Below are 115,343 nucleotides of genomic sequence, written 5' to 3' on the forward strand. Positions count from 1 at the left end.
AAGGCGGCTGGGCGGAAGGGGAAGTCGTCGCGTTTGGGATTCAAGGTAGTGGCAGAGAGGGAGGGGACGCAGTTGATGCAGGACGAGGCGGCGACCGTGCTGGTCAGGTCAGGGGCGTCGGAGGGGTGGGACCGGTACGACGCGACGAAGTTGACGCCGCCGACAAACAAGTACGCGGTGATTGGGCCAGTGGGGAGAGGGCGAGACGGGAGCGCGACGATGAAGGCGCAGGAGTCTATTGCGGAGATATCGGGGAAGGAGCAGACGGTGCCCTTGGGATTGAAGGTAAAGAAGTACGCGGGGCCGCTGAGGGTCACGTTGAACGAGACCGTGAACGTTCCGGAGGAGTGGACGGTGAGGCTGGTAGACACGAAGGGGACGCCCGACCCGACCGACGACGAGAAGCGACTGCTGGAGGAAGGGGGAGAGGGATACGAGTTTGTGTACGGGGGAGGGAAGGCGGGAGGAGGAAAGAAGGCCGGAGGAGGAGAAGCGGTGAGGCAGGTTCGTCCGCCGGTACCGGAGCCGATTGACTGGAGTCCGCCGGGAGGGGAGGCAAAGAAGGCGTCCGGTGGATTGGAGGGGCGCTTTCGGATTGAGATTTCGAGGGGGGAGACGCTGCCGGTAGAGTTGGCGGGGATGGACGCGACGGTTCGGGGGCAGCAGGCCCGGTTGAAGTGGGAGACGGCGTCGGAGACGCAGAATGCGGGGTTTCGGGTGCAGCACCAGCGGCTTGCGGAGGGAGACAGCATGCCGGGCCCGACGGGCTGGGAGTCGCTGGGATTTGTGGAGGGGGCAGGGACGAGCAGTGAGGTGCAGCAGTACAGCTACGAGACCGAGCCGTTGGGATACGGGAGGCACGCGTTTCGGCTACGGCAGGTGGACGCAGACGGGGAGACGACGAGCAGTGAGCCGATCAGGGTAGAGGTAAGGCTGTCAGGGGCAGTAGCGATCGAGGGGCCAAGCCCGAACCCGGTACGGAGGGGAGCGGAGTTGGGCGTGACGGTAAGGTCGAGTCAGGAGGTAAGGATAGAGATGTACGACGTGCTGGGGCGGCAGGTACGAAGGGTGAAGGAGGAGAGGGTTCCGGGGGAGGAGCCTCAGAGGATTCGGATAGAGACGAGGGGACTTGCGAGCGGGACGTATTTTCTTCGGGTGAAGGGAGAGACGTTCCGGAAGACCCGTCGAATGACCGTCGTTCGGTAACAATCGGTCTGGCTCTTTAAATCGATCTGGAGGTCTTCGGATTTCGATATCGGGAATCCAGCAGGGGAGTGCTCGCAGTGTTCAACTCTCATGGTTTCCAGGGCAAATCGAAGCGTTGAAACTGACGTAATTTAGTCAGCAGATTTTTAAATAATCATGTTCTTATTTGGGGTTAGTGTCTGGTTTATGCTTTCGCATCCTGTCATAGCTTAGGTTTTCCAGTTAGGAGCGAGATCGGTGCAGGTCGGGATTTGATACTTCATAACGGATCCGGACGTGAGCGCCCTCAAACCCGTTGTTGAGGAGAAAGAGGCATCAATAGCACAAAATATTGAAGGGGGAAAAACATAATAGGGCGCGGCAGTTTTGAGTGACAATTTCGAATAAGAGGGTAGAAAAGAAATACGGAAGATTTTGCGGAAATTGAGAGAGGGAGGAAACTCCCATCTATCCACCTCTATACGCAACTATACGTAACTTCCATCCAACGGGTGCGTGGAAGTACGTAGTCTGGTATCGTCTTTGTCGAGCTTTCTGGTGAGGATTGATCAGAGAACGTCTCGGACTCTAAGAGGCACGTTTCGGAAGAGAGACTCCAGACAAAGTCGAAACCTTCACATCCAGAAAGAACCACACCATGCAGACGTACTCAGGTCTAGTACGACTCCTTTCAGTAATGGGGCTTTTTGTGAGTCTGATGGTGTTCCTAGGAGGATCTCCAGCGTACGCTCAGTGCGACATTTATGTTGACACGAATGCCTCTGGGAACGGGAATGGGACTCAAGCGAGTCCCTACACGAATTTACAAGATGGGTTGGATGAGGCGGTGAGTGGTGAAGTCGTCTGTGTGGCAGAGGGAACGTATAATCCGCCGAAAAAGAACACGGCCTTTTCCATAACTGGCGGGTCGACTCTTAGAGGAGGGTATCCAGCTGGGTTCGCTTCGACGACGCAAGATGTCGAGGGCAACCCCACGATTCTGGACGGCGCGAATGTACAGCGTGGGTCATCGGCGAAACGGGTGTTAACACTTGGTAGTTTTTCGGGAACGACCGTTGTTGATGGCGTCACGATTGAGAATGGGAATGGGGGAGCTGGTGCTGGTTTCTCTATCGGAGGAGGAGGGTTTAGCGATACCGTAACGTTTCGGGACGTGATCTTTGCGAGCAATGACGCAAAGAATAATGATGGTGGTGCGGTTGAGCTTCGCGGAAGCGGGACGGCGAATTTTGAGGGTGTGTTGTTTCGGAGCAACACTGCTGGAAATGGAGGAGCGCTCTATGCCGGAACGAGCTTTACGCTTAATCTCGAAAATACAGCCTTCAGGGGGAATGAGTCCGGAGGAAGAGGAGGAGCTGTATATACAGAAGGCGGGAGAGTGAATATGGAGAATGTCTTGGCGGCCGGTAATTTGTCTCAGGGTGATGGTGGGGCATTCTACTTTAACTACAATGGCGGCCTGGGATTTGTGAATGTCACTGTCGCGGGGAATCGGGCGCAAGGAGGAGGGGGAGGCGTCTTCCTTGACTCGGACAATACGTCGACGATCGAGAACTCGATCATATGGGGAAATGCAGGAGATTCGGGTGCCGATCAGGTTGCCTTGGCGAATGGGGGAACGGATCCCGTATACCGATACAGTGATATTCAGGGGTCAGGCGGATCCGGGGCTTGGGACTCGTCTTATGGAGATGATAAGGGTGAGAACATTGCGCTCAACCCTATATTCTTGTCGCCGAAACAGCCATCGGCTGCTCCTACGACTGGTGGAGATTATCGGCTTGGAGCGCGCTCGCCTGCAGTCGATGCTGGAGATGATGGAGCGATTACCCTTTCGACTGATCTTGATGGGGAAAATCGAATACAAGAAGAGGCTGTTGACATGGGAGCGTATGAGGGAAGTGCTCAGCTTCCCGACCCCGAGATTTTGTATGTAGATCAGTCTTCGGGCAGTGATGGGAATGGGGGAACCTCCTGGTCTGACGCCGTCGCGACGCTGCAGGCTGCTTTGAGCCAAGCCTCCACTAACACAGAGATCTGGGTAGCAGATGGGGTTTATTATCCGGATGAGGGGCCCAACGTCTCGGACGGCGAGGTGGGAACCTCTTTTACGCTCAAGGATCGGGTGAGCATCTATGGGGGATTTGCCGGTAACGAGTCTAGTCGTTCGGAGCGAGACCCAGACGCAAATCTAGTTGTTTTAAGTGGGGATCTCGATCAGGACGACAATACCAACAAGTATGGGGTTGTGACGTCCCCGAGCGATCAGAATAGTGGGTCGAAAAATAACCCGACGAACGCCTACCACGTCCTTGATGCAAGTGACGTCTCTGCACAGACGGTCGTTGATGGAGTTACGATCACAGCCGGCTCGGCAGACGACCGGAAGAAAAAGGACGGGCGCCCGGAAGAGGTGGGAGGAGGAGTTTTTATTGACAACGGAAGTCCGACCCTTTCAAACGTTCGAATTATTGGAAACCGGGCAAAGCTCGATGGAGGAGGGATTGCCAGCTATGGAGGTGGAGGGCCGGTTCTTAGCGAAACGGTGATCGAGTCGAACCGATCTCAGCGAAACGGGGGCGGGATTTACAACGCTGACGGGAGCAGTCTTCGGGCTCGATTCGTAGTACTTCGGAGGAACACGGCTTCCAATGCAGGGGGCGGAATTTACAATACGCAATCGAACATTCGGTTTACGAATGTCACTATTGAGGGGAATGTGGCTTCTTCAAATTATGGGGGAGGAATCTATACGTCCTACTCGAATGGATCGATTTTGACAAACCTGCGGCTGGTGGGGAATCGGGCAGCCGCGGGAGGTGGATTCTATAACACGGGAGGAGGAGGCACCAAGACAACAATTGGGACCTCCTCATTTAGTGGGAATTACGCTACAAATTCCAGCAATCCCCGGGGTGGGGCTATCTTCACTGCGAATGAGACTCTGGAACTGAACAATTCAATTGTATGGGGAAACGGCCCGAATCAGATTGTTGACCGGAATACCTTTTCTCAACAGTCTTCTCTGATTGAAGGAGGCCTGGGCGGGGCATTGAATCAGGATCCACTCTTTATCAGTGATCCAACCCTCGCGAGTAACGGGCCGACCACGGATGGGGATCTCCAACTCCAGCCGACTTCTCCCGCTGGAGATGCGGGAGCCAATACGCTTTTGCCCGCGGATGTTAGTGACCTCGATGACGATGGAGAAACTAGTGAACAACTACCTCTTGACTTGGCGGGGAGTCAACGGGTGAAGGACGGTGATGTCGATATGGGAGCGTACGAGGGCACGAGTGCTAGTCTGACGGTGCAAGGCAGCTACGGAGCTGATGGCTCGGATGCGGGCTGGAGAGACATGGGAGTGCCGGTTACGGGATCGAGCGGGGCTATTACCGTTGCCGACGTGGAGCGAGGGACAGGGACGGGCCTGGAGAATCTTTCGAAGTGGGGAGTGTGGCGAGACGTGAACGATTCCTGGAAGCGTCTTGACAAGGACAGTCCGCTTCCGGCGGGGCGCGGATTTACGGTGTACCTTTTCGACAAGCGGGAGTCGACGATTGACCCGAGCATCACGTTTGAGACGACCCAGGGATCCATCATTGGGGATCAGGACGTGACGGTGGGAGACGGGAGCCCGACGGGGGATGGGGAGCTTGCGCAGGATGCTCAGTTCCACTTTCTCGCAAACCCCTACGCTGTCCCTTATGATTTAGCCGAGTTAAATAGCCAGGCCCCAAACTTTTCGGATTTCCAGACGACAGTTCAGGTTTGGAATGTAGATAACCGCAGTTACCACACGATAGATGTAAGTCGCTTTAGCTCGGATAGGACAGGGATTTCGTCGTGGCAGGCGTTTTACGTTGAGCGATTTAACGTGGGGTCGGGGGCGACGCAGTTGACGTTTCCGAGCAGTGGTCGTTTGCCGGCGGCGTCGAACACGAACTCATTTTTTGGGGAGAAGGCGGCTGGGCGGAAGGGGAAGTCGTCGCGTTTGGGATTCAAGGTAGTGGCAGAGAGGGAGGGGACGCAGTTGATGCAGGACGAGGCGGCGACCGTGCTGGTCAGGTCAGGGGCGTCGGAGGGGTGGGACCGGTACGACGCGACGAAGTTGACGCCGCCGACAAACAAGTACGCGGTGATTGGGCCAGTGGGGAGAGGGCGAGACGGGAGCGCGACGATGAAGGCGCAGGAGTCTATTGCGGAGATATCGGGGAAGGAGCAGACGGTGCCCTTGGGATTGAAGGTAAAGAAGTACGCGGGGCCGCTGAGGGTCACGTTGAACGAGACCGTGAACGTTCCGGAGGAGTGGACGGTGAGGCTGGTAGACACGAAGGGGACGCCCGACCCGACCGACGACGAGAAGCGACTGCTGGAGGAAGGGGGAGAGGGATACGAGTTTGTGTACGGGGGAGGGAAGGCGGGAGGAGGAAAGAAGGCCGGAGGAGGAGAAGCGGTGAGGCAGGTTCGTCCGCCGGTACCGGAGCCGATTGACTGGAGTCCGCCGGGAGGGGAGGCAAAGAAGGCGTCCGGTGGATTGGAGGGGCGCTTTCGGATTGAGATTTCGAGGGGGGAGACGCTGCCGGTAGAGTTGGCGGGGATGGACGCGACGGTTCGGGGGCAGCAGGCCCGGTTGAAGTGGGAGACGGCGTCGGAGACGCAGAATGCGGGGTTTCGGGTGCAGCACCAGCGGCTTGCGGAGGGAGACAGCATGCCGGGCCCGACGGGCTGGGAGTCGCTGGGATTTGTGGAGGGGGCAGGGACGAGCAGTGAGGTGCAGCAGTACAGCTACGAGACCGAGCCGTTGGGATACGGGAGGCACGCGTTTCGGCTACGGCAGGTGGACGCAGACGGGGAGACGACGAGCAGTGAGCCGATCAGGGTAGAGGTAAGGCTGTCAGGGGCAGTAGCGATCGAGGGGCCAAGCCCGAACCCGGTACGGAGGGGAGCGGAGTTGGGCGTGACGGTAAGGTCGAGTCAGGAGGTAAGGATAGAGATGTACGACGTGCTGGGGCGGCAGGTACGAAGGGTGAAGGAGGAGAGGGTTCCGGGGGAGGAGCCTCAGAGGATTCGGATAGAGACGAGGGGACTTGCGAGCGGGACGTATTTTCTTCGGGTGAAGGGAGAGACGTTCCGGAAGACCCGTCGAATGACCGTCGTTCGGTAACGCATTGAAGTATCCTATTCGGTTTAAGCTTGATTCCTGCTTCTATGCATGCCTGGGACAGGAAATATTTAAAAACTAAACTTTTTATCAGTTAGTATTGTCTCATCATGACCGAATATAGACGACGGGATCGATCGACTCTGTTAAGGGGAGCACGGGTTCTGGGAGTTCTCAGTGTCTGTCTTCTAGCACTTCCAATTGCATTCGGTAGTGGGGGAGGAACCCTATTCCAGGCAAAAGCACAGTACTCGGAAACCCGATCCGATGACCGGTCCATATACAACTCGCCGTCGGATCGTCTACGCTCGCGAGACGACCAGCGAAACAGAGAAGATCATTCCGATTTGGGGACCCTTCCGGATTGGGCAAGAAGTAGGGCGCACGGTAACCGAACGAAAACAGAGGAGTACGCAAGTGGGCCGTCATCGGGAGTGCAGACGAAGGATGGAAGGCCGGGAGTGCCAGTGGATGGAGGGCTCTTGTGGCTTCTTGTTGCCGGGTTCGGTTACGGCGTCTTTCGCCTTCGAGGAACGGGAAGCAGGAAGGCCGCAGCTCGCTAACGCATTCGTACCACCCGTTCCGTCTCCGTAAATGTTTCTCCATCTACTCTGAGCAAATAGCTGCCCGAGGAGAGACGATTTCCGGCCATTCGCATCTGAGTCTGAGCACCAGCCGATACGTCTACCGGACCTATCTCTTTCACCACACGTCCAAGCATATCTACGAGTTGAATCGTCACGCTCTGTGCGGCGCGAGGGGTCAGAGTAATGGTCATTTGTTCGGCAAATGGATTCGGGGCAGTGGTCAGATCAACCGGTCCCGATGGCTTTCGAACGAGCCGGACCGGTTCAGAATAGTGTGTCGCTCCGTCCTGGTCGATTTGCTTTAAGCGAAAGATGTGAGTTCCTGAATTGAGGGAAGAGGTCATAAATCGGTAGGTTTGGGGCTCGTTGGTTGTGCCCTTCCCATTCACGAAACCGATTTTTGACCACTGATCTTTCGCGTCTGCATTATGCACCTCTTGATGCTGAATGGCAAACCCGCTGTTATTCGTCTCAGACATCGTTCGCCATCTGAGTACAGCCTGATCTCGGGTGGAGTTTACAGAGAACGAGGAGAGTTCTACAGGAAGGGAAGAGTCAGCAGGTCCGACTTCTCCGGCTAAGGCAATGTGTGTTGTATCCGATGTGGTTTTTTGAGCGGAAGGTGCCGATTTGGACGCTTCTTCTTCAGATGAGGAAGATGCCTCCAACTCGAACGAGATCGTATCGCTGGGGTCATCGATAACAAAAGTCTTACCTAGGGCCTCGCTCCGCAGTCGAAGCGACCAGTTCGAGGGCACGGAGTACCACGTCTCGACACTGATCGTGTACGTCGCAGCCGGCATGTTTTTCTTGATCAGTTTAACGTCCACAACCTGCAAGCTGTCACTGTATGGTCGACTCTCTTGGGCTTTCAGAACTTCCTCACCATCTTTCACTCCTTCGAACGCAATGGCTGCCCAGCGGTCACCGCGGGGAAGAAGCTTAGAGGCGTCGTAGCGGTCCCATCCCATCGTGCCTTCGGACAGAAAGTAGAGACTGAAGGCCTTATCAACGGAAACTTCACCGCCAGCCGAATCCGTGGTTCTAAGGGTAAGGTCCATATATGCTACCTCCGAGGCGGAGGACAGGGTGGGTTGTTGGGAAGGAGCATCCGGAGTATCCCAATTGGCCTGCGCCGGCGTGCAGAGACCAAGAAAAAGAAAAAAGAGGGCTGTTATAAGCTCAGTAGATGTGAATCGCATGGCGATCAAGGGGGCTTTTCCGAGGTGATCGTGAGTCCTCAGCATCAGCGGATTGCTCCGTGTGTCCCCAGCCACTGTTGTGTGTAGAAGCTAGGCAGGTCCTTGAATGCTATCCACAATGTGCAAAATGGGGGAGGAGACGTCTATACGCATCTTCTCGTAATTATTGAGATACTTCCCCCGATTCCTGCTATCAATTCGGTCTTGAACCGTCAGATGTGCCGATCGCTTGACCGATGGGGGGGGGGCAACGTCTAAATTTCAGGTGAGCCGATGCTGGGCGTGGGGAGGGAGTGCCTTTGGAGAGCATTCCGTTCTCATCTCTTTCGCTTGGTTGCAATCCCGCCGTCTGCGAAGTGGGTATAGGCGAACGGAAAACGACGAAAGGGGACGTCCGCTTCGATCAGCCGAGAGGCAAGAGGGAGGGCTGACCCTGGGCTCGTGCGGGACGCCGATCGAGACGGGGGCAAAGGGGGCTGCGGGATCCTGCGTCGGATGGTCCTAGTGGACTGTTACACCTCATGTGTGGAGGGCACGGAGTCCATCCGACATTCGCCGAGAAGAGGCAATGCCGAGGGGCGCCTGTATGACCGCTCTACGGAAGGCGAACGGCTCTGGATGATGAGGGTGAATCCCGAATCGTGACCCGTCAATCCATTCGTAACAGTCCACTAGACCCGGAGGATGAGCACGAAGGGGATTCTACTTCCCCCGGTGCCGCAAATCTGCAATGAGGTCTACACTCCCTTTTCGGTAGCGGGGGCGGACCATAATTTCATTCCCCAACACGCTGGGCCACAGTCGAGTGGGGTCTACTGCGGCGGGCGTTGAAACGGGAGGAGAGGGCTTGGGCGGCTGCTTTCCCGACTGTTTGTGGGAAGAGGGAGGGGAGGCCTCCTGGTTGAGAGCGGATTGTGTACCATGAGGAGCCGTTCCGTCCGGTTGCTTCGCTTCTGCCTCTGCAATCAAATCGCGCATTACCACGTTGCGGACGACTTGCACCGTGCCGCTGGGCTGGTGAAACTTGGTCCACCGCAGGGGAACGCGGATGGACTGGGCGCCCCCGCCGAAATGAAAGGTCCATTCGAGGCGCGTCCGTTGGGCATGGTAGGTAGACAATACCTCCAACGCCGAGGAGTCTTGAATCTTGAGGGTTGTACGCACGCCGGTGGCGGTGTCGTGTCCCGATACGCTCATGAGTTGAACCATGCTAAACCCGAGGGACTCGACCGTCACCGGGGCCTCGCGGGTCGATGCGGGGCGAAACTGCAGACGGGATACGACAAACGTCCGATGCATAAGGGGGAAGTGAGCGATAGAGAAAACAAAAACCGGTACTGCAGGCGGACACCAATCCTCCTGGTTCCATTACCACCTGCCTTCAAGGTCCGTAATGCTGACCATGAAGGCCATACGTAACACTCCGTATTCTAAAACGCCCTCTACGCCGATGGGGGCAGATGCTGTTGCGTGCCGATCTCATTCCGGCCGTGGGCGTCCGCCGGACGATGTTATGAGGACTGGTTCGAGGTGGAAGAGTCGAGTCTGCAGGGGCGGATAGAGAGTTGAGGCCGTAGAACGGCTCCTCAAGAATCGTCTTTCTCTTCGTCCACGGTTAAGTCCGGACGAGAGACCGGGGTATCCAAAATGAGGTCGTGCTGGTGGGCATAGGCGGTCATTTCCACCGCATTTCGGAGCTCGAGTTTGGATTGAATGTTCTCCCGGTGCTTTTCGACGGTTCGGTGGCTGATGCCGAGTTTCTCTCCAATTTCGCGACTGGTATCTCCTCGGGCGGTGAGTTGGAGCACCTCACGTTCCCGGTCCGTGAGGGTCTGGTATCGATCAAAGGGTTGATTCTGGGCATGTTTGACGGGGTCAATGAGGTCATCGGAGAGCTCCTCACTGAGATATTTTTCGCCCTGCATGACGGCCTGGATCGCGTCCATAAGTTCCTCTAGGGGCGATCCTTTCAGGACGTATGCGGACGCTCCGAAGGCAAAGGCCTCACTTACGTAGGAGTCCTCCCCGTGCATCGACAGCACAACCACTTTCGTCGTCAGGTCAAGCCGTTCGATTCGGGAGAGAATGTCGAGCCCGTTCAGGCTGGGAAGCCCGAGGTCGAGAATGAGCAGATTGGGCTCATGCTCCTTCAGGAGGGGAATGGCCTCCAGTCCGTCCCCGGTCGTGCCCACGACTCGGGCTTCGAGTTGCTCTTCCAGAAGGGAGCGTAGACCTTGCCGGGTAACGTCATGATCCTCAACTATGAGGGCCGATAGCATCATGGCAGCGGGAGGAGAGGTATCGTTACGCGCGTAGACCTTCAAGAAACACAGGGTACAAAGGAGCCTCGCAGAAGTCTCTACGCACTATCGCGTAATCTTCAGGCTGTTGTGGGGCAGCAACGAAAGGGATTGAGGGAGACAATCGGCTGTGGGGGGGGAGGCTTATGAGGAAAGAGAAGAGATGGAAAGGGGGAGTGTAGCGGAGAGGTGTGTGCCGCCTTCCTCTTTGGACTCGAAGTAGAGGGTGCCATTGAGGCGTTCGACTCGTTCCCGAACCCCGTGCAGGCCGTAGGCATCGTCCTTGGGATGCGTCGACGGATCGAAGCCGGTACCGTTGTCCGCCACGTCGAGGCGAAGGCCGTTTTCCTCCGTCCGCAGGGTTACCTTTGCGTCTTCACTGTCGGCGTGGCGAATGATATTGATGAGGGCCTCCTGCACGACCCGGAAAGCCGTCATTTCGACGAGGGACGGAAAGCGCTCCTCTTCTTCGACCTCGTTGTAAAGGTCAATCTCAAGATCGTGCTGCTCCTGGAGGTCGTTGACCAACGTGGAAAGGGCCCCCGAGAGGCCGTGCGCATCAAGATTCTTTGGATGCAGGCGTCGCGAGATGGTCCGGGTGACGGACGATACCTGAGCCACGAGGTCTTCCAGCTGGTCAAATCGCTGAGTGGGGGCCGCGTGCTTCTTTGCTTCGATGCGGCCGAGTTCGATGGTCATTTGAATCGTTGTGAGCAGCCCGCCCATTTCGTCGTGCAATTCCTGGTCGATCCGCCGGCGCTCCTCATCCTGAACTTCTAAGAGACGCTTGTCCATCTGGCGTTGCTCGGTTACGTCGCGAAGCACGGCCACCCAGTGTGTAATAGTTCCTTTTCCGTTGTGCACGGGGGCAATACTCCAGCGCGCGACAAAGGGGGTTCCATCCTTGCGGGACGTGAGAATTTCGCCTTCATGACGCTCCCCATTCTGTAGGGAGGTCCACAGGTCGGGGAGGACCCAGGCCTCCGTTTCTTTTCCGAAGAGCCACCGAAGCGACCGTCCCTGCACTTCGGAGGGGGGGTACCCTGTCAGGGGGTGAATGCTCGGGTTTGCGTAGGTAATGGCGGGTCCCGGCTCCGATCGCGGCTCGGCCTCCAAGACCAACACCGTCTCGTGGGTGTTTTCAACCACCGTCTGGAATTTGCGGAGCTGCTTTCGCTGTCGCTTGCGGAGGTCGATGTTTTCGACCATCCCAATGGCCTGGACGGCGTCCGGTCCGTCTAGGCGGGAGACCGTAAGGTGTCCCCAGAACGACGAGCCGTCGGGGCGAACGTATCGCTTTTCCAGCTGGTACGAGGTCCGTTCGTCCTGAATGAGCTGCTCGTACAGCTCGTTGTCCGTGTCGAAGTCGTCCGGGTGTGTGATCATTTCGAAATGCTGTCCCCGGAGGGCGTCGGCCGGCCGGTCCATCATAGAGGCCAGTGCGGGGTTGACGTCAATGAAGCGTCCGTTGTCGTCGAGAAGAGTAATGCCCAGAGCAGCATTCTCAAAGACGCCGCGGAACCGCCGCTCACTTTCTACGAGGCTAAGCTGGGTTTGGCGTCGTTCGGTGATGTCGTCGAGGTGAAAAACGGCCCCCGCAAAAGAGTTGCTTTCGTCGTGAAGAGGAGCGCCACTCACCGAGAGGAGGCGACGGGTCCCATCCGGCCATTCAAGAAGGAGCTCCTTTCCAATGAGGGGCTCGTTGGTTTTCTTGACGCGGGCGAAGGGAAGCTCGTCGTCCGGAAGGGGATCTCCTGCAGGCGTCATGACCTGCCACTCCGGGTCGTTATATTTTCTTTGGGTAACCTCTTGCGTTTCCATGCCCAGAAATTCCTGAGCACGATCGCTGGCCCGCACAAAGGCACCAGACTCGTCGAAAATGACGATGGCCGTCGGGCTGGTCTCGAAGACCCAATTGAGAAGGTCGCGCTCCTTGCGGATCGTCCGCTCTCGTTCTTTCAGTTCGGTAATGTCGGTGTAGATGGCATACACCTCCGGGGGCGCATCGGTGCGGTCATACCCGGCCACCTGAAGCCGGAAGTCTCGGAGCCCCTCTGTGGTCTGGCGCTCAACTTCAATTTGAAGCATGCCTTCTTCCAGGGCACGCTTGGTGAGGTGCTGGGCTGTGGCCCGCTGGCCTTCGGGAGCGAGGTGCTTGTTGATGTCCGTACCTACGGCGGAAGGGCCGGAGACCCCAAAGACATCCTCAAAGGCATCATTGATTGCGGTAATTGGGGTCGTCTCCTCTTCCACCCGGCACCGGGCGACGGGGGTTGGGAGGCTCTGGAAGAGGGCTTCGAATCGGTCTCGCTCCTTTTGGAGTGCGTGCTTTGCCTCTCGTTCATCGGTAAGGTCTTGAATCGTCCCCGTAATGCGGTGCACAGTGCCCTCTGCGTCGTGGGGAACGCCCTGCACTCGCACCCAGCGGCGCACCCCGTCGGCGGTGAATAGGGGAAGCTCCAAGTCATACGGGCGACCCTCGGAGCAACAGCGGTCGAGCGCGGACCGGAGCGTGGCTTGGGCCTCTTCGCCGAAGAAACTGATGGCCGAGTCGAGGTCCGGCTCGTAGTCGGCCGGGAGGCCGTACAGATCGTAGGTGGTTTCTGTCCAGGAGAGGCGTTGTTCAGGAAGAGTGAGCTCCCAGCCGCCCACGTTCGAGAGGGCCTGGACACGTTGAAGAAGGTCGGGGCGCTGTACCGCTTCTTTCGGGCGGGGGGCAGAGTCGGGGGCATTGAGCCCGTCTCCCATCCGATGCGCAATCTCCCGAACGAGTGCGTGGTCGGCCCGAGCGAACGGGGCGGAATGGGGCTCTGGGTCCGCAAAGCACACCGTTCCGTAGAGCTGTTGGTTCACCACAATTTTGGCCCCCAGGTAGCAGTCGAAGCCAAAGCGCTGGTACGCCGGATCCTCGGCCCATCCGTCCCGAGACGCATGATGGAGCGAGATGAGGTCGTTGGCTGCGATGACGGATCGGCAGTAGGTCGTGCTCAGGTCGTGGGTCTGTCCTTCGTGGAGCGCCGAGCACGACCCCACGAGGGCCATTACGGTGTGGCGCCCCAATCCGGGATTGATTCGGGAGAGATGTCCGTTTTGGACGTTCAGGGCGTCGCGCCCGATCTGCAAGAGGGATCGTACGAGGTCTTCCGGAGCGGTGGACGGGTCGGAGGAGACTGACGTTAGTCGCTCCTGGTCCTTGGGCCGGAGAGCAGAGGCCGTTTCCGGAGTCGAGAAGGATGCGTCAGACGAGCCGGACGGCGGAGGAGCGGGCGACGAAGCGAAATCCATGAATTGGATGCACAATCGGGCAGACGAGTGAAGGCTCCCAGAGAGGGCACGGGCCGTCTCCTGAACGACGAATGGTCGGGCAGACACCTCAGGAGACAAATCGAAATCGGTCTAGATGCCCGCTCTGTGGAGCGGGTTCGTCAGTGTGGGGGAATGTCTCCACCCAAAAGGAATGAAAACGTTTCATTGTGAGGAATATTGGTTTCAGAACCTGTTGTCTGCGCAGATACGAAACCATCTTGTCCGAAATCATTGACGGCGTCAGCCGGAGTCCCTGCCGATCGGGGACTCCGGCTGTGGTGAAAAGGAGATTACGAAGAAGCTGTTTTCACTTCATGCGCTGTGAGTCTAGCGGGTCGCAGCGACTGCGGATCCGTCCCTTCCGGACCAGAAGGCAGACCCATACGCTCCGATTTGCTTTTTTCTCTGCGAAAATACCGGCATCGGATGAGGGGACGGGCGCAAGAGAAACTGAATCTCAGTCGGGAGGTTACGCGGGAGAAGGGGAGGGATGGGGGGACATCAAGACAAGCGGGAGCGTGGCCGTGAGACGGATGCCGTTCTTCGGGGAAGCATCAATCGTGAGTGTGCCGTTGAGGCGGTCGATACGCTCCGCCATTGCGGAAAGGGTGGGGTGGTTTGTGTCCTGAACGGCGCCGGAGAGATCGAACCCTGTTTCGGGGCTGATGACGTGGAGGCGGAGTTTCTGTTCGGTTTTGTTGAGGAGAACTTGAGCCGCGTTCGTGTTGCCGCGCCGGACCAGGGTGGTCAGGGTATCCCGAAGCGTGCGGAAAACGACACGTTCGATCAGGGGCGAAAGTCGCTCCCCTGATGCAATTTCGTTGTGCAGGTCCACGGTAAGTCCCTCTTCATCCTCAAGATTGGTTGTCAAATGGGTAATGGCCGCGGATAAGCCAAAATCGCTAAGGACGCGGGACGAGAACGCATCCGTCAGGCGACGCACAGTCGTCGACAAGGTGTCGATGTGGGCCTCCAGCTTATTGAGGGGCGGGGCGGTGGGCTGATCCGCGGGCGTTTGGTCTCGGACCTGCTCAACGAGCATCTGAAGCGAGACCAACTCTCCCCCCAGTTCGTCGTGAAAGGTTCGGACCATACGGGCGCGCTCCCGTTCCTGTGCGTTCAGGAGCCGCTCGCTCGTGCGTCGGTATTCCGTCACGTCCCGTTGTACGGAGACCCAGTGGGTGATCTCGTCGTTCGCATTCCGAATGGGGGAGACGCTCCAGTGATTGACGTATGGCGTTCCGTCCTTGCGGTAATTGATGGCCTCCCCCTCAAATGACAATCCCTGTTCGAGCCGTCGACGAAGCCGGGTCAGTACCCAGGATTCGGTGGCGGGGCCCTGGAGAAGACGCGGGCTTTTGCCGATCACCTCTCCGGGGGAATATCCGGTAATCTCCGTGAATGCTGGATTCGCGTAGATGATGCGTGGGCCCGGAGCGTTGAGGGGTGCTCCTTCTGTAATGAGGACGGCCTCGTTCATGTGCTCCACGGCCGATTTGAGAGACGGGGCCCGTCCGGGCTCGGTCTCGTGGGACGGATTGGGGGGAGAAGCCATGTCGAGAGCGTGCAAGGCACGGAAGAGTGGTCGTGTAGACCCTTCGGTTTCCAAGGTCTCTTTCAGTAAAAAAGTACTGAAGAGCGAAGCGGCTTGGAATACGAGAATACTCGAAGTTCTTTCATCGGTCCCCCAGCCGCTGGGCCTGGGGGTCCACGGCCGGTGTGATCATTCGCTACTGGGGCTCGACATGACGTGCCGTAATTTGGAAATTTTCAGATTGCTTGGGATAAGCAAATGGCCTGCAACTATCCACTAGATGAGGCCGTGTTCTTCAAACAAGGTGTTCGCCCGGCCCAGGTCGACGTTTCCTCCGCTAATGACGACCCCGATGCGCTGCCCGGGGAAGGAGACTGCCCCCTGTAGCAGCGCCGCGGTTCCGAGGGCGCCGGTCGGCTCCACCACGATTTTCATCCGCTCCCAGAGCACGTGCATGGCCTGAACGAGAGTGGCGTCGGAGACGGTGACCATGTCGTCCACGTGCTCCAGCACCAGAGGAAAGGTGACGTCGCCGAGGTAGGGGGTGCGGGCTCCGTCGGCCACCGTGTCGGGATTTTCTACGGTTTGGAGGGTGCCGGACTGAAACGAGCGCGTGGCATCGTCGCCTGCGTCGGGTTCGACCCCGACCACAGTACAGTTCGGGGCATGCTGGCGGGCGGCAATCGCGCAGCCGGAAAGCAACCCGCCCCCTCCGCAGCAGACGAGCAGGGCATCTAGGTCCCCCACCTCGTCGAATAGTTCATCGCCCACGGTGCCCTGTCCGGCCACCACGTGCGGATGGTCGTAGGGAGGAATGAGCGTCAGCCCGCGGTCCTCAGCAATGTTCTGCCCCAGCGCCTCCCGTGTGGTTGTCTCCGGGTCATAGGGGATGATTTCTGCCCCATACCCACGAGTGGCGTCAAGTTTGACCTGGGGGGCATTTTCGGGCATCACAATCGTCGCGTCGACGCCGTGCAGGCGCCCGGCCAGGGCAATGGCCTGGGCGTGGTTGCCGGACGAGTAGGTGAGTACGCCCCGCTCTTTGGCGGCGGGAGACAGTTGTGCAATCGCGTTGTAGCCGCCTCGAAGCTTGAACGCCCCCGTTTTCTGGAAATTCTCGCATTTGAAGAACACCTCTGCGCCCACCCGGTCGTTAACGGTGCTGGAGGTCATGACGGGCGTGCGGTGAACCACGTCGTCCAGACGGGCGGCGGCGGCCTGGATGTCAGAGTAGGTGACCGATGAAGCATCGGAGGACATGAGGGCGAACGGGACTTTTGAGAAAGCGAACGCTTGTGCTGTACGGGGACGCCAGCGCCCCGGTCCGCGTTATCGATTCCATCATCTGTTTTTGTCGATATGATTCCGGTTTGGCTCACCGACACCGTGACCAGCGACCTCAATCGCGCCCTGCACTACACCCAACTCTGGGGACTGCACGGGATGGAATTGCGAACGGTCGGCGGTCCGGACGATCGCATCCCGAACGTAAACCAGCAGCAGATTCGTGGCCAGATGGAGGGCACGGATCTCTTGCTCGGCAGCGTGGTGCCGTCCATGTTCGAGGGACCCGTGAGCGACCGGGCCGCCTGGATGAACGACTTGCTGCAGTTTGAGGATACGCTCAAGCTCTGCGCCCGCGTCGAGTGTCCTCGGGTCACGATCTCCCCCTTTGCGGCCGAGCCGGACGTTTCGCACGAGGCGGTCGTTGATGCGCTTCGGCGGGCCGGGGCGGCGGCGGAGGAGTACGGGGTGCTCGTGGCGGTGCGGAACGGCCCGGAGACAGCGTGTCCCACCGGGGCAACGCTCGCGGAGGTGCTCACGGAGGTGGGACACCCACACGTTCGGGCTGCCTGGAATCCGGCGGGCGCTCTTCGGTCGGGAGAGCACCCCATCGATGGGCTAACGGCCCTCTCCGGGCTTGTGACTCTGGTGCGTTGCAGCGACGGTGTGGTGACGGAGAACGGATACTGGGAGGATACGACGCTTGGAGAGGGAGAGGTCGGCTGGCGCGAGCAATTCGAGATGCTTCATGCGCGGGGTTTTCAGGGGCCCATCAGTCTGGAGGTGTACGTCGAGCCCCGACCCGAGGAGGGGCTCCGCTCCGCGACCACTCTCATTCGGATGCTTCGAGACATACGAGCACGGGGGCAGTCCGAGTAGCGCTCGCACGAAGAAACCCGGTTCCCGGCCATTCGTAGCCGGTTTTGCACTCCCGATCCGATTCTTTTCTCCATCAGTCGCTTTCCCTTCCCTTATGGCTCTTTCGCGTGAAGACGTGCGCCATGTTGCCGAGCTCGCTCGCCTCCAGTTTTCGGACGAGGAAGAGGCCCGCATGGCCGAGGAGATGAGCCAAATCCTCGATTATGTGGAAAAGCTCGATGAGCTGGATACGTCTGGCGTTCCCCCCATGTCGCACGTACTCGACGTGACGAACGTCTTTCGGGAGGACGAAATTGAGGCGCGTATCGATCAGGAGCAGGCCCTGGAGCCGGCCCCCGAAGCGGACGGCGAGTATTTTCAGGTGCCGCAGGTCATTGATTAGCCTCAGAAGACGGGGACGCGTAGCTCTCAAATCCGAGATTCTGCAAGTACGCATAGGTAGGCGCAAATTCGGTGCGGAGGCGAGTCTGCAGGGCCTCCGGAATTTCATCCGCCTCCGCCGTTCCCAACAGACGAATCAGGCCGAGCTTGGTCCACCGAACGAGCCGGCTCTGAAGCATCCACTTGTACAGGCCCGGAACGGTATTCTTGATGGGGCGAACCGTGTAGCGATAGACTCGTCGATATCCGGCACTTCCCGTTGGGTTTTCGGGGTTTGCATTCGGGTTGGGGCAGGGGACGGGGGGAAGATCGAGAACGGACAGCAGCGTTTCCCATAGCTCGTCTGGGGCGTTTTTCCCTTCCTCCAGGCTTACGACCGTGAATTGATCGTCGCCGAACCGCTTCGCAAATGCCGGCAACGTTTCCTCGTAGTGGCTGTCGCGGAGGAGCATGGAGTCAGGGTCGTTCAGCGCCTCCTGTAGGGAGGTCGTTTCGTCGATGAGGCCAAGCTGCTTATGGTACCGGTACTGCGATAGAAGCCGTTGAATCGGGTCGCGGACGATGGCCAAGATCTTCGCCTCCGGATTGTACGAGTATATCTGCTCGGCCGTCTGCGCGTCCCGGTAGTACATCACCGTTGCTTCCCCGAAATAACGGTAGTTCGCCTCAAAGGGAAAGTGGGAATGGTAGGCCTCCAGGGTCTCGGGACCGTCTTCGTGGTCGCCAAAGAAGTACAGTTCTTTCACCTCAGACATGAACACGTCGGGGTGCTGACGAAGAAGGTAGTACAGCCAGCTTGTGCCTGCTTTGTTGATCCCGATGACGAACAGGTTGACCTGTGGCATGGGACGAGGGGAGGGAGGATTGACGAGAATGCATGCAGTCCATTTGAGAGAGGGGGCGCGGTGGAACAGGGAAAACCACCTGCCGTTTCGGGCGACCGGCAGGGCAGTATTGTCGACCGCTTCACTGTCCCCAGCGTCGTGACTGTCATCCAACGTCCATTCACATGCCGTCCCTTCCTCGCCAATCGTCTTCCCGGTTGCAGAATCGCGATTCGTTTTGGGGACGCTTAACGCCCACCGCTCGCCACGGACTCTGTCTGACTCTTCTCCTCGTGGTGGCGTTGTCGTTCTACTCCCCCATGATTTTCGGGGGGAAGGACATCCACGGCATCGATAGCATTAGTTGGCGGGCCAATGCCGAGGCTCTCATTGAGTATGAGGAACAGACCGGGGAGCATGCTCTGTGGGCGCCGAACGTCTTCAGCGGCATGCCGGCGTTCATGATGAATTACAAGCTGGCGATTCCGCAGGTCGATGACATTGCCGATGCGGCACGCTCGTACGCTTGGCCGGTGTCTCACCTCTTCTTTCTGCTGCTCGGGGTGTACCTGCTGGTGTACTACCTGACCCGGAATCATATCTCCGGGCTTTTATCGGGGCTTGCCTTTGGGTTTACGACGTACCTCCCCATCATTTTGAGTGTGGGGCATAACACGAAATTTATTGCTCTGGCGTATGCCCCGTTTGTGCTCCTTACCTTCATCTATACGCTTCGAAATCCGTCGCTCCTTGGGGGACTTGCGTTTACGGCGGCATTGGGGATCGAGCTTCGGGCCAAGCATCCACAGATTACGTACTGTGTGCTCATGCTTGCGCTGGTGTGGTGGATCGTGGAGCTATGGCAGGCGTGGGAGGACGACGAGCTGGCGCCCTTCGCGAAGTCGACCGGCTGGCTGGCCCTGGGGACCGGCCTGGCCCTGTTGATGGTGGCACAGCCCTACCTTGCGATTTACCAATACAAGCAATATTCGGTACGGGGAGCCGAGGCCGCTGCGGGGGGTGGGGGCGGCGCCATGGGCTGGGAAAAGACCATGCGCTGGAGTCAGGGGCCGAAGGAGCTCTTGACGCTCGTGATGGCCAATGCCTTTGGGGGTGGGGGGCAGACGTACTGGGGGCCGAAGACCTTTACCGAGGGACCGCACTACGTGGGCGGAGTCGTGGCGGCGCTCTCGGGGCTCGCCGTATGGCGGGTCCGGAGTCGGTTGACGTGGGGGCTCGGCGCTGGGGTTCTCGTCACGATGCTGTTTTCTCTGGGGAAGTATGCCCCCTGGATTAACTGGCCGATGTTCAAGTTCTTTCCCTTTTTCGAGGCGTTTCGGGCCCCCGAGACGTGGCTGAGCATCAGTGCACTTGGTCTTGCCGTGCTTGCAGGCATCGGATTGGACTATGCTCTTCGATCGGAGGGGGACCGTCAGGCCGATGCGGACAAGACGCGGTCGCTTCTCTATGCGTTCGGGGCGGTCGGGGGATTGGCGTTGCTCGTCATGGTGGGAAAGGGGGCCTTCTTTGACTTTGAGAATCCCCGCGAGACGCAAATCGTGGAGCGAATTGAGCAACGTCCGAATCTGACCCGATCGAATCCGCAGGTTCAACGCTTCTACCAACAGTTGGAGCAGCGCAAAGACCAGCGACGAGAGGCCTTGCAGGCCGATGCCTTCCGTACGTTACTAGCGGTGGGCGTGGCCCTGCTGTTCCTCTGGCTGTACCGGCGCCAGACGCTTTCCGGCTGGTTGACCGGCGGGCTCGTTATTCTAATTGTGCTCGTAGACCTCTGGGGCGTGGACCGGCGGTATCTCGGGGAGGACCAGTTTACACGGCAACCGGACCTGGCGTCCCAGATCCCGACCTATTCGTTCGATCGCTTCCTGACGGATCGCATGGAGAAGGCCGGGGGGCTAGGGCACTTTCGCGTCTATCCCCACCAGGCTCCCTACCAGAACGAGGCCATTGCCTCGTACCACTACGAATCGGCGGGCGGGTATCACGGAGCGAAGCTCCAGCGGTACCAGGACTACCTCGATCACATTCTGCAGGCCGGGGGAGGGGGAGCCCCGAACGAGAATGCCCTCGACCTCATGAACGTCCGGTATATTCTTGCCCAGCAGAAGCTTCCGGGGACGCGGGTGGCGTATCGGGATAAGCAAACGAAGACCGTTGTGTTGGAAAACACCGACGCTCTTCCCCGAGCCTTCTTTGTGGGGCAAACCGAGGTGGTGGACAATGCGAAGCAGACGTGGCAGCGTCTCCGCAATCCGTCGTTCACTCCCCGGAAGACGGCCCTTCTGTCGGAGTCACTCGACGCCCCTGTCACTCCCATCGACAGTGGGAGCACGACGCAGGTCACCCTGGACTCGTATACGCCGCCGAAGGTGGAGTGGACCGTGCAGACGGATGCACCGCGCCTCTTCGTGGCCAGTGAGGTGTACTACCCGGCGGGCTGGAATGCGTACCTCGATGGAGAACAAGTGCCCATTCACCGGGTCGATTACCTCCTCCGCGGGGTCCATGTACCGGCAGGCGAGCACACGCTGGTGATGCGATTCGAGCCGGCCGCTGATCGGTACGGACGGTGGATTGCCGGCACAACGACAGCGGGCGTGTACGGCGGCATCCTGTTGATGCTCGGCTTGCGCTATCGCCGGCGGGGCTCTCTGTTGCCTGACGCCTCCGACGAGGATGAGGAGGAGTAAAAGCCTTTCTTCCATCCTTGAGGAGCAGACGTATGCCGGGCCACAGGACCGGCTGCGATTCATGACGAGTGAGGCGGAACGAGCGAATCGAGAGAAGAGGAGCGCCGTCCTGCATTTCGCCTTCACGTGGTACGCCTCTGGTCCCGCGGGGCAGTTCAATTCGACGTATTCCGAGATTGATGTCTGACACGGCAATAGGCTATGGCGCGTCGTGTACTCGTTCTTTCGTACTACTTTCCTCCGTCAGGAGGACCGGGCGTCCAGCGCGTCCTGAAGTTCGTAAAGTACCTGCCGTCATTCGACTGGACGCCGGTGGTGGTCTCGGTGGAGGAAGGGGCCTACCCGGCCCGTGACGCGTCGCTCGGTGCTGACATTCCCGGAGATACGCCGGTGCACCGCACGTCGTCGTGGGACCCGTATCACCTCTACGCTCGTCTTACGGGGCGCTCCGACGAGGAAGCCGTCGTGCAGGGGTCGCTCGAAGGGCGTGAGCAGACCTGGAAAGAGCGGATTGCCCGCTGGGTTCGGGCCAATATTGTGCTGCCGGACGCCCGGGTGGGATGGGTGCCGTTTGCGATTGGGCAGGGGCGGCGTCTGCTAGCGGAGCAGTCCGTTGATGCAATTCTTACGACGGGACCGCCGCACTCTACCCACCTCGCGGGGGCTGCTCTTCAGTGGATGACCGGTACGCCCTGGATGGCTGATTTTCGCGACCCATGGACTGACATTAACTACTACCAGGAGCTTCCGCACACGGCCGCTGCGCGGAGGATCGACGCGGCGCTGGAGCGAATGGTGCTCCGGCGTGCCGATGCGGTTGCGACGGTGAGCCCGAGCTGGCAGGCGTTGCTCCGGGCCAAGATGGGAACCGAGCCACGAACGCCGATACACGTGATCCAAAATGGATTTGACACGGAGGATGTGGGGCCGGCGGACGTGACCGTGAACGACGAGGCGTTTACCATTACGCACGTCGGATCGCTGTATGCCTCCCGCAACCCGACGGCGCTCTGGCGGGCTGTTCAGCAGCTTCGGGAGGCGGGGGACGTCCCGGATCTCCGCATTCGACTCGTGGGAATGGTGGACTCGAATGTGGAGGGCGCCCTCCACGATCATGGGCTGGCTGACATTACGGAGCTGGTGTCGTATGTGCCCCATCCCGAGGCGGTGGAGCACATGCAGCAGGCGGGGCTCTTGCTGTTGTCCATCGAGTCGTTTCCGGCAGACACGGGCATGCTGACGGGAAAGATCTACGAATATCTTGCCACTGGACGGCCCATTGTGGGCGTTGGACCGGCGGATGGAGATGCAGCCCGCCTTCTTGAACAGACCGACGGGGGGAGGCTCTACGGTCGACAGGACGTCCAGGGACTTGCGGGATACATCCGGTCACAGTACGAAGCCTGGGCAAATGGAGAGCCTGCGTCGGGAGCAACGCCGGATGCGTTGCAGCCATACCGACGCAAAGCAGAGACCGGAGCACTTGCCGAGGTTCTCAACGGGCTTGAAAGATGACGTTGCCCGAGAGGTCAGTCGGATCGAGGCTCGTCGTTCAAAATTGTCCGGTACAACTCCGCCAGGCGCCGGCCCTGGACGGGGGCATTGTATTCTGCCTCCACATGTTCGCGGCCGGCCTGGGCCATTTTGGGCCATTGGTCGGGCGATTCGACGAGCCGACGGAGGTGGTCGACGAGCATGTCGGGATCCCGCTCAGGGGCGAGCAGGCCGCTCTCCTCGTGCTTCACGATGGAGGGGATGTCGCAGTGACGGGTGCTCACGATCGGCATGCCGCTGGCCGCCATCTCGATGAGGGTGACGGGAGCGCCCCCTTCTCCGTCGCCATTGCGGGCTGTCACGCTGGGCTGGAGGAAGACGTGATGATTATACGCCTCCTCCATGAGCACCTCATGAGGCTGATAGCCTGGCAATCGCACCGAATCGCCCAGGTCCCATTCGTCGATCGCTGCGAGGATCCGCTCCTTCTCCGCCGCGCTTCCGGACACATCCTTGGAGAAGCCCAGCGGGAGCGGAACCGTCGCCACGCCCCCGATGATTGTGACCTCCAAGGGAATGTCCTCTTGGAGCCGACCCAAGGCCTCGATTGCATAGGGAATGCCCTTCTTTTCCCGAAAGGAGGCGGCCAGCAGCACGCGAAGCGGCTCGCCGGGGTCGTAGCTGCGAGGGCGGAACGGGATGTCCGAAATCGGCACCCCCAGGTGATGGACGTGGACCTTGGCCTCGGGGCAGCCCAGATCCACCACCGACTGTGCCATGTGCGGTCCTTCGCAGAGAATCCCTTCTACCTGCTCAAACAGTCGTCGGTATCGTCGCTTCCACTTCGGGTGCTGTTGCGGATAGGACGTGACGTCATTCCCGTAGAATGTCACGACCTGCGGGATGTCCGTGCGACGGGACACCTCCAGGTTTTGCCAGCTGTAGTCGCCGAAGTGGGTGTGGAAGAGGTCGGCCCCGCACTGGTGCACCTGCTCGATTGTATAGGGATAGTACGGGCGAAGGCCCAGGAAGCGCAGCCCGACGTCCCAATGGTGGCGCCACGGCGCATCGTCGGCGAAACAGTGGATATTGTCAACCGCAAACTGGTCGAGGTTGTCGGTCTGCTCGCAGATGACGTGGGGCTCGATCCTGTCCGGCAGAAAGCGGACCTGATTGTACAGCCAGGTCTGGGTTTGGGGAAGCCAGCTTCGGGTGTAGTGGGCGACCGTTAGCGGAGCGTCCTGTGGTTGCGACATGGAAGGACTTTGGGGCATGAGGGGACGAATCGAGAAGACCGTTCAGTAGAACTCAGTAGGGACTGCGGCGGGACCGGTCGTACCCTAGCCGCTCCATCTCTTCACCACACACAGTCGTAATGATCGACAGATTATCGGAGCCAAAGAACGTCTCCCAGTCTTTGTCCCGGTGATCGCCGCGTGGCTGAAACGCTACGTCGAGCTTGTCTGCAATCGTGCCCCGCTTTGGAAGGTCGAGAGTCGTGGCGGTTCGGTGGATGCAGTCGTACTTTTCCGCCGTGAAGTCCTCATACCGGAGGAGGAGGCAGTCCGGTGTCTTTTGTTGGAGGATGCGCAGGCCCTCAATGGCACGGAGCCAGCGTTTGGCCAGAAGCTCGATGTAGCTATCGGCAGAGATCTGCCAGCCATCGGCGTCCAGAAGTGTGCGCGACGCTGAAAGGTGTTGACGATCCTCGTCACGAAGGGTCGTCCGATGACCGGGAAGACCGCGGCTATCCAGCAAGCTTCGAATATTGGCACGAGGATCGCGGGCCACGAACACATACGTTGCGTTGGGGAATCGCTCTGCGACCTGTTCAGGGAAAAAGGTCATCATCGGCTCCTTGAACAGATCCGTAGAGAAGAAATAGGGATGGTCTGCGACAATACGAGCGAATGACGGATCCCTGCGCATCACAGAAAGGCCGCGATATCCCCAAAGCGGGGGAATATCCACTGTTTTGGAAAGGGCTCCGTAATCGGCCAGGAGATGGGCAATGGCCGAAGTTCCGGACTTCTGATTGCCCAGCACAATGATTGGCGTTTCGTTCACCGAGGCGGTAACGTGGCGCACACGCATGACCCCGCGTCTGAGGACAGAAAGGGCGGAATGGAGGAGGTCGGTTCCCGGAAAGGACATGGCCGTACGGATGAATCGAGAGGGATCCTGAGCAGAGACTACTCGGCAGTATCGGAGCGGACGCGCTTTTCCCACTCCTCAAGGAGAAGGTCGAGCGCCTCGTGGTAGGCCTTCAGGCCAAAGCCGTGCGCAAGTCCCCAGTAGACAATCATCCCGAAAGGCACCTGTACAAAGAGGCGGGACCAGTGCCCCCAGGTCGGAGGCAGAATCACCCCAAATCCGAATACGAGTGCCATCATGATGAGGCTACACCCAGCGATGCCGGCCAGATTCCGATGAAACTCGCCAAACGACAGGTCGATGAGTCGTCCCGGAATCACGATGCCATGGTAGTGGAGGAGGTAGCCCCGAATGGTAAAGGCAATCGCGACCCCGAGCACCCCCCATTGGACCCCAATGACGAACGAGAGTACTGTTGCCGTACTTACGACAAGGTTCCAGTAGAACATAAGATCAGTACGGCCCTGGGACTTGAACAGCCACCCCGTCGTTGAACTCACCGGCTGTTTGATGCCAATCAGGCACAGGACCTGCAGGACCGGAATGACGGCTTCCCATTTTGGCCCGAAGAGCGCCAGCACAAAGGATTCGGCGATCACCATCAGCCCGCACATCATCGGGATCGAAATGAACCCAATGGTCCGGGTGGCCCGCAGGTACACGCGCCGCACGTGGTCGACATCGTCCTGCAGCCGGGAGAGGGTGGGAAACATGACCTCTCCAATGACGCCCCGAATGAGGTGGATGGGCAGCATCATCGTGTCGTAGGCGCGGTTGTAAATCCCCAGCCCGGACGACCCGACGTACCGGCCGATCAAGAGGTCGTCCGAATTGCGCGTCCAGTAGTTGATCGTGTTAAACCCGAGGAGGTTGGTACTGTACGAGGCTAATTCGCGAATGGCCTGCCACTGAAAGATAAAGCGGGGCGACCAGGTGCTAAGAATCCATACGGCCGTCACGTCGGCGGCAGTGTTCACGACGGTTTGCCAGACGAGGCTCCAGACGCCGTAGTCGAGGACCGCGAGAGTAATTGCAATGCCGCCGGACGTGACGGTAGCGACCAGTTTTACGATCGTAATCTTCCGGAAATCCATTTTCCGCCGGAAGAGAGCGGTTTGCACCGTGGCCATAGATTCGAAGGTAAACTGGATGGCCACGAACATGGTGAGCACCTCCAGCAGGGGCTCGCCGTAGAACTGCGCGATGAGCGGGGCTGCGCCGGCCAGTCCAAGGGTGAGAAGAATGCCCAGGCCGGCCTGGAGCCAAAAGACTGAAGATAGGTGCCGTTCTTCAATCTCTTCGCGCTGAACGAGGGCCGCCCCGAAGCCCGCATCTGCAAACAGGGAGGCAAAACCGGTGAAGACGACGATCATTCCGATCAGCCCGAAGGCTTCCGGCGTGAGCAGGCGGGCGAGCAGGACCGAAATGCCAAACTTCAGCCCCTGTTCGCTAATGCGGTTCAGGGTCGTCCACCCGATGCCCGAAATGACCTTTTGTCGAAGTGACTCCAGCGAGTCCAAACCAGTAGAGCGGCTATTTGCAATCGTGCGGCGCGGTTACTCGTAGGAAAACGGCGGAACGAAGGTTGAGTCTGGGTCGCTCCGCGTCCGGTTATGAATCCGGTCTAGGGTGGTTTTTCGTTTCTCCCGGCCCTCCCATTCAGAGAGCTCCTGCTGTTTCAGAAGGCTCTGAATCTCATTCCGGAGACGGTATAAGCCCCGTTGCCAAAGGGCCAACTGTCGCTCCTCGGGCTGCGTCGTTAGCGGATATCCGAGAAGATCGAGAAGCTCCCCGGCCACAGACTCAAAGATGCGAATCTCACGGGCGGAAAGTTGATCGCGAAACTTCGCTTTGTTGTCGGACATGACCGGCTTCGATAGATTTTCCCAGTACTCGGACTTCTGGGCCTGTTGTACCGCTTCCTCCGTCTCGTGAAAGTACAGCATTCGTTTCTCATACTCGAGCCCGGCAAAGTCGCAGATCTTCTGGATCGTGGACTCCGGGGACTCGATCAGGTCCTCGTACCGGACGATTGTAGATCCGTTCGTGTGCTGAATTTCCTGATGGACCCGCAAGCATTTCTTTTGCTGCTGCGCCCACTCCTCCGCAATCGCGTAGGCGTGCTGGTCGTGGGTGGGCATGTCCTTGATCGAGCACGCAACGTCGCGTCCGTCCCGGCAGAGGTAGATGAACTGAGCGTCAGGGAGGTGCTCACGGATCTGGTGGGCGTGGTCGAACAGTTGGTTTTCCTTGCAGACCCATCCGGCGGCGTTCTCTTCGCGGGCGTAGGCCTCATAGAGCGTGCTGATAACGCTCGTGAGAGTTGGGGCAGAGGATTCGGCGCGGATTTGCTCTGGAGAAAAGTGGTATTTCCACGTGAGGTGAGCGTAGGACTGCTGGGTCATGGTCACCGCGTCCTCAACCAGACGCTGAAAGTTGGCGTCCCTGGTTAGGGGGCCGTACTGCGGAAGGGCCTCGGTCAGGTGGCGCCACATGTGCGGAGGGGGAGGCGCCGCGAGGCGGGAGTGGGCGCCCAGCATCATGCGAAGCAGGTTGCTCCCGCTTCGCTCCGAAGACATGATGAAAAGGGACGTCATGAGGACGAGAGAAACACAATACGAAAGACGAGGAGCGCTTCGTTGTCGGCGCGAAGTTCAATGAAGGCGGGAAGGCGTCGTTGATGTGCGCTCGACAACGGTCGACTTCACGACGGATCGAGCGTCTTGATCCGGCGGAGCAACCGTACTTCTTCTGGGGTTTGCGGACGATTTGTTGAAGGAGAAAACGCGTCCACACCCGCATTGCGAACGTCGAGGGGCTGAATCTGAGATCGAAGGGAGTGGACGAGGCGATCGGGGGATTCACAGAACGATTCGTAGTCGACGGAAAGAACCCGGTGGGCGGGAAGGGCCGACAGGTCGTCGTTCATCTTCTGGTGGAGGCCGTGCAATTGATGGGCGATTTGTTCATCGACGGGACGAGAGGCGAGGCGTTGGTGGTTGGGGGGGCGAGCCGACCACCAGTTGGTCGGATCGTCGAGGTGTTCGTGTCGGGCGCGGAGCAGCGAAAGCGCCACGTCTGACCAATCTCGATGTACCCGGAGAAACACTGCATTCGGAAAAATCGACGCGAGGGCCGGGATGCGGAGCAGGTGCTTGACGTTTTTGTTTACAAAGGGAAGAGTCCCAAAGACGTGTTGCACGAAGGCGACAGTGCGACGCATTGTGCGCCGATCACGGGTCGAAACGTCATCGGGGAGAATGTACTCGTCGAATCCAAAGAAGCGTCCCCAGAAGCGCCCGGCCTCATGAGGAGCCATCGGCCCGGTGACGGACCCGTAGCGGCTCGCGAAATCCGATCGGTACTCGTCGTGACAGGTATGCTGGACCCATGTGGCCAGACAGGGGGCTAGGTAATATCGGCCCACTCCGTTTGTAAAGTAGGCGACCGATAGGCGATGGACGACGTACTGGTAAATCAGCGTCGTCCCGGAGCGAGGAAGGCCGAGAATGAAGAGCACCGGTTGCGTTCGCGACCGGGTGCGGAGAAGGAGGACCCGCTCCAAAAGAGCGGCGAGGTATACGTCGGCCTCGCACAGGCGGGATATTCCTTTTCGACCCTTCTTCCGAATCAGATCCATCATCATCCGAACACCGTTTCCAGGAGGGAGCGCGTATAGGTGCGACGCTTCACCGGCCATTTTTTGGCTCCGAAGCGGGATTTAAACTGTGCAACGCCGTCGTGGCCTCCGCTCGGATTGAAGTCGTAGTACTGGTATCCCTCGTCCAACGCTGCCTCTATGATGTCGGTGTGCAAGACATTGTTTGGGCGGTAGTCGAAGTATTCCTCATGGGCGGCGCCGTGCCAGTACGAGACGTGCTGATTCCAACTGAAGGTGAGGGCCCCGGAAGCGACTGCGTCGTCCACCCAGGCGAGCCACAGGGTGATTGTGTCCGGGTGAGACTGAGACAGAGAATGAGCTTCTTCGAAGAGGGGCCAGGGATAGCCACTGGAGGGGTCTTCGCCCCATCGCTCCAGGGACGCCTGATAGGCCTCGTAGTAGCGCCGGTACTCCTCCAGTGTGGTCGCCGGTTGAACCGAAACGCCCTCCCGGCGTCCTTTCTTTAAGCTGCTCCGGTGGCCGCGGGAGTATTCGGAAATAATCGTATCGAGGTCACGGTCGAGCTCAAGGATGTGGGTAAAGTCGTGCTCCACTTCCCCGTCCGAGAGGTTTGGAGTCGGTTCATCGTCAGCGATGGGGTTCGAGATGAACTTGAATTTCTTGCCGTTCTTCGAGAAGACCTCCTCGTACAGCGATTGCACCTCAGCGTCGGGAAGAGGGCCGTCGGCCACGATGCCTCCGTAGCAGCCTGCAAACGTTGACACGTATTTCTGCAGCATGCGACGTTCCCTGAGCAGCGGAAAGACCGCACGGGTTCCATTCTCGAACACGGCCCCAAGCGTGCAATCCGCTCGGGTAGAGTCGGCATGAACAGCCAGCCGATGCCAAAGGGGAGTGTGGTAGAAGGTCGCGTTCGGACAGTCCTGAACGATCTCCCACCAAAACGCGTCGTCGACGGACTCAAGGAGTTCCATAAGGAAAAGCTATGGGGCCGTTATCGGAGTTGCGTTGCGATAAGGTCAGCGGTCCGCGCCGCGAGCTCGTCGGCGTCGTCCGCCAGCTGGGGATGGAGCGGCAGGCGAATGAGGGTCTCGCTGCACTGCTGGGTGGTGGGGAGCGTCACACTTTCATCCAAGTACTGCTGTGCAAAGGGGGAAGAATGAAGGGGAATGTAATGGAAGGAGGCGTCGATCCCATGGTCCTTGAGCACATCCAGAAGCGCATTGCGGCGCTGGGAGGTGTCGACTCGGAAGAAGAAGATGTGGTAGTTTGAGTCACATGCATCCGGGATGGGGGGGAGGTGGAGCGGTCCGTCTTGGGCCAGCGGGCGAAGGGCGTCGTAATAGGCATTCCAGACAGTCCTGCGCTGCTTTTTGATGTGTTCTCGTTTGGACAACTGCACCTGCAGGATGGCAGCGAGAATGTCCGACGGGATGTAGCTGCTGCCCTCGTGTACCCAGGTGTACCGGTCGACCTCGCCCCGGATAAAGGCGGATCGGTTGGTCCCCTTCTCACGAACGAGCTCAGCCTTGCGGGCAAGATCTTCGTCGTCGGTCAGAAAGGCCCCGCCTTCGCCGCAGGTGATGTTTTTGGTCTCATGAAAGCTGTAGCAGCCGATGTCGCCGATCGTGCCGAGGGGCGTGCCGTCGTAGTAGGCATCCACGCCCTGTGCGGCGTCCTCAATTAGGTAGAGGTCATGATCGTCGGCCAGGGCCGAGAGGGCCTCCATGTCACAGGACACCCCAGCATAGTGGACGGGGACGATCGCCTTGGTGCGCGGCGTGATCTTATCCGCGACATCGTCGACGTCGATGTTGAGGGTGTCCGGCCGGATGTCGGCAAACACGGGGGTTGCCCCACGGAGGACGACGGCATTGGCAGAGGAGACGAAGTTGAAGCTCGGCATGATCACCTCATCCCCCGGCCCCACGTCGATCACCATCATGGCCATCTCCAGCGCATGGGTGCACGAGGTGGTGAGGAAGACGTGGTCGATGTCCAGCCAGTCTTCCATCTGGGTCTCCACCTGTTGGGTCACGGGGCCATCGCCCCGGAGCGTGCCCGATTCGAGCACGTCCGCTACAGCGTCGGCTTCGGCTTTCCCCAAAAGGGGTTTGTTGAAGGCAATCGTGCGCGCGGTCTGTTCGCTCATGATGCGGAGAGGTCAGGAGGGTTCGTCGTGCAGCGTCCAACTCGGAATACGCCGACCGAGAAATTGAAACAGGGCCTCATTTTCGGGCCGGTACATTTCGTAGAGGGTTCGAATTGCAGCCTCGGTGGGACGTTTCTTGTAATTCCGACGGAGAAGGTATTTGTCGATGGCTTTGACCAAGGGGCTCACCACCGGAAGGTAATATCGGAGGTACAAGCCGGTTTTCGACACGCCCGCTGGATTCTGTCGCTCCTTCACTTCAGTAAAGGAGAAGGACGGATCCACGCCGAGAAACTGAGTGACCTTCTCCAATCCGTGTTCGGGGTGAGCGAGAACATCTTCTTCAAAGACGAGGACAAGGAGTTGCTCGCGATCAAACAGCTCCAAATACGTCTGAATGTGCTGGTAATAGCGTCCATAGTCGAGGACGCCGTGGGGAGCAATCAGGTGATGCTTGTCGCCCGTGAGGAGCGCATCCATGCTGTACTTCGGGCAAAGGCGCCTGGTTCGGAACAGGTGATTGACCGCCGACACGGCTCGGTCCACAGGATTCCGAACCAGCATGATGAGCTTTGCGTCGGGAAGGGTATCATGGATGTTTCGATGTACGGAGGGGAGGTGCCCCTCGGCCCCTTCCTGGTTGGTCCAGCAATAGTCGGGGGTTTTTTCTCCGATGGCGGTTTCGTTCTGCACGTCCTCAAAGAACTGCCGATACCAGGAGAGCCCCTTCTCGAAGCGGTCTCGCTTGTCGAAAAAGTGGACCTCCTCCCGCGGCAGGTAGATGTCGGGGTGCTGCCGCAACTGACGAAGCAGCCAGGTCGTCCCTGCCTTCTGGGCGCCGATGATAAGAAAATTGGGGAGCGGCATCGGGCGACGGATCGGGCCCGGTGTGGGCCGGGGATTCTGAACGAAATCGGAGAGGGGCTGCGGGAATAATTTTTCCAGTTGAAGACGAGGACGGACAGGACGTTTCTCATTGGCGTGGCCATCCCGTCCAATTCCCAAAGAAAAAAGGCGACCCCCCGTGCTGGGGGGGCCGCCTCTGTTGGGACAACTCGAAAGCGCCAAAGGGCGCGGTTCGAGGAAAGGAGGGCACCTAGGCAATGGTGATGTCGTCGTTCAAATACACGTCCTGGATGGCGTTCAGAATCTCGACGCCGTCCGTCATTGGCTTCTGGAACGCCTTCCGCCCCGTGATGAGCCCCATGCCGCCGGCGCGCTTGTTGATCACGGCCGTGCGCACGACCTGCTGAAGGTCATTTTCGCCGCTGCTGCCGCCAGAGTTGATGAGTCCACACCGGCCCATGTAGCAGTTGGCCACCTGGTAGCGCGTCATATCGATCGGATGGTCCGTCAGCAGGTTCTCGTAGATGCCCGACGGATCTTTCGCATAGCCGCTATCCTTGTGTTCACGCACCGCCTGGTAGCCGCCGTTCACCGTCGGCTGCTTGGCCTTGATGATGTCGGCCTCCAGGGTGGAGCCGAGGTGGTTGGCCTGGGCCGTGAGGTCGGACGACGCCTCGTAGTTAGTGCCGTCGATGACGAACTCTTTGTTGCGGACGTAGCACCAGAGGACGGTGGTCATGCCCAGCTCATGGGCGTGGGCGAACATCTTCGAGATTTCCTGCAGCTGGCGGTTTGACTCCTCGGAGCCCCAGTACACCGTTGCGCCGACGCCGAGGCACCCCATCTCGTGGGCGTCCTCAATCTGAGCGTACGGCACCTGGTCGTACCGGTTCGGATACGACAGGAGCTCGCTGTGGTTGAGCTTCAGGATGAAGGGGATCTTGTGGGCGTACTTGCGGGCCACGGAGCCGAGCACGCCGTACGTGGAGGCCACGGCGTTGCACCCGCCCTCAAGGGCCAGCTTCACGATGTTCTCCGGCTCAAAGTAGATGGGGTTGGGGGCAAAGCTGGTGCCGGCGGAGTGCTCGATGCCCTGGTCGACCGGCAGAATGGAGAGGTAGCCCGTGCCGCCGAGTCGTCCGTTGTCGAAGATCTCCTGCATGGACCGGAGGACGCGCGGGTTGCGATCGGAGTCGTACCACACGCGGTCGACGAAGTCGCCGCCGGGAAGGTGAAGGTCCTCCTTTGGAATGGTATCGCATTCGTGTTCGAGCAGCTCCTCGGCCTCATCCCCGAGGAGATCAGCCGTGCGGGTGAGGGTTGCTTCGGCCATGGGGTCAGTCGGGTCTGGTGCAACAGATTGGGGAGAAGTGGAACGGCCGGTCGACGAGCGGCGAAGACCAGCACGTTTTCCTATCGAAGCAGCATACGAAATCGTAATGAATGAATCCAAAAGGAGGCGTGGGTTTTAGACCAATTGACTGGGAAAACACAAGAAATGTATGGAAGTGCTTCCGAGTGTGAGAAGTCTTTCGCCCGTCGCTTTGTCAGCTGGGTGCGTCGTCTCTTTCCAGATCTTGATGCCTCATGAATCCGCAGCACACTCAAGAGGTCGGGGAAGCCGGGCTGTCGCCGTAGCCCGTCAATTCAACGTAGCCGCGACCCGAATGGGAGCCCGTTACGCGCACGGCGCCTTCCCAGTATCGTACCGAGACGTCCAGCTCTTGCCCTGGGAAGTACGGCGTGATGCGGAGATCGATGTCCCGGCTCGGAATCCGAAGCGTCCAGTCGACCGGATAGGTATGTGTGCCGTCCGGGGAGGTCCAGGTGTCATGGATCTCCAGAGACACGTCCGCGGCCGTAACGCTTTCCGTTGAACCGTCCGGCCCCACGAGGGTGCCGTCGCTGAAGCGGCTGGCGGACCCGTCCGCGTTGCGGAGCTGGTAATACATGAGTTCGCGGCCGTCGTCGAGCTGGAGAGAGAACCAATCCCAGCCCACCTGATTGGGGCCGAGGGCAGAGGTGCTCCACTCTCGGTCCATCCAGCTCTCTCCCGTCACGGCGAGGGTGTCGCCGGACGTCATTAGGGTGCCCTTTGTGTCGAGGCGCGTGTAGGAATAATAGTAAGACGCATTGCCCTGACCCGGGCCTTTTTGGCTCAGCCCGCGATCCCCCTGGAGGACCATCGGCTTCTCGGGACGCAGCGTGAGGTTGACGCCGACCTCTGGGGTGCGGGCCTGAAGGCGAATGGGGAACGTCGATCCCTCCTGCACACTCTGCATCGACCAGTCTTCCAGCCACACCCGAAACGGTTCGGCCTGCGCTCCAGCGATGCCGGCGCCCCCCCGGCCGAAGCGCTCAAATGCGTGGAACGTCTTGGCGTCGCCGTTGCTGAGCGCAAAATGAGCCATGTAGAACTGATTGGTGCGCCAGTCGGATCCCGCAGAGGCGAGGACAGCCGTGTTGTGGTCCGGCGGAGTCAGGGCAAATCGGAAAATGGTGAGCTCGTAGCCGAACGGGGTGCCCGAGGGGCCGTCGATGTTGCCGGTCACGTACCACCACTCATTTTTGAAGTCGCGGTGCGGCCCATGGTCGGCGGGAAACGAGAAGTCGCGGACAGTCGTGGCTCGCTGATAGCCTGTAGTATCGCTGCTCATCGCGTCGGCGACCGAAACCGACGTCTGCAGGGTATCGTCATCGGGCGCAGTCGTGAGCCAGTAGGTTCCAGCGCCCAGTGCAACGACGAAGAGGACAGCGGCAAGGACACCGGATCGGGAGCGACGCATTGTGTCAGGGAAACCTTCTAGAGAAGTCAGGACCCGATCGAACGAGCTCAGCAGTGCCCGGTTCGAGCGCCCGTGGCGGATCGGGGAAGGTATTACGAAAACGATTCGAGTAGGCGCACTTTGCTCTGTATAACACGAAGGCGAACGATGGATTTACAGCTAGACGATCAGGTTGCCGTAATCACCGGAGGGAGTGCTGGAATTGGCCGAGCTACTGCGGAGGGATTGGCCCGAGAGGGGGTACACGTGGCGCTATGTGCTCGAGACGAGGAGGCAACGAAAGACGCAGCCCGGGGGCTGAGAGCGGACCACGGCGTTGAGGCGCTCGGAGCGGCCGTGGACGTCACTGATCCGGACGACGTGGCGCGGTTTTCAGAGCGCGTTCTCAATACATTCGACGGAGTCGACATTCTCATCAACAATGCTGGCGTGGGGACGAACGAAACGATCCTGGGGGCCTCTGATGAGAAGTGGCAGTATCATTGGGACTTGCACGTCATGGCGGCGGTCCGGATGGCCCGGCAGTTCGTTCCGTCCATGCAAGCACGAGACGGAGGGGTCGTTCTCCATAACGCCTCGATTTGTGCCCGCCAGCCGCTCGACCACGAGCCCATCTACAATGTTACCAAGGCGGCTCTGTCGATGCTCTCGAAGTGCCTGGCCAACGAGGTGGCCGACGACGACATCCGGGTCAACTGTGTCAATCCGGGGCTTGTACAGACGGAGCCCTGGGAGGAGGCAGCCCGCGAGGAAACGAGGGGAGAGGAGCGGGACTGGACCGACTTTCTCTCCGAGATTGCGGAAGAGAACACGCCGATTGGTCGGTTTGCCTCTCCGGACGAGCTGGCGGACTTCCTGGTTTTTCTCTGCTCGCCCCGTGCCAGCTACTGCCTCGGGTCTACGTACTACGTCGACGGCGGCTGGCTGAACGTTGTCAACTAGTGCGAGGATTGTGAAGCACGTCTGGCTCAGGGAGTAGGGTATGGAGGGAAATCCCCACTGGGCGGTAAGAAAATTCACCACAGCTGCATGGGAAGAATGTCCGTCATTGTGAGTGAGCGATCACTCATACCTTAGTCATTGAACTGATTGCCGGTCGGTGAAGGGCCTCGGCAAGAGCAGCTGGGCCCTGCCGACCTGGGTATAACTTCAACGACATCTATCCTACTCCGGACATGAGCCCATGAACCACCTACTAATCCTTGGTGCTGGCACCGCCGGCACGATGATGGCAAACAAGCTGCGGGCGAAGCTCGACGAGGCCGAGTGGGAAATGACCATTGTCGACAAGGAAAAAGCCCACTACTACCAGCCCGGCTTTCTGTTCATCCCGTTTGGCATCTACGACCCCGAACGGGTGACCCGACCGAAGGCCGACTATCTGCCCGACGGGGTGCGTACCCTCTGGGCCGAGGTCGAAAAGGTCACACCGGAGGAGCGGACTGTGCGGCTGGCCGACGGGCGAGAGCTCTCGTACGACCTCCTCATCATCGCCACGGGGGTCACGCCGGATCCGGAGGAAACCCCGGGACTGCACGGGGCGCTCTGGTACGAGGACGCGTTCGACTTTTACACGTACGAGGGCGCAACGCGACTGGCCGACAAGCTAGACACTTGGAAAGGAGGGCGTCTCGTCATCAACATGTCCGAGCCGACCATCAAGTGTCCCGTGGCCCCGCTGGAGTTCGCCTTTCTTGCCGATACCTATTTCACAGAGAAGGGCATGCGCGACGACGTGGAGATCGTCTTCACGACGCCGCACGAAGGGGCCTTCACGAAGCCGATTGCCAGCAAGGCCCTCAGTAGCCTAATGGAGAAGAAGGGGATCGAGGTCGTGCCCGACTTTTACCTCATGGAGGTCGACGAGGACGAGAAAGTCCTCCGCACCTATGATGGCAAGGAAGAGCCGTTTGATCTCCTCGTGTCCATTCCAACCAACAAGGGAGCGGACTACGTCGCCGAGAGTGACATGGGAGACGTTGAGGATCTCAACTTCATTCCCACGGACAATCACACGCTCCAGGCTGAGCACTACGACGACATCTTCGTCATTGGCGACACCACGAACGTGCCGACGTCGAAGGCAGGCTCGGTTGCCCACTTCGAGGCGGAGATTTTGGAGGAGAACGTTCTCAGCTACATCAACGGCGAGCCGCTGACGGCGTCCTTCGACGGACACGCCAACTGCTTCATCGAGACTGGCTTCGGGAAGGCGACGCTCATCGACTTCAACTACGACACGCAGCCCCTGCCGGGCAAATTCCCGATTCCCGGCCTCGGTCCCATGAGTCTCCTCAAGGAGACGCGCCTGAACCATTACGGCAAGCTGGCCTTCGAGTGGGTCTACTGGCACATGCTGCTGCAGGGACGGCACATTCCCGTCCCGACCCACATGTCGATGATGGGCAAGGTCCCCGAAGAGGAGGCGGATCCCGAGCTTGTCGCTGCGTAAGTTCTGTTTTTCGGTTCACTCATTCAATCGCAATAAGACCATGCCACAAGTTGGAATCGCTGGAGAAACCATTGACGTAAACGAGGAAGGCTATCTCACCAATTCGGAAGAATGGACGCCCGACGTGGCTCGCGAGATTGCAAAGGTGGAAGGCATCGAGCTCACTGACAAGCACTGGGACGTCCTCGAGTACCTGCGGGAGCAGCACGCCGAGGGTGCCAAGCTAACCATTCGCCGGGTCGGGAAGTCCGATGTCGTGGACTCCGTCAAAGAATTCTACGACCTGTTTCCGGACGGCCCGCTGAAGAAGGCAAGCAAGATTGCCGGTATTCCGAAGCCGGCGAGCTGCGTCTAATACAAAATCCGACGGTCGAGGGCGGCTGCAGCATGTCTGAATCCGGTGGTTTGCGTCACTCAGAGCCGACTGCAGTTTCCATTCCCCTGACATGTTCAGTCGGATTCCGTAAAAGGACGTTGCTCCCCGAGCTGTCCGTCACCTTTAAAACACGAGGTCCGCCATGAGCGACACAAGCGAACTTGCGAGCTACGCCGAACAATTTGGCCAAGAGGCCACTAATGGAGAGGACGATCGTCTCGAGCGGCTCCTGGTCATTCTCTCAAAGGGATCAATGGAGGATGCCTATGCGGCCCTCATCATGGCCAACGGGGCCGTGATGGAGGGCATTGAAACCCACATGTTCTTCACTTTCTTCGGCCTGGACGCCATCACGAAGGACAAGCAGGACACGCTCCACATGCCGACCGTGGGCAACCCTGCGCTAATGCGCAACGTCCCCACGATGGTGGCAGGCCTGCCCGGCGTGGAAGCGCTGGCCACGAAGATGATGCGAGGCAAAATGGAGGAGCACGACATCCCCCCTGTATCCGAGTTTCTCGAGATGATCGTGGCGGGGGGCGGTACACTTCACGGATGCGACCTGGCAGTCGAGATGTTTGGATTAGGGCCTGAGGATCTGGTCGACGAGGTCGAGGACATCATTACCGTGGGGGAGATGCTTGAGCTGGCCGGGGGCGAGCGGTCGCAGGTGATTTTCGTATAGACGGTGCCCGATTGACGACTCAAATTTCATGGGGGCGGATTCCGGACGGGATCCGCCCCCTCTGGATTGGATAGGACGCGAAGCCGGATGACCCATTTCTCAGGCCGGAGCCTGGGAGCGCATCTCCTCCAGCAGGGGGCGGAGGTAGGACCACACGCTTCGTGCCACGTGCCGGTGACCGGCCACGTTGGGGTGGATGCCGTCGTCCTGGACGAGCGAATCGACTCCCATCACCTCTTCAGAGATAAACGGGACGAGAGTGACCTGCTCGTATTGCTTGGCCACCGCCGGGTAGACCTGTCGAAACTGCTCCGTGTAGTCCGGCCCGAGGTTCGGCGGAATGCGCATTCCGGCCAGCAGGACGTGGGCCTCCGGATAGGCGGCCAATGTGGTGTCAATAATGCCGTTCAGGTTCTGTTGGGTTGCGGACGGATCGACGCCGCGCAGGCCGTCGTTCCCGCCCAATTCGAGGATGAGTACGTCCACCCTCTCATTCAACAGCCAGTCGATGCGACGCAGGCCGCCCGCCGTCGTTTCTCCACTGACGCCTGCGTTTTGAATCGTCACGTTCCAGCCCAGCGAGTCGACGGTTTGCTGGAGACGCGACGGGAAGGAGGCCCCCGAGGGAACGCCAAGCCCGGCGGCGATACTGTTACCGAGGACCAGCACTCGGAGGTCTGCGTTCTCCGTGGTGTCCGCCGCGGTCGCCGACGAGGCAGAAGACGAGGAAGCCGTGGCGCCGGCCGAGGTCGATGTGTCGGCGGGGCGAGCCGTGGGGGAATTGGAACGATTCTGACCACACCCGGCCACGCTTAGAACTCCTACGAGCGCAAACAGGTATAGGCGGGCGATCCACATGGAAAAAGCAACACTTTAGACGCACGAGCAACGGACCTGCCGAACCGGTGGCGGATTGATAGGGTTTCGGTGCGTCATTCCATCTGGCGCTCTATTCTGAAACCATCCATCCCTTTTACTTCATGGACGATGCCTCTGTGCTTCGCGTCAATTCCCTCACGAAGACCTTCGACAGTGGCGGGCGTACCCTTACCGTCATCGAGGACGTCAGCTTCTCCGTAGAGGAGGGAGAAACGTGTTCGATCGTGGGCCCTTCTGGCAGTGGTAAGACCACCCTGCTCGGCCTTAGTGCCGGCCTTGACCGGCCCACGAGTGGGACCGTCACCCTTTGTGGCATCGACTTGACCCCGCTGGACGAGGATGAGCGCGCTGAGGTCCGCAACCAACACGTCGGCTTTGTTTTTCAGACCTTTCGTTTGCTGCCCACACTCACGGCGCTGGAGAACGTGATGGTGCCCGCGGAGCTACGGGGCACCGCCGATCCCCACGACCGGGCCGCGGATCTTCTCGACCGGGTGGGACTCGGCGACCGGCTCGATCACTACCCCTCGCAGTTGTCGGGAGGAGAGCAACAGCGGGTGGCGATGGCCCGGGCCTTCATCAATGAGCCCCGGATCCTCTTCGCCGACGAGCCCACTGGCAATCTCGACGCCGAAACGGCCGAAAGCGTGGAAGACATCCTTTTCGGCCTCAACGAAACGGCGGACACGACCCTTGTGCTCGTGACGCACGACCAGGAGCTTGCCCACCGAACGCAGCGAGTGTTGAAGCTGCGTGGGGGCAAAGTGGTGGGAGAGGAGCGGCAACCGGTTGAGGATGCACAGGCCGTTGCGTGAGGTTCCTGCCGTGGTACACGTTCTGTATCGCGTGTTTGTGCTGACACCGCTTGAGAGAAGGCCGTAATCCCAGATCGACGGAATACGAAATACGGAATCTAACACTGAGTGGATTGCTGGGAGCAGCCGGTTTTCCTCAGTCGTCCAATCCGAGCTGGGCGGACGCGTCTTTCACCAGTGCTTTGGCTGCTTCTGGCGACTCGGCCTCCGAATACACGCGCAGCACAGGTTCTGTGCCGGACGGCCGAATGAGGAGCCAGCCGTTGTCGGTGATGTGCTTAAAGCCATCAAGCGTATCCAGACGTTCGACCGGGTGCCCGTTAATCTCGTCCAGTCCGCCGCCCGCATCCAGCCGGTCCAGCACGTTTGCTTTTTGATCCTCGCGGATGTGAATGTCGTCGCGGTAGTTGTAGTGTGGGCCGAAGTCTTCCAGCAACTCGTCGACCAATGCGGAGAGGGTCTTTCCTCGCTCGACCATCATTTCCACGATGAGCAGGCCGATGTAGATGCCGTCGCGCTCGGGAATGTGGCCCGTGGCCCCAATGCCGCCCGACTCCTCACCCCCCACCAGGATGTTGCCCTCGGCCATCTTTGCGGCAATGTGCTTGAAGCCAATCGGCGTCGTCTCGATCGGCAGGCCGTAGCGCTCGGCCATCTTGTCCAGCATGTGGGTGGTGGAGAACGTCTTCACGATGCTCCCGTTGAGGCCGCGCTCCTCGTGAAGGTACTTCGTTAAGAGGGAGAGAATGCGGTGTGAGCTTACGTAGTCGCCATTCTCATCCACCATGCCGATGCGGTCGGCGTCCCCGTCATTGGCCAGGCCGGCGGCGCAGTCCGACTCGGCCACAGTTTCGGAGAGGTCATCCAACCGGTCCTCGATCGGCTCCGGGGCCACGCCATGGAAGCCGGGGTTGTGTTCATGGCGGAGCGGAACGACCTGCTCGTCTCCGAGCAATGATGTCACGAGGCCCTGTCCCGCACCGTACATTGCGTCGTGGGCAATCCGAAGCCCCGAGTCCTTGATGGCCTCAATGTCCAGGGCATTGTGCAGTGCGTTCAAATAGCCGGACCGGATGTCGTGGAGGGAAATGTGCCCGTCCGAGGTAAGGGTGTCGAAATCCGGAAGCGCGTCTGGGAGATCTGCGGCCGGTCGGACGGCATTTTCCACGGTGGCGACCATCTCTGGGGGAGCGGGGCCGCCGAAGTGGGCCTTCAGCTTGTAGCCGTTGTATTCGGGTGGGTTGTGGCTAGCGGTGATGACGACGCCCGCATCGGCGCCCATCGCCTGCGTAGCCCAGCTTACCGCCGGAGTCGATACTGGTGTATCCGCCACAGTAACGTGCACACCTGCGTCGGCGAGGATCTCTGCGGCCCGTTCGGCGAATTGGGGGCCGAGAAATCGCATGTCATGTCCCAGGACGACACTTGGAGAGTTGCTATAGTCGTCCAACAGCCACTCGGCAGTGGCCCGGGCGACGCGCTCAAGATTCACGAATGTGTAATCATCGGCGATGATTGCTCGCCAGCCGTCGGTGCCAAATTTGATGGGAGCGTCGGACATACGTATGCGTTGAAGTCAGTCGAGATCAGCGTTGCGCGAAGGTGTGCAGGACACTCTCCAAGAAAGGGATTGCGGTTCCGAAAAGCCATTCCTGGAGATGCCCCTTATCGAGGGTTCATGGACGCGAACGAGCCGTGAGTTTGTGCGTTGGGGAGGTCGGGCTCGTATTAGTCTATCTATCGCATATTTTCTTGTCGATCCGCTCTCCCGACGCATGTCTCGTCCAGCATTCGCACTGCTCGTGTTCGCTCCCCTCGCAGGTTTGCTGTTGGGGCTGGCGCCGGAGGCTCAGGCGCAGCAGGCCTCTGAGACATCATCCGAGGATCAGACTCGACGGGAGATCCGGGTGGACCTGGGGGGCGGTTGGGGCATTCCCATCCGCAATGTCGACTTGCAGGGAGAGACCGTTCAGAATGTCGAGCCCCTGGACGTCAACATGACTTCCGGGCCGCACGCGTACGTGGGGATGGGGTTCGTGCGGACCATCGCGGAGAATTTCGCGCTGGGTGCTCGAGTGCGAGGCCAGGCAACCCGGCTTCGGGCGAAGGTGGACGCCTGTAATGATGGGTTGTCGTGCCGGAAGCCGGATGGGCTGCAGTGGGCGGCCACTGTTGAAGGCCGCATCATCATCACGGCGCCCGACTGGGTGAACCCATATTTGCTTGTCGGGCTCGGGGTGGTGCAGACCACCGTGGACGCTGTGACGGTACAGGGAGTTCAGAATCCAAGACTTCCAGAGACCATTACGTTTGCGGGGGCCTCGGTCGTTGACGCGGGGGGAAACATTGGGATTGGGGCGTCACTTCCGCTCACCGACCGGCTCTACCTCGACACCGAATTTCGAGTGACGGGGGCGTTGCCGGGAGGGAAGGAGAATGCCGTATCGATCCTTCCATTTACCGCCGGTCTGTCGTACGGATTCTAGGACGAAAGCGTTGTCCAGCGTCCAAGGGAGCCGTCTAATGGATTACTCTGTCGCTCTTCATCTGTTTGAGGATCTTTCGGATCACATGATCTATCTACGGTCGTCCGTCGTCTTCGTCGCTTTGGCGGTTTTGCTCGGAGGAGGGGTCTCCAGTCTACATGCCCAAGAGCGCCCGAAAGCCATCGGGCAACTCCAGACGCGCTCACTTGCCCCTTCGGTGATTCAGACGGCAGAGAAGTCGGTGTGGGGGAGTCGGCAGAAGGACGGGGAGCAAGGGCCAATGGCAAAGATTGGGTTGGAGCTGGCGCTTTTGTACCACCAGTACCAGGCGGAAGGGCCCAGTGGAATTCGGCGTCTGCGGGAATCGCGGGAGCGGTCCAAGCGCGCCTCCGATCCGCGGTCCGTCCGAAGTCGGGTCCGGTCTCCGATCGCCGCCAGCGGGCGCACCGTGATCGTAGAGGCCCTATCGAACGGAGAGGGCACAACGCTACTCAGCGATCTCCGACGGCTTGGGCTGGAACGCGGGGCGGCGATGGGGAGACTCGTATCAGGACGGCTGCCCATCTCTGCTCTTCGGGAGGCGGCGGGGCTCTCTACACTGCGAGGCATGGTGCCATCGTACGCTCGGAGCCACGCGGGCAGCGTAGGGTCGGAGGCCGACACCGCCCATGCGGCCTATCGCGTCCGATCGACCTTCAATCTAGATGGTAGCGGCCAAAAGGTATGTGCTCTTTCCGATAGCTACAATCAGAGCAGCTCGGCTGCCACGACGGCAGAGGACGACATCCAGTCGGGGGATTTGCCCGGCGAGGGAAATCCGCAGGGCAACACGCAAGCCGTTGACGTGCTGGACGACGATTATGGGGGATCTCCTGCTCCCACGGATGAGGGCCGTGCTATGCTCCAGCTCATTCACGACATTGCGCCCGGGGCCACGCTGGGCTTCCATACTGCGTTTGGGGGACTTGCCGATTTTGCGAATGGGATCCTGGAGCTTGCGAACCCCAATAAAGGGGATTGCGACGTGATTGTGGACGATGTGGGGTATGCGGTAGAGCCGTTTTATCAAGACGGTATTCTTGCCAATGCTGTAGATGAAGCCGTCCAGACGTACGACGCTGCCTACTTCTCCTCGGCGGGAAATGACGGTCGGAATGCCTATCAGGCCCCCTTTCGCGACTCTGGAAACCCGGGTGTTCTCAGCGACGATGCCGTGGCCCACGACTTTGCCGAGGGGGCCGCGGTGGACACGCTCCAGCAGGTGACGGTGGCGCCGGGCGGGACGTTCCGGATCTTTACGCTGCAATGGACGGATCCGTCCGGGGTCGTGGAGGGCTCGGCGGGCCCGGACACCGATCTCGATGTCGCCATCCTAGACGATACGTTGGGCGTGGTGGCAAAGTCCGAAAATCAAAACATCGATTCCGGCTTTCCGGTGGAGAGTCTGGAGTTTTCGAACGCGGGCGAGATTGATACCGATGAGGATGGTGTGGCGGATTCGACCTTTCATCTGGTCATTGAGAAAGCCGCCGGCCCCGATCCCGATGAGGTCCGGTACATCTATTCGGGGAGTCAGTACAGCATTGATCAGTACGATACGTTAGGGGCGACGATCTACGGGCATCCGAAGGCAGAGGGGGCTATGGCCGTGGCGGCGGCTCCGTTTTTCTATACGCCGGCCTACGTTAGCGTCGACGCCCCGTTTCTGGAATCCTTCTCGTCGAAGGGGGGCATTCCGATTCTTTTTGATCAGACCGGAAACCGGATTTCTCCTGTGGATCGGGAAAAGCCGGACGTGACGGGAGCTGATGCCATCGACAACACCTTCTTCGGCAACGACCTACAATTTCCCTCTGACTCGCCGATTGGGGGCGTCGATTCGGATCCGCACCCCAATTTCTTCGGCACGTCGGCGGCCGCGCCGAACATCGCAGCGATCGCGGCTCTCATCCGACAGTCGCGTCCGTCTCTTTCGTACCAGGAGGTCTACAATTCCCTGCGGTCCGGGACGCAGGACATTACGCAGCGGATCACCCGGGAGGGAGAGCTCCAGGACATCGGAGAAGGGAGAGATCCCTGGAGCGGGACCGGGTTTGTGCTGGCGGAAGAAGCAGTGCCGCCTCCCCGCACGCTGCAAATTGTGAATCTTGCGGCGGACGGAACCCTTTCGTCTCGGAACGAGGCCACGTTGGAGCTCAGCTGGAGCCTGGTTGGAGAGGGGCAGGTGGACGCATTTCTGATCGAGCGTCAATTTTTCGATGGCCCCTTTACGGAGCAGACAACCGTCACGCCGGACGGGGAGAGGCAGTTTTCCAATAGCATCGAGAATTTGCCGCCCGGCAAGCACACGTTTCGAATCACAGCGGTGCGGAACGACAGCGTCATCACGACCAGCACCACGGAGAGAATTTTGCAGGCGGGAGGCCCGAATGTGATGCTTTACCCCAATCCGTTTCGGGAGCGGACGAATGTGTCCGTCACGCTTCCCTCGAACGGAGGGCCGGAAGAGGTGCGCGTTAGTGTCTATGACGCCCTGGGGCGGCGGGTGGCCACCCCCGTTGAGGCACGGTCTGTGGACGCGACGCAGTCGATTACGCTTACCCCCTCAGAGCTTGGCATTTCCGGGGCCGGAATGTACTTCTTCCGAGTGAAAGGAGAGTCATTCACTCGAACGGTTCAAGGCGTGTACAGTCCCTGACCGGAGGGGCTGACATGTGAGGAGCCGGGGGGAAGAGGCGTTATTCCACTTCATCCACCGCGTCGCTGGCGGCGTCCTCGTCCATCTCGCCGTTTTGGGCAGAGGCGTCGTCCTCCGATGCGGCCTCCTCGGTGTTCTCTGCCTCCTCAGTGTCTCGGACCCGGGTCACGTCGGCGATGCGGTCGCCATCCTTGAGGTTGATCACGCGCACGCCCTGCGTGTTGCGGCCCATGGTGCTGATCTCTTCGACCCGTGTACGGATCATGATGCCGTTCACGGTGATGATCATCAGATCTTCGCTGCCGTAGACGCCCTTGATGGCCACGAGGTTGCCTGTACGCTCGGTGCGGTTAAGGGTGATGAGACCCTTTCCACCTCGTCCTTGCACCCGATACTCGCTCAGGGACGTCCGTTTGCCGTATCCATTTTCGGCGACGGCCAATACATCCATTTCCTCGCTGGCATCCGGGGGAACCGAGATCATGCCCACCATCTCCTGGTCGCCGGGCAGCTTCATGCCGCGGACGCCGCGGGTGTTGCGGCCCATGGGACGCGCGTCGTTCTCATCGAAGTGGACAGCCCGTCCGCCCGATGAGGCCACGACCACGGTGTGGTCGCCCCCGGTGAGGGAGGCCTCAATCAGCTCGTCGCCCTCATCAATCTTAATGCCGATGATGCCGTTGGAGCGGGGGCGGCTGTAGGCTTCCAGGGCCGTCTTCTTGACCATGCCTTGTCGCGTGGCGGCCAGCACGTAGTGGCTGTTGAGGAAGTCCTCGTCTTCAAAGTCGTCCTTGCTCACGCTAATGACGGTTCGAACGCGGTCGTCGGCGTCAATGTCGATGAGTTGACGAATGGACCGCCCTTTGGCCGTGCGGCTACCCTCCGGGATTTCAAAGGGCCGCAACCAGAAGCATTGTCCCTTGTCGGTAAAGAGGAGGAGGACGTCGTGGGAGTGACAGACGTACAGGTGCTCGATGAAGTCGTCCTCACGCTTGCCGGTGCCCCGCATACCGACCCCACCGCGGCCTTGTGTGCGGTAAGTGTCGATGGGCGTGCGCTTGGTGAGGCCCTGGTGCGTGATGGTGACAACGACGTGCTCGCGTTCAATCAAGTCCTCGATGATGATGTCGTCGCCGCCGGTGTAATCGATCTCCGTGCGGCGCTCGTCGTCGAATCGCTCCTTGACCTTTAGCAACTCCTCTTTGATGAGCTCCATCCGGCGCTCCTTGCTATCGAGCAGATGCTGGAGCTCTTTGATCTTGTCGATGATGTCCTCGTATTCGCCGATGATCTTTTCCCGCTCCATCCCCGTCAGGCGGCTCAGGCGGAGGCGAAGGATGGCATTGGCCTGATCCTCCGTGAGCCAGTGGCCTTCCTCCGGCTGCTGAACGAGTTTCTCGTACTCGTCGCCGAGAAGCTTCTGGACCGTATCCTGCGTGCGGTCGGCCTCCACAGGCGGCTCAAGAGGAACATTGAGCTCGCGGAGGTCCGGTTTGGAGAGCGTCTCCGGGTAGCGGCCCCGGCGAAGGTTTTGGCGGGCCGCGTCGGTGTCGGGCGAATGGCGGATGATGGCAATGACGGCGTCGAGGTGGTCGAGCGCGAGGGTCAGGCCCTCCAAGATGTGCGCCCGGTCCTGGGCCTGCTTCAGATCGTACTCCGTGCGACGCACCACAATCTCGTGCCGGTGGTCCACGTAGTGCCGGATGGCGTCTTTGAGGTCGACCACCTTCGGTCGCCCGTTCACCAGCGCCACCATATTGACGCCGAACGTGTCCTGCAGGCGGGAATGCTTATAGACCTGATTCTTGACGATCTCCGCGTTGGCGTCGCGCTTCAGCTCAATGACGATGCGCAGGCCGTCGCGGTCGCTCTCGTCGCGCAGGTCGGCGATGCCCTCGATGCGGTCTGCCCGGACCCGGTCGGCGATGCGTTCAACTTCCCGACTCTTGTTGACCTGGTACGGCATCTCCGTCACCACCAACGCGCGCCGGCCGCTGCGCACCTCTTCTTCATGCATCTTCGCACGCATCACAACCCGTCCCCGGCCCGAGTGGTAGGCGTTGTAAACGCCCTGATAGCCGTAGATAATGCCCCCGGTCGGAAAGTCCGGCGCCGGGAGGTGCTCCATCAAATCGTCGATCTCGATTTCCGGATCGTCGATGTAGGCCACCGTGGCGTCGATCGTCTCGCCCAAGTTGTGGGGGGGGATCTTGGTGGCCATCCCCACAGCGATGCCGTCCGCTCCGTTCACCAGCATGTTGGGGAACGCCGCCGGCAACACAACGGGCTCCTCCATCGTCCCGTCGAAGTTTTCCTGCGTGTCGACGGTCTCCTTGCCGATGTCGTGCAGCATCTGCTCGGCGATGCGCGTCATGCGGGCCTCGGTGTAACGCATGGCTGCTGCCGAGTCGCCATCGATCGAGCCGAAGTTGCCCTGCCCGTCGGCCAGGGGATAGCGCATGGAAAATTCCTGAGCCATCCGCACAAGCGTGTCGTACACCGACGAATCTCCGTGCGGATGGTACTTTCCGAGTACCTCCCCGACGATACGAGCACTTTTCTTGTAGTTGGCCCCCTGTGTGAGGCCGAGTTCGTGCATGCCGTAGAGCACGCGACGGTGTACTGGCTTGAGCCCGTCGCGCACGTCAGGCAGCGCGCGGCTCACGATGACGGACATCGAGTAGTCGATGTAGGAGGACTTCATCTCCTCCTCGATGTTAATGGGGATAACGCGGCTGTCGTCCGCTTCCATGCTCCGAAGGGGGCTTCGTGAAAGAGCGTGAACAGAGGGGGGTGGCGTGCTGCGCATGGCGCACACACATCCCTACCAAGGTAGGGGTCGGGTGGCAGAAGTGCCACCGCCAGGGTGGGGGGAAGGGAGGCCTCTGCTTTGAAAAATACGGGAGGAGATCTTTGAGGAAGCGTGGGCCCGAAGCGTACCGGCAAAGAGAGGGGGGACTCATCCAAATACTCATGGCGGCGGCGCAATGCGATCGTAGATTCGTCGGGCGAAAGAGCGCACGTGTACGGGTCCCTTGGGGGAGAGGCTCGATTGGATCCGAGGCGTATACGACCGTTCCCCTGCCTACCAAAGTAATTTTGGGCTCATGGTCCTAACGATCGCATTTCGCGCGCCCTCTCGCACGGAGCTCTCCGCGGAACTGAATCTCCACGAGCGGTGCTTCGGGACTGTCCCATCCGCGGTGGTAGAAGCCATCATTCGAGACTTTGCGGCGTACCACAGCAACCTGCCTACTTGCGACCAGCGAGAGCTGTATCGCTATGAGGCGAGCGGGGAGGAGAGAGTCCTGGCCGTGGATTTTGAGGAGGTGATCGCCATCATCACCGAAGATTGAACGGTGGTATTCATGGCATGAAGGTGATATCCATCTCAAGAATGGAATCTTTGCACGTCCTCAACGCGTGAAGCGCATTCCGCTTCCGTAGTCGTGTAACAAGACCCCCATCTCAGGAGTCTAAAAGTTCAGCGGGGCATCCAGGGTCCGATGCGGACGTGCGGTCTAGTCCTGCTCACCTGATCGACGGGGAAACCTGAGTCGGTGCCGATCGTCATGGCACCGATCCATCCGTCCGACATTTTGCTTCCGAGCACGGCATTGCTCTGCTCGGGCGCTCGGCTTTCTTGGCAACGACTTTTTCCTGCTATGGTCCCTCGTCGTCTCTCGATGTCCATGTTGTTCGCCGCGCTCATGCTGTTGGGAGCGGCAGGCGTCCCTGTGGATGCAGATGCGCAGTCGTCTGACGACCCCAGTCCACACAGCGAGGCCGCGCTCGTGAGCGATGTGTCGGCGATTGCGCCCGGAGAGCCCTTTACCGTGGCCCTGCGGCTCCGGATGGAGAAGGGCTGGCATAGCTACTGGAAAAATCCCGGGGATTCGGGGGAGCCCACCTCCGTCGATTGGGCAGTGCCGGAGGGCTTCGCGGTGGGGGACATTCAGTGGCCGTATCCGCACCGCGTCCCGTTCGGCCCGATGACAAGCTACGGCTATTCCGATGAGGTAGTGTTGCCATTCACCGTAACGCCGCCGGAGACGCTTGCCCCCGGCTCCCGCGTGACCCTGAAAGGCGAAGCCAACTGGCTGATTTGTGCGGACATTTGTCTGCCCGCCAAGGCGGATGTGCAGACGACGCTCTCCGTAGCGGAGGCTCCGAGGCCGAGCCCAGAGGCGTCGGTCATTGCGAAGGCCGAGTCGAAGCAGCCCCGATCCGTGGATGGATGGACGGTGCAGGCGGCGCGAAGCAGTGGAAGCTACACGCTGGCCCTAACGTCGCCTGCCGGTCATGAGCCCAGTCTGAAGGGAGCCTATTTCTTTCCCGCGCAGGAAGAGGTGCTTGACCACGCGGCCCCTCAGCCGGTATCTCGGGCCGACGATACGCATCTCATTACCCTTCAGCAGTCGTCCTATGCAGAAGAGCCCTCCGACAGCCTTCGGGGGGTGGTGGTTGCGCCAGATGGGGAAACCTGGGACGCAGCCGGCGAGGTCCGCGCCCTGCGTGTGAACGTCCCCGTCGATTCGACACTCTCTGGCATTGACGTCGCATCGATGACGGCGGCGTCGACCGGGGGGAATGGGCTTTCGCTCCCATGGGCCCTGGCCTTTGCGTTTGCGGGCGGGCTTTTGCTCAATCTCATGCCCTGCGTTTTTCCAGTGATCTCAGTCAAAATTCTCGGCTTTGCCGAGCAGGCAGAGGAAGAGGAGCGCACAATCCGAACGCACGGAACCCTTTTCGGCGTCGGGGTTCTCGTGTCGATGTGGGTTCTGGCGGGGATTCTTCTCGCTGTGCGGGCGGCCGGAAGCCAGGTGGGGTGGGGATTTCAGCTCCAGTCGCCCACGTTCATAGCACTGATGGCTTTGCTCTTTTTCGGCATCGGGCTGAATCTGCTCGGCTTGTTTGAGGTCGGCACTCGGCTGATGAGTTGGGGGGGGCGGCTTCAGACCCAAACGTCGAGCGATGGGCGTCTGGGAGCCTTCCTGACCGGCGTTCTCGCGACCGTGGTGGCCACGCCCTGCACGGCGCCCTTCATGGGAGCCGCGCTCGGGGTGGCACTGACCCTTTCCACAACGGGGGCGCTTCTCATCTTTACGAGTCTGGGAGTGGGCATGGCGGCGCCGTACGTAGGTCTGTCGATGGCCCCCCGGCTCCTGAAGGCGCTGCCGAAGCCAGGGGCCTGGATGGAGTCGCTGAAGCAATTCTTTGCCTTTCCGATGTTCGCGACGGCCATCTGGCTCGTGTGGGTCTTTGGTCAACAGACGGGGAATGGCGGCGTCGCGCTGCTGCTTTTTGGGCTTCTCCTGCTCGGCATGGCCGGATGGGTGGTGCACCGGTGGTCCGCATCGACGCTCTCTCAGCCCCTCACGGTCGTTACCCGCGGGCTCGTGACCTTGATGGTTGTTGGGGCCGTGGCGGCTGGCGTCATTGGCGCCGGCTACGACCGACCGGCAACCGCCTCGTCGTCGGATTCTTCGTCTGCCGCGTCGTCGGAGCAGTGGACGCCCTTTTCTCCGCAAACGGTACAGGAGTTTCGTGCGGAGGGACGACCGGTGTTCGTTGACTTCACGGCGGCGTGGTGTCTTACGTGTCAGGTGAACGAGCGCACCGTGCTGAACACCGACGCGGTGCAATCGGCATTCCGGAAACGGAATGTGGCCCTCGTAAAAGCGGACTGGACGAATCGCGATCCCCAGATCACGAAGGCCCTGGAGTCGCATGGCCGAAGTGGTGTGCCGGTGTATGTGCTGTATCCTGGAGACGGCTCCGGTCCCACGCTCCTCCCTGAGGTCCTGACACAGGACATCGTCCTGAACGCACTTGAAAAACTTCCGTCCTCCTCCTAGGGACTGGGGGCCACGACAGATTCCGCACGAATCGGCATTCTTTCATCGAGTTGCGCACCCTTTTTCTGACATACACCCCAGTATTTCCATGAACACCTTTTGTCGTACGAGTCTTACGTTCGCTTTTGCCCTCCTTCTTCTGACGGTTGCCCCGTTGACCGTCTCGGCCCAGAAGGCCGAGGTTGGGGAGCAGGCGCCCAACTTTACGCTTCCGGACACTGAAGGGGAGAAGCACAGTCTTGCTCAGTACGAGGGCAAGTATGTAGTGCTGGAGTGGTTGAATTTCGGGTGTCCGTTTGTTGGCAAGCACTACGGCAGTGGCAATATGCAGAAGCTGCAGGAGACCTACACCGACAAGGGTGTTGTGTGGCTTTCAATTGTATCGTCGGCTGAGGGCAAGCAGGGATACTATCCGCCCAAAGAGATGAAGGCCCAAAAGAAAAAGCACAACGGGAACATGACGGCCATTCTTATGGACCCGGCCGGAGAGGTCGGTCGCACGTACGGCGCGAAGGTCACGCCGCACATGTACGTCATCAGTCCGGAGGGCGAGTTGCTGTACAAAGGGGGCATCGACGATAAGCCCACCACGGACGAAGCGGACATCAAGGGGGCAAAGAATTACGTCAGAAATGCTCTGAATCAGGCCATGAATGGAAAGGAGGTGGATCCGAACACGGCCCAGCCCTACGGCTGCACGGTGAAGTATGCGTCGTCCATGTAAGGAGACACCCTCCTCGAACATACAAAACCGCCCGTCCGGCACAGTCCGGCGGGCGGTTTTTTTGGTATGGTGTCCGACGGTCGAGGACGGAGCCAACTCCAAAACGGCAGTACACGTCTCTCTGAGGCGAATCCCGTTCCGGGGATCCCGACATCGGGAGTTGGGGTGTGCATTATCCGATTGCCTGCGGTCTCACTCCTCAAGGTTTACAAAATCCGGCGTCTCTTCCGGAATCGTCCAGCGAAAGATGGTTTCGCCTCCGGACTCCCAAGTCGTGTCCGGTTCCCATTCGTTCATGTCGAAGTCGTGGGACACCACTCGCGTGCCCGGCTCCAGTTCGCGAAAGAGCTTGGGGCGCAGCTTCATATTGACGGTGGGGAGGAGGTAAATGGTGACCACCGTCGCCTCACTGAGGTCCGCTTTGAAAAGGTCTCCTTGTCGAAATTCTACGAGGTCACTCACGCCGTTTTCTTTGGCGTTCTCACGGGCCTTCTTCACGAGATGCGGTTTGATCTCAATCCCCACCCCTCGGGCCCCGTACGTCCGAGCAGCCGTAATAGGGATGCGGCCGTCGCCGCTTCCAAGATCGTAGACGACATCGTTTTTGGTTACGTTGGCGACTTCAAGCATTTTGTTGACGACCGACTGCGGGCTTTCAACGAAGGGCACGTCGGAGTCAATCGTATCGGTCGTGCCGCCGGTGATCGGGGACGGGGCAGACAGGTCGACGGTGGCAGTGTCGGCGGTGTCGGTCGAGGTGGTGCTTCCCTCTTCCTGGGCGCAGCCGGGGAGGCTTAGCAGGGCAATTCCAAGGAGGGGGAGAAGCGCAGAGCGCAAGGTGGAGGAAGAAAACATGGGCGTTGGGTCGGTTGCGAAGAAGACTGTGAGTGGAAGGCGCGGAGGCCAATCGTGTTCAAGAGAGTACGACGACGCTGAAGGGGGCTCGCACGTCATTGTGGTAGGGATCGGCTGGGCGGAGAGGCCCGACACGGAGGACCGAGAGAATCTAGGACGCTCGAGTCTGTTGCTGGGCTAGAGGGTGGGCAGTTGGGGCTTCTCAACCGATCGTGCAGGATGTCTCCGCTACACAAAAGCTATAAACGAAAAAGGAGAGGTGCGACCATCGCCGCATCGTGCTGTGACATTCATGAGGCGGATTGTGCGATTCGTAGAGAAAACAGCGAAGGGGATGAGAGACACGGCGTGTGGGTGCAGTTCGTGGCAGAAGTAGAATCTTGTAGCGAGTCTGCGCATGGGAGGCCCCGCGTTGGCGATTCACTGAGTACAGCCTCGTCATGGATTTCGTCTCCCACGTCCTTCGATGTTCTGTTCGCGGCCTCTTCGCTCTGGTCGTTTGCGGCCTTCTCTTCGGCACAGGTCGAGCCTATGCGCAGGAACAGGAGGGTCCCACCGGATCTCTGTCCGGACAAGTTATTGATGAGGGGTCCGGTAATCCACTCGAAGGGGCGACCGTAGCGCTTTGGAACGAAACGCCGTCGGACTCGACCCTGATTACCGGGACTGTGACAGGGCCCGACGGCCGATTTGCGTTCAGCGAGGTGCCCATTCAGGCCTACACGCTCCGCATTAGCTTTGTGGGATATCAGGATCGGCGATTCCCGGACACGCGCCCGCGCCGGGATGAGGAGGCCGGGGCCATGGGGGCGATTCGCCTGGCCCGTGAAACGGAGCGGGCGGGGGAGGTGGAGGTGACGGCCGATCGACCGGCAGCACAGATTCAGACCGACCGGACGGTGTACAACACGTCCGAGCGAGCCGTAAGTGCGGGCGGGACGGCCCGAAAGGTGCTGGAGACACTTCCATCGGTGCAGATTGATACAGATGGAAGCATCAGTTATCGGGGGAATGAGAGTGTGGCGCTTCACATTAATGGCGAGCCGGCCTCCCTACAGGGCCAGAGCCTTGTGAGCTACCTTCAGAGTCTGCCGGCAGGGGCGGTGCAGCGGGTCGAAATTATTCCTAATCCCTCTGCACAGTATGAGCCGGAGGGGATGGCCGGCATCATCAACATCGTGCTCCAGCGCGACATTGAATCTGGCTGGGGCGGCGGTGCAACGGCCAGTGGACGGGCCGACGCCAACGGGCGATACGGCGGCAACGGCTCCGTGAATCTTGGGTACCAGTCGGAAGGATTGCGTTTTGTGACCACGTATTCCCACCGGCGAGGCAGCGAGGAGGATAGCGACTCTCGGTTTGTGGAGCAATTTGCAACGGAGGGGCGCAACACGCTGGTCGACCAGACGGGCGCCGAGGAGGAAGTGGAGCGGTCCCACTCCGTAACCTCACGTCTCAATTATACCCTTACGGAGGCGACCAGCTTCAGCTTCGAGGGGACGTTCAGCGTGCGACGGGACGAATCGGACGGGCGCAACGTGGAGCGTCGATTTCTCAGCGACATGACCGGAGTGCCGGACTCCACCAACGCCCGGATCGTTCAGGAAACTTCTGGTGACGAGACGGTGGATGGGCGTCTTTCATTCGACCACACGTTCGTAGAGGATGAGCACACCCTCGAAGCGCAGGTGCAGTACGATCGAGACTTTGAGGAGGGAGACAATAACTACACGAACTACGCCCTTCAGCCATCGGGAGCACTAGGCCTCCAGCGAAGCACCGAGAGTGATGAGGTGAACGAGGACGAGCAGGATGGAACCCTGGAGGTAGATTACCTGCGTCCCCTTGGAGGATTTGAGTTGGAGGCGGGGTATAAGGGCAGCTATCGGCGCCTTGAGAGTGACCGGACGTTTGGTCGGTTTGCAGGGGGACAGACCATAGACCAGAGTCAAAGTGACTTCATCTTTGACGAGCAGATTCACGCTGCTTATGGCATCCTGAGCCGCGAGTTGGGCGACTTCGGCGTGGAGGCGGGCCTTCGGGCCGAGGGCGTGCAAACCACGATCGACGTGATTGAGGACGACAAGGTGAACAACGACTACGTGAGTTTTTACCCAAGTGCATTCCTAACGTACGAACCGAGCGAGCGACGTCAGGCACGCCTTTCGTACAGCAAACGCGTGGATCGGCCCAGCCTTTGGGACATCAACCCCATCGACGACAACGAAAATCCGACCTTCCTGGACCAGGGCAATCCCACTCTGGATCCGGAATACATTCACTCCTTCGAGCTAACGGGGACCCAGCGGTGGGCCGGGGCCTCGGTGACCGTCACTCCGTATCTCCGACACACGGTCAACGAGATCGAAGAGATTGAGCAGGACACGACCATCAACGGACGTCAGGTAATTTTGCGCCGTGCCGAAAACTTTGCGTCCAGCACCTCCTACGGAGCGGAATTGGTGACCACCTTCAGCTGGAATGAGACCATTGAGGGCACCCTCAGTGGGAACGTCTACCGGTCGGTGACGGACGGGTCCAATCTGAGTACCGACCTCAGCAACGATGCCCTAACCTACTCTGCTCGGGCCAACGTGCGTGGGCAGTTGACGGAAAGTCTGCAGCTGGAGTTCAATCAGTTCTACCGGCCCGCCACGGACATTCCAGGAGGACGTATGGACCGCATAACCAGCACGGAGCTGGCGCTCCAGCAGCAACTCTTCGGAGGAGATGGCAGCCTGACCTTCCGCGTCGACGACCTGTTCAATGCCAATCAGTTCAACGTGTATCGTCGAACCGACAACTTCTATCAAGAGTCCACCTTTCAGTGGGGCGCTCGCGAATACTCGCTGACGTTTCAGTATACGTTTGGGGCGGATCCGAATGAGGGACGTGGCCGGGGAGGAGACTACGACGGGGGCGGAGGGCCTCAGGGCTGATGAGGTACTGGTGTCTTGATGGGGGATTCCTCTCCTGTGTCGATCCTCGCAGTGCTGCTTTCGTAGGAATGTTACAGTGGCAAGAAGGGGAGAGTGGGAAAGATGATGGCTCTAATCTTGTATAGACGTGAGGGCCATTTTACGAAAAAACACGGAAACTAGGTGCTGTTGTTGGGACTGTTGCCCTACTGCCACAGACCGTCCATCATTGGGGAGCGGGGCGACGGGGCAATCTTGAGAAGCTGTTTTCATTTCATACGCTGCGAGCCTGGTGGGACGCAACGACTGCAAAACGGGTCCTCCCCGCTGGAGAGACAGACGCGCACGCTCTGATCTGCGTTCTGTCTCCGAAACGCGGCATCGGATGGGGGATGAGCGCACGTGAAAACAGGTTCTGAGTAAAGCGTGTCCGGTGGCAAGCGGCAGTATGAGCAGCATACTCCGCGTGTCGGCTTGGGACTAGACGTTTGAAGAACTCGGGAGAGGGCTGCCGTGCTGAGCGGGGTCGTGCTCATGGTTTTGAGTCCGTTTGCAGGGGGCATGGGCCGGGCATGCCTAAGAAGAACCGCCGATGACATCATTATCGTGAGCATCTTATGCATTCTCTTCTGTATTTCGTGGACCCGCTGACTGTCCTATTTGGGATACTGAACTTCCTGATGGTCGGAGTTGTGACCACCTCTCGACCGCAGTCTGGGCAGGATCGTATCGAGTCGCTTCTGGAGGCGATGACCCTCTCGGAAAAATTGACGCTGCTTCACGGCACGGAGGATCCTTCGGGGGCGGTTGGGGCCGGGTACATTCCCGGCATTCCGCGCCTCGACATTCCGCCGCTTCGTTTCACAGACGGACCGGCTGGCATTCGCACCAGCGAGCCGGCCACTGCCCTTCCGGTCCCGCTTCTGCGCGGTGCGACCTTTTCTCCTGATCTTGCCCGTCGGTGTGGCCAGGTGCTTGCTCGGGAGGGGCGGGCTCGGGGGCGAGATGTGCTGCTTGCCCCTATGGTGAACATCATCCGCGTGCCGGAGGCGGGTCGCAACTTTGAGTCATTCAGTGAGGATCCGTACGTGACGAGTCGGCTGGCGGCGCAGGAGGTGCGGGGCATTGAGGAGGAGGGAATGATCGCAACCACGAAGCACTTTCTGGCCAACAACTTCGAGACGGATCGGGACCACGTGAGTGTTGAGGTGGATGAGCGAACCCTCCGGGAAATTTATTTGCCGGCCTTTCGGAGTGCCGTGGCGGCGGGGACGGGCAGCGTAATGGGGGCCTACAATCGGGTCAATGGCACGTATGCCTGCGATCACGAACGACTGCTCTCGGATCTTCTGAAACGAGAGATGGGCTTTGAGGGGTGGGTCATGAGCGATTGGTATGCGCGCCATTCGTTGGGGGCCATTCGGGCGGGACTCGACATGGAACGGCCCGGGCTGGACATTCCAGAGGCCCCGCAGGCGGTGTATTTTGGAGAGCCGCTGCGGGCCGCCGTGAAGGCGGGGTGCATTGACGAGCGCGAAGTGGACGAGTCGGTGGGTCGAATTCTCCGGCAGATGAAGCGTATGGATCTGTTGGGAACTCCGCCAGCCCGTCCGGCCATGCGCCCAGAGCAAGGCGCTGCACTGGCACGCGAAGTAGCAGTGGCGGGGGCAGTGCTTTTGAAGAACGAGGACGACACACTCCCCCTCGATCGAGACCATCTCTCGTCGGTCGTGGTCGTGGGGCCCCCGGCCAAGCGCCCGTTGTACGCGGGCGGCGGGAGCTCTCGGGTCCTTCCATTTGACGTGGAGGCGCCCCTGGAGGCCTTGCGTCGTCGACTCGGGGAGGGAGTGGATGTCCACTACGAGTCGGGACTCGACCTGGACGGGACGCCGGTGCCGGCCTCGGCCCTGAGCCCGTCGCGGCACATCAGCGTCGAGGGGCTCCGCCGTACCGGGGGGAACGACACGATGCAGATCGATTCGACGCTGGACTTTACCGGAGACGATGCTCTTCCGGCGGATTCGGCGTGGACCTGGTCGGGGCTTGTGACGGCGCCGGAAGAGGGGACATACGCCCTCAAGCTTCAAGCAACGGGAGGAATGGGCACGCTCTTTCTGGATGGGGAACGGCGGGCGGCGGTTGGGGACTTCTACGATCAGGCCGGCCTGATTCCGACACAGGAGGGCCTCAGCAGTGCCACGGTGATGCTCGATATGAAAGAGGGAGAGTCCCACGAGATTACGGTGACGGTCGAGGGGGGCGAAGAGGGGTTTGTGCAGACGGACGATGAGCCTCTGCAGGTTCGGTTGGCCTGGGTGCCCCCGAGCCGGCGTACGGCTGCGCGGGCACAGGCGGTCGAGGCGGCCCGGGCCGCCGACGCGACCGTGGTCTTCGGATACGATGAAGGGAAAGAGGGGGACGACCGGGCCTCCCTTACGCTTCCGCATTCACAGGACAAACTCATCCAGTCTGTTGCGGACGTCGGTACGTCCACCACTGTGGTGCTGAATACAGGCGGGCCGGTGAGCATGCCTTGGCTCGACAGCGTCGCATCGGTGCTAGAGATGTGGTATCCTGGACAGGAAGGCGCCGATGCCACAGCTGCCATTCTCACCGGCGATGCCGCCCCTAGCGGTCGTTTGCCGGTGACCTTTCCACGCCGAATCGAAGAGACGCCCACTCATCCGGAGGAACGATATCCCGGTGTCAATGGCCGGGCGCACTATAGCGAGGGAATTTTCGTCGGGTATCGGTGGTACGATCAGAACGACACCGAACCGCTCTTCCCCTTTGGACACGGACAGACGTACACCCAGTTTGCCTACACTGACCTTTCCGTTCGCGCCGTGGGCCGCCGGTACGAGGTCCGGTTTCGGATTGAGAACACGGGCGAGCGTACCGGCACGGCTGTACCGCAGGTCTACGTGGGCCGCCCTTCGTCTCCGCCTGTTCCGATGGCCCCAAAAGAGCTTGCCGGTTTTACGCGGCGAACGCTTGCGCCTGGGGAGACGACCCTCGTATCGATTCCCATCAAGCCTGAGGCCTTTTCCTACTGGTCATCGGCGCACGACGAATGGCGCACTGCACGGGGACGTCGACCGATCTACGTGGGCCGGTCGGCTCGTCACCTTCCGCTGGAGGAGGAGATTCGCATAGAATGAGGATCGTCGGGTTGGGAGGACGTGGTTCGGCAGCACGCATGAGAAGAAGCAAATCCGGACAGAGGACGCGAACCCTCCGCTTCCTGTTTTTCCTACTGGAATTGTACCCCCTGCAGGGACATCGGGCGTGCCCCGGCAGAAGCCATAGCTGGCTCTCGTGGTCGGGAGGCTTGCCAATTCGGACGGCCGATGCGCCGGCGGTGGAGTTGGGAACGGTTCACCTCGTCCCGAACGGAGGTAGGGTCGCTCACGTATCCCTACGAGCAGGCAGAACCAAGTGCGTGAGCGGTACAGGGAAGCGGTGACACGGAGGCGTTGCAGTAGGCTTCGGAGAGGGAGGCATCGAATCGTTCGGCCTTCTTTCGGGTTTGCCTCTTCAGAAAAGAGGTACACCGTTCTCCGTTCACCGATGCCCGTTCCCCATGAACTTGTTTCCTGATCATAAGGCTGAGACGTTCGACACCGGACCGCTGCTGTGGTGGGTGATGGGCCTGTTGGGGGCGGCTCTGCTGCTTGAGTTCTACGTCTCGATTCCGTGGACGAAGCCCTTCTCGGAGCCCAACACATGGGTGCTTATCGGCGTCTTCCTGGGATTTGCCTTTCGAGTGGGGGGACGGTGGCTCAGCCAGAGGGGACGCCGAGGTGAGCAGGGACTTCGGTGGGCGAGCCTTGTGGTCTGGGGGGCGGCGGCAGGGGGCGGACTCCTCGCTTGGCTACTGTGACTGTCTATGTGTGCTTCGATGGCGGCTCCTGAACCTTTCGTTTGGCGATATGGTGAACAAAAGATGAATCAGGAAGGGCGACGTTATATCTGCGGAGCTAAAATTGTCTTTTGGGTGCACATCTTACGAGGGAGCACTTCTCAGACGGAACGTCATCTCCTTTCCGTTTCCCGATCGAGACCCGACCTCTTTGGTGGGAGAGGCCGGGTCTCTTTTTTTGTCTATACTGAATATTGTGGGGGGCGATCGCGACGGACGGGGTTTCCATTTTTGTGTTCACGTCCCCCTTCTTGTCTCTGGGAAGAAGCACACGATTGGGGGGATCGTTCTGCTGAGAACGCCAACTTGTGAAGGTGCTCTCTATTTCTGATCATGGAGGAACGTTGAACTTCGGAAGTATCCCGTAACGTTTCTCGTGTTTTCGATGCCCAGCCGTCCGCGCCCGGTCGTTTTGCTCGTCAGGCTGTTCTTGCTCGCTTTCATGCTCTCTGGAAGTACGCGGGTTACCTCCCCCGATCCCCCTAACGTTCTGATTTTGTTTACCGATGACCAGGGATATGGGGATCTGAGTAGTTTTGGGCACCCGTCCATCGAGACGCCGAACATCGATCGGTTGGGGCAGGAGGGAATGCGCTTGACGTCGTTCGTGACGGGGTCGTGGTGTGTCCCCTCCCGGACCCAACTCTTGACTGGGCGTTATATGCCACGGGTGGACTTTGGAGGGGGGACGGGGGCAGATGGGACGGGTGGACTGCCCGCTTCGGAACTGACGCTGGCCGAGGCTCTGAACGAGGCGGGGTATCGTACCGGGATGGCCGGCAAGTGGCATTTGGGCTATAAGAAGGATCGATTTCTTCCTCCCAATCAGGGCTTCGACTCGTGGCTGGGATTGCCCTACTCCAACGACTACGTAAAGCCCTGGGTGCAAACCGAGGAGCCGCTGGGAATGTATCGGGGCACTGAAATGGTCGAGCACCCGATCAATCAGGATTCCCTGACCCTCCGCTACACGGCAGAGGCGCGGCGGTTTATTCGAGAGCATAGCGGGGGCGATCAGCCGTTTTTCTTTTATTTGGCCTACAATATGCCTCATCTCCCCATTCACACCGCTGAGCGTTTTCGGGGGCAGTCCTCAGCCGGCCGGTACGGGGACGTCATTGAGACCATCGACTGGAGTGTGGGGCAGATTCTCGATGTGTTGGAGCAGCAGGGCGTAGCGGAAAACACCATTGTCTTCTTTGCTTCCGATAACGGTCCCTGGCTCGACCTGCCGGCCCGAATGCTCCAGGCGGGGAATAAGCCCTGGCATCAGGGCACGACCGGTTCCCTGCGGGGCTCTAAAGCCACGACCTATGAGGGAGGCACGCGCGTCCCGGCCTTCGTGCGCTGGCCCGAACACATTGCCGCGGGGCAAACCTCCGACGAGCTGGTGGCCAGTCCCGACATCTACCGAACGTTGCTGGAAGCGGGTGCGGCCGAATTGCCGGATCACACGCTCGATGGACACAACCTTCTTCCGTGGCTACAAGGGGATCGTTCTACCTCTCCCCGCAATCAGTATGCGTACGTTCTGCGGAATACCCTCGAAGCGATGCGCATCGGTCCGTGGAAGCTGCGTGTGGCAGGCGACACGACCCAGCTGTTCAATCTTCAGTCTGACCCCGCCGAGCGATTCAACCGAGCCCCCAAGCACCCGGAGCGAGTCAGCCGAATGCGCCGAGCCATGCGCCGAATGGCCGACAGTCTGGGCGTGCCGGTTGCAGGCACGCGGTCTACGAACGGGGGCTCGTAGCCGGCTGGTCCGGATGCTGGATGCTGTTTGAAGTCAGACCTGGCAGATGAACATCGCCGTCGCCGGCCGGTCAGCCAACTACGCACTGTACCGGATCGACAATATTCGTCCTTCTTTTTCTTATTTCAATTCGCTGATATCTCATGCCACGCCCATTTTCTTATGGCGTCACTCGTGTGATGGGAGGCGGAGCCGTCGGCCTTCTACTTTGTGTCGGTCTCCTCGTTGGGAGTGAAGGAAGGGGACCTGAGGGGGAAAACGTCCGGCAGAGGGACGGGGGGAACTGGACCACAGTCGAGACTAAAAACGAGCCGACGGCTCGTCACGAGAATGCGTTCGTCGAGGTGGAGGGGCAGTTTTACCTTCTCGGAGGACGGGGCGAACGGCCCGTCAACATCTACGACCCAGAGACGCGGCAGTGGTCGGAGGGGGCATCCCCGCCCTTTCAGATGCATCACTTCCAGGCCGTATCCTATGACGGAGACATCTACGTGCTGGGAGCGTGGACCGACGACTATCCTCGTGAGAACGGGCTTTCCCACGTGTACATTTACTATACCGACGAGGACCAATGGCGGAAAGGGGCGTCGATTCCTCCTGGGCGACGTCGCGGATCGGCTGGTGTCGTTGTGCGGAAGGACAAGATCTACGTGGTGGGGGGCATCGTAGGAGGACACGGCCCGCACGCGACCGCAGTCGACTGGTTTGACGTGTTTGATCCCGAGACGGGAGAGTGGACGGCCCTTCGCGATCGGCCGGCCCCGCATGCTCGGGACCACTTTCAGGCGGCCCTCGCGGACAATAAGCTCATTGCTGTGGGGGGGCGTGACAGTGGCGTTCAGGGCTTCATCGACAGCACTGTAGCCGCAGTCGATGTCTACGACTTCGAGACGGAAGAATGGAGCACCTGGGAAGAAGCGCCCATTCCTACCGAGCGGGCCGGTAGCACCACCGCGGTACGGGGAAATGAGATCATCATTACTGGAGGAGAAGGTTTTGGCCGGACGTGGGGACAGACGGAGGCGCTCAATGTGGATACCCGAGAGTGGCGCTCAATTGGGATGCTCAACCAGCCTCGTCACGGCACGCAGATGTTCCTGTTTCAGGATCAGCTCTACATTGCCGCTGGGTCTGGAGATCAGGGGGGTGGACCGGAGCTCACAAGCATGGAAACCTACGATTTTCAAGAGTAGAAAAATCGCGATGTGCGCGGCCCTCTATGGGGCAAGGGGAATGCTTCTTTGACTCCTCATGAGTAACACCCTTTACTGAAGATGAGGGTACATCTTGCAGCTCCGAGGCGGGACCTCAACCGGTTGAGGTAGGCACCCGAAATCGATTCAGGGCGCTCGGTTGTGAGTGTAACTATCCACTGAGATTGAGATAAGGCCAGAGGACAGCGGTCCCTGGACCGTTCTGACGCATCACGCTCTGACGCATCACTCGTACGTGCAACGCTCGGGGGCTGAGGCTACGTAATACGATTTGTAGTTGGCGGCCTCGGGATCCATACATCCGCGAAGATTGAGTACCTCTACGGTTCGAAACTGAACGGGATGGCTCTCGCTCTGTACGGCGATGTGGCCAGAGGTGAGGGGAGTTCCGTCTTGCTTGATCGAAGAGTCAGGATGGGCGACACTTCCCCCGCCGATTTGCGGATTCGTGTACTCCAGCACCTGTGTTCCATTTACACGGTGTTGGAGAAGAGAGTCGCCGAGCACAAGGGTTTCTACCCGGACCCACTCGCTTCCTGGATAGGTTTTGGAGTCGGAGTTGATGCAGTGCGTGGTCGTAAGGGTGTCGCTCATCAGAACGTGGGTGCCCGGAGTGCACAGATTTGCGGTGGAGCGTTGGGATTGTCCTGCACTTCCGAGAAGTTGTACCTCGATGGAGATCGGAAAGTCTTGATGTCGTGTCATCGTCTCAGCAGACTGAGAGTGAACCATCACTCCACTATTCTCGGTTGCCCACCCTGGGCCGCCGGGGGCCTGTCCGTCCAGAAACCGATATTCTACTGCCACGACGTAATGCGAAAATGTCGTGTCAGAGACGAGGTGCCCAAATTGCCCGTCGAACTGGTCGTAGGCGTCATATCCCACCGTTAGTTTCCCGTCCTCGACTCGGAACGTGTTGCCTTTATTGATTCCAGCGGTCTGTCCCGTGATCTTGGGAGTCCAGCCGTTCAGGTTCTTTCCATTGAATAGGGGCGTCCATTCTTTTTGTCCGGCGGTCGGGGGTGGGGAGCTTTCCGAGGAGGTACAGGCCGAGAAAAGGACGAGGAGAGAGAGGAAGAAGCTGAGGAGGGAGCAACTCGCTCGAAAATGGGACATAAAAAGGAGGGTCGTGAGGGCACAACGCTCTAGGGAAGGAGGTCCACGAAGGGGGAAACATCGTGGACCGGCGAGTACGCTTTCGAGATAGATCGTGGTCCCTGCGCTGCCGTGCGGGAACTGGGCGCTGTCCTCAGAAGGCGGTGTATCTCTCTGGGGGCATTCAGAACAGCAACCGGATGTCATTTCGGGCTCAGGAAGAAGCAGCCATTTTTCAGGAGCGGCGTGGAGCGAATTAGGGGCAAATGAAGAGATCACATCATCTGCCATGAACTTTTTTGAACTTCTATGAATGAATGTGCACGTTCGGCGAACCATCTGCCCGTTCATTCTTTCTCTATCTCGGTTCTATCCCACCGAAACCAGTTTTCCTATGATGCGCCGACGCACGCTTCCCTTTCTCCTTTTCGTCTTGGCCGGACTGGGCCTTCTTTTTGTCCCACCGTCCCTGCAGGCACAGACCCCAAGCGGAGACGAGGTGGGGCCGCTGTTGCGAGACATTGTGAACCGGACAGAGGCGGCCCTTCAGGTCAGTAAGACAGCCGAGGAGGCGCAGTCGGTTGCGGACGTGAAGGCGGCGGCGGATTCGGTTTTCCGAGCCGTGTGGGGCATCTCCTCCGGCATTGCGCCAACAGAGGCGAAGGGGGGCGTGGCACACCATGGGTGGAAGGTCCGCTGGCAGACTACAGAGGCGGCCTTCGATTCTGCCTTTGCTGCTCGCATGGGGGCAGAAGCCCCAGAGATCAACGACCCCAAGAAGTTGGGCATCATGGGACGTGCGCGGCATCTGCGTTCCCAGTTTGCCGTGGCGCCCGACAGCGCCGACCCCGAAACCCCCGGCGCGCGCTACTCGCATGATGCCATTGTTGCTCCACTCAGCAACGTCATTGGCTGGATGCGAATGGATAACGGCATCACGAAAGGGGAACTCCAGCCCCGTGTCGATCTCACGTATCGCTGGGACGCCCCCATGTCGTTCTGGAAGTCTACGGCCGACACCGGCTGGCTTTTTGAGGCGCTTGCTCAGGCCCAGAACATCCTCAAGACTGCCTACGATGGAGACGTCGAGATGGCCCGAGATCACGCTGCGGGCATGACCCAGCTTCTCAAAAAGAGCCTAGAAGGGGTTGACGCGAATGGAAACGGTACCGTTGAGGCCAAGGCGCAAGAAGGCGGGCTGCGCGCCGCACTCGAACAAGCCCAGGCTGCTGATCTGGCACGCCGATAAGATCCCGGCATACTTCGTCCCGTCGATTTGTATCCTCTGATTCTGATCCGACCCGTAATGTATACGACTCGTCTTACCTGGTTGCCTCATTCGTCCTGGGCACTCCTTCTCGTGCTCCCACTCCTTGTTCTGGGGTGTTCTGGGCAAAAAGAGGCAGCGATGGAGACTCCAGAACAGCAATGGATTACGCTTTTTGACGGCACCAGTCTAGACCAGTGGACACACGTCGGTCCAGGCGGGTTCGCCCTCCAAGACAACGGCACCATGAAGAGTCAGGGAGGGATGGGGCTTCTCTACTATGAGGAGCAGTCGTTTCGCGACTACGTCTTGGAGCTGGACTATAAGACCTCCAGCGACACGGCCAACTCCGGCATCTTTCTGCGTTTTCCGGAGAAGCCCTCCGACCCTTGGGGGGCTGTGGAGAGCGGCTACGAGATTCAGATCAACAGCTCGTCTGATCCCATTCACCAAACCGGTGCCATCTACGACCAGTCGGCGGCCTTCAGAAATGCGGCCAAGCCGAGCGGCGAGTGGAACACCTACCGCATCGAGGTGACGGGACAGCGGTACGAAGTCTTTCTGAACGGGGAGAAGGTAAACGACTTCTTCGGCGAGCGGGGGCGGGAAGGCTATATTGGCCTTCAGAACCACGATCCGGGATCCACGGTCTGGTTTCGCGACGTGCGCGTGAAACCCCTTTCGGGACAGGAGTATCCGGAATCGCTGGCCGAGTGGGCGGCAGTCGAGGGAGAGCGGGATCCCATTCGGGTGCTCATGGTCACCGCGACCCATGGGTACCGGCACGGTCCCGCCATTGAACGATCGAAAGCGTTGGTCGAGGAGTTGGAGACGACCACAGAGTTTTCCTTCGACGTGACGGAAGACCTCTCGGCCTTGAATGAGGATAACCTCTCCAACTACGACCTGCTCTTCTTTAACAACTCCACGCTTCGGAGTCACGCCAGCAAAGAGGGCGAAGAGGAGTCGGGGGCGGAGCAGGAGATGTGGCGGGGGTACGATCTCACGCTCGACCTGCCCGCGCAGATGGGGCAGGATGCCCTTTCGGGCGAGCTCATGCTCTACGGGACGCCGGAGAATCTCTCGGGGCGCATTCAATTTCAGAACCAGCCCAGTCCGGGGTCACTGCAGGACGTGTCGCTAACCGACTCGGAGCTCACCTTCCACTTTACAGTCGACCAGTATGGGCGCATCGACGGGACGATGGACGTGGACGCCGATTCGTTGGAGGGAACGCTCACGATGACGGATCAGCAGGGACAGCAGCTCCCGCTGCGCGGTGCGCGGCAGAGCGGCCAGGAACGGCAGGAGGACGACGCGGCACAGGACGTCGTGACGGCCGAGCAACAGCAGGCCATTCTCGACTTCATTCGCGACGGAAAGGGAGTCGTAGGGGCGCACGCCGCCCTCGATGCGTTTTACGAATGGGATGCGTACCGGACAATGGTGGGCGGTGGTCTCTTCGACGAGCATCCCTGGACGCAGTCCGTGAAGGTAAAGGTGGAGCAGCCGGACAACCCGGCCATGAGCATGATGGGCGAAAGCTTCTGGCTTCGAGACGAGATTTACGTTCTGGATGAGAACCCGCGCTGGAATTCGCGCGTCCTTGCGTCCCTCGACATGGAAAGCGTGGGCGTAGAGCAGGGACACGCCGATCCCACCCGCGACGATTATCCGATTGCCTGGATGCGCAATTATAAGGGAGGGAAGGTCTTTATGACGAAGCTGGGGCACTTTCCGGACGTGTGGGGCACGCCGTTCTACGTGAAGCACCTGCTGGACGGCATGCGCATGGCGGCCGGACAAACGGAGGCCCGCTTTGCCGGGCGGCGCGTGAAGGAAGTGCTTTCGGAGGACGTGTGGCCGGACGATATTGCCGTCGACGATCGGGGCAACGTCTGGATTGCAGAGCTCCGGGGCAAAATTCACCGCTACGATTCGGCACGAGACACGACCCGACTACTCAACAACCTGGAAACCACGGATCCGACGAACATCGAGCACGGGTTGCTCGGCATCGAGGTAGATCCGCGCTTCTATGATGGAGAGCGCTACGTCTATCTGTACTACACGGAGCCGGAGACCATCATCAATACGCTTTCCCGCTTCCGGTACCGAGACGGGAGCATCGATCTGTCGAGCGAAGAGGTGCTGCTCCGGGTGCCCACGGAGCCGCAGTGCTGCCACCAGGCGGGCGATCTGGAGTGGGGGCCGGACGGCTCTCTCTACCTGTCTACGGGCGATACCGGCATGTCCGAAACCCGGCCGTCCTGGGAGCTCACCGATGAGGAGCTGCAGGCCTTCATGGACAAGCATGACCTGAAGGATTACCACTGGTCGCGCCTCGTAGACTCGGAGCGCTCGGCGCAAAACCTGCAGGACCTTCGCGGCAAGATCCTCCGCATCAACAAAGACGGCACCATTCCGAAGGATAATCCCTTCTACGGCGAGCCGGGCGTGCGGTGGGAAATTTACGCCTACGGTCTGCGCAATCCCTATCGCTTCAAGGTCGATCAAGAAACTGGGGTTTTGCACGTGGGCGTTGTGGGCCCGGACGCAGGCTACGACTACGACGAGTACAACCGGACGGTGGAGGGTGGGACGAACTTTGGCTGGCCACGGTCCATCGGACGCCTCTTCTACAACCAGATGGGGCCGGACGACATTCCGAACTACGAACCGCCCCTTTGGGAGTACACGTACCAGACCGGAGGCCGCTCCGCAACGGTGGGGCCCATTTACCGCTACGACGGTGAGGGGGGCTTCCCGGCGGCGTTCCAGGACAAAATGTTCGTGTACGACTGGGCGCGGCGCTGGGTCAAGTGGGTCGACGTGAAAGACCGCACCTTCCGAAGCGATACGTCTGAAAGTGTAAAGCGGACGCCCACCCAGTACACGGTGCCCGCCAAACGCTACACTGACATTAAGACCTTCGACCAGCTCACCACTACCACACCGATTTCGATGGAGGTGGGCCCGGATGGGGCGCTTTACTTGGCGGAGTTTGACGGCTTTTGGAGTGCGGGGGACAATGCGAAGCTCACGCGCTACCGCTGGGACCGCGGCCTTGATCCGGTAAGCAGTGCCTCTGCTCAGCCGGTGCCGGGAGAGGACGGGCATACCTTCCAGTTCGATGCCTCCGACTCGCACGATCCGGACGCGGGAGCCCTCGACTACCACTGGACGTTTGGGGATGGCACTTCGAGCACCAAGGTGCGTCCCACACACACGTATGAGGCCCCGGGCACCTATACGGTTCGCCTCGTCGTGACTGATCCGTCCGGTCGGGAAAGCACACCGGCCACGCTAACCGTGGAAGCGGGCGAAAATCCCCGGGTGGCTGAGACGGCTTCCGGTGCGTCGGCCACAGGGGACAACCGGTAATCCGCCCCTCCGTGTCCTTTTCACAGTACGACCTTGATCACTACCCGCAGTATGTTCACGTCCGATTCGCAGAGCTCGTCCTCCTTTCCGTGGTACGTCCAGTTTGGCGGGGCCCTTCTGGCCCTGGGTGTTTTTCTCGGCATGCAGGCCGAGGAGGGCACGGCCCCGGCCGCCGTGTCGTCGCCCACTGCCGTTCAGACCGCCGGTCTTTCGGTGAACCTTGCCGATGAGGGTGAGCAGATTTATAACACGCGGTGCATGAGCTGCCACCAAATGGGGGGGCGCGGGGTGCCCGGGAGCTTTCCGCCACTCCGAGACACCGACTGGGTAAATGGGGATAAAGGACGGCTTATCCGGATGCTGCTCCACGGCATTTCGGGGCAGATTGAGGTGAAGGGGCAGACGTACAGCGGCGTGATGCCCCCATGGGGGGGGGCTCTCGAAGATGAAGGCATTGCCGCTGTCTCTACCTACATTCGCTCCAACTTTGGCAACGACGCGTCCGCCATCACCGCGGAGGAAGTGGCCAAGGTGCGGGCGGCCACCAAGGGGCGGAAGAAGCCGTGGACGGCCGAGGAACTGAAGAAGAAGGCCAACCAGGGCATTCCGGGCGATTCGACCGCTACAGAAGACTAATCGACGGAGTTCTTCAGGGGCGCACGTCGGGGCTGGAGATCGAGCGCCGACGCCAGTTGCCGGCCGGCCCTTAGAAGGGCAGCGTCTTCCCCAGAGCGGGCATGCACTTGCACGCCGATGGGCAGCCCGTCGCTGGAGTCGCCCGCAGGGAGCGTGAGGATGGGGTGGCCGGTGACGGCCGTCGCGCAGTTGTAAGCCGCAAACGGCAGGGCGTAAGGGACCGATACGCCCTCGATGGAGAGTGCACGTCCCGTCTGACGATGGGAGAACGCGGGACGGGAGGCGACCGGTGTAAGCCACAGGTCCCAACTGGACAGAAACGTGTCGAGGGTTTCGGTGAGTTGCTTCTTTCGGTCCAACGCTGTGAGGTATCCCTGCGGGGAGAGACGCGCGCCCTGGGCGAGCAGCCGCCCAAGAAAGCCAAATTTATACCGGATGATCCCGTGCCAGAGCACGTCTCGGAGCGGCGGGGTCCGGAGCGGAAAGGGGAGTCCGGCGTTGAGCTCGAAGCCCTGAATGTGCGCCCACGTTTCTAGGGCCGAGTCGATATTTACGGGAGACGACCGCCGTTCCACTGTGCATCCGGCGTCCCGGAGTGTTCTGACGGTCTCGCGCAGGACCCGCTGTGTGTCCGTGTCGACCGGAACCCCGCCCAGTTCTGAAGTGACGGCAATCCGGAGAGATGCGAGCGACGGCGGGTCGGCTGTCGGGGGGGAGTGCAAGACCGACCAGGCCAACTGAAGGTCTTCGACGGTGCGAGCCATTGGGCCGGCAACGACGACGTGCTGCACTGTGCGGGGCTGGTTCGGCGGCATGAGGCCGTTGAGCGGCAGTGTCCCCTCGGTCGGACGAAGTCCCACCACGCCGCAGAAGTGGCTGGGCACCCGGATGGACCCGGCCACGTCTGCGCCCAACTCCAGCGGCGCAAATCCCGCGGCCAGTGCGGCCCCTGATCCTCCAGAACTGCCACCGGGGGTGCGCGCCAGATCCCATGGATTATTGGTGCGTCCAAACTGGGGGTTCCGACTTTGCCAGTCGTAGGCGGCAAGTGGGAGATTGGTCTTTCCCAGAAGAATGCCGCCCGCTTGGCGCAGGCGATTGACGAGAGGGCCGTCGGCGTCCGGCCGATAATTGCTGTACGAGGGGAGTCCGTAGGTTGTCCGTAGTCCGGCCGTTGCAAACTGGTCCTTCACTGTGAAAGGCACGCCGTGGAGTGGTCCCCACACCCGACCTGCGGCCAGGGCTCGATCGGCGGCCCGGGCTCGGCGTCGGGCTCGATCGACGTCAAGCGTCACGACGGCGTTCACGTCTGCGTTCCACCGCTCAATGCGATGGAGATGGGCCGCTACCACCTCCACAACTGAGCAGTCATGAGAGCGGATGCGGCGAGCGAGTTCGGTGGCTGAGCAGGACGAGAGGGCCGTCACTGAAAGGAAGGCCGCTGTGAGAAGTTAAGACATTATTTTGGTTTCCGCCGAGGGGGGGACTGAAAGGAGACGCCCTGACTGAAGATTGTTTTTTGGTGCGCCCCTTCCTCGCTCGGTTTCACCAACGACAGATTCTTGATGATCCGTCTCAGAGGACACCCAGCTCTTGAGTCATCCGCCATCCTTGGGACATGGATGCACTGGGGGAATCCTATGTTGAGAGGCGAGCACGATTTGCGTAGTATGACAACCTGAAGAGCCTTGGAATCCGCTATTCCCCGACTGCCCATTCACGCAGATCATGGTGGCGAAGAACCGCATCGGAGAGGTTGCCGTCTGGGGGCTCGTACTCGCTCCAGCCCTCCTTTGGGGCATCGGGGGACCGGACATCGTGACTGGACGTCAGTGGGGGACTGCGCAGGGGGTTCTATCAATCGGACAAGTGGCCGGGCTGGTAGGTATGGCCGCACTAGCAGTATCGTTCATCTTGTCCACCCGACTGCAATGGTTGGAAGACTATTTCGGCGGGCTCGACGGAATGTACCGCGTGCACCATCGCCTCGGTCTCACCGCCGTCGGGCTCCTGCTGGTGCATCCGGTTGGGCTAGCCCTGCGGTTTGTCCCTGCCGATTGGGGGCGAGCGGTCGGATTCCTGTTGCCGGGGCACGCTCGCTGGGCGGTTGATTTCGGGGTCTACGCGTTGTGGGGAATGGTCCTGCTGGTGATGATTACGCTCACGACCTGGGTGCCCTACGACAAGTGGAAACTCTCGCACAAGGCGCTAGGGGCGGTGCTGCTGTGCGGAGCGCTCCACATGTGGCTGGTTGAGCCTACGCGCGGAATGCCGGTGGCGGTGGCACAGCACGTGGGGCTTTGGGGCTACATGACCGGACTGGTAAGTGTGGGACTGGCCGGGGCCGTCTACAAAATAATCCTCCTGCCGCTCTGGCCGAAGCCACGATACACCGTGTCGAGAGTGGAACGGGTGAACGAAAATGTGCTGGACGTGAGCCTTACACCGATTGACGCTCCGCTCGATTTTGTGCCGGGGCAGTTCGTCTTCGTCACGTTCCACGGGGGCGGCCTGACCGAGGAATCACATCCGTACACGCTGTGTGGACCCGCAGATGAGGAGATCCTCAGGATCACGGTGAAGGCCCTCGGAGACTACACGACTCGGCTGTACGAGCAGTTGTCGGCGGGGCTAGAGGCGACGATCGACGGTCCGTACGGCCGGTTCGATTACCACGACGGCGGAGAGCGGCAGATTTGGATTGCGGGCGGGGTGGGCGTAGCGCCGTTTCTGAGTTGGGCGCGCAACGTGGCCCCCGAGGGGAGGGACGTGCCCATGGTCGATTTTTACTACTGCGTGCACGACCGCGGCGATGCGGTGTACCGGGAAGAGTTTGAGGCCCTTAGCCGGACGTGTCCAAACGTCAACGTCGCTCTCGTGTGCTCAGTCGAGGACGGGCACCTTCGGGCACGCGACCTGGGAGATGTCACGAATGCCGACATTTTCATGTGTGGTCCCAGGCGGCTTACGCAGGACCTCCGTCGACAGCTCCGGCAACGAGGCGTCCCCAGTGCCCGGATTCATTTCGAGGACTTTGAGTTTCGATAACAAAGGGCGGCCGCTTTGCTCATAGGATTCACCGCAGGTCGGGGGGGCAGCGAGGCTCCCAGCCGAACACAGTTTGCTCCGAACAACTTGCCGGTCGGAGAATAGAGGGAGACGCCGATTTTCTTTCTTGCATGATTCATTGCGCTATGCCGTTTTCTCTCACCAGTCTTGTTGATGATCATCCCCGATTTCGGACGCACGGCGGCGTCCGGCGGGACCTGGAGACCGCCTGTCTACACCATCCCGACATCGCCAGTTTCGAAGAGATCGGTCCTAGTGAAGAGGGGGCGATGCTCTATGGCGTACGGTTGGGAACGGGGGATCGCACCGTCAGTCTCATTGCCGGCAATCACGCCGACGAGCCTGTGGGCCCAGAGACGCTGCGCACCTTGGTGATCAATGCGCTGTCGCATCGAAACAAGATGGAGCCCTGGCTCCGCCGCTACACGTTCGTAATTGTGCCCCACACGAACCCGGACGGAGAGGCCCGCAACCGGCGGTGGATTGAGGCCTGGCCGGATATGGAGGCGTACCTTCGTCATGCGGTGCGAGAGAAGCCGGGGCGGGACCTGGAGTACGGATACCCGGCCATGCGACCCGAGAATGAGCATGTGTCGGGCTTTTTGCAGGATCATGGACCGTTTGCGATGCACATGAGCCTGCACGGCATGTCGGCGAGTGAGGGGGCAATGCTCCTCATTAACCGACCGTGGACCTTCCGCACGCAGGAGTTGCGAGATGCGTTTACAGAAGCGGCCGCAGCGGAGGGACTCCGCATGCATGACCACAACCGGAAGGGAGAGAAGGGCTTTTTCTGGATCGAGCCGGGATTCCAGACTACCCCCCGAGGCGATGCGATGCGTACCTATTTTCAGGCCCAGGACGATCCGGCGACTGCCCGGCAGTTTCATGACAGCTCAATGGAGTTTGTGATGTCGCTCGGGGGGGATCCGCTGGCCATGGTGACGGAGCTTCCGCTCTTTCTGGTGGAGAATGAGGACCCGACGCCCGGCCGCCCGGATCAATACTTGGCGCTTCGGGAGCGGTTGCCCGAGGTGAAAGCACGTCTGGAGCAGGGAAAAGAGGTAGACGACCTGCTTGCGCCGTTCAAGCTCCGGCCGGTGCCGCTGGACGTGGCGATGCGGTTGCAACTTCAGGCTCTCGAACTGGGCCTGGAAGCTGTGGCACCAATCGAGTAGCCTTCGCGTCCCGGGTAAGCACAGGAGACCTCCGTTAGACCCACAGGATCACGTTTGTACTGCTCCCATGTCGCAGATCGATCGCTTTCTCGATGCACTGGGGCGACTGGAGGTCGGGTGGACCTGCTCCACGGCAGATGAATTATCGTCTGTGCTCGAAGAGGTGCTTTCCCCTTCAAGTGTTGGGGCGCCACTGCCGTTCGAGGATCTGTCACTGGACGAGACGGACGTAAATCTGAAGCCCTCTCCGGCCGATATAGACGCCGCCGCAACGGGCGTCACCGCCGCCCGCCTAGCCATTGCCAGTTACGGGAGCATCCTCATTCAAAGCGCCGTGGATGCGACGGAAGCCGCGAGCCTTTTTCCCGACCGTCACGTGGCCATCCTTCGGGCCTCTGATATTGTGCCCGATATGGCGGCCGCGTTCGAACACCTCGGGCCCACCTTGCGGAACGATGCTGTGACCACTATTCTTGCCACCGGACCTAGTGCTACGGCGGACATGGGAGCTCTAGTGAAGGGGGCTCACGGTCCGATGGAGGTGCACGTACTACTCATAGAGGATCGGTGAGGGAGATATACCTTCTCCCCGGCGTTTGAACCGCTTTTATTTGCTTTGGTCCAGTATTGTCGTATGCCTGACGTCTCGCGACAAACGAAAGCGACGGAGATCCGGCGTCTCATGGAGACCGAGGGGGCGGCAGTGGCGGAGAACACGCAGGCCTTTAACGCCGGTCGGTATGCTTCGGTGGACGGACTAGACGACTATGAAGAGCTCAAGCAGTGGGCGCGGGACATCAAGGAGGACGCCATCGAGCGCCTCCCCCAGCTCATCGAGGAGGTCCGCAGACAGATCGAGGAACGTGGCGGATCGGTGTATCTGGCCGAAGACGCCGTCGATGCAAATCGGTACATTGCCGACGTAGTGGGGGAGGCCGACCGGCTCGTGAAGAGCAAGTCGATGACGAGCGAGGAGATTGGGATCAACGAATTCCTTGAGAGGCGGGGCGTCGAGGTGATCGAGACGGACCTGGGAGAGTGGGTTTTGCAAGTAGCTGAAGAAGCCCCGTCCCACATCGTGGCCCCCGCCATCCACAAGTCGCGCGCGGCCATAGCGGACCTTTTCAATCAGCACTTTGACCCGGATCCGCCGCTGGAGACCGCGAAGGAGCTGACCCGCTTCGCCCGCAAGCAACTGGGGCGTTGCATCCAGGAGGCAGACGTGGGAATGACGGGGGCAAACTTCATTACGGCAGACACCGGAACGATTGCCCTCGTGACCAGCGAAGGAAATGCTCGCAAGACAGCGCTGGTACCGTCTACACATATTGCGGTGGCGGGGATCGAGAAGATCATTCCGAGGGTGGAGGACCTACAACCGTTTGCAGAACTCATCGGGCGATCTGGGACCGGACAGGACCTCACGTCGTATTTCTCTCTTCTTACGCCGCCAGTGCCGTCGCCGGTGCCCAATTTTGATCGTCCGGACGAGCCGATGGAGGGAGGTGAGCGGGAATTTCATCTCGTTCTTCTCGACAACGGGCGGACGGATATGCGGGAGGATCCGCAGCTCCGCGAGACCCTCTACTGCATCCGCTGTGGGGCCTGCGCCAACTCCTGCGTCAATTTCCAACAGGTGGGCGGCCATGCGTTTGGGGGCGAGACCTACTCCGGGGGCATCGCAACGGGGTGGGAAGCAGGCGTCCACGGCCTAGAGTCCGCTGCCTCGTTCAACGACCTGTGCACCGGCTGCACACGCTGCATGAACGCCTGCCCGGTGAATATTGACATTCCGTGGATCAATGTCGTAATACGGGATCGCATCAATCGAGAAGAGGCCCCGAACGCAATCGAGGGCCTCGTGGATGGCCTCTGGCCGGATGCGGAGCCGGACGGCGTGTCCCTCGCGCGGAAAGTCATCGCACACGTCGACACGCTGGCGCGGTGGGGCGCACGGATCGCTCCGATTGCCCGCTGGCTCGCGCGCCGAAGACCCGTTCGATGGCTCCTTGAGCGCGCGGTGGGAATCGATCCACGGCGAGATTTGCCGAGGCTTCAGTCCACAACGCTCCGGTCCTGGTTTCAGGATCGCCCGAGGCCGTCCGTGGAGGATCCGGACGTGATTTTCGTTCCGGACACGTACACGAACTATGTGTGGCCCGAGCGCGGACAAGCGGCCATCCGGGCCCTGGAGGCAGTGGGATGTGGTGTTGGGCTTGCCGATGTCGGAGACGTGGGACGTCCAGCGTTGTCACAGGGCATGATTTCTACCGCAACGGCACGAGCGGAAGCGGTTTCAGCAGCGTTGGCCCCCCATCTGGAGGCGGGGCGCAGGGTGGTGTTCGTGGAGCCGACCGATCTGGCAATGGTGCAGGGCGAGTATCAGAAGCTCCTTCCGACGGCAGAGGCTGATCGGCTCGCCGATGCGTCCCTGGACGTGATGTCGGTCCTTCAGAACCAGTGGACCGAAGGGGATTCCGGAAAATTGCGGACGGGCGGGGGGCGCAAGCTCATATATCACAGTCACTGCCAACAGCGCACGTACGGCCTCCAGTCGTCGACAGTGGAGGTACTGGAGCATTTCGGATACAATGTGGCGACGACCTCTGCCGAGTGCTGCGGCATGGCCGGTTCGTTTGGCTACAAGTCCGACTACTACGAGTTGAGTATGCGGGTGGGGGAGGCGCTTCGAGACGAGGTGGTGTCGCTGGCAGGGGAAGAGGCGACGGTTGTAGCGAGCGGGATCTCGTGCCGAGAGCAGTTAGAGGCAGTGCTCGATCGCTCGGTCGTACATCCGGTGCAGCTTCTTGTCTAAGCCTCCCGATACGAATTCCCCGAAGACCCTTGGCGGGGCGTTCACTGCTGGGGGGCGTCGATCGTTTGCGGTTCACGGTCGCATCGCGGACAACACATCAGTTTCATCGAGCTCATATTCGCAGGCACGCTGACTCACGATGAGCGATTCTGTTGCCGAGACGGAGCCATCCGACGAGCCGGCGGTCGTGCCGCGTCATTTGCTGTGGCCGTTCGTGCTGCTGACGAGCTGCTTCGCGTTTTGGGGGCTGGCCAACAACATGACGGACACGCTGCTGGCCGCCTTCAAGCGGATCCTGAGCATGTCAGACTTCCGTACGTCGTGGGTGCAGATGGCCTTTTACGGCGCCTATGGGTGTCTCGCACTCCCCGCGGCCCTGTTTGTCCGAAAGTACACCTACAAGGCTGGGGTCATGCTGGGACTCGCACTGTTCAGTGTTGGGGCGTTACTGTTTTACCCCGCGAGTCTCACGATGAACTACTTTCATTTCCTGGTGGCCCTGTACGTGCTGGCGAGTGGGCTGTCAATTCTGGAAACCAGTGCCAATCCGTTCATCGTGTCGCTCGGGCCGGAAGCGACCGGCACACAGCGGCTGAACCTCGCCCAGTCGTTCAATCCACTCGGGTCCATTACGGGCGTCTTTCTCAGCCAGCAGTTTATTTTGTCGGATCTAAACCGAGCCGGGGCGCAGGAGCGGGCGCAGATGGGCGCTGAGCAGTTGCGCCAAATTCAGTCTGCGGAGTTGACGGCGGTGATGGGGCCGTACGTGGGCGTGGCCCTGATCCTGGTGGTGCTCTGCGGACTGATTGCCGTTACGGACATGCCCGATGAGTCGGCGTCGGATCAGGAGTTTCGTTTGTGGTCAACTCTTGGCCGGTTGTTTCAGAAGCCGCATTACCTTGGGGGAGTGGTGGCGCAGTTCTTCTACATCGGCGCGCAGATCGGGGTGTGGTCATTCACAATCCGCTACGTGATGGCGGAGCTCGGCAATACAGAGGCGGAGGCGTCGACGTACTACATCGGCGCACTGGTTCTCTTTACCGGATCACGGTTTCTTTCCACCTGGCTGATGAGCTACGTGAAATCGAGCACGCTGCTCCTCTGGCTCTCAGGTCTAGCCGTGGGACTTACGGCAATGGTCATTGGGGGCAGTGGGTATGTGGGCGTGATTGCCTTGGTGGGGATCTCGGGGTGTATGTCGCTCATGTTTCCGACCATTTTTGGCCTGTCGGTGCGTGGGCTCGGCGAGGACGCGAAGATCGGTGGGTCCGGTCTCATTATGGCCATCGCGGGGGGCGCTGCATTTCCCGCCATACAGGGACTGATTTCCGACGCCACCGGCAGCATTCACCTTGCGTTCGTGGTGCCGCTGTTTTGCTTCGTCGTGACGGCGCTGTACGGACTGGCGTTTTGGAACGACTGGTTTTCCTCTGCAGAGGGGAGAGAGTCCTCCGCTTAGCGACGATTGGGACCCGAGTTGTGCATATTCATCATGTCATGCAGAGCAACCATGTCACTCACCATCACTGATTTTGAGGTGCTCGACCTTCGGTTCCCGACGTCGCGGACGCGGGACGGGTCGGATGCAATGCACCCTGATCCCGACTATTCGGCGGCATACGTTATTCTCCACACCGATCAGGGGAAGGAGGGACACGGATTGACCTTCACCATTGGACGAGGAACCGACGTCTGCGTCGCCGCCATCGAGGCACTTGCCCCGCATGTAGTGGGCCGGCCGCTTGGGGACATCACGGGTGACATGGCCGGCTTCTGGCGAACGATCACGAGCGATGGCCAGTTGCGCTGGCTCGGGCCGGAAAAGGGCGTCATTCATCTTGCGACGGCGGCACTCGTGAATGCCGTATGGGATCTGTACGCGAAAGTGGAGGGGAAGCCCCTCTGGAAGTTGCTGGCCGACATGTCGCCGGAGGAGTTGGTGTCATGCATCGACTTTCGATACCTCTCCGATGTTCTTTCTCCCGACGAGGCGACGGCGATGCTGGAGAAAAAATCGGATACGAAGGAGGAACGAGAGGCCAAGCTGCGGGCTGAGGGGTATCCGGCCTATACCACCTCAGCGGGCTGGCTGGGGCACTCCGATGAGGAGATTCGTCGTCGCTGCCGAGCTGGAGTGGATGCAGGATGGGACCATTTTAAGCTGAAGGTGGGAAACGACCTTGCGGATGATCGCCGTCGGGCCGCCGTCGTGCGGGAGGAGATTGGGCCGGATCGCCATTTGATGATGGATGCCAATCAGCGGTGGGACGTGGGGGAAGCCATCGAAAAGATGGAGTCGCTGGCGGCATTTGATCCATGGTGGATCGAAGAGCCGACGAGTCCGGACGACGTGCTGGGGCACGCTGCAATTGCTGAAGGGATTGCCCCGATCGGGGTGGCGACAGGTGAACAGTGTCAGAATCGGGTTCTGTTTAAGCAGTTCCTTCAAGCGGGCGCTATGGACATTTGCCAGATTGACGCCTGCCGACTGGGCGGCGTGAATGAGGCGCTGGCCGTGCTGCTACTAGCGGCCAAGTATGAGGTCCCGGTCTGTCCGCACGCAGGGGGCGTAGGGCTGTGCGAGTACGTTCAGCATCTAGCGATCTTCGACTACCTCTGTGTCAGCGCCTCGCTTGAGGGGCGGGTCATTGAGTATGTTGATCACCTGCACGAACATTTCGTCGATCCGGTGACCATCCGGAATGGGCGATACATGCCGCCCACGCAGGCGGGCTACAGCATCGAAATCGCGCCCGAGAGTCGTCGACGATTTTCGTATCCGGACGGACCGGTCTGGGCGGCCGGGTGAAGGAAGGCTCGTTCAGCGCCTGTCTTTGGGAGGGGAATCGAGAAAAGCGACCTGAGGACAGTACCCCGTGTCGAAATCTACCATCTGTGATTAGTGTCTACTCAATCATGAGCTCGCGTTCCAGTACCAAGGAATCCTCTCTTACGGACGATCGACGGCGGTACGGTCATCTTATTCGGCTCAAGCCCGAGTACCGGGAGCGGTACATTGCGCTCCATGCGCATCCGTTTCCTGGGCTGATCGAACGAATGCATGATGCCGGCCTTCGGAACTACTCGATCTTCCTGAAGGGTGACCGCCTGTTCTCGTACTACGAGTATGTGGGAGAGAACTTTGAGAGCGACATGGACGCGATGGCCGACGACGATACTGTGCAGGACTGGTGGACGCTGACCGATCCGATGCAAGAGCCGTTGCCGGAACGGGAGGAGGGGGCATGGTGGCTTCGCATGGAAGAATTCTACCATGGTGGACCGAAGATTGTCCCGACTGAACAGGCGCAGCGAATGGCATTTGTCAGTACGTTTCGGGACGGAACGACTCCCCAAATCCAGGCCGCGTACAGGGAGCTGGGAGAGGCATTTGTGAAAGCGATGGCGGAAACCAACTTCCAAAACTACACGGTGTACGGCAGGGATACGCGCCGTTACACGTACCTTGAGTACGCTGGAGATGACTTCCAGACGGATCGGGCTCGGCTCCGATCCACCGCGCCGATGGAACAGCTTCGCCAGACCCTGAAGCCGCGTCTTGTGTCCCACGCGGCCGGCCATAATGGGTCCGCGTCTGGACGGATGGATTCGATCTTCTTTGCGGAGTAGTGGTTTTCCCCATCGGCAGATTTCCGATCTGAATGTTCCTGAATGATGTCCATTCCGCCTCTCATCGATGCTCACGTCCACCTGTGGAATCCCAACCATTTGGGGTATGGTTGGCTTGAGTCCATTCCGGCCCTTCACCGGCCGTACGGCGTGGACGAGTATCGGGCGGCCACGGCAGATACGGAGATAGAGGGCATGATCTTCGTCGAGTGTACCGAGTCCTTTAGCGACGCGGTGAGCCGGCGGGAGGTCGACTGGGTCCAATCGCTCCGCGACGATGAGGCCTGGCTCCAGGGCATCGTTGCGCACGCATCATTGGAGAAAGGGACCGACGTCCAGGCCCACCTGAGCTGGCTTTCGGACCAGCCGCTCGTGACGGGCGTCCGACGGATTGTACAAGACGAGGCGCCCGAGTTTCTTACGTCCGCAGGCTTCGTCGAAGGCGTGCAGTTGCTCCGTGACTACGACTTCTCCTTCGACCTCACGATTCAGTCCCATCAGCTGGAGGCGGCCACCGAACTCGTCGATCGGTGTCCCAATGTCCAGTTTGTGGTCGATCATCTTGGGAAACCACAGATTCGCGACGGCGAGTGGACAGGCTGGACCGACGCCTTGGAGAAATTATCTGACCGAGAGAATGTCGTCTGTAAGCTTTCGGGCGTGCTCACGGAAGCGAACCTTGACAGCTGGACGTACGACGATGTCGTGCCGTATCTGGAGCATGCCGTCACGTGTTTTGGGATCGATCGGATTCTCTTCGGGGGCGATTGGCCCGTCGTGCGGCTGGCGGCAGACTATTCGACGTGGCTGGACGTGCTGCGTCGGGCAGTGCAGGAATGGTCCGTGGCGGAACGGACGGCGCTTTTTCGGAAAAATGCGGAGCGAATCTACCTGCGTTGAGGCATACGCCGGCGTCCGGACTGCAATCTTTAAACGATACGACATCCCGTTATGCGATTAGCCGACAAGACTGCTATCATTACCGGTGCCAGCACGGGCATCGGCCGGGCCTGCGCCCTCCGGTTTGCGGAGGAGGGAGCTGAGGTGCTCATCGCGGACCTCCAGGTGGAGGAAGGGCAGGCTGTGGTGGATGAGATCGGGGCAGCCGGTGGAGAAGCACAGTTCATAGAGATCGACGTGCGCGATCCGGATGACAATACGCGCATGGTGGAGGAATGTCTGGATACGTTTGGGGGGCTCGACATTCTCTTCTGCAACGCTGGCGTCACGCTTGCCGCCGAGATCACGGAGACCACCGACGAGGACATGGATTCTCTACTCGACGTGAACGTGAAGGGAGGAATGTATGCGGCCCGTGCTGCCGTGCCCCACATGTTAGAGCAAGAGGGCGATAGCTCGATTCTTTTCACGGCCAGCAAGACCGGGCTCGTGGCACAAGAGGACTCGCCGGTGTACTGCGCGTCGAAGGGAGCAGTCGTTATGTTAGCGAAGGCCCTCGCACTCGATTATGCGGATCGCGGCATTCGAGTGAATGCGCTCTGTCCGGGAATTATCGACACCCCGATGCTAAATCGGTACATCGAAGATCTTCCCAATCCGCAAGATGCCTGGCAGGAATTCCGGCAAGCCCAGCCCATTGGACGGCTCGGAACGCCCGAAGAGTGTGCCGACGCCGCCCTGTGGCTCGTGTCCGAGGAGGCTCGTTTCATCACCGGGGTAGCGCTTCCCGTCGATGGTGGGTTTACGGCAGAGTAGGGAGGAAAAAATGTGCATCGATATATAATGAATAGTTACCTTATTTATGGGCAAATTTGAAGAAAAAACAGTAATTGTTACCGGCGGCGCATCGGGGATTGGAAAGGCGATCTCGATGCTTTTTGCGGAGGAGAATGCGCAGGTTGCTCTTTTGGATATCGATGTCGAGTCCGCTACCGAAACAGTTCAAGAGATCCGGCAAAACGATGGAAGCGTTACTTTCTTCGAATGCGACGTAAGTGATTCGGAGGAAGTGCACGAAACCGTAGACGACGTGGTTGACACATACGGGGGGCTCGATGTACTGATCAATAATGCAGGGATCGCCCATATTGGAACTGTTGAGGAGACGACAGAGGAAGAGTTGGACCGAGTCTACGAGGTCAACGTCAAAGGCGTTTACAACTGTTTGAAAGCTGGAGTGGAGGTCATGAAGGGCGATGGCGGGGGGGCAATCGTCAATATCGCATCGGTGGCCTCTCACGTGGGGATCCCCGACCGGTTTGCCTACTCGATGAGTAAGGGGGCGGTACTCACGATGACGTACTCGGTTGCGCGCGATTATGTGGAGGACGGCATCCGGTGCAACGCCGTTTCGCCTGCGCGCATTCACACACCGTTTGTGGATGGGTTCCTTAGCGAAAATTATCCGGGAGAGGAGGAAGAAATGTTTGAAGAACTGTCGCAAACCCAGCCCATCGGACGAATGGGTGAACCGGAAGAGGTGGCAAAACTTTGTCTATATCTTTCTTCCGACGATGCCGGGTTTATTACTGGAAGCAGTATGCCCATTGATGGTGGGTTTATGTCACTCAAGGACTAACCTTTTTTAACGATAATGAAATTGATTCGGTTTGGGGATCCCGGGCACGAGACTCCGGGAGTGCTTCGTGAGGATGGAACGCGCATCGATACTTCGTCGGAATTTGGCGATTACGACACGGTGTTTTTTGAGGCAGGCGGGTTGAAGAAGCTTCGAGAATGGACAAAACGCAGGGGAGAAGAGGCGCCGGTGGTGCCGGATACGGTGCGTCTCGGTCCACCCATTGCTCGTCCAAGCAAGATTGTCTGTATCGGTCTTAACTACTCCGACCACGCTGCAGAGTCGGACATGGAAGTGCCGGACGAACCTGTGATCTTCTTCAAGGCCCCAAGTGCTGTTTGTGGTCCGAACGATAATCTAGTGCTTCCGAAGAACAGCACGAAGACGGACTGGGAGGTGGAGCTGGCGGTCGTGATCGGTCGGGAAGCTTCGTACGTTCAGCAAGAGGAGGCATTGGAATACGTGGCGGGATACACACTTCACAATGACTATTCGGAGCGGTCGTATCAGTTGGAGCGCGGTGGACAGTGGGTAAAGGGAAAGAGTTGCGATACATTTGCTCCGTTGGGACCGGTGTTGGCAACGCCGGATGAGGTGGACGACGTGGGGGCGCTCGACATGTGGCTGGATGTGAATGGCGAGCGGAAGCAGTCCAGTTCCACCCGCCAGCTTATCTTTGGCATCCCAATCCTGGTAAGCTATCTCAGTCAGTTTATGACGCTTCGGCCAGGCGACGTGATTTCTACCGGGACGCCGGCTGGAGTGGGATTGGGGGAAGACCCCCCCGAGTTTTTGGCGGCGGGCGATGTCGTTTCGCTTGGAATTGAGGGCCTGGGCAAAGCCGAGCAGCAGGTAACCACTCATCCAGGGGAGGGGCAGCCGTAGCTTCTCGTAGCGAAGGAACGAACGGAGCAGCTACAGGGAGCGGTCGTTTCGATCTGCTCCCGCGCGGTTGGGGACCGTGTACCGCTTCCGCGTCGCGCATTTGAGAAACGACGCCCAGCGTCAGGTGCGTTTTGCTGTTCGCATACCGCCTGTGCTCGGTCGACGGCAGAGGGAGATGTATTCATGCGAGACTAGGCAGGAGCACATCAGCGGACAGCACGTCGCCTGTCTTTTTGGATGGTAAGCAGGTGCCTGTATCTGATACCGCTTACCGAAGATCGATGTACATCTCTCGAGCGCGTTCGCACGATGATATCTCCTCCGTTTGCTTCCAATCCACCCCCTTCCCGATGCGGGAGTTCCCCCCGATGGAAAAAAGCAACTCACTCAGAAATGGAGCCACTCGTAAAATGCATAGTGAGTCTGTCTAGCTGGTATTCCTTTCGGCTACTCTTCAATCTAGGCAGATTGGAAGATTCCTCTCCCTTGCCTCGTACCGCAGAGATGCGAGGCGCGACGAATGAGAGTCACTTCTAGCGAATGGAGTGGGGACACATTCTCTTGATGTGGGGCAAACGCGCCTCAGACGGTTCCGACATTGGAAAGCCGTTACGTTCGGGGAAGAGAAGGTCTGCAACGTCCTTCCGTGCCATTAGTACGATCCGCCCCTCTTTTACGCCATTCCCATTCCGCCCATGACGTACACTGTCCTCGACGCCATTGCCACCGGGAATCCTCCACTACGACGCACACAGGAGGAGGCCGCCGAGTTCATGTCGAGCATTGAAACGCTGCCCGACGCCCTGCAGAGTCGTTTGCCGGCGCTCTACCGGGGCTCGTCCATCGACAGCCGCTACACGTGTGTAGACGACTACGGCAAAGACAGCGCCGACGAGTTTACCTTCTTTCCAAAGACGTGGACCCTGGAGCCCGCCCCCACGACAGAAGAGCGCAACGAGCACTACCGGGCGTCCGCCGTGCCGCTGGCCGAAGACGTGGGGGGGCGGGCACTGGAGCAAGCGGGGGTCGAGGCCAAAGACGTCACACACGTCATTGCCGTGAGCTGCACCGGATTTTTTGCGCCGGGGCTCGACGTCGAGTTGGTGAAGCGGTTGGGCCTACCTCCGACCACCCAGCGGACGTTCATTGGGTTTATGGGATGCTACGCGGCGTTCAATGCGATGCGCGTGGCCCACGGGTTCTGCCAAAGTCAGTCCGACGCACGCGTGCTCGTGGTATGCACGGAGCTCTGCACCCTCCACTTTCAGATTGAGGAGTCGCTGGAGAGCGTTATTGTCAATTCCCTCTTTTCCGATGGGGCGGCTGCAGCAGTGTTTAGCTCACGATCAGAGGAGGAGGCCAACGGCCGCCTCGCATACATCGATGGCCGCTGCCACCTCGACGACGACTCGATGGAGGACATGACCTGGGCCATCGGCGACACGGGCTTCAAGATGGGGCTTTCCTCGCGCGTGCCGGACGTGGTCGGTGAAAATCTGCCCGGCTACGTCGACAATCTGCTTTCGCCGCACGATGTGGGGCCGGACGACCTGGACTTCTGGGCCATCCATCCAGGGGGCCGCCGGATTGTAGAAGGGGCGCAGGACACACTCGGCCTCAGCGATGCCGACGTAGCCGATAGCTTAGCCATTCTTCGGCAGTACGGCAACATGAGCTCTCCGACGATTCTTTTCGTTCTCAAGCGCATTCTCGACCGGCAGGCAGAGGGCGACGGGGCCCCGCCCGCGCACGGCCTTGCGATGGCGTTTGGCCCCGGCCTCACGATCGAAGGCGCTCTCTTTCAGCGTGTGTAGGCATGGAAGGATAGGGGGAGGAAGGAGAGAGGGACGTCCCCACATTCACACGTCCCCCCTCATTCACGCACACCTATTTCTCCAGTCCCGGATTGCGGTTCAGGAATTCGTCGTAGAGCTTTGAGTGTCGGCTTTCCAGCGGCAGCTTGTAGCCGTCGATGAAGAGGTGCTCCACGTCCGTGTCCGGCTGAAAGGGATCCCCGTCGGTCACGAAAAGGTTGGCGCGCTTGCCCACCTCGATGGAGCCCACCTGATCCGCGACGCCAAAGATCTGAGCAGGGGCCATGGTGACGGCCCGAAGGGCGTCCGTTTTGCCGAGCCCGTATGCTGCGGAGAAGCCGGCGTGAAACGGAAGGTTGCGCACATTCTCGGCGCTATTGGTTCGAAGGGCGACCGTCACGCCCGCCTCATGGAGCAGGCCGGGATTACGGTACACCTTATCGTAGCGGTCACTCTCGCGACTGGGGGGCTGCATCACGGGCCCCACAATGACGGGCACGTCTGCTTCGGCAATCTCATCCGCGACCCGCCATCCCTCCGTGACACCGCTTAAGACGACTTGATCGAGCACGTTGCGCTCCTCAGCCCAGTCGAGTGCCGCCGAGATGTCGGAGGCCGTATTGGCGGAGATAAGCAGCTGTTGCTCGCCGCGAATGACGGGAATGAGCGCGTCCATTGCGGGCACGAACTTCGGCTGGCGTCGCTCCTCGGGCCGTTCGGCCACGGCCGAATCAATTTCGGCATAGAGCTCGGCCTTGTCCCACACGTCATTCAGGGTCTGCACGGCCTTCTCGGTCTCCTTCTGGATCGTCTCAGGGGAGCGATCGTCCGACGGGCCCTGTCGGCCCGTAGAGGGGAAGTCGAGCTTTGTCAGCTCCACGTCGCCCAGGTGCATCTGATCCTGCGTGTAGCCATGAAGGCCGATGAGGGCCGCTTCGCCCGGCAGCATGCCGTTCGAGGGCTCGGTCAGGACAGTCGTGATCCCGTGCACCCGCGTGACGGGAATGGACACCGAATTGGGGTTGACGGCGGTGATGGCTTCCATGTTGGCCGTCAGTTCCCCGATTTCGTTGTGGTCGATTGTTTCCGGGAGGGAGCCCACTTCCTGCAGTCCCAGCTTCGTCCCGCCGTCGATGAGGCCGGGATAGATCGTAAGGCCCTCACAGTCGATCGTGCGGGCATTGCCGGGCACCGATACGTTTGCACCCACGGCGGCAATCGAGTCGTCGCGGATGACGACGGTCCCGTTTGCAATTGTATCGGACGGAGTCGTCAGGATTTGGGCATTCGTAAGGGCAAACGGTCCCTGAAAGCCCGGATCCTTCTGGGCCTGTGCGGGGCTTGCCGCGAGCAGAACGGCGCAGATCCCGAAAACGAGGATCGTGAGGAAAGACCGTTGCGGGGAGGGCAAGGAGTCGGGGAGGAGCATGTAGAGCAGAAGCGTTGGGTCAACGATAATTCGTGCGCAGTGGAGGTCGCATTTGTCGGGGGGCGTACTGCGTGTCGACTGCGCCCGGGGGGAAATCACGCAGTACGAAATACATAAACGCCGCTATTCCCACTGATCTGCGTTTCGGAAGCGCAGCTTTTCACTGGTGGCGTGGAGAAAGGCGGCCCCCTTGAGACAGCTGTGCTGCACGCCCGAGTAGTCGCCGTCGCGGGCCAGATCGACCGTTCCTTCCGGATCCACGCGCAAGCGCATGTCGTCGGGGTCGTCTTCGTGGTCAAAGCGTACAATGCCGTCCACGTAGGTGCGTTGCGGCTGGGTGTAGACGGAGAGGGGATGCTTGCTGAAGATGGCAAGGTCGGCGTCTTTGCCCTCTTCGATCGAACCCACCCGGTCGGCAATGCCGAGCTGCCGGGCCGGATTGATCGTTATGAGCGAGAGTGCCTGTTGGTCGGAGAGGTCGCCGTACCGCTGGGACTTGGCGGCCTGCAGGTAGAGGTCGCGCTGTTCGCCCGGAATGTCGGAGTTGATGGAGGTGTTGACGTCGTTCTTTTCTAGCACCGCGGCGTTGTAGGCGGTGGAGTAGTAAACTTCAAACTTGTAGGCCCACCAGTCCGAGAACACGGAGGCGCTGGCGCCATCATCACCAAAAGCGGCCAGCTCGGGCGCCACTTTGAACCCTTCATTCACGTGTTGAAAGACCACGTCGTCCACGCCAAAATCTTCGAGCACGTTCATGAGCATCACAATTTCGTCCGCTCGGTAGGAGTGGACGTGTGGGATCACGTCGCCCTGCAGAACCCCGGCAAGCACCTCTAGGCGCTCGCTGTGTTCGGGTGGGCGATCACGGTCGCCGTTCTGGTAGGCCTGCTTGGCCTCGTGGTAGCGACGAGCCTCCGTGAGTGCATTTCGGATAACCTGCTCCACGCCCATTCGGGTTTGGGGCACCTGGTCGCGCTGGCCGTACAGGCCGGTTGGGTTTTCTCCGAGAGCAAACTTCACGGTACGGGGAGCGTCCTCCATCTTGAACGCTGCCGGATCGGTGGCGCCGTAGTGAAGCTTAATGGTCTCATTGCGCCCCCCAATCGGGTTGGCCGAGCCATGCATCACATGGGCGGCCGTGACGCCCCCGGCCAGCCCGCGGTAGAGGCCGATGTCGAATGGGTCGAGCACGTCGCCGACGCCCACCTCTGCGGTAACCTGATTCGTCGCCTCGTTGATGTTGCTAAGAGCAAAGTGCTGGTGGGCGTCAATGATGCCGGGCATCACGTACTCTCCGCTGGCATCGTAGGTCTCCACCCCGTTGGGAGCGGAGAGGTCCGTTCCCACCTGTGCGATATCGCCGTCGCGCACCAAGATGTCACCGTTTTCAATGGTGCCGTTGGTGACGGTGAGGATCGTCGCGTCCTGAATGAGCCAGTCATTTGACGCGTTGGTGCGTTGCCGATCCTGGGCCGCGGCGGCGGTCGTGAGGCCGACGGTAAGTAGGAGGAGAAGGAACGAGCGTAGGGGAGTGGAAAGCATCATGGTGCGGCAATCGAACAAAACAGAGGAAAGGTGTCCAGGGAGGGGCCGGAGACGGGGGCTACCGGTCAGGCGTACTCGTGCGTTCGCCAGAGATCGGGAACGATTGATCGCCGAGGGAGGCAGTGCCCTCAAAAGATTCGCCCTCGACCGTTACGGTTACGGAGAGGGTGCCTTGAGGAGAGTTTACGGAAAAGGAGAGGGTCGTGCCGTCGAACGACACAGACTGCAGCTCTTGCTCGTCGCCCCTTGGGCCCACAAAGGTGCCTTCTAGCCCGGATTGATCGCCTTCGAGAGTGAGGGTGCCTGTGAGTTCCCCCTGAGGGCTTTCCACCGTATACGACCACGAACCGAGGACGGCGGACACATCACCAGTAATCTCGCCCTGTTCCTGGCCGGAAGCGTAGTCGTAAAGCTGGCCGTCCACGAAGACGTGCTGCACCTTTGTGTCCTCGTGAAAATACGAGCCGTCGGTGACCACGAGATTTGCAATTTTGCCTTCCTCTACGGTGCCCAGCCGGTCGCTGAGGCCAAGGAGGGAGGCGGGCCGTGTGGTAAGGGCGGCAAGGGCCGTCTCTTCCGGAAGCCCGTGGTCGACCATTGTTCGGAGATTCGTTCGGATGTCGCCGGCGTCGGCCTCCCGGGTCGTGAAGCCAAACTGGAGACCGGCCTCGTGCAGCGTAGCAGCCGCTTCTTGGTATTTTTGGCGTTCCATGGCGTGACGCAACCGAAGGTTTGTTTCCTCTTCGGGCACGTCCTCGTAGGAGCGCGTTCGGAGGTCAGAGTCGTAATACTGGGCGGGCGTGTCCGTGGTGTCGGCCACGGTCGTATCCGACCCCACAGAGGTCTTTGGGGCGTCCGGCAATCCGAGGGTGAGGAAGAGCGGGGCGTCGACCGTCTGAAGAGCGTCGAGCGTGCGAAAGCTCTCTCCCAGACCCGCAAGCATCATTGGAAAGCCGAGCTCCTGCTGGAGGTTGAGGACGCGGTGGAGGGAGAGCGCATCGTCCGCGTAGAAGGCCATCGGCCGGTCGCCGTCGAGGACCGGGAAGAAGGCACTGTGGATCGGGTCCTGGGGCGGGCGCGGCTGCGACGAGTTTTGTGCGTAGTCCGCTTCGAGCGTTTGGCGCCGGTCCGCTTCACGATAGAGCTGGCGAAACTTTGCAATCACCGCCATCTCTGTCGCTGGGTAGATGTACCCCTCCGCGGTCTGGATTTCAGCAAAGAGCGACGAGGCGTCGTTCAGAATCATGTCGCTTGCCGTCTCGCCCCCGTACAGCACGTAGGCCCCGGTGCCGGGAAGCATCTGTCCCTCAGGGGCAACGTGCCCGGCGGTGAAGCCGGCCTGACGGAGCTTGTTGAGGCTGGAGGCATCGGGGGAGAGGAAGGGACGTGCCGATCGATCCGGCTGAATGCCAGCAGCGTCGGCGGGGGGATCGCCTGGGTCTTTCACGTCGTTCCCGTTGCCGTTCTCTGCGTCGGATTCTGGCATCTCAATCCCGGCGTGAGAAAAGCCGTCAATGAAGCCAGCATACACGACCAGCGAGTCGGCGGCGATGCGGCGAGCATCATAGGGAACGTTCACGTTCGGCCCCACCGCCTCGATGATGCCGTCTTCTACCACGACCGTCGCGGATTCGAGGACCTGTCCCGGCGCCTGAACGACCTGCGCATTCTCAAGGGCATAGGTGGTGGTGACAGTGGGCGGGGTGATCTCATCCTGGGCGTGAGAGGGGAGGACGAATAGGCACAGGAGGGCACATCCCAGGAGGGACGCAACAGAACCACGGGGCATGGAACCGATCATACAGAATGGAAACAACCAAAAGGAGCGAGTCAAGACGGTCGTTAACATAGGCGCCGCCAAAGATAGTCTCACTCGACTCGTGCGGCGAGAGGTGGAATTCGTTTTACTTTTGTGTGATTGATCGTGTTAGACGGATGTCGATCCGGCCATCCGCTTCAACTCTTCCAGGCGCTCAACGACCTCCGCTCGCTTCATCGTTCGGAAGCGCTCCGGCAACAGGTCGCGGCTGGTGCATTCTAGCACCGCCGCCAGCTGTTGGAGCTCCACCTCGGTCGGATAGGTGGGAGGAATAAAGTCGTTGACCGTTTCCTGTAGGAGCTCAGGGGTTACGGTTCCGTCATTCTGTCCGGCAGCACGGAAGGCCGCCCGCGTGAGGATCGCCTCCATGTCCGCCCCACTGTAGGTGCGTTCGCCCTCCAGGAGCTCGGGGGGGACCTCGTCAATCGGCAGATTCACGCCGGTGCGATCCATCATCACCTGAAGCAGCTCCTCGCGATCGGCACGAGTCGACGGGTAGAAGAGCGACAGGTGCTCCTCGGCGCGCCCCTGTCGCTTGAGGTCGACCGGCATGAGGTCGGGGCGAGCCGTAACGAGAAACCAGATCACGCGGCCCCGGTGCTTGGGGTCGCTCATAAAGGAGACGATCTGGGAGAAGACCCGCTGGTTCACGCCGGAATCGCCCCGTGTATTCCGATCGCCCAGGGCGGCGTCGGCCTCATCAATCATAACGGCCACCGGCGTCATTGCCTCCAGCAGATTCAAAATCTTCTCCAGGTTGCCCTCCGTGACGCCCTGCCATTGAGAGCGGAAGTTTTTCAGCTTCACCATTGGAATGCCAATCTCTCCGGCAAAGCAGTTGATGAGAAAGGTTTTCCCGCACCCCACCGGCCCGCTCACGAGGTAGCCCATCGGCATCACCTCGTGGCGCCCCGCCTGAACGGCCCGCGCCGCCTGCCTGAGGTGCTGCTTCGCGTCCGTATGCCCGGCCACCAGGTCCAGCGTGTCGTCCGTCTCGATGAATTCGAGCATCCCGTAGGCTTCCGCCTCGATAAACTCCTTCTTGATGTCGGAGAGCGTGTCGGGCGTGAGGCGGTTCTTGTTTTCCAGCACGTCCGCGAGGATGGTGCGGAGCTGGGTGTAGTTGAGGCCTGCCGTGTTGGTGGCGAGGGCGGTTGACGACACGTCCGAGTGCGATTCGAACACGTCCTGCCGCTCGTCGAGTGCCCAGTCTACGTAGTCCTGCCGGTCGTCCTCTTCGGGAATGGGGACGTAGACCTCTGCTGTGTGTGGACTCTGGACGAGCTGCTGGCTGAGGTCCGTCAGATTTTCGGTGAGGAGGGTCAGCGTGAAGTCGCTCTCCAAGAAGAGCGAGTCGCGGGTCCATTTCTGAAGATAGACGAGTGCTTGCCGATCCTCGGCCGAGTACATCGACGCTTCCGCCATTGGGGCTACCGTTTCGGCGTAGTCGATGATGCAGGCCACCCGCTTGCCGTCCGAGAGTCGGAGCCGAAAGTAGTTTTCCAGGAGCGAAAAGACGCGCGGCGGGTCCTTCGGCAAGTTCTTCTGATAGTCGGTACCGAAGATGGTGTCGTGCCCGGAAAGCGCACGATTGAAATCCGTCTTCGAGGCGTCGTCGGCAAAGTGGATTCCCGCACTGCGGTCATAAAAGACGACAATGTCGCGAGCCGCGAAAAGGTCGTCTGTGAGAAAGGTGCGCAGGGGCGGATAGATGCGGGTGCCGTCCCGGTCCTCGGTGGGCACCACATCTCGGATGTCGCCGTGGAGAATGAACGCGGCGATTGTTTTGGTGAAGTACTTCCGCGCCAGCTCTTGGGCCCATGGGGGATAGTGGCGCGTGTACGGTTCGAGGGACGGAGGCGTAGGGATGTCGGATTTCGTCGATTCTGGAGCGGACGGAGCGGAGGGGGACGAAGGCGAATCGGGAGAAGGGGACGCGTCGGTCATTCGGGGATGGGACTGAGTGGCGAGGAAGAGTTCAGCGGAACGGGGGAGGTGAACGGCGTGTGGACGATCGGGATTCGCATCTCCTTCGTAAGGGCGAGGGCGGCTCTGAGTTGGAGTAGGCGTCGGGTTTGGGAAAAATTCGACCCGAAGGAGAAGCGGGACGGAAGTCCGTGAGTCGTCGGACATATAACGTTCTCCACACGCCCATTTGTCGACTTGACGGCCGCTCATGTCAGCTTTTTGTTCTCAGCTTGCTCGTTCGCACGGCGTATCCCCGGCCGGGACTGCCACGGAGGCTGCCCACTGGCTTCTCATTGAGGATCCGTCGCCCTGGGGCGAATCTGCGGTCGAGGAGGCCGACTGGTCTGCTGCGGTACAACCAGCGCTTGAGCAATGGCAGGCGGCCGTCCCCGACCTGCGGGTGCAGCTCATCCGGCGAGGGCTCGGGACGTGGGACACGCCGGGGCGCATTCGATGCGTTGCGGTGCGGGCCGGGGGGGAGCCGGTCGTTCATGATTGGTCGCTGGAGGCGTACGACGATCTGCCGGCGCTGGACGTGCCGGGGGTGCTGACCGCAACCGTCGGAGACGATGATCCGGATCCGTTTGTGCTCACTTGTGTCAATGGAAAGCGGGACGCCTGCTGTGCCAAATGGGGGCGCCCGGTCGCGCAGGCCGCCGCTGACGTCACTCCCGACGCCGCCTGGCAGACATCGCACCTTGGGGGGCACCGATTCGCGCCCATCATACTGGTTTTGCCGCACGGTACGCAGTACGGCTGGCTTTCCCCAGAAGACGTGCCCGATCTTCTCTCCGCTCATCACCGCGGGCGGCTGTTTGATCTCGATCGAGTGCGCGGACAGGTCGATCAGCCTCGTCCCGTGCAGGCCGCGTGTTTGTCCCTCCGGGCTCGCCTCGATCTTTATGATCTCACGGCTGTGGAGGGGACGGTTGTGGAGGGAGACGAGGGGCACTGGACGATACAGGTGACGGCCGACGGACACACGCGAACGGCACACGTGCAGCGGCGGGAGCGCCCAGTTGCCTTTCCGCATAGTTGTGGGAGTGACGAGACGAAGCCCGACGTGGAGTGGATGGTGAACTGGGACGCCTCGAAAGGAGGCGATTGAGAACCTGTCGCTCATTCGAGAAGACAAACTGCAATATTCAAACGGGAGGCTGTACCGAACCCTGCACTGAGCAGAGACCAATCAACACCCAAACCCCCATACACACAGATTTCGGATACAACGCGGAGGCGTACTGGCAGTAGATCCTCCGTTCTTCCATGAGGCATTAGATCTGCGTGACTGTCCATTCGGAACGCAAGACCCGAGGAGCATAGTTGGGATACGGCACCGGACTTTGAAACGAACCACAGGCATTGATGCCCGATCTTTTCTCCGAACAGGCCGAGCAGGCCCGCGAAGAGCGTGCCCCCCTGGCCGATCGCATGCGCCCCCGAACGCTCGACGAATTCGTGGGCCAGGAGCACTTTATCGGGGAAGGAAAGCTCCTCCGCCGTGCCATCGAGGCCGACCGCGTCACGTCCGTTCTCTTCTACGGTCCCCCCGGCACGGGCAAGACCACTCTCGCCCGGATCATTGCCAACACCACCGAGGCGCATTTCACGTCCCTCAATGCCGTCTTGTCGGGCGTCAACGACATCCGCGAGGCAATCCAGAAGGCCAAGAACCGTCTCAAACACCACCAGACGCGCACCATTCTGTTCATCGACGAGGTGCACCGTTTCAACACGGCGCAACAGGACGCCCTGTTGCCGCACGTAGAAGACGGGACGGTCACCTTCATCGGGGCCACGACGGAAAATCCATACTTCGAGGTAAACGACGCGCTGGTGAGCCGGTCGCGCCTCTTCGAACTGGAGCCGCTGGATAAGGAAGATCTCCGACAGGTGGCGGCGATGGCGCTCACGGACGACGAGCGCGGCTATGGCGATCGGGAAGTGCAAATCACAAAAGAAGCCCTCAACCATCTCATCGACACGGCGAATGGGGATGCCCGCTCAGTGCTCAATGCCCTCGAATTGGCCGTGGAAACCACCGACCCGGACGCCGAGGGAACGGTGCACATTGACCTCCAGGTGGCAGAGGACTCCATCCAGCAGCGTGCGGTGCTGTACGACAAGGAAGGAGATGCCCACTTCGACACCATCAGTGCTTTTATCAAAAGTCTGCGGGGCTCCGATCCGGACGCCGCCCTCTACTGGCTTGCCCGGATGCTGTACGCGGGAGAAGAGCCGCGCTTCATTCTGCGCCGGATGCTCATTTTTGCCGCCGAGGACGTGGGGCTGGCCGATCCGCGTGCTCTACAGGTGGCCGAAAGCGCTGCGAAAGGCTTCGAGTATGTTGGCATGCCGGAAGGACAGTTTCTGATTGCCGAATGCTGTCTCTACCTCGCCACGGCGCCGAAGAGCAATACGACCTTTTCGTACTTCGATGCCCTTGATCACGTCCGCGACGAGCAGACGGAAGACATTCCCCAACACCTCAAAGACCCGAGCCGAGACAAGGAGGGATTGGGGCACGGCGAGGGATACAAGTATCCGCACGCCTACCGCGAGCACTATACACCGCAGCAGTACCTACCCAATGAGATGCAGGGCACCTATTTTTACGAGCCCACCGGCCAGGGGTACGAGCAGGACGTTGCCGAGCGGCTGGAGCAGTGGCGCGAGCGGGACTTTGACGAGGACGTGGTGAAGCGAGCGCAGAAGTACGCAGAGACCGCCGACGAATCCACATCTACGCAGTAACCCCACGAGCAATGTGAGACATTCTCAAGAATAGGATAGAACATGTATTTACATGTAGAACAAAATACCACATCTTGGTACAACAAAAGGGAAGAAAAAATGAAGACGAAGTGTTGTGCCGAGGCCGCCGTTGACATGCTCTCACTCGAGCCCTATATCTTTGGGTGACATTCGAGACAACCCCGTTGCTCATCCAGAAGGGTGGAGGGATCAGGCCCCGTGAAACCCTGGCAACCGTCCCGACAGCCGACCTAGGCGGACACGTTCGCCGTCGGCACCGTCGGGAAAAAGGTGCCCCGTCCTGCCTCAACTACTGGGGATTGATGAGCGGAAGACTCGTACCGTTGGTACGCTGTTCCTCTTCCGCTCACCACTGCGGAAGAGGTTTTTTTAATCCCCAGGGATGGAGGGGGGATGGAGGCAACGGTGTGGTACCGTGTTGTACTCTTCATCTTTACATGCAACCATGCATCTTTTTGGCAGGTCTTTCGGTTTTTCCTTTCTCATTTCTTTCGCGGTGTCGACCGCGTTGATGGAGATCTGTCTGTGTTCGTCTTGTCGGATGGCGACCTGTCGCTAGTCGCCGTTTTCCCGTGATCGTATTCCGGAGTAGGCCTAAGGGGCTCCACTCGACATTGGAGCACTGTTGCTCCGCCCTGTACCCCTTCCGTAGATCGGCGAGGGAGGAGGCCTGGAATACGACCTCACTTCTTGTTTTGAACCGACGACAAACCACATCAACTGATGTCTACTCACGATTCTGCCGAAGACCCTTCCGGTGCTCCAGAGGAGCCGAAGAGCGGGGCCGAGGACGATGATGAGCCAGCGGGTACGAAAACGCCCGACCTGCCGTCACCGGGCGACGACTCCGGTCCTGCAGGCCCGTTACCGCCCGGCTACAGTGCCCAGAAAGAAGAGAAGACCAAGTCCGACACTGAGATACACAAAGAGGAAAGCGAATATCTCTACTCGGGCATTCCCGAGAAGCTGGCCGAGGACACGGATCACTTTTTGGAAGAACAGAAAGAGGTGCTGAAGCACTGCGGCATTTACCAGCAGGACGACCGCGATCTCCGCAAGCAGCTGGACGACAAGCACTATTACTTTTTTGTGCGGTCGAGTCTGCCAGGGGGGAAGCTTACTGCCGACCAGTATCTCGTTCACGACCGCTTGGCCGATGAGTACGGCATCGGCACCATCCGCATCACCACGCGCCAGGGGATTCAGATCCACGGCGTGATGAAGGACGACCTCAAGGCACATCTTCGGGAGTTGAACGAGGCCATGGTGACCACGCTCGGGGCGTGTGGCGATGTGGTGCGCAACACAATGTGCTGCCCGGCGCCCATTGAAGATCCGGTCCGGCACGAAATTCAAGAGTACGCCGAGGAGATTGCCGAGAGGACAACGCCGGACACCCCGGCTTACCATGACGTCTGGCTCAAGGAATACGACGACGAGGAAAAAAGCGTCGAGACCATCAAGAAAATCTACGACGGCCGCAAAGAGCGCGGCGAAGACCTGGAGCCGCTTTATGGCAAGGCCTATCTGCCGCGCAAGTTCAAGATTGGATTCGCCTATCCCGGCGATAACTGCGTCGACGTGTTCACCCATGACGTAGGTCTGATCGCCGTCGTTGAGGACGATGAACTGCAAGGCTTCAACATTTTGGTGGGAGGAGGGCTCGGCAACACGCACAACAAGCCCGAAACCTTTCCCCGTCTTGCCGACCGCCTCGGCTACGTGCCGAAGGAGGAGGCGCTGGAGGTGATCACGGCGATCCTCAAAATCCAGCGCGACCACGGCAATAGGAAGAACCGGAAACGTGCCCGGATGAAGTATCTGATCGACGAGTGGGGGCTGGAGAAATTCCACGACGAGGTGGAAGACCGTTTCGGGCGTCGTCTCGACGACTGGCGCGACGTGCCCGATCCGGAACTCGACCTGCACGAGGGGTGGAATGAGCAGGGCAACGGCCACTACTTCTACGGCGTCTCCGTCGAGAATGGGCGCATCAAAGACGAAGAGGGATTCCAGCTCAAGACTGCGCTTCGAACAATCGTGGAGCAACTGGAGCCGGGGGTGCGCCTGACGCCGAATCACGACATCCTGCTTACGCATCTTCACGAGAACGAGAGGGAATCCGTGGAGCGGATTCTGCAGGAGCATGGGGTGGCCTTGCCCGCCGAGTTGACGAATACACAGAAGTATTCCATGGCATGCCCGGCCCTGCCGAGCTGCGGATTGGCCTTGACGGAGTCGGAGCGGGTTTTCCCGGTGATCATCGATGAGATTGAAGCAGAGATGAGCGCTCTTGGGCTTGACGACGTCAAGCCGTCGATTCGGATGACCGGTTGTCCGAACGGCTGCTCGCGTCCCTATGTCGCCGACATCGGCATCGTGGGGCAGTCGCTCCACAAGTACAAGATTTACCTGGGGGGACGGCTCGACGGCTCGCGCCTGAATGAGCCCTACGCCGACCTGGTGGACATGGAGGCGATTGTCCCCACGATTCGTACTCTGCTGCGCGACTATGCCGACCGGCGGCACGAGGGAGAACCGATCGGGGATTTCTTCGATCGGGTCGAGTTTGATTCGCTGCCCTCACTCAACTAACCAACCCAACCCGATGACACAGCACAGCCGTACTTCGGGCACGGTGTACTTGGTGGGGGCCGGGCCGGGGGATCCAGACCTTATCACAGTGAAGGGCCGGCGCCTCCTTCAGCGAGCCGACGTGGTCGTATACGACCGACTCGTACACGCAGACCTCGTGCGGGTGGCGCAGCCGGAGGCTGATCTCTACTTCGTTGGGAAGGCCCCAGGGGAGCACAAGGTGCTTCAGGCTGAGATCAATGCGCTTCTCGCGACGAAGGCCCGTCGCGGGAAAGAGGTCGTGCGGTTGAAGGGGGGCGATCCCTTCGTCTTTGGGCGCGGGGGAGAGGAGGCCCTACACCTACACCGATCCGAGATTCCGTTTGAGGTGGTTCCCGGCATCTCCAGTGCTACAGGGGTGCCGGCCTACGCCGGGATTCCGGTGACGCACCGGGGGCGTTCGCGCGCCTTTACAGTGGTGACGGGCCACACCTGCACGATGGACGATACGGCCCTGAGCTGGAATCACCTGACGTCGGTCGACACCCTCATCATCCTGATGGGACTGCGCCGCCTTCCCCAGATTGCGGAGACCTTGATCGAACGGGGGCGGGACGCCGATACGCCGGTCGCGGTGATTGCGACGGGGACCACGGCCGACCAACAGGTGGTGCGGGGGACTCTCGATACGATTGGGGGACGTTTGGGCCCTCTCGACCCACCGGTGACCATTGTGGTCGGAGAGGTCGCGGATTGGGGGGGACTGCTCGACTGGTTCGACGATGCGTCGACGGAGGGAAGCGATTTTCCGACGGAGACGGAGGTGCAGTCGCCATCTGCGCCCTCCCCACGAACCCCGGTGCTGCCGAACGCTGCCTTTTCTGCCTAACCAATCCGTGTTCTGAGCATGTCCACGACTACCTGGATCGACGAGGATGTTGCGGCGATCAACGCCCGGTTTGAGTCGGCCCATCCACGTGCGGTATTGACTTGGGTGTTCGAGACCTTTGAGCCGAAGAAGGCCGTCATGGGAACCGGGTTCGGGGCGTCCGGCGTCGTGCTCATGCACTTTTTGGAGCAGGTGAAGCCGGGGGCAACGGTGTTTTACCTCGACACTGACGTTCTTTTTCCAGAAACGTACAACCTTCGCGACCAACTTGCGGCTCGATTCGACCTCAACATCGTTCGAGTGCACTCCGGCCTTTCGTTGGACGAGCAGGCGAAGGACTACGGCGAGAAGCTTTGGAATGACGATCCGGACCAGTGTTGCTTTCTCCGCAAGGTGCAGCCCCTGCGCGAGTACTTGGTCGACAAGTCGGCGTGGCTCACTGCGATTCGTCGCGACCAGTCGCCGACCCGTGCGAATGCCGATCCGGTGGAGTGGAGCGAGGCCAACGATGTGGTGAAGGTGAATCCGCTGGTAACATGGACGGAAACAGAGATCTGGGATCACATTAATCATTACAATTTGCCCTACAACCCGCTTCATGATGAGGGCTACCCGAGCATCGGCTGTATGCCCTGTACCGAGCAGGTAGAAGGCGAGGCGGAGGATCCCCGAGCGGGTCGGTGGTCCGACTCGGAGAAAAAGGAGTGCGGACTGCATTTGGAACCTGAGCCTACCGAGGGATGAATGCCTACCCGGTGTACCTCACGAATCTGGACGAGCAGCGAGCCGTGGTAGTTGGGAGTGGTCCCTCCGTGGAACGGAAGGTGACGGGGCTTCTCGACGCCGACGCACGGGTTACACTCATTGCTCCGGATCCGCCCCCACAACTCAGTGCGTGGGCGGAGGCGGGCAGACTTGAGTGGCGAGATCGGCGCTATCGGCGCGGCGATCTGCAGACGGCAGCCCTGGTAATTGTGACTGAGGCTTGTGAGGAAGCGAAAATGCGAATTCGGAAAGATGCACGGGAGCAAAACGTGCTCCTCAATATCACAGGCGATACCGCTCAGTCCACCTTTGCCAATGGGGCCGTTCTTCGCCGCGGCCCCCTGGTCGTGTCGGTCTCGACCGCCGGGGGGGCGCCGTCCCTGGCCGTCCGAATTCGAGAGAAGCTGGCCGAGGAGGTGGGGGCGGAATACGAAGAACTCCTCACGATCATGAATGCACTACGCGATCCGATGCAGGAACAGGTATCCGACGTTCAGGCGCGCCGTGATCGGTGGTACGCCATCCTTGATTCCGATGTGCTGGAGCTGTTGTCGGATGGGCGTCGAGAGGACGCCCTCGATCGCATTGAGTCCATCGTGGGGCCGACCATCATGAAACAAACGGAGGGATGCTTCTAGGGCGCGTCCAGCGCAGCCGCCCATTGAGGCGGCCCGCCAGACGGCCCACGCCGGTGCCCTCCCCAGGGCAGCGGAAGCCCGATTCCCTCTCCGACGATATACGCACTTATCTACGACGCAATGGAATTCGATCTTCCCGTTCTTTCAGACGACGAAGCCACGGAGCCGGAAGCCATTCCCGATGCTACCGTCCTCTTTGCGGGGGACTCGGGCGACGGCATGCAGCTTACCGGCAACCAGTTTACCCGGGCCACGGCGCATGCGAGAAATGACCTCGCGACCCTGCCCGACTATCCAGCCGAAATTCGGGCCCCGGCCGGGACGACCTTCGGGGTTAGTGCGTTTCAGATTCAGTTTGGGGCCGGGGAGGTCCGAACGCCGGGCGAGGAGGTCGACATGCTCGTGGCCATGAATCCGGCGGCCCTGAAGGTGCATGGAGACCGTGTTACGCCGGGGGGGACCATCCTTACCGATGAGAATGCCTTTACGGACCGGAACCTCAACAAGGCGGGCTACGACGAAAATCCGCTGGACGACGGGTCGCTGAGTGAGTACCAGGTGTTTCCGATCGAGTTGACGCGTTTGACGCGGACGGCCTTGGAGGAGTACCCGCTCAAACAGGATCAGAAAGATCGGGCCAGGAACATGTTTGCGCTGGGGTTGGCATCGTGGCTCTACTCGCGTCCCCTGGCGCCCGCCATCGAATGGATTCGGAAGAAGTTTGAGGAGAAGCCGGACATCCTGGAGGCCAACCTCCATGTCCTGAAGAAAGGGTATCACTTCGGGGAGACGGCGGACCTCTTTACCACCCGATACGAGGTTCGGGAGGCCGACCTTCCGGACGGGACGTATCGCACGATCACGGGGGCGGAAGCGCTGTCTATGGGACTCGTGGCGGCGGGGGAGAAGAGCGGGCTGGATGTGTACTACTCGTCCTATCCCATTACGCCGGCGTCCGACATCCTTCACGAGATGAGCAACCACAAACAGTTCGGGGTGCGGACGGTGCAGGCCGAGGATGAGATTGCGGCGGTTACGTCGGCCCTCGGAGCGTCATTCGGGGGGCACATCGGGGTAACGGCGACCAGTGGCCCCGGCGTGGCACTAAAAACGGAAGCCATCGGGCTCGGAGTCATCACGGAGCTCCCGCTCATCGTCATCAACATGCAGCGCGGCGGTCCGTCGACCGGCCTTCCGACGAAGCCGGAGCAGAGCGATTTGCTGCAGGCCCTTTACGGTCGCAACGGCGATGCCCCGGCCGCCGTGCTCGCGCCTCATTCCCCCTCCGACTGCTTTGAGGTGGCATTCGAGGCCGCTCGGATCGCGACGAAGTACATGACCCCGGTTTTCATTCTGGCCGACGGCTACCTAGGCCAGGGCTCCGAGCCGTGGCGTGTGCCGGATCCGTCCGATCTTCCGGAAATCGACGTGACGTTTGCCGGGGAGACGAATGGGATCGACGGGGAGGGACGGGACACCTTCAATCCCTATGTGCGCGACGAGGAGACGCTGGCGCGCGGGTGGGCCACACCCGGCACCCCCAACCTCGAACATCAGATCGGGGGACTGGAGAAAGAGCACGAGACGGGACATGTAAGTTATGATCCCGAAAACCATCAGAAAATGACTGAGATCCGCGCGGAGAAGATTCAGCGGATCACACAGGACATTCCTGAGACGACCATCAATGGGGCACGCGCAGGCGACGTGCTCGTAATCGGATGGGGATCGACCAAGGGGGCGATTGATACTGCCGCGAACCGATTGCAGGCCGAAGGAGAAGCCGTGAGCAGTGTCCACCTCCGGTACCTGAGTCCACTTCCCGCTGACCTGGGCGAGATCGTGGCGGGCTTCGATCAGGTTCTCGTGCCGGAGCTCAACAACGGCCAACTGGTGCGCGTTCTGCGCGATCGGTTTGCTCGCCCCTTTCAGGGGCTCAACAAGATTCAGGGGCAGCCCTTCGAGGCCCGAGAAATTGTGGAGAAGGTGCGCACACTTCTCCGTGCATAGTCCGAATGCTTCCGTCCATCCCCAATTCGATCAGCCATGACGTACATCGTCACCGAGCCCTGCATCAACTGCAAATACACCGACTGCGTGGAGGTCTGCCCGGTGGACTGCTTCTACGAGGGTCCCAACTTCCTGGCGATCCACCCGGACGAGTGCATCGACTGCAACGCGTGCGTCCCGACATGCCCCGTCGAGGCAATCTACCCGGACGATGAGGTGCCGGAAAAGTGGTCGCATTACTACCAGTGGAATGATTACCTCTCCCGGCAGTGGAAGGAGATGGGCTACAATATCACCCGAGAAAAGGAGGACCCGGAGGATGCCGACGAGTGGCAGGATAAGGAGAAGTCCGAGCAGGACATCCTAACCTGGGATGCCTGAGTGGACTGCTCCTTCGGGGTGCGCGCAACGACGCGCCGCCGGCGCGTCTCAACCATGGATCAAAGTGACTTGCCAGTAGGATGAGTGATCACGACAGTCAAGACGGCACCAAGAAACCGGATCTCCCTCCGAGTCTCTCCGGTGGTGGAGAGTCTTCTGCCGAGAACGAAAGTAGTGACTCGGACGGAACCAAAAAGCCCGATCTCCCGCCCAGCCTTTCCGGTGAGGAAGAGGCCTCGTCGAACAGCAGCGAGGCCGGGACGAAGAAGCCGGACCTTCCGCCGGGCCTTTCCGGGGACGACGGAGAGAGGGGAACGAAACCGCCTGCCGGGCCGGAGTCGGAGGACGACTCGGGACCGACGCTGCCGCCAGGATTTGGAGGAGACGGGGCGACGGCCGATGACTCTGAACTCACGCGAAAGGACTTCCAGACCGACCAGGAGGTTCGGTGGTGCCCCGGCTGCGGGGACTACGTGGTGCTGGCACAGGTTCAGCGCCTGCTGCCCGATCTCGATGTCGATAAAGAAAAGATCGTGTTTGTAAGCGGCATCGGGTGCGCCGGACGGTTTCCGTACTACATGAACACGTACGGCTTTCACTCCATCCACGGACGGGCGCCGGCGTTTGCCACCGGGCTCAAGACGTCGAATCCGGAACTCGATGTGTGGATCGTAACGGGGGATGGGGATGCGCTCTCGATCGGGGGGAATCACCTCATCCACGTTCTGCGACGCAACTTGGATACGCAGATCCTGCTCTTCAACAACGAAATTTACGGCCTGACAAAAGGGCAGTACAGTCCCACGTCCGAGCAGGGGAAGGTGACGAAGAGCACGCCGCACGGTTCGGTGGACCGTCCGGTGAATCCTGTGGGGCTTGCGCTTGGGGCCGATGCCTCGTTCGTCGCGCGAACAGTAGATAAGGATCCGAATCACATGACGGACACCCTAAAGGCCGCCCATGCCCACCAGGGAACGGCCTTCGTGGAGATCTACCAGAACTGCCACGTCTTCAACGATGGTGCGTTTGCCGAATTCACCGACAAAGATACTAAACCGATTCGCACCCTCCAGCTCGAAGACGGGGAGCCGCTCGTGTTCGACAAGGGCCGAAAGGGCGTACGTGTGGACCCTGTCAGTCTCCAGCCGGAAGTCCTTTCGCTGGAGAATAGCGAGTACGGAGTGAGCGACTGCCACGTCCACGACACCTCCAACGCAAACCTAGCCCGCATCCTCGGGGAGCTCTTCTGGGACCCGGATCTGCCCCGTCCGTTCGGCATCATCTACCAGGACGAGCGCCCGACCTACGAGGCGCAGGTGCAGGCGCAGGTGGAGCAGGCGATGGAAGACGACGAGCCGAGTGACCTCGAAGGCCTTCTGCACGGCAACGACACCTGGACGGTGGGGGACTGATTTCGTATTGCGTAGTGCGTATTGCGTCACGGTCTCTGCTAAGATTGACGCAGTACGAAATACGCAATACGAGATACACGCTGGCTCCAAGCACCGCGCTCTCCGAAAATTTTCTACGATCGATCATGAGCACCACTCCCCTCAACGGCATCACGGTCGTCGGCTTCGAGAGCCGAATGTCCGACGCGACGGCCGACCTGATTGAAAAATATGGAGGGGAGGCTCTGCCCGCACCGTCCATGCAGGAGGCCCCGCTCGACGAGCACGACGCCGTATTTTCGTTTGCCGAGGGCCTCTTCGACGGTACCTTTGATCTGGTGTATTTCAACACAGCCGTTGGGACCCGAATGGTGTTCGACACTCTGGAGACGGAGTATGATCTCGACGACATTCGGGCAGCGCTCCAAAACACCATTGTCGTGTCCCGGAGTCCGAAACCGGGCAGTGCGCTCAAAAATCACGATATGCCCATTGATGTGAAGGCGCCGGAGCCGCACTCATGGCGCGAAGTGCTAGAAACACTCACGTCCAACGAAACGACGGCCCCGCTCGACGGCAAGCGCATCGCAATTCACGAGTATGGACGACCGAACCAGGAACTCAATCAGGCGCTCGAAGCGGAGGGGGCCAACGTCGTACGAGTACCCATTTACCGATGGGCACTTCCCGATGACCTCCAGCCCCTCAAGAACGGCATTCGGGCGCTCATCGGAGGGGCGGCACAGGTGGCGCTCTTTACGAGTCGACAGCAAGTGGCACATATGCTGCAGGTGGCGTCCGATGAGGGATGGGAGAATGCCCTTCGGACCGCCCTGCAGGACGCCATGGTCGCATCCGTGGGCCCGGTGACCTCTGAGAAGCTCAAAGAGCACGACCTGCCGGTCGACTTCGAGCCCGACCGTCCCAAACTCGCGATCTTAATTCAGGGCATGGCCGATTACGCCCCGCAGTATTTTAAACCGGCCTGAACACGCCGTCAGACTCTCTGACGAGTGAAGAGAATCTTCGCCCCGTTTCGGCGCAACTGGCGCCGACAGGCGAAGATCTGTACCTCAGCAGTCGTTTTCATTGAACAAAAGAGCGAGTATTTTTATGAGTGAATATGCAAATCCAGATGTCCTGGTCTCGACCGACTGGGCGGCAAATCACCTCGATGATGACAACGTCCGCTTCGTCGAGGTCGACGTAGACACCTCGGCCTACGAGGACGGGCACATTCCGGGCGCCGTCGGCTGGAACTGGCAAACGCAACTTGCCGACACACAGACCCGCGATCTGGCGTCGAAGGAGGATTTTGAAGAGCTTCTTCAGACGTCGGGTATTGATAACGACACCACTGTCGTTCTCTATGGCGACAACGACAACTGGTTTGCCACGTGGGCTTTCTGGCAACTCAAATACTACGGCCACGAAGACGTCAGAATGTTGAACGGTGGCCGCAAGAAGTGGCTTGCAGAGGATCGAGAGCTTTCGCACGAGGAGCCCGACTATCCGGAGGGCAACTGGACGGCAGAGGCCCCGGACAAGTCGATCCGTGCCTTCTCCAGCTACGTGCAGCAGAATCTGGACCGCGACGATCTGGAGCTGGTCGATGTTCGGTCGCCGGAGGAATTTCGCGGCGAGAAGCTCGGCCCCGAAGGTCTAAACGAAGGGGCGCAGCGCGGAGGACACATTCCGGGGGCACACAACATCAGCTGGAGTGAAGCTGTGAATGAAGACGGGACCTTCAAGACAGCCGAGGAGCTGAAGGACATCTACGAGGAGCGAGGCATCACGCCCGATAAGGAGACGATTGCCTACTGCCGCATTGGGGAGCGCTCCAGCCACAGCTGGTTTGTGCTCTCGGAGTTGTTGGGTCATCCTAACGTTCGGAACTACGACGGATCCTGGACGGAGTGGGGCAATATTGTCGGGGTCCCCATCGAGACGGGGGCTGATCCGAACGCGTAACGTTGGTTTACCGGGCCATCCCGGCCGAGAGCATCGCTTCGTCCGGGATGGCCTTTTTACTGCTTCTGACTTGAGGAAAAATGACTCGGACTCCGCGAATCGAAATTCGATACTGTTACCAGTGCCGGTGGACGGCTCGCGCGGCCTGGATGGCGCAAGAGGTACTGACCACCTTTACGGACACCCTTGGTGAGGTGGCCCTCGTGCCGGTGACGGGAGGGACGTTTGAGATCCGAGCCGACGGTCGCCTGCTTTGGGCACTCGCAGAGAAGGATCGATTTCCGCAGCCGAAGGAACTGAAGCAGCGTGTACGCGACGCGATTGATCCGGCGCGTGACCTTGGGCACGCGGATCGGGAGGAGTGACGCTTTCAGGTGAACCTACAGTTCCGTATGACCCGAACACATATTTCCGTTATTGCATGAAAGAGCTTCCGTTTCAGATTGAGCGATTTCTCGTCAAGCAGTTGGCCTGCGGCCGAGCCCCGGCGGCCATAGCCGAGGACATCCAGGCGCAGTTTCTCCGCCCCGTTGACGCCGATCAGGTTCGGGCATATGATCCAGACGCAGACGGATCGGCCCTGAATTCGGACCTGCGCGAGTTGTACCAGCGCACCCGAGCCGACATTCTTGGGGAAGACGAACAGGAAGCAGAGGTCCGCTCGTTCGTCGCGGTTGCCACCACGGACGCACTGGCGGATACATCCGTTCACTGCGTAGAGAAGAAGGGAACGGCGATTGTGCTTATTGCGAGCGGGGGAGAGTATACCGCTCTTTCAAATCGATGTACTCATAAAGGGGGGCCGCTCTGTGAAGGGGAGCTGTCCGATGGTTCGATTGAGTGTCCCTGGCACGGGGCGGAGTTTGACGTGCGTACCGGAGAGCCTGCCGGACCGCCTGCTGTGGAGGGAGTCGAGACGTATGAGGTGCGAGTAGAGGAGGAGACTATCGAGGTGAAACTGTAGAGGTCTGTTTCAGTAGCTCGGGGCGGTCTTTCGTATGCGATACTCTTAAAATGTCTATAGCTATGAACGTGCAACTAGAGCGTGTGAACGATGCTCTTCAATTCCGGGCTGGGAACGAGTCGGGGTATGAGTTTTCGATCGCCTCCACCGACGACATGGAAGGCGTAAGCCCGATGGAAATGGTGGCACTGAGCGTGGGCGGGTGCAGCAGTATTGACATTTTGTCCATTTTGGAGAAGCAGCGGGAGTCCGTGGACAGCTATGATGTGGAGGTGGAGGCAGAGCGTGCCAATGATGAGACGCCGGCTGTCTTTACGTCGCTGCACGTGAAATATCATGTTGAGGGCGAGGTGGAGCCCAAGAAGATGCGCCGGGCCATTGAGTTGAGCCTGGACAAGTACTGCTCCGTTTCGCACATGCTCGAAGGGACAGTCGACATTTCGTACACCTTTACCGTAAACGGGACCGAATACGATGGACAGACCCGATAGCCAGAACGACGACACTGCCTGTATCCGGACCCAAGTTGAACAGTCGGGTGAGCGGGAGCATTCCGTGCCCATGTTCATGACGTCCAGCTTTACGTTTAACGACGCCGAGCAGGCACGGGCGCTCTTCGCTCAGGAGGAAGAAGGCAACATTTATTCGCGGTTCACCAACCCGAACGTCGAGGAGTTTGTCGAGAAGATGTGTGCACTGGAGGGCGTGGAAGAGGGACTGGCGACGGCGTCCGGGATGGCGGCCGTATTCACGACGTTTGCCGCCCATTTAGAGCAGGGCGACGAGGTCCTGGCCTCCCGCTATCTGTTCGGCTCCACCCACAAGCTGCTCACGCAGGTCTTTCCGAAGTGGGGCATCAGTCACACGTACGGCGACATCCACGACCTGTCGGAGTGGGAGGACCTGGTGACGCCCGAGACGAAATTTGTATATGTCGAGACGCCCTCCAATCCCACGGTGGACCTCATCGACCTGGAGTGGATGGGCACCTTTTGCGATCGGCATGATCTAATTTACATCGTCGACAACTGCTTCGCGTCGCCCGTTTTGCAGAAGCCGGCCCAGTATGGGGCCGACATCATCATTCACTCGGCCACAAAGTACATCGACGGGCAGGGGCGTGGCGTAGGGGGCGTTGTGGTGGGCAACGAGGAATATCTGGAGCCGATCCAGTCCTTTGCGCGGCACAGCGGCCCGGCCCTTTCGCCGTTCAACGCGTGGATGTTTAGCAAAAGTCTGGAGACGCTGGACGTGCGGATGGAGAAGCATAGTCGGAGTGCCCTGGATGTAGCACAGCACCTACAAGAGCGCGAGGACGTAAAGTTTGTTCGGTACCCGTTTCTGGAGTCGCATCCGCAATACGAGCTGGCGCAGAAGCAGATGAGCGGAGGCGGCGGCATTCTCAGCTTTGCCGTAGAGGGGGGAATCGAGCGAGGGGCCCGCTTTCTCGATGCGTTGGAGATGTGCTCGCTTACAGCCAATCTCGGAGACTCGCGCACTATTGCAACGCACCCGGCCAGCACCACTCATAGCAAGCTTACCGAGGACGAGCGCCGGGCGGTGGGCATTCTCCCGGGCCTAGTCCGAGTCTCGGTGGGGCTAGAGGCCCCGGAGGACATCAAGGCAGACCTCGATCAGGCGCTTGATCGGAGCGCGCAGTAAACAAAAAAGCGCGTGCCGATTGCTCGACACGCGCCAGGGGATGATCGCGTCTCTGCGCGCCCAACCGAACCGTCCTCGGTCGGAGATGCAGAAAGGATCAGGGTTACAGGTTAATTGCGGCACCGACACGTACGGGGAAGTACTGCGTGTCCTGTCCTTCTCTGAATACGAGCACGTAGTTGGGCTCTACCAGAAGGCTGGCTCGAGGAGACGTCCGAATGTTCAGGCCTGCGCCAAACTGAAGGCCAGCCTCTGTTTCGTACGCGTTCTCAGTACCAAGACGGAAAATTCCACCGCCAGCCAGGGCGTAGGGCATGGCCCGTCGGCTCGCCATGGGGGCATTCAGCTTCAGGTTGCCCGTCGCCGACCATGAGGCGAAGTTGCCAAAGCCCGGAAGGTCGTTTTCGAACCGATCGAGGTTGCCCCGAATGACGCCTTCAAGCTGGGACACGATGGGGAAGCCAATACCTACCCCAGCATTAAATCCGGCCTTGTAGGCATCGTTAAGGCCCGAAGAGCTCGGAAATCCCGCTCCACCGTGTAGGTACACCGTCTGGGCCGTGGCGGGGGCCGCAGCAAATCCAAAGACGGCAAGGATGCCTAGTATCATGAACCGTTTCATTTCGGTCTCTCAATAGACGAGTGATGATCGAACAAGGCTCGATCCAAGAAGCCTCTCCTGGAGTCGAGACGCGATTGTATAAACGCACAAAGTCCTGGAAGATATCGTCTCGGTTTGGCGCATCTTTTGGTGCGTTCCGTAGAGATGGAGGAACTGCGCCGGGGGCGTTGGACGCTCCCCATTTTCGAGCGGGGGCGTCAGGAGATTCCCGGGAACCCGCTCTTGGGCTGGGGGCTTGAGGATGCGGACCTCAGCCCATACTCTTGGGGTGATCGTTGGCACTGGGAAACAGATTTGATCGGTTCCGCTCATGGAACGCTGGCTTCGCTGGGCTCGCCGTATCGATCGCGTGAGCGAGTGGTCGGGGCGGGCATTGTACTGGCTGACGCTCGGGATGGTAGGGGTGGGGGCCTTCAATGCCATTGCCCGTTACCTTGACCGCTACACCGGGTTCGGGCTCAGTTCCAACATGTGGATCGAACTGCAGTGGTATCTCTTCAGTCTCGTCTTTCTCCTTGGGGCGGCCTACACGCTCAAGTACGATGACCACGTGCGGGTAGACGTGCTGTACGGACGTCTCTCGCGTCGCGGAAAGGCCTGGATCAACCTATTGGGAACCGCGCTCTTTCTCTTGCCCTTTTGCGCGGTTGTGCTGTGGATGTCGATTCCCTTTGTTACCAATTCCTGGGCCATCCTGGAGGGATCGCCCGACCCAGGAGGGCTTCCCCGGTACCCGATCAAGACGGTCATTCCCCTTGCCCTTACGCTCGTGATATTGCAGGGCGTGTCGCTCATGATTCGGGAAGTGGCTGTTCTGCGGGGAGCAGAAATCAGTGACGTCTACGACGAAGAGTCGCGTCCACGTATTGGCTGAACAGGTGTCGTCCTTGTCGTACTCTCGAACAGGTGATGACGAATGATGGGTGCCGAAATTCTCGCGCCGCTCATGTTTGTGGGAGCACTTGCACTAATCTTTTCCGGGTATCCCGTTGCCTTTGCGCTGGGGGGCACGGCCCTTTTGTTTGCGGGGATTGGAGTCGAGACGGGCATGCTGAGCTGGACGTTGCTGCAGGCTCTTCCGTCTCGGATTTTCGGCATCATGTCGAACTTCATCCTGCTGGCGGTGCCTTTCTTTATTTTCATGGGCACGATGCTGGAGAAATCCAAGCTGGCGGAAGATTTATTGAAGACAATCGGTCAGCTCTTCGGTGCCGTGCGTGGCGGGTTGGCCATCGCCGTTGTGTTTGTGGGGGCGCTGCTGGCGGCAGCGACCGGAGTGGTGGGGGCCTCCGTCGTGGCCATGGGGCTGATTTCCATGCCCGTCATGCTTCGCTACGGCTACTCCGGCGAGCTGTCCGCAGGGGTCATTACCGCCTCCGGAACCCTCGGTCAGATCATTCCCCCCAGCATTGTGCTCATCGTACTGGCCGACCAGTTGGGCATTAGCGTAGGCGATCTTTTCATTGGGGCCCTTGTGCCTGGGGTGGCCCTTGCCTGCCTTTATGCCGCCTACGCCGGTGGGGTCGCCCTATTCTGGCCCGACCGCGCACCGGCGCTTCCGGAGGCGGCCCGTGATATTGCCCCGACGCGGCTTCTTCGTCGTGTCGCTCTCGTCATGTTGCCCCCGCTCATCCTGATTGTCCTTGTGTTGGGCAGCATCTTTCAGGGCATCGCGACCCCTACTGAGGCGGGGGCGCTCGGGGCCGTAGGGGCCATTCTCCTGGCCGTGGCCAACGGCCGTTTGTCGCTTGAGGCCCTCCGCGAGACGATGGACGAGACGATGCGGCTTACCTCGATGGTGATGTTTCTCCTCGTGGGGTCCACGGCCTTTTCGCTCGTCTTTCGGGGGCTGGGGGGGGACTTCTGGATTGAGGATCTGCTGACGAATCTGCCGGGGGGCGTCGTTGGGTTTCTCCTCGTGGCGAATCTGTCGATCTTTCTCCTCGGCTTCTTTATTGACTTCTTTGAGATTGCGTTCATCATCATTCCGCTCCTCAAGGCCCCGGCGGCTGAGCTACTTCCGCCCGAGTTTGGCGGAACGGTGAGTGCGGCGCTCGTCTGGTTCGGGGTGATGGTGGGCATGAACCTTCAAACGTCGTTCTTAACGCCGCCCTTCGGGTTTGCTCTTTTCTACCTACGAGGCGTCGCCCCCGACGACGTGTCGACCATGCAAATTTACCGCGGCGCAGTGCCCTTCATTGTCATTCAGGTGGCCGGGCTGCTGCTGATGATGCTGTATCCGGAAATGGTGACCTGGGCGTTGTAAAAGCAGTCAAACAAGTCGTTGGGGAGGCGTCTCGGCCAGGTTCGGTGAATGTGCTTTCCGAATGCCCTGCGGCGTTGATCCGGGGCGGTATACCAGAAAACGGAGAAGCCGTCGTTGGGCGAACGCCCTCGGTAGAGGCACAGTGATCGTCGGTACGCGGTTTTAGGACGAGTGGTGCTATTGAAGGATGGTATTTGTAGAGCTTTGATGTAACCTCAATACCATAGACAACACCATCTTCGTCGCTCCTGAAAATCTGAGAATGCGGTGGGCTATATGTGGACAGCATGTGGGGCCATCTCCAAACGCCAGAAATGGTCCCTCCCCGTCGCTCCAGACTTGATCTGGAGCCCATCCAACCGGGCGGAGAGGTCCCAGCGATCATTGGATAGGCTCTGGCAATCTAGATTGCCTAGATCAAGTCTGGCCATCTAGATGCTGGGAATCTGAGATTCCCTGGAGCGACGACGGAGCACTTTTCTAGCGTTGAAAGCTATTTCATGTGTATTCAATAGCACCACTCGTATTAGGTGTGGACGGCGAGTTGCCACAGGAGGGAAAGTGGAAGGCTGTAGCGGAGCACCGTTAATATCGCTGCGCCGACGACAACCACGAAGGGGCTGGGGAGCAGCAGGGCAATTGTTTTTGTGAGCGAGACGCCGGCTGCGGCTCGAAAGTCGAGCAGAATGCGCGTGGTGACGGTTAGCAGTGCCCCTAGACTAAGACCGAGAAGGAGAAGGCCTAACGCGGTTGGAGGGACGGGCGGGGCGGTGGCGGCCATGAGGGCGAGCAGCATGCCTCCCAGGGCAGGCCAGCAGGGCCACACGATCAGCATGAGGCCTTGTGCGGCGGAGAACGGGGATTCGGAATGGGCAGTCAGAATGAGTGCGCCGGTCCAGAATCCGAGCAGGAGCAGCGAGAGGGTGCCGACTGCGATGCCCGCAAGGGCGGGCTGAGCCAAAGCATCGGCGAGAGGCCCACGAAGCACAGGGGGAAGGGCTTCGAGGAGAAAGACCGCCGACGGCTGGGTGGCAATGAGGCCGGCGAAAAGTGCTGTCGTCATGCCGGTCGAGACGCTGACGGTAAGCAGCAACAAGAGGTTGACCCCTGAGTCGACGTCTCGGCCCTTCTCCAGGGCGTCGCGGTAGAAGCCGTGCGCGGCAAAGTATCGAAACGCCGTTTCCCGGACATACGGGTTCCGGGCATAGAGTCCGCCCAACAGGGCCAGTAGGCCCCACCCGATCAAGACAAAGGTATGCGGGGCCGTGGAGGGAGGTGCCCCGGAGGGGAAGGCAAAGACCCGCTGAACTCCTGTATAGAATCCCTCAACAACCGAGGCTGCAGGTCGAGCCGTCCCCGAGCGTGTGTGGAGGCCATAGCGTCGGGTATTGAGGAGCGGCGGCTCTCGGTCTTGCCAGCGGTAAATGAACACCGGGGGAGACGCCGCAACAGAGTCAGTGACGGCCCTGAGTGCCCGTTCGAGGTAGCGGGCCTGTTGCTCGGCAGAGTGAGGCGTAAGAAGTCCAGAGGCCGCCTGCGGGGCCGTCCAGGTGCCCAGTGCGCCGATGCCAGGAGCAGGGGCGGCGTCTGTCCAGGAGGTCCAGTGCCGAAGGGGGCTATTCAGGCCACGGGTATCGAGTAGAGGCAGATCGACGCTGTTGCCACAGCGATCCGCGGCGCCCGAAAAGGGCGAGACGTAGTACGTGCGGAGAGAAGACGAGTCGTGGATGCGTTGCGTCCATTGTTGAAGGACGGTGCAGGCCAGGGACGAAGTGGTATTTGCTCCCCGAGCCAACCCGACAGCATGAATGGATTCGTGCCGTTGGGCTTGTTGCTGAAGGCGAGAAAGGGTGGGTTGGGCTGCTTCCAGCGAGTCCTCTAAAGCACGGGCGGCTGTGTACGATACCGGAAGATCGACGAAGAGGGTGAGATCGAGAGAGTCGGCCCGGCCGAAGAGGGCCTGACGCGTGTCCGTCGGCGGCAGTTTAAGAAGTCGGAGGGCCCGCACGCCTGCCTTTTTGAGCCGGGAAAGTGCCCGGAGGGCGGGGCCGCGGGCGTTGGGAGGGGCCCATACCACGCCGAGAAGGGGAGGGTCGGAATCAGTAGAGGAGACGTTCGGGGCGGTTGCTTGAGTGATCTCCTCCGTGGAAGATCGGAGGGGAGCTCCTGCGAGCTGTGTGTGCCCGGCCAGCCAAAAGCCAGTCACAACAAGGAGAAAAATTCCGAGGCGGCGAATCATTGGCCGTGGAGGAAAAGCGAAAGAGAATCAGTGGGCTCCTTTTGTGGATTCGTCTGCGTAAATCTGTCCGGTTTTGGTTGTCGTTGTCGTGTTCATGAGCAGGAAGGAGGGGAATGGATCTCAGGGGTACATTTTCCTCTCAACAAAGACCCTTCTCTAACTCATGAAACGACTGGCATTTGCACTCACGGTAGGTCTTCTCCTGGTGTTTGCCGTTCCAACGAATGCAACCGCACAGAGCGTAAAGGTTGGGCCGCGGGCCACCATTTCTCTCGGCGACGTTTCGGATGTCGGTGGGGATTTGGGCATTGGGGCCAATGCCCGAGTCGGTCTTCCGTCTATACCCGTTGATGGCCACGGGGCCTTTACCTATTACTTGGCCGACGAAAACTGGACAGTCTGGTCCCTCGACATCAATGCAATTTACCCGCTTCCGGTGACGGGCCCTGTGTCGCCGTACGTGGGCGGCGGACTCGGAATTACGAATTCGTCGTTTGAGAATACGGTCGCCGGACGAACCACCACGTCGAGTGACACAGACACGGCCCTCAATCTCGTCGGAGGTGTTGAATTCAATGCAGGGGGACTGACGCCGTTTGCCGAACTCAACGTCGGCGTTGGGGGCGATCTGAGTCGGGTTGGCCTTTCCGGAGGCGTGCTCTTCGGATTTTAGGGCGTTGCCTCGCAGTGCAGCAATCTCATAAGGAGAATGAGAACAGGTTCGGCCCGTTTCCCAACGTTTGGGAGGCGGGCCGTTGTTATGCCAACTATGCAAGATGATCATGCCTTTTACGAGTCGCTCCGAATCTGACGGAGTTTCCTTTCTTTATCGGAGAAGATCCCGCATCGGAATGCAGGATGGACCGGAAGCAAACGGAGGAGGCGTCGTTGCCCGAACGTGCTCGGTAGATGCACATCGATCCTTCGGAGATGGCATTAGTCTTCATCCGTGTTCGGATCCGGCGTAAGATGCGCAATGGTTGCTCCCCATCCGCTCGCGTCTGTCGCTTTGTTGTAGTCCCGAACGAGGGGATGATCGTTCAAGATGGAGCGTACGTGACGCCGGAGGGTGCCGGTCCCCTTGCCGTGTATAATCCGGACCTGCGTCAGTCCCTTCTCGTGACAGGCGCGCAAATATTCGGGGACCAAGTCCCCCACGTCGGACGGATCAAAGACGTGAAGATCAAGCTCACCGTCAATCGGATATTCCTTCATTGGGAGAGCGGAGACACGTGAGGTGGGAGCGACGGGAACGTTCAGCGTGGAGGTCGTACATGATATCAGAGGAATCGTTGTGAGAGGCGGGCGAGAATAGCTGAGGGGGAGCGGGCAGTTCCGCTAAGAAAATTCAGGAGACCCCCATACCGAAGAAACGGGGTACTGAGGTCCAACACGCCGTGACCGAGGCGCCTCGGGCGGTGGGACAAGCGAGAGGAAGACCGCTTCTGGAAGTGACTTGTGCGGCGGTATCCATCCGACTGCGACGGTGCAGGGGGTGTGAGCCGTCGTCTTGTTCGTGCCATCTGGCGTGGAGACTGGATCCGCATGGGCTCGTGGGAGTGGCTCCGGTTCCGAGCAGTCGGCGCACAACGGGGCGTGTAATTCTCTTTTTGATTTTCCGTACCGACGTATGCCGCGATCAAGCCGCTGGACACTGCCTCCCTGGAGCCAGGCCGTTCTTGCTGTTCTTGCGTGTGAGGCCGTCGGGTTGCTTGCAGGATGGGGCACACAGGCCTCCGTGCGCACATGGTATCCGACCCTCGTCAAGCCGAGTTTTACACCCCCTGGGTGGCTATTTGCACCGGTCTGGACGGTGCTTTACGCGCTAATGGGCATCGCGGCGTTTCTCGTATGGAAGGGACGGACGGAGGACACCGAAAGCCAGCAGGCACTGGTGTTGTTTGCCGGACAGCTCGTGCTTAACGGCGCATGGTCGTTTGCATTCTTTGGGGCCCGGTCGCCCATCCTTGGCCTCATTGTCATTACCGCGTTGTGGGGAATGGTGGTCTGGACGACCGATCGCTTTTTTCGAGTTCGTCGGGTGGCCGGAGCGCTTCTGGTGCCGTACCTCGCGTGGGTGACCTATGCCTGGGCGTTGAACGTGGGGATTTGGCTCCTCAACTAAGGACAGGGGGCGAAGCGCCGGCCAGTCACTCTCGTCGTTCGGCGACGGTGGTCTCGGGGGCAGGAGGCTCCTCTCTTTCTGTCTGGGATTCTTGCTTCATTCGCGCCTCCAACGCCCGGAGTTGGCCCGCAAACAGAAGCCCGTGAACGGGCCGGACGGCATTCCAATAGAGGGCGCCCATGAGGCCTTTCGGCTCGAAGAAAACGGTTTGCGTGACCTGCGTGCGGGCGTGTTCGTCTGAGGCCGGCGTTACGTCAAACTGCAGCCAGGCGCGGCCGGGCATTTGCATTTCCGCCCGAAGACGCAGCAGGCGCCCCGGTTCGAGTGCTTCCACGCGCCAAAAGTCCACCGCATCGCCCACGCGAAGGCGGGTCTCGTGCCGGCGGCCCTTCCGGAAGCCGACACCGCCCATTAACTGATCGATCCAGCCCCGTAGGTGCCAGAGGGCATCCCCGTAAAGCCATCCGGTCTCTCCACCCAGACGACGGATTGTATCGAAGGCCGTTTCGGGGGGGACGTCCACGGCCGTAGTGCGCACTTCTCGGTAGAGCCCCTCCGTCGTATCGAGGGTTGTTGTGCGGCTGGGGGAGCGGGGGGTGGACGAAACAGCACTATTCCAGACGGTGGGCAACTCATCGGACTCGACACGACGCAGGGCGAGACGCACGGCTGCCTCAAAGGCCATCGGTTCCACGCTGGGGAAAAGCCGACGGGCCTCTTCGGGATCGTCGACGACGACCTCGTTGTCCAGGCCCTCAATAAGGGGACGGGCAATACTGTTTGGGACTGGCGTCACGAGCCCGACCCAGTGGGACGAAAGCCGGGGGGTTAGAAAGGGGACGTTCACGATCCAACGCCGCAAGCCACGAACGGCAGCGTAGATCTGAAACATGTCTCGGTAGGTGAGGACATCGCGTCCCCCGATCTCAAC

At 60.0% G+C, this 115,343-nt stretch carries 86 protein-coding genes and 1 riboswitch (1 of these 87 running past the window's edge); of the genes, 55 read left to right on the forward strand and 31 right to left on the reverse strand.

What is annotated here, in order from left to right:
- Window positions 1–1,206, forward strand: a 1,206-nt coding sequence (locus tag BSZ35_RS00335) for a T9SS type A sorting domain-containing protein (RefSeq protein ID WP_146109958.1), incomplete at its 5' end; no start/stop codon positions are given.
- Between the two features lie 1,384 nt (window positions 1,207–2,590).
- Complete coding sequence (locus BSZ35_RS00340) at window positions 2,591–6,373, forward strand: choice-of-anchor Q domain-containing protein (protein ID WP_258096013.1); 3,783 nt, start codon at window positions 2,591–2,593, stop codon at window positions 6,371–6,373.
- A 556-nt stretch (window positions 6,374–6,929) separates the two neighbouring features.
- Here the strand turns inward: BSZ35_RS00340 and BSZ35_RS00345 are convergent.
- The 6 genes from BSZ35_RS00345 to BSZ35_RS00370 form a co-directional block, all read right to left on the reverse strand.
- The gene (locus BSZ35_RS00345) at window positions 6,930–8,159 is read right to left on the reverse strand and encodes a T9SS type A sorting domain-containing protein (protein WP_258096772.1); all 1,230 of its coding nucleotides are present in this window, start codon (window positions 8,157–8,159) and stop codon (window positions 6,930–6,932) included.
- A gap of 702 nt (window positions 8,160–8,861) precedes the next feature.
- Complete coding sequence (locus BSZ35_RS00350) at window positions 8,862–9,458, reverse strand: hypothetical protein (RefSeq protein ID WP_105010579.1); 597 nt, start codon at window positions 9,456–9,458, stop codon at window positions 8,862–8,864.
- A gap of 287 nt (window positions 9,459–9,745) precedes the next feature.
- Entirely contained in the window at window positions 9,746–10,441 is a 696-nt protein-coding gene (locus tag BSZ35_RS00355) for a response regulator transcription factor (RefSeq protein WP_105010580.1), read from the reverse strand.
- A 162-nt stretch (window positions 10,442–10,603) separates the two neighbouring features.
- Window positions 10,604–13,744, reverse strand: coding sequence for a PAS domain S-box protein (locus tag BSZ35_RS00360; protein ID WP_105010581.1), 3,141 nt, complete (start codon window positions 13,742–13,744; stop codon window positions 10,604–10,606).
- Between the two features lie 490 nt (window positions 13,745–14,234).
- Window positions 14,235–15,320 (reverse strand): PAS domain-containing protein, encoded by a 1,086-nt coding sequence (locus BSZ35_RS00365; protein ID WP_105010582.1) that lies wholly within the window; start codon window positions 15,318–15,320, stop codon window positions 14,235–14,237.
- Between the two features lie 255 nt (window positions 15,321–15,575).
- Entirely contained in the window at window positions 15,576–16,559 is a 984-nt protein-coding gene (locus BSZ35_RS00370; RefSeq protein ID WP_105010583.1) for a threo-3-hydroxy-L-aspartate ammonia-lyase, read from the reverse strand.
- Window positions 16,560–16,658: 99 nt separating this feature from the next.
- On the opposite strand from BSZ35_RS00370, the gene BSZ35_RS00375 reads away from it, so the two are divergent.
- Together BSZ35_RS00375 and gatC are read left to right on the forward strand one after the other, a co-directional pair.
- On the forward strand, window positions 16,659–17,462 hold the full coding sequence (locus BSZ35_RS00375; RefSeq protein WP_105010584.1) for a sugar phosphate isomerase/epimerase family protein: 804 nt from the start codon (window positions 16,659–16,661) through the stop codon (window positions 17,460–17,462).
- Window positions 17,463–17,556: 94 nt separating this feature from the next.
- Window positions 17,557–17,844 carry an Asp-tRNA(Asn)/Glu-tRNA(Gln) amidotransferase subunit GatC gene (gene gatC, locus BSZ35_RS00380; RefSeq protein WP_105010585.1) on the forward strand — a complete coding sequence of 96 codons (288 nt, stop codon included), beginning with the start codon at window positions 17,557–17,559 and terminating at the stop codon, window positions 17,842–17,844.
- Here the strand turns inward: gatC and BSZ35_RS00385 are convergent.
- Window positions 17,834–18,688, reverse strand: coding sequence for a sulfotransferase (locus BSZ35_RS00385; RefSeq protein ID WP_105010586.1), 855 nt, complete (start codon window positions 18,686–18,688; stop codon window positions 17,834–17,836). The genes gatC and BSZ35_RS00385 overlap by 11 nt on opposite strands.
- A 164-nt stretch (window positions 18,689–18,852) precedes the next feature.
- Between BSZ35_RS00385 and BSZ35_RS00390 the strand changes: the two genes are divergently transcribed.
- Window positions 18,853–21,378, forward strand: coding sequence for a YfhO family protein (locus BSZ35_RS00390; RefSeq protein WP_146109959.1), 2,526 nt, complete (start codon window positions 18,853–18,855; stop codon window positions 21,376–21,378).
- Window positions 21,379–21,579: 201 nt separating this feature from the next.
- Complete coding sequence (locus BSZ35_RS00400; protein ID WP_105010589.1) at window positions 21,580–22,893, forward strand: glycosyltransferase; 1,314 nt, start codon at window positions 21,580–21,582, stop codon at window positions 22,891–22,893.
- A 14-nt stretch (window positions 22,894–22,907) separates the two neighbouring features.
- Here the strand turns inward: BSZ35_RS00400 and BSZ35_RS00405 are convergent, their stop codons facing one another.
- The 10 genes from BSZ35_RS00405 to BSZ35_RS00450 all read right to left on the reverse strand — a co-directional run bounded on the left by BSZ35_RS00405 (window position 22,908) and on the right by BSZ35_RS00450 (window position 34,432).
- Window positions 22,908–24,128 carry a glycosyltransferase gene (locus tag BSZ35_RS00405; RefSeq protein ID WP_105010590.1) on the reverse strand — a complete coding sequence of 407 codons (1,221 nt, stop codon included), beginning with the start codon at window positions 24,126–24,128 and terminating at the stop codon, window positions 22,908–22,910.
- Between the two features lie 52 nt (window positions 24,129–24,180).
- Complete coding sequence (locus BSZ35_RS00410) at window positions 24,181–25,026, reverse strand: sulfotransferase (RefSeq protein WP_105010591.1); 846 nt, start codon at window positions 25,024–25,026, stop codon at window positions 24,181–24,183.
- A 38-nt stretch (window positions 25,027–25,064) separates the two neighbouring features.
- Window positions 25,065–26,546 carry an MOP flippase family protein gene (locus tag BSZ35_RS00415; RefSeq protein ID WP_181149114.1) on the reverse strand — a complete coding sequence of 494 codons (1,482 nt, stop codon included), beginning with the start codon at window positions 26,544–26,546 and terminating at the stop codon, window positions 25,065–25,067.
- Between the two features lie 36 nt (window positions 26,547–26,582).
- Complete coding sequence (locus BSZ35_RS00420) at window positions 26,583–27,623, reverse strand: sulfotransferase (protein ID WP_105010593.1); 1,041 nt, start codon at window positions 27,621–27,623, stop codon at window positions 26,583–26,585.
- Window positions 27,624–27,730: 107 nt separating this feature from the next.
- Window positions 27,731–28,669 (reverse strand): sulfotransferase, encoded by a 939-nt coding sequence (locus BSZ35_RS00425; RefSeq protein WP_181149115.1) that lies wholly within the window; start codon window positions 28,667–28,669, stop codon window positions 27,731–27,733.
- Window positions 28,669–29,622 (reverse strand): GNAT family N-acetyltransferase, encoded by a 954-nt coding sequence (locus BSZ35_RS00430; RefSeq protein WP_105010595.1) that lies wholly within the window; start codon window positions 29,620–29,622, stop codon window positions 28,669–28,671. The genes BSZ35_RS00425 and BSZ35_RS00430 overlap by 1 nt, the downstream gene beginning before the upstream one ends.
- A gap of 20 nt (window positions 29,623–29,642) precedes the next feature.
- Window positions 29,643–30,800 (reverse strand): dTDP-4-amino-4,6-dideoxygalactose transaminase, encoded by a 1,158-nt coding sequence (rffA, locus tag BSZ35_RS00435; RefSeq protein ID WP_105010596.1) that lies wholly within the window; start codon window positions 30,798–30,800, stop codon window positions 29,643–29,645.
- Window positions 30,801–30,812: 12 nt separating this feature from the next.
- The gene (locus BSZ35_RS00440; protein ID WP_105010597.1) at window positions 30,813–31,667 is read right to left on the reverse strand and encodes a sulfotransferase domain-containing protein; all 855 of its coding nucleotides are present in this window, start codon (window positions 31,665–31,667) and stop codon (window positions 30,813–30,815) included.
- A 229-nt stretch (window positions 31,668–31,896) separates the two neighbouring features.
- Window positions 31,897–32,979: a class I fructose-bisphosphate aldolase gene (locus BSZ35_RS00445; RefSeq protein WP_105010598.1), complete on the reverse strand. Its 1,083-nt coding sequence runs from the start codon at window positions 32,977–32,979 to the stop codon at window positions 31,897–31,899.
- Window positions 32,980–33,250: 271 nt separating this feature from the next.
- Window positions 33,251–34,432, reverse strand: a complete 1,182-nt coding sequence (locus tag BSZ35_RS00450) for a lipocalin-like domain-containing protein (protein ID WP_105010599.1) — start codon at window positions 34,430–34,432, stop codon at window positions 33,251–33,253.
- A 147-nt stretch (window positions 34,433–34,579) separates the two neighbouring features.
- Between BSZ35_RS00450 and BSZ35_RS00455 the strand changes: the two genes are divergently transcribed.
- From BSZ35_RS00455 to BSZ35_RS00470, 4 genes are all read left to right on the forward strand, one after another.
- On the forward strand, window positions 34,580–35,374 hold the full coding sequence (locus BSZ35_RS00455; protein WP_105010600.1) for an SDR family oxidoreductase: 795 nt from the start codon (window positions 34,580–34,582) through the stop codon (window positions 35,372–35,374).
- A 241-nt stretch (window positions 35,375–35,615) separates the two neighbouring features.
- A complete protein-coding gene (locus BSZ35_RS00460; RefSeq protein ID WP_105010601.1) occupies window positions 35,616–36,884 on the forward strand; it encodes an FAD/NAD(P)-binding oxidoreductase in 1,269 nt (422 codons plus the stop codon).
- 40 nt (window positions 36,885–36,924) lie between these two features.
- Window positions 36,925–37,239: a TusE/DsrC/DsvC family sulfur relay protein gene (locus BSZ35_RS00465; RefSeq protein ID WP_105010602.1), complete on the forward strand. Its 315-nt coding sequence runs from the start codon at window positions 36,925–36,927 to the stop codon at window positions 37,237–37,239.
- A 163-nt stretch (window positions 37,240–37,402) separates the two neighbouring features.
- The gene (locus BSZ35_RS00470) at window positions 37,403–37,945 is read left to right on the forward strand and encodes a DsrE/DsrF/DrsH-like family protein (protein WP_105010603.1); all 543 of its coding nucleotides are present in this window, start codon (window positions 37,403–37,405) and stop codon (window positions 37,943–37,945) included.
- A 99-nt stretch (window positions 37,946–38,044) separates the two neighbouring features.
- On the opposite strand, the gene BSZ35_RS00475 is transcribed toward BSZ35_RS00470, so the two are convergent.
- Window positions 38,045–38,803, reverse strand: a complete 759-nt coding sequence (locus BSZ35_RS00475) for an arylesterase (protein WP_105010604.1) — start codon at window positions 38,801–38,803, stop codon at window positions 38,045–38,047.
- Window positions 38,804–38,925: 122 nt separating this feature from the next.
- On the opposite strand from BSZ35_RS00475, the gene BSZ35_RS00480 reads away from it, so the two are divergent.
- The gene (locus BSZ35_RS00480) at window positions 38,926–39,639 is read left to right on the forward strand and encodes an ABC transporter ATP-binding protein (protein ID WP_181149116.1); all 714 of its coding nucleotides are present in this window, start codon (window positions 38,926–38,928) and stop codon (window positions 39,637–39,639) included.
- 136 nt (window positions 39,640–39,775) lie between these two features.
- Here BSZ35_RS00480 and BSZ35_RS00485 read toward each other — a convergent pair whose 3' ends face one another.
- Window positions 39,776–41,200 (reverse strand): phosphoglucomutase/phosphomannomutase family protein, encoded by a 1,425-nt coding sequence (locus BSZ35_RS00485; protein ID WP_105010605.1) that lies wholly within the window; start codon window positions 41,198–41,200, stop codon window positions 39,776–39,778.
- A gap of 214 nt (window positions 41,201–41,414) precedes the next feature.
- On the opposite strand from BSZ35_RS00485, the gene BSZ35_RS00490 reads away from it, so the two are divergent.
- Both BSZ35_RS00490 and BSZ35_RS00495 read left to right on the forward strand, forming a co-directional pair.
- Window positions 41,415–42,125: an outer membrane beta-barrel protein gene (locus BSZ35_RS00490; RefSeq protein WP_105010606.1), complete on the forward strand. Its 711-nt coding sequence runs from the start codon at window positions 41,415–41,417 to the stop codon at window positions 42,123–42,125.
- A gap of 37 nt (window positions 42,126–42,162) precedes the next feature.
- Window positions 42,163–44,823: a T9SS type A sorting domain-containing protein gene (locus BSZ35_RS00495; RefSeq protein WP_258096014.1), complete on the forward strand. Its 2,661-nt coding sequence runs from the start codon at window positions 42,163–42,165 to the stop codon at window positions 44,821–44,823.
- Between the two features lie 40 nt (window positions 44,824–44,863).
- Here BSZ35_RS00495 and gyrA read toward each other — a convergent pair whose 3' ends face one another.
- Window positions 44,864–47,575 carry a DNA gyrase subunit A gene (gene gyrA, locus BSZ35_RS00500; RefSeq protein WP_105010608.1) on the reverse strand — a complete coding sequence of 904 codons (2,712 nt, stop codon included), beginning with the start codon at window positions 47,573–47,575 and terminating at the stop codon, window positions 44,864–44,866.
- Between the two features lie 355 nt (window positions 47,576–47,930).
- Here gyrA and BSZ35_RS00505 point away from each other — a divergent pair, with 355 nt between their 5' ends.
- The 3 genes from BSZ35_RS00505 to BSZ35_RS00515 all read left to right on the forward strand — a co-directional run bounded on the left by BSZ35_RS00505 (window position 47,931) and on the right by BSZ35_RS00515 (window position 51,405).
- On the forward strand, window positions 47,931–48,179 hold the full coding sequence (locus tag BSZ35_RS00505) for a hypothetical protein (RefSeq protein ID WP_105010609.1): 249 nt from the start codon (window positions 47,931–47,933) through the stop codon (window positions 48,177–48,179).
- A gap of 309 nt (window positions 48,180–48,488) precedes the next feature.
- A complete protein-coding gene (locus BSZ35_RS00510; RefSeq protein WP_105010610.1) occupies window positions 48,489–50,681 on the forward strand; it encodes a thioredoxin family protein in 2,193 nt (730 codons plus the stop codon).
- 88 nt (window positions 50,682–50,769) lie between these two features.
- Window positions 50,770–51,405, forward strand: a complete 636-nt coding sequence (locus BSZ35_RS00515) for a thioredoxin family protein (RefSeq protein WP_105010611.1) — start codon at window positions 50,770–50,772, stop codon at window positions 51,403–51,405.
- Between the two features lie 192 nt (window positions 51,406–51,597).
- Here the strand turns inward: BSZ35_RS00515 and BSZ35_RS00520 are convergent, their stop codons facing one another.
- Complete coding sequence (locus BSZ35_RS00520; protein ID WP_105010612.1) at window positions 51,598–52,260, reverse strand: methyltransferase domain-containing protein; 663 nt, start codon at window positions 52,258–52,260, stop codon at window positions 51,598–51,600.
- A 440-nt stretch (window positions 52,261–52,700) separates the two neighbouring features.
- On the opposite strand from BSZ35_RS00520, the gene BSZ35_RS00525 reads away from it, so the two are divergent.
- The 5 genes from BSZ35_RS00525 (at window position 52,701) to BSZ35_RS00545 (ending at window position 62,046) form a co-directional block, all read left to right on the forward strand.
- Complete coding sequence (locus BSZ35_RS00525; RefSeq protein WP_105010613.1) at window positions 52,701–55,199, forward strand: outer membrane beta-barrel family protein; 2,499 nt, start codon at window positions 52,701–52,703, stop codon at window positions 55,197–55,199.
- A gap of 596 nt (window positions 55,200–55,795) precedes the next feature.
- Complete coding sequence (locus tag BSZ35_RS00530; RefSeq protein ID WP_105010614.1) at window positions 55,796–58,339, forward strand: glycoside hydrolase family 3 C-terminal domain-containing protein; 2,544 nt, start codon at window positions 55,796–55,798, stop codon at window positions 58,337–58,339.
- A gap of 422 nt (window positions 58,340–58,761) precedes the next feature.
- Window positions 58,762–59,061: a hypothetical protein gene (locus BSZ35_RS00535; protein ID WP_105010615.1), complete on the forward strand. Its 300-nt coding sequence runs from the start codon at window positions 58,762–58,764 to the stop codon at window positions 59,059–59,061.
- 481 nt (window positions 59,062–59,542) lie between these two features.
- Window positions 59,543–60,853, forward strand: a complete 1,311-nt coding sequence (locus BSZ35_RS00540) for a sulfatase-like hydrolase/transferase (protein ID WP_181149117.1) — start codon at window positions 59,543–59,545, stop codon at window positions 60,851–60,853.
- A gap of 143 nt (window positions 60,854–60,996) precedes the next feature.
- Complete coding sequence (locus tag BSZ35_RS00545; RefSeq protein WP_105010617.1) at window positions 60,997–62,046, forward strand: kelch repeat-containing protein; 1,050 nt, start codon at window positions 60,997–60,999, stop codon at window positions 62,044–62,046.
- A 246-nt stretch (window positions 62,047–62,292) separates the two neighbouring features.
- Here the strand turns inward: BSZ35_RS00545 and BSZ35_RS00550 are convergent, their stop codons facing one another.
- Window positions 62,293–63,183, reverse strand: coding sequence for a DUF1080 domain-containing protein (locus BSZ35_RS00550; RefSeq protein WP_105010618.1), 891 nt, complete (start codon window positions 63,181–63,183; stop codon window positions 62,293–62,295).
- 373 nt (window positions 63,184–63,556) lie between these two features.
- On the opposite strand from BSZ35_RS00550, the gene BSZ35_RS00555 reads away from it, so the two are divergent.
- The 3 genes from BSZ35_RS00555 (at window position 63,557) to BSZ35_RS00565 (ending at window position 68,449) form a co-directional block, all read left to right on the forward strand.
- The gene (locus BSZ35_RS00555; RefSeq protein ID WP_146109961.1) at window positions 63,557–64,411 is read left to right on the forward strand and encodes a hypothetical protein; all 855 of its coding nucleotides are present in this window, start codon (window positions 63,557–63,559) and stop codon (window positions 64,409–64,411) included.
- A 159-nt stretch (window positions 64,412–64,570) separates the two neighbouring features.
- Window positions 64,571–67,813: a family 16 glycoside hydrolase gene (locus BSZ35_RS00560; protein ID WP_219846559.1), complete on the forward strand. Its 3,243-nt coding sequence runs from the start codon at window positions 64,571–64,573 to the stop codon at window positions 67,811–67,813.
- 51 nt (window positions 67,814–67,864) lie between these two features.
- Complete coding sequence (locus tag BSZ35_RS00565; RefSeq protein ID WP_105010621.1) at window positions 67,865–68,449, forward strand: cytochrome c; 585 nt, start codon at window positions 67,865–67,867, stop codon at window positions 68,447–68,449.
- Here BSZ35_RS00565 and BSZ35_RS00570 read toward each other — a convergent pair.
- The gene (locus tag BSZ35_RS00570; RefSeq protein WP_105010622.1) at window positions 68,446–69,876 is read right to left on the reverse strand and encodes an amidase; all 1,431 of its coding nucleotides are present in this window, start codon (window positions 69,874–69,876) and stop codon (window positions 68,446–68,448) included. The two genes, BSZ35_RS00565 and BSZ35_RS00570, sit on opposite strands and share 4 nt — an antisense overlap.
- A 301-nt stretch (window positions 69,877–70,177) precedes the next feature.
- Between BSZ35_RS00570 and BSZ35_RS00575 the strand changes: the two genes are divergently transcribed.
- From BSZ35_RS00575 to BSZ35_RS00630, 12 genes are all read left to right on the forward strand, one after another.
- Window positions 70,178–71,497: a ferric reductase-like transmembrane domain-containing protein gene (locus tag BSZ35_RS00575; protein ID WP_105010623.1), complete on the forward strand. Its 1,320-nt coding sequence runs from the start codon at window positions 70,178–70,180 to the stop codon at window positions 71,495–71,497.
- Window positions 71,498–71,643: 146 nt separating this feature from the next.
- Entirely contained in the window at window positions 71,644–72,696 is a 1,053-nt protein-coding gene (locus BSZ35_RS00580) for a M14 family zinc carboxypeptidase (RefSeq protein ID WP_105010624.1), read from the forward strand.
- A gap of 67 nt (window positions 72,697–72,763) precedes the next feature.
- The gene (locus BSZ35_RS00585; RefSeq protein ID WP_105010625.1) at window positions 72,764–73,267 is read left to right on the forward strand and encodes an LUD domain-containing protein; all 504 of its coding nucleotides are present in this window, start codon (window positions 72,764–72,766) and stop codon (window positions 73,265–73,267) included.
- A 63-nt stretch (window positions 73,268–73,330) separates the two neighbouring features.
- A complete protein-coding gene (locus tag BSZ35_RS00590; protein WP_105010626.1) occupies window positions 73,331–75,511 on the forward strand; it encodes an LUD domain-containing protein in 2,181 nt (726 codons plus the stop codon).
- Window positions 75,512–75,650: 139 nt separating this feature from the next.
- The gene (gene fucP / locus BSZ35_RS00595) at window positions 75,651–76,970 is read left to right on the forward strand and encodes an L-fucose:H+ symporter permease (protein WP_105010627.1); all 1,320 of its coding nucleotides are present in this window, start codon (window positions 75,651–75,653) and stop codon (window positions 76,968–76,970) included.
- Window positions 76,971–77,021: 51 nt separating this feature from the next.
- Entirely contained in the window at window positions 77,022–78,320 is a 1,299-nt protein-coding gene (locus tag BSZ35_RS00600) for an L-fuconate dehydratase (protein WP_105010628.1), read from the forward strand.
- A gap of 107 nt (window positions 78,321–78,427) precedes the next feature.
- Window positions 78,428–79,141: an L-rhamnose mutarotase gene (locus BSZ35_RS00605; RefSeq protein WP_105010629.1), complete on the forward strand. Its 714-nt coding sequence runs from the start codon at window positions 78,428–78,430 to the stop codon at window positions 79,139–79,141.
- 45 nt (window positions 79,142–79,186) lie between these two features.
- Complete coding sequence (locus tag BSZ35_RS00610; RefSeq protein WP_219846561.1) at window positions 79,187–80,041, forward strand: amidohydrolase family protein; 855 nt, start codon at window positions 79,187–79,189, stop codon at window positions 80,039–80,041.
- Between the two features lie 51 nt (window positions 80,042–80,092).
- Complete coding sequence (locus tag BSZ35_RS00615; protein WP_105010631.1) at window positions 80,093–80,857, forward strand: SDR family oxidoreductase; 765 nt, start codon at window positions 80,093–80,095, stop codon at window positions 80,855–80,857.
- Between the two features lie 46 nt (window positions 80,858–80,903).
- Window positions 80,904–81,680 carry an SDR family oxidoreductase gene (locus BSZ35_RS00620; RefSeq protein ID WP_105010632.1) on the forward strand — a complete coding sequence of 259 codons (777 nt, stop codon included), beginning with the start codon at window positions 80,904–80,906 and terminating at the stop codon, window positions 81,678–81,680.
- Window positions 81,681–81,695: 15 nt separating this feature from the next.
- Window positions 81,696–82,565, forward strand: a complete 870-nt coding sequence (locus BSZ35_RS00625) for a fumarylacetoacetate hydrolase family protein (protein WP_105010633.1) — start codon at window positions 81,696–81,698, stop codon at window positions 82,563–82,565.
- 695 nt (window positions 82,566–83,260) lie between these two features.
- Window positions 83,261–84,379 (forward strand): type III polyketide synthase, encoded by a 1,119-nt coding sequence (locus tag BSZ35_RS00630; protein ID WP_105010634.1) that lies wholly within the window; start codon window positions 83,261–83,263, stop codon window positions 84,377–84,379.
- A gap of 73 nt (window positions 84,380–84,452) precedes the next feature.
- Here BSZ35_RS00630 and BSZ35_RS00635 read toward each other — a convergent pair whose 3' ends face one another.
- The 4 genes from BSZ35_RS00635 to BSZ35_RS00650 all read right to left on the reverse strand — a co-directional run bounded on the left by BSZ35_RS00635 (window position 84,453) and on the right by BSZ35_RS00650 (window position 91,119).
- Window positions 84,453–85,808 (reverse strand): amidohydrolase family protein, encoded by a 1,356-nt coding sequence (locus BSZ35_RS00635; protein WP_105010635.1) that lies wholly within the window; start codon window positions 85,806–85,808, stop codon window positions 84,453–84,455.
- 123 nt (window positions 85,809–85,931) lie between these two features.
- Window positions 85,932–87,353 (reverse strand): amidohydrolase family protein, encoded by a 1,422-nt coding sequence (locus tag BSZ35_RS00640; protein ID WP_105010636.1) that lies wholly within the window; start codon window positions 87,351–87,353, stop codon window positions 85,932–85,934.
- 58 nt (window positions 87,354–87,411) lie between these two features.
- Window positions 87,412–89,142 (reverse strand): amidohydrolase family protein, encoded by a 1,731-nt coding sequence (locus BSZ35_RS00645; protein WP_258096015.1) that lies wholly within the window; start codon window positions 89,140–89,142, stop codon window positions 87,412–87,414.
- Between the two features lie 138 nt (window positions 89,143–89,280).
- Complete coding sequence (locus BSZ35_RS00650; RefSeq protein ID WP_105010638.1) at window positions 89,281–91,119, reverse strand: AAA family ATPase; 1,839 nt, start codon at window positions 91,117–91,119, stop codon at window positions 89,281–89,283.
- Between the two features lie 229 nt (window positions 91,120–91,348).
- Between BSZ35_RS00650 and BSZ35_RS00655 the strand changes: the two genes are divergently transcribed.
- The 15 genes from BSZ35_RS00655 to BSZ35_RS00730 all read left to right on the forward strand — a co-directional run bounded on the left by BSZ35_RS00655 (window position 91,349) and on the right by BSZ35_RS00730 (window position 107,160).
- Entirely contained in the window at window positions 91,349–92,248 is a 900-nt protein-coding gene (locus BSZ35_RS00655; RefSeq protein ID WP_105010639.1) for a sucrase ferredoxin, read from the forward strand.
- Window positions 92,249–92,505: 257 nt separating this feature from the next.
- Window positions 92,506–93,894: an AAA family ATPase gene (locus BSZ35_RS00660; protein ID WP_105010640.1), complete on the forward strand. Its 1,389-nt coding sequence runs from the start codon at window positions 92,506–92,508 to the stop codon at window positions 93,892–93,894.
- A gap of 186 nt (window positions 93,895–94,080) precedes the next feature.
- Window positions 94,081–94,224: riboswitch (SAM riboswitch) on the forward strand.
- Window positions 94,225–94,638: 414 nt separating this feature from the next.
- Entirely contained in the window at window positions 94,639–96,510 is a 1,872-nt protein-coding gene (locus BSZ35_RS00670) for an NADPH-dependent assimilatory sulfite reductase hemoprotein subunit (RefSeq protein ID WP_105010642.1), read from the forward strand.
- A gap of 13 nt (window positions 96,511–96,523) precedes the next feature.
- Window positions 96,524–97,378, forward strand: coding sequence for a uroporphyrinogen-III C-methyltransferase (gene cobA / locus BSZ35_RS00675; protein WP_105010643.1), 855 nt, complete (start codon window positions 96,524–96,526; stop codon window positions 97,376–97,378).
- 18 nt (window positions 97,379–97,396) lie between these two features.
- Window positions 97,397–98,122, forward strand: coding sequence for a phosphoadenylyl-sulfate reductase (locus tag BSZ35_RS00680; RefSeq protein WP_105010644.1), 726 nt, complete (start codon window positions 97,397–97,399; stop codon window positions 98,120–98,122).
- Complete coding sequence (locus BSZ35_RS00685; protein WP_105010645.1) at window positions 98,119–98,781, forward strand: bifunctional precorrin-2 dehydrogenase/sirohydrochlorin ferrochelatase; 663 nt, start codon at window positions 98,119–98,121, stop codon at window positions 98,779–98,781. The genes BSZ35_RS00680 and BSZ35_RS00685 overlap by 4 nt, the downstream gene beginning before the upstream one ends.
- 120 nt (window positions 98,782–98,901) lie before the next feature.
- A complete protein-coding gene (locus BSZ35_RS00690; RefSeq protein WP_105010646.1) occupies window positions 98,902–100,791 on the forward strand; it encodes a 2-oxoacid:acceptor oxidoreductase subunit alpha in 1,890 nt (629 codons plus the stop codon).
- A 36-nt stretch (window positions 100,792–100,827) separates the two neighbouring features.
- Window positions 100,828–101,172, forward strand: a complete 345-nt coding sequence (gene fdxA, locus BSZ35_RS00695) for a ferredoxin FdxA (RefSeq protein ID WP_105010647.1) — start codon at window positions 100,828–100,830, stop codon at window positions 101,170–101,172.
- Between the two features lie 80 nt (window positions 101,173–101,252).
- The gene (locus BSZ35_RS00700; RefSeq protein WP_105010648.1) at window positions 101,253–102,584 is read left to right on the forward strand and encodes a thiamine pyrophosphate-dependent enzyme; all 1,332 of its coding nucleotides are present in this window, start codon (window positions 101,253–101,255) and stop codon (window positions 102,582–102,584) included.
- 125 nt (window positions 102,585–102,709) lie between these two features.
- Entirely contained in the window at window positions 102,710–103,552 is an 843-nt protein-coding gene (locus BSZ35_RS00705; protein ID WP_105010649.1) for a uroporphyrinogen-III synthase, read from the forward strand.
- A 118-nt stretch (window positions 103,553–103,670) separates the two neighbouring features.
- Window positions 103,671–104,534 (forward strand): sulfurtransferase, encoded by an 864-nt coding sequence (locus BSZ35_RS00710; RefSeq protein ID WP_181149397.1) that lies wholly within the window; start codon window positions 103,671–103,673, stop codon window positions 104,532–104,534.
- Window positions 104,535–104,614: 80 nt separating this feature from the next.
- Window positions 104,615–104,899, forward strand: a complete 285-nt coding sequence (locus BSZ35_RS00715; RefSeq protein ID WP_105010651.1) for a SelT/SelW/SelH family protein — start codon at window positions 104,615–104,617, stop codon at window positions 104,897–104,899.
- A gap of 56 nt (window positions 104,900–104,955) precedes the next feature.
- Window positions 104,956–105,498: a Rieske 2Fe-2S domain-containing protein gene (locus tag BSZ35_RS00720; protein ID WP_105010652.1), complete on the forward strand. Its 543-nt coding sequence runs from the start codon at window positions 104,956–104,958 to the stop codon at window positions 105,496–105,498.
- Window positions 105,499–105,560: 62 nt separating this feature from the next.
- Window positions 105,561–105,989 (forward strand): OsmC family protein, encoded by a 429-nt coding sequence (locus BSZ35_RS00725; protein ID WP_105010653.1) that lies wholly within the window; start codon window positions 105,561–105,563, stop codon window positions 105,987–105,989.
- Complete coding sequence (locus BSZ35_RS00730; RefSeq protein ID WP_105010654.1) at window positions 105,973–107,160, forward strand: aminotransferase class I/II-fold pyridoxal phosphate-dependent enzyme; 1,188 nt, start codon at window positions 105,973–105,975, stop codon at window positions 107,158–107,160. Before BSZ35_RS00725 ends, BSZ35_RS00730 begins: the two co-directional genes overlap by 17 nt.
- 103 nt (window positions 107,161–107,263) lie before the next feature.
- Here the strand turns inward: BSZ35_RS00730 and BSZ35_RS00735 are convergent, their stop codons facing one another.
- Complete coding sequence (locus BSZ35_RS00735; RefSeq protein WP_181149118.1) at window positions 107,264–107,770, reverse strand: outer membrane beta-barrel protein; 507 nt, start codon at window positions 107,768–107,770, stop codon at window positions 107,264–107,266.
- A gap of 322 nt (window positions 107,771–108,092) precedes the next feature.
- On the opposite strand from BSZ35_RS00735, the gene BSZ35_RS00740 reads away from it, so the two are divergent.
- The gene (locus tag BSZ35_RS00740) at window positions 108,093–108,656 is read left to right on the forward strand and encodes a TRAP transporter small permease subunit (RefSeq protein ID WP_105010656.1); all 564 of its coding nucleotides are present in this window, start codon (window positions 108,093–108,095) and stop codon (window positions 108,654–108,656) included.
- Window positions 108,657–108,701: 45 nt separating this feature from the next.
- Window positions 108,702–110,048, forward strand: coding sequence for a TRAP transporter large permease subunit (locus BSZ35_RS00745; protein WP_105013666.1), 1,347 nt, complete (start codon window positions 108,702–108,704; stop codon window positions 110,046–110,048).
- 526 nt (window positions 110,049–110,574) lie between these two features.
- Here the strand turns inward: BSZ35_RS00745 and BSZ35_RS00750 are convergent.
- A complete protein-coding gene (locus tag BSZ35_RS00750; protein ID WP_105010657.1) occupies window positions 110,575–112,287 on the reverse strand; it encodes a hypothetical protein in 1,713 nt (570 codons plus the stop codon).
- Window positions 112,288–112,450: 163 nt separating this feature from the next.
- Here BSZ35_RS00750 and BSZ35_RS00755 point away from each other — a divergent pair, with 163 nt between their 5' ends.
- The gene (locus BSZ35_RS00755; RefSeq protein ID WP_105010658.1) at window positions 112,451–112,960 is read left to right on the forward strand and encodes an outer membrane beta-barrel protein; all 510 of its coding nucleotides are present in this window, start codon (window positions 112,451–112,453) and stop codon (window positions 112,958–112,960) included.
- Between the two features lie 263 nt (window positions 112,961–113,223).
- Here BSZ35_RS00755 and BSZ35_RS00760 read toward each other — a convergent pair whose 3' ends face one another.
- On the reverse strand, window positions 113,224–113,502 hold the full coding sequence (locus BSZ35_RS00760) for a Smr/MutS family protein (RefSeq protein WP_105010659.1): 279 nt from the start codon (window positions 113,500–113,502) through the stop codon (window positions 113,224–113,226).
- Window positions 113,503–113,917: 415 nt separating this feature from the next.
- Here BSZ35_RS00760 and BSZ35_RS00765 point away from each other — a divergent pair, with 415 nt between their 5' ends.
- On the forward strand, window positions 113,918–114,412 hold the full coding sequence (locus BSZ35_RS00765; protein ID WP_105010660.1) for a TspO/MBR family protein: 495 nt from the start codon (window positions 113,918–113,920) through the stop codon (window positions 114,410–114,412).
- Between the two features lie 25 nt (window positions 114,413–114,437).
- On the opposite strand, the gene BSZ35_RS00770 is transcribed toward BSZ35_RS00765, so the two are convergent.
- Window positions 114,438–115,343, reverse strand: the 3' portion of a protein-coding gene (locus BSZ35_RS00770; RefSeq protein ID WP_105010661.1) for an SDR family oxidoreductase. 630 nt of this gene lie beyond the right edge of the window; 906 of the gene's 1,536 nt are visible here — the last part of the coding sequence; its start codon lies beyond the right edge, outside the window; the stop codon is at window positions 114,438–114,440.

Origin of the sequence: Salinibacter sp. 10B (assembly GCF_002954405.1) — a bacterium.
Lineage (GTDB): Bacteria > Bacteroidota > Rhodothermia > Rhodothermales > Salinibacteraceae > Salinibacter.

What these genes read in the sequence shown, in the direction of transcription:
- cobA (WP_105010643.1), top strand. Translation starts at nt 96,524, where the DNA reads ATGACACAGCACAGCCGTACTTCGGGCACGGTGTACTTGGTGGGGGCC.
- BSZ35_RS00400 (WP_105010589.1), top strand. Translation starts at nt 21,580, where the DNA reads ATGGCGCGTCGTGTACTCGTTCTTTCGTACTACTTTCCTCCGTCAGGA.
- BSZ35_RS00580 (WP_105010624.1), top strand. Translation starts at nt 71,644, where the DNA reads ATGCCGTTTTCTCTCACCAGTCTTGTTGATGATCATCCCCGATTTCGG.
- BSZ35_RS00510 (WP_105010610.1), top strand. Translation starts at nt 48,489, where the DNA reads ATGGTCCCTCGTCGTCTCTCGATGTCCATGTTGTTCGCCGCGCTCATG.
- BSZ35_RS00605 (WP_105010629.1), top strand. Translation starts at nt 78,428, where the DNA reads ATGAGCTCGCGTTCCAGTACCAAGGAATCCTCTCTTACGGACGATCGA.
- BSZ35_RS00345 (WP_258096772.1), bottom strand. Translation starts at nt 8,159, where the DNA reads ATGCGATTCACATCTACTGAGCTTATAACAGCCCTCTTTTTTCTTTTT.
- BSZ35_RS00410 (WP_105010591.1), bottom strand. Translation starts at nt 25,026, where the DNA reads ATGTCCTTTCCGGGAACCGACCTCCTCCATTCCGCCCTTTCTGTCCTC.
- BSZ35_RS00515 (WP_105010611.1), top strand. Translation starts at nt 50,770, where the DNA reads ATGAACACCTTTTGTCGTACGAGTCTTACGTTCGCTTTTGCCCTCCTT.
- BSZ35_RS00430 (WP_105010595.1), bottom strand. Translation starts at nt 29,622, where the DNA reads ATGGAACTCCTTGAGTCCGTCGACGACGCGTTTTGGTGGGAGATCGTT.
- BSZ35_RS00555 (WP_146109961.1), top strand. Translation starts at nt 63,557, where the DNA reads ATGATGCGCCGACGCACGCTTCCCTTTCTCCTTTTCGTCTTGGCCGGA.
- BSZ35_RS00600 (WP_105010628.1), top strand. Translation starts at nt 77,022, where the DNA reads ATGTCACTCACCATCACTGATTTTGAGGTGCTCGACCTTCGGTTCCCG.
- BSZ35_RS00745 (WP_105013666.1), top strand. Translation starts at nt 108,702, where the DNA reads ATGGGTGCCGAAATTCTCGCGCCGCTCATGTTTGTGGGAGCACTTGCA.
- BSZ35_RS00460 (WP_105010601.1), top strand. Translation starts at nt 35,616, where the DNA reads ATGAACCACCTACTAATCCTTGGTGCTGGCACCGCCGGCACGATGATG.
- BSZ35_RS00660 (WP_105010640.1), top strand. Translation starts at nt 92,506, where the DNA reads ATGCCCGATCTTTTCTCCGAACAGGCCGAGCAGGCCCGCGAAGAGCGT.
- BSZ35_RS00440 (WP_105010597.1), bottom strand. Translation starts at nt 31,667, where the DNA reads ATGCCGCTCCCCAATTTTCTTATCATCGGCGCCCAGAAGGCAGGGACG.
- BSZ35_RS00385 (WP_105010586.1), bottom strand. Translation starts at nt 18,688, where the DNA reads ATGCCACAGGTCAACCTGTTCGTCATCGGGATCAACAAAGCAGGCACA.
- BSZ35_RS00625 (WP_105010633.1), top strand. Translation starts at nt 81,696, where the DNA reads ATGAAATTGATTCGGTTTGGGGATCCCGGGCACGAGACTCCGGGAGTG.
- BSZ35_RS00535 (WP_105010615.1), top strand. Translation starts at nt 58,762, where the DNA reads ATGAACTTGTTTCCTGATCATAAGGCTGAGACGTTCGACACCGGACCG.
- BSZ35_RS00340 (WP_258096013.1), top strand. Translation starts at nt 2,591, where the DNA reads ATGGAGAATGTCTTGGCGGCCGGTAATTTGTCTCAGGGTGATGGTGGG.
- BSZ35_RS00365 (WP_105010582.1), bottom strand. Translation starts at nt 15,320, where the DNA reads ATGGCTTCTCCCCCCAATCCGTCCCACGAGACCGAGCCCGGACGGGCC.
- BSZ35_RS00740 (WP_105010656.1), top strand. Translation starts at nt 108,093, where the DNA reads ATGGAACGCTGGCTTCGCTGGGCTCGCCGTATCGATCGCGTGAGCGAG.
- BSZ35_RS00390 (WP_146109959.1), top strand. Translation starts at nt 18,853, where the DNA reads ATGCCGTCCCTTCCTCGCCAATCGTCTTCCCGGTTGCAGAATCGCGAT.
- BSZ35_RS00645 (WP_258096015.1), bottom strand. Translation starts at nt 89,142, where the DNA reads ATGCCCCGTGGTTCTGTTGCGTCCCTCCTGGGATGTGCCCTCCTGTGC.
- BSZ35_RS00370 (WP_105010583.1), bottom strand. Translation starts at nt 16,559, where the DNA reads ATGTCCTCCGATGCTTCATCGGTCACCTACTCTGACATCCAGGCCGCC.
- BSZ35_RS00585 (WP_105010625.1), top strand. Translation starts at nt 72,764, where the DNA reads ATGTCGCAGATCGATCGCTTTCTCGATGCACTGGGGCGACTGGAGGTC.
- BSZ35_RS00475 (WP_105010604.1), bottom strand. Translation starts at nt 38,803, where the DNA reads ATGTGGATCGCCCGCCTATACCTGTTTGCGCTCGTAGGAGTTCTAAGC.
- fdxA (WP_105010647.1), top strand. Translation starts at nt 100,828, where the DNA reads ATGACGTACATCGTCACCGAGCCCTGCATCAACTGCAAATACACCGAC.
- BSZ35_RS00490 (WP_105010606.1), top strand. Translation starts at nt 41,415, where the DNA reads ATGTCTCGTCCAGCATTCGCACTGCTCGTGTTCGCTCCCCTCGCAGGT.
- BSZ35_RS00375 (WP_105010584.1), top strand. Translation starts at nt 16,659, where the DNA reads ATGATTCCGGTTTGGCTCACCGACACCGTGACCAGCGACCTCAATCGC.
- gatC (WP_105010585.1), top strand. Translation starts at nt 17,557, where the DNA reads ATGGCTCTTTCGCGTGAAGACGTGCGCCATGTTGCCGAGCTCGCTCGC.
- BSZ35_RS00450 (WP_105010599.1), bottom strand. Translation starts at nt 34,432, where the DNA reads ATGCGTCGCTCCCGATCCGGTGTCCTTGCCGCTGTCCTCTTCGTCGTT.
- BSZ35_RS00750 (WP_105010657.1), bottom strand. Translation starts at nt 112,287, where the DNA reads ATGATTCGCCGCCTCGGAATTTTTCTCCTTGTTGTGACTGGCTTTTGG.
- BSZ35_RS00425 (WP_181149115.1), bottom strand. Translation starts at nt 28,669, where the DNA reads ATGATGGATCTGATTCGGAAGAAGGGTCGAAAAGGAATATCCCGCCTG.
- BSZ35_RS00465 (WP_105010602.1), top strand. Translation starts at nt 36,925, where the DNA reads ATGCCACAAGTTGGAATCGCTGGAGAAACCATTGACGTAAACGAGGAA.
- BSZ35_RS00610 (WP_219846561.1), top strand. Translation starts at nt 79,187, where the DNA reads ATGTCCATTCCGCCTCTCATCGATGCTCACGTCCACCTGTGGAATCCC.
- gyrA (WP_105010608.1), bottom strand. Translation starts at nt 47,575, where the DNA reads ATGGAAGCGGACGACAGCCGCGTTATCCCCATTAACATCGAGGAGGAG.
- BSZ35_RS00495 (WP_258096014.1), top strand. Translation starts at nt 42,163, where the DNA reads ATGGATTACTCTGTCGCTCTTCATCTGTTTGAGGATCTTTCGGATCAC.
- BSZ35_RS00755 (WP_105010658.1), top strand. Translation starts at nt 112,451, where the DNA reads ATGAAACGACTGGCATTTGCACTCACGGTAGGTCTTCTCCTGGTGTTT.
- BSZ35_RS00620 (WP_105010632.1), top strand. Translation starts at nt 80,904, where the DNA reads ATGGGCAAATTTGAAGAAAAAACAGTAATTGTTACCGGCGGCGCATCG.
- BSZ35_RS00705 (WP_105010649.1), top strand. Translation starts at nt 102,710, where the DNA reads ATGAGCACCACTCCCCTCAACGGCATCACGGTCGTCGGCTTCGAGAGC.
- BSZ35_RS00360 (WP_105010581.1), bottom strand. Translation starts at nt 13,744, where the DNA reads ATGGATTTCGCTTCGTCGCCCGCTCCTCCGCCGTCCGGCTCGTCTGAC.
- BSZ35_RS00680 (WP_105010644.1), top strand. Translation starts at nt 97,397, where the DNA reads ATGTCCACGACTACCTGGATCGACGAGGATGTTGCGGCGATCAACGCC.
- BSZ35_RS00685 (WP_105010645.1), top strand. Translation starts at nt 98,119, where the DNA reads ATGAATGCCTACCCGGTGTACCTCACGAATCTGGACGAGCAGCGAGCC.
- BSZ35_RS00725 (WP_105010653.1), top strand. Translation starts at nt 105,561, where the DNA reads ATGAACGTGCAACTAGAGCGTGTGAACGATGCTCTTCAATTCCGGGCT.
- fucP (WP_105010627.1), top strand. Translation starts at nt 75,651, where the DNA reads ATGAGCGATTCTGTTGCCGAGACGGAGCCATCCGACGAGCCGGCGGTC.
- BSZ35_RS00550 (WP_105010618.1), bottom strand. Translation starts at nt 63,183, where the DNA reads ATGTCCCATTTTCGAGCGAGTTGCTCCCTCCTCAGCTTCTTCCTCTCT.
- BSZ35_RS00635 (WP_105010635.1), bottom strand. Translation starts at nt 85,808, where the DNA reads ATGCTCCTCCCCGACTCCTTGCCCTCCCCGCAACGGTCTTTCCTCACG.
- BSZ35_RS00615 (WP_105010631.1), top strand. Translation starts at nt 80,093, where the DNA reads ATGCGATTAGCCGACAAGACTGCTATCATTACCGGTGCCAGCACGGGC.
- BSZ35_RS00350 (WP_105010579.1), bottom strand. Translation starts at nt 9,458, where the DNA reads ATGCATCGGACGTTTGTCGTATCCCGTCTGCAGTTTCGCCCCGCATCG.
- BSZ35_RS00765 (WP_105010660.1), top strand. Translation starts at nt 113,918, where the DNA reads ATGCCGCGATCAAGCCGCTGGACACTGCCTCCCTGGAGCCAGGCCGTT.
- BSZ35_RS00455 (WP_105010600.1), top strand. Translation starts at nt 34,580, where the DNA reads ATGGATTTACAGCTAGACGATCAGGTTGCCGTAATCACCGGAGGGAGT.
- BSZ35_RS00690 (WP_105010646.1), top strand. Translation starts at nt 98,902, where the DNA reads ATGGAATTCGATCTTCCCGTTCTTTCAGACGACGAAGCCACGGAGCCG.
- BSZ35_RS00730 (WP_105010654.1), top strand. Translation starts at nt 105,973, where the DNA reads ATGGACAGACCCGATAGCCAGAACGACGACACTGCCTGTATCCGGACC.
- BSZ35_RS00540 (WP_181149117.1), top strand. Translation starts at nt 59,543, where the DNA reads ATGCTCTCTGGAAGTACGCGGGTTACCTCCCCCGATCCCCCTAACGTT.
- BSZ35_RS00480 (WP_181149116.1), top strand. Translation starts at nt 38,926, where the DNA reads ATGGACGATGCCTCTGTGCTTCGCGTCAATTCCCTCACGAAGACCTTC.
- BSZ35_RS00405 (WP_105010590.1), bottom strand. Translation starts at nt 24,128, where the DNA reads ATGTCGCAACCACAGGACGCTCCGCTAACGGTCGCCCACTACACCCGA.
- BSZ35_RS00545 (WP_105010617.1), top strand. Translation starts at nt 60,997, where the DNA reads ATGCCACGCCCATTTTCTTATGGCGTCACTCGTGTGATGGGAGGCGGA.
- BSZ35_RS00560 (WP_219846559.1), top strand. Translation starts at nt 64,571, where the DNA reads ATGGAGACTCCAGAACAGCAATGGATTACGCTTTTTGACGGCACCAGT.
- BSZ35_RS00590 (WP_105010626.1), top strand. Translation starts at nt 73,331, where the DNA reads ATGCCTGACGTCTCGCGACAAACGAAAGCGACGGAGATCCGGCGTCTC.
- BSZ35_RS00715 (WP_105010651.1), top strand. Translation starts at nt 104,615, where the DNA reads ATGACTCGGACTCCGCGAATCGAAATTCGATACTGTTACCAGTGCCGG.
- BSZ35_RS00640 (WP_105010636.1), bottom strand. Translation starts at nt 87,353, where the DNA reads ATGATGCTTTCCACTCCCCTACGCTCGTTCCTTCTCCTCCTACTTACC.
- BSZ35_RS00650 (WP_105010638.1), bottom strand. Translation starts at nt 91,119, where the DNA reads ATGACCGACGCGTCCCCTTCTCCCGATTCGCCTTCGTCCCCCTCCGCT.
- BSZ35_RS00720 (WP_105010652.1), top strand. Translation starts at nt 104,956, where the DNA reads ATGAAAGAGCTTCCGTTTCAGATTGAGCGATTTCTCGTCAAGCAGTTG.
- rffA (WP_105010596.1), bottom strand. Translation starts at nt 30,800, where the DNA reads ATGAGCGAACAGACCGCGCGCACGATTGCCTTCAACAAACCCCTTTTG.
- BSZ35_RS00670 (WP_105010642.1), top strand. Translation starts at nt 94,639, where the DNA reads ATGTCTACTCACGATTCTGCCGAAGACCCTTCCGGTGCTCCAGAGGAG.
- BSZ35_RS00575 (WP_105010623.1), top strand. Translation starts at nt 70,178, where the DNA reads ATGGTGGCGAAGAACCGCATCGGAGAGGTTGCCGTCTGGGGGCTCGTA.
- BSZ35_RS00420 (WP_105010593.1), bottom strand. Translation starts at nt 27,623, where the DNA reads ATGACGTCCCTTTTCATCATGTCTTCGGAGCGAAGCGGGAGCAACCTG.
- BSZ35_RS00530 (WP_105010614.1), top strand. Translation starts at nt 55,796, where the DNA reads ATGCATTCTCTTCTGTATTTCGTGGACCCGCTGACTGTCCTATTTGGG.
- BSZ35_RS00760 (WP_105010659.1), bottom strand. Translation starts at nt 113,502, where the DNA reads ATGAAGGAATATCCGATTGACGGTGAGCTTGATCTTCACGTCTTTGAT.
- BSZ35_RS00485 (WP_105010605.1), bottom strand. Translation starts at nt 41,200, where the DNA reads ATGTCCGACGCTCCCATCAAATTTGGCACCGACGGCTGGCGAGCAATC.
- BSZ35_RS00565 (WP_105010621.1), top strand. Translation starts at nt 67,865, where the DNA reads ATGTTCACGTCCGATTCGCAGAGCTCGTCCTCCTTTCCGTGGTACGTC.
- BSZ35_RS00505 (WP_105010609.1), top strand. Translation starts at nt 47,931, where the DNA reads ATGGTCCTAACGATCGCATTTCGCGCGCCCTCTCGCACGGAGCTCTCC.
- BSZ35_RS00355 (WP_105010580.1), bottom strand. Translation starts at nt 10,441, where the DNA reads ATGATGCTATCGGCCCTCATAGTTGAGGATCATGACGTTACCCGGCAA.
- BSZ35_RS00735 (WP_181149118.1), bottom strand. Translation starts at nt 107,770, where the DNA reads ATGATACTAGGCATCCTTGCCGTCTTTGGATTTGCTGCGGCCCCCGCC.
- BSZ35_RS00700 (WP_105010648.1), top strand. Translation starts at nt 101,253, where the DNA reads ATGAGTGATCACGACAGTCAAGACGGCACCAAGAAACCGGATCTCCCT.
- BSZ35_RS00520 (WP_105010612.1), bottom strand. Translation starts at nt 52,260, where the DNA reads ATGTTTTCTTCCTCCACCTTGCGCTCTGCGCTTCTCCCCCTCCTTGGA.
- BSZ35_RS00630 (WP_105010634.1), top strand. Translation starts at nt 83,261, where the DNA reads ATGACGTACACTGTCCTCGACGCCATTGCCACCGGGAATCCTCCACTA.
- BSZ35_RS00445 (WP_105010598.1), bottom strand. Translation starts at nt 32,979, where the DNA reads ATGGCCGAAGCAACCCTCACCCGCACGGCTGATCTCCTCGGGGATGAG.
- BSZ35_RS00470 (WP_105010603.1), top strand. Translation starts at nt 37,403, where the DNA reads ATGAGCGACACAAGCGAACTTGCGAGCTACGCCGAACAATTTGGCCAA.
- BSZ35_RS00525 (WP_105010613.1), top strand. Translation starts at nt 52,701, where the DNA reads ATGGATTTCGTCTCCCACGTCCTTCGATGTTCTGTTCGCGGCCTCTTC.
- BSZ35_RS00655 (WP_105010639.1), top strand. Translation starts at nt 91,349, where the DNA reads ATGTCAGCTTTTTGTTCTCAGCTTGCTCGTTCGCACGGCGTATCCCCG.